The organism is Akkermansia sp. N21116, from assembly GCF_029854705.2.
In the GTDB taxonomy this organism is placed as follows: domain Bacteria; phylum Verrucomicrobiota; class Verrucomicrobiia; order Verrucomicrobiales; family Akkermansiaceae; genus Akkermansia.
The window spans coordinates 1,959,914-2,075,256 of the sequence record NZ_CP139035.1 but is presented as its reverse complement, the minus strand read 5'-3'; the positions used below and the strand labels follow the sequence as shown (position 1 = coordinate 2,075,256).

Annotated in this window: 110 protein-coding genes, 1 tRNA gene and 2 pseudogenes (2 of these 113 running past the window's edge); 36 read left to right on the top strand and 77 right to left on the bottom strand. The window is 53.4% G+C overall.

The genetic code is table 11. The features are described from left to right. From murA to QET93_RS08055, 3 genes are all read right to left on the bottom strand, one after another. Positions 1-374, bottom strand: the beginning of a protein-coding gene (gene murA / locus QET93_RS08065; protein ID WP_280131600.1) for a UDP-N-acetylglucosamine 1-carboxyvinyltransferase. The gene continues 904 nt to the left of window position 1, outside the view; only the first 374 of its 1,278 coding nucleotides appear in the window; it begins with the start codon at positions 372-374; its stop codon lies off the left edge, out of view. A gap of 79 nt (positions 375-453) precedes the next feature. After that, positions 454-1,119 carry an aminoacyl-tRNA hydrolase gene (gene pth, locus QET93_RS08060; RefSeq protein WP_280131601.1) on the bottom strand — a complete coding sequence of 222 codons (666 nt, stop codon included), beginning with the start codon at positions 1,117-1,119 and terminating at the stop codon, positions 454-456. Between the two features lie 91 nt (positions 1,120-1,210). Continuing rightward, positions 1,211-2,776: a 2-isopropylmalate synthase gene (locus QET93_RS08055; protein WP_280125287.1), complete on the bottom strand. Its 1,566-nt coding sequence runs from the start codon at positions 2,774-2,776 to the stop codon at positions 1,211-1,213. On the opposite strand from QET93_RS08055, the gene QET93_RS08050 reads away from it, so the two are divergent. Beyond that, a complete protein-coding gene (locus QET93_RS08050) occupies positions 2,775-2,912 on the top strand; it encodes a hypothetical protein (protein WP_280125286.1) in 138 nt (45 codons plus the stop codon). The two genes, QET93_RS08055 and QET93_RS08050, sit on opposite strands and share 2 nt — an antisense overlap. 56 nt (positions 2,913-2,968) lie before the next feature. Further along, positions 2,969-3,382 (top strand): hypothetical protein, encoded by a 414-nt coding sequence (locus QET93_RS08045; protein WP_280131602.1) that lies wholly within the window; start codon positions 2,969-2,971, stop codon positions 3,380-3,382. 2 nt (positions 3,383-3,384) lie between these two features. On the opposite strand, the gene QET93_RS08040 is transcribed toward QET93_RS08045, so the two are convergent. The 4 genes from QET93_RS08040 to QET93_RS08025 are packed head-to-tail and all read right to left on the bottom strand — an operon-like array spanning position 3,385 to position 7,568. Next, on the bottom strand, positions 3,385-3,837 hold the full coding sequence (locus tag QET93_RS08040; protein ID WP_280131603.1) for a DMT family protein: 453 nt from the start codon (positions 3,835-3,837) through the stop codon (positions 3,385-3,387). Further along, the gene (locus QET93_RS08035) at positions 3,806-4,777 is read right to left on the bottom strand and encodes an ABC transporter permease (protein ID WP_280131604.1); all 972 of its coding nucleotides are present in this window, start codon (positions 4,775-4,777) and stop codon (positions 3,806-3,808) included. The genes QET93_RS08040 and QET93_RS08035 overlap by 32 nt, the downstream gene beginning before the upstream one ends. Then, entirely contained in the window at positions 4,774-5,694 is a 921-nt protein-coding gene (locus QET93_RS08030) for an ABC transporter permease (protein WP_280131605.1), read from the bottom strand. The genes QET93_RS08035 and QET93_RS08030 overlap by 4 nt, the downstream gene beginning before the upstream one ends. After that, a complete protein-coding gene (locus tag QET93_RS08025) occupies positions 5,691-7,568 on the bottom strand; it encodes a peptide ABC transporter substrate-binding protein (protein ID WP_322189936.1) in 1,878 nt (625 codons plus the stop codon). The genes QET93_RS08030 and QET93_RS08025 overlap by 4 nt, the downstream gene beginning before the upstream one ends. Before the next feature lie 281 nt (positions 7,569-7,849). Between QET93_RS08025 and QET93_RS08020 the strand changes: the two genes are divergently transcribed. From QET93_RS08020 to QET93_RS07985, 8 genes are all read left to right on the top strand, one after another. After that, entirely contained in the window at positions 7,850-8,977 is a 1,128-nt protein-coding gene (locus QET93_RS08020; RefSeq protein ID WP_280125280.1) for a hypothetical protein, read from the top strand. Between the two features lie 125 nt (positions 8,978-9,102). Then, the gene (locus tag QET93_RS08015; protein ID WP_280131607.1) at positions 9,103-10,044 is read left to right on the top strand and encodes a hypothetical protein; all 942 of its coding nucleotides are present in this window, start codon (positions 9,103-9,105) and stop codon (positions 10,042-10,044) included. A 170-nt stretch (positions 10,045-10,214) separates the two neighbouring features. After that, positions 10,215-10,718, top strand: a complete 504-nt coding sequence (ssb, locus tag QET93_RS08010; protein WP_280131608.1) for a single-stranded DNA-binding protein — start codon at positions 10,215-10,217, stop codon at positions 10,716-10,718. 159 nt (positions 10,719-10,877) lie between these two features. Continuing rightward, a complete protein-coding gene (locus tag QET93_RS08005) occupies positions 10,878-13,490 on the top strand; it encodes an MFS transporter (protein ID WP_280125277.1) in 2,613 nt (870 codons plus the stop codon). 21 nt (positions 13,491-13,511) lie between these two features. Then, positions 13,512-13,973 (top strand): deoxycytidylate deaminase, encoded by a 462-nt coding sequence (locus QET93_RS08000; RefSeq protein ID WP_280131609.1) that lies wholly within the window; start codon positions 13,512-13,514, stop codon positions 13,971-13,973. A 159-nt stretch (positions 13,974-14,132) separates the two neighbouring features. Further along, entirely contained in the window at positions 14,133-16,565 is a 2,433-nt protein-coding gene (secD, locus tag QET93_RS07995; protein ID WP_280131610.1) for a protein translocase subunit SecD, read from the top strand. 200 nt (positions 16,566-16,765) lie between these two features. Then, positions 16,766-18,094, top strand: coding sequence for an MATE family efflux transporter (locus QET93_RS07990; RefSeq protein ID WP_280131611.1), 1,329 nt, complete (start codon positions 16,766-16,768; stop codon positions 18,092-18,094). A gap of 54 nt (positions 18,095-18,148) precedes the next feature. Further along, positions 18,149-18,697, top strand: coding sequence for a rubrerythrin family protein (locus tag QET93_RS07985; RefSeq protein ID WP_280125273.1), 549 nt, complete (start codon positions 18,149-18,151; stop codon positions 18,695-18,697). 86 nt (positions 18,698-18,783) lie between these two features. Here QET93_RS07985 and QET93_RS07980 read toward each other — a convergent pair whose 3' ends face one another. After that, positions 18,784-19,776 carry a DUF4105 domain-containing protein gene (locus QET93_RS07980; protein WP_280125272.1) on the bottom strand — a complete coding sequence of 331 codons (993 nt, stop codon included), beginning with the start codon at positions 19,774-19,776 and terminating at the stop codon, positions 18,784-18,786. Positions 19,777-19,889: 113 nt separating this feature from the next. Between QET93_RS07980 and QET93_RS07975 the strand changes: the two genes are divergently transcribed. Then, positions 19,890-21,269, top strand: a complete 1,380-nt coding sequence (locus QET93_RS07975; protein WP_280131612.1) for a sodium:alanine symporter family protein — start codon at positions 19,890-19,892, stop codon at positions 21,267-21,269. A gap of 41 nt (positions 21,270-21,310) precedes the next feature. Beyond that, positions 21,311-21,952 (top strand): manganese efflux pump, encoded by a 642-nt coding sequence (locus tag QET93_RS07970; RefSeq protein WP_280131613.1) that lies wholly within the window; start codon positions 21,311-21,313, stop codon positions 21,950-21,952. Between the two features lie 101 nt (positions 21,953-22,053). On the opposite strand, the gene QET93_RS07965 is transcribed toward QET93_RS07970, so the two are convergent. After that, positions 22,054-23,031, bottom strand: a complete 978-nt coding sequence (locus QET93_RS07965; protein WP_280131614.1) for a thioredoxin family protein — start codon at positions 23,029-23,031, stop codon at positions 22,054-22,056. A 178-nt stretch (positions 23,032-23,209) separates the two neighbouring features. On the opposite strand from QET93_RS07965, the gene metG reads away from it, so the two are divergent. Beyond that, complete coding sequence (gene metG / locus QET93_RS07960; RefSeq protein WP_280131615.1) at positions 23,210-24,832, top strand: methionine--tRNA ligase; 1,623 nt, start codon at positions 23,210-23,212, stop codon at positions 24,830-24,832. 87 nt (positions 24,833-24,919) lie between these two features. Here metG and QET93_RS07955 read toward each other — a convergent pair whose 3' ends face one another. After that, positions 24,920-25,828: a DUF58 domain-containing protein gene (locus QET93_RS07955; protein WP_280125267.1), complete on the bottom strand. Its 909-nt coding sequence runs from the start codon at positions 25,826-25,828 to the stop codon at positions 24,920-24,922. 6 nt (positions 25,829-25,834) lie between these two features. Further along, positions 25,835-26,839, bottom strand: a complete 1,005-nt coding sequence (locus QET93_RS07950; protein WP_345783036.1) for a MoxR family ATPase — start codon at positions 26,837-26,839, stop codon at positions 25,835-25,837. A gap of 107 nt (positions 26,840-26,946) precedes the next feature. Between QET93_RS07950 and QET93_RS07945 the strand changes: the two genes are divergently transcribed. The 4 genes from QET93_RS07945 to QET93_RS07930 are packed head-to-tail and all read left to right on the top strand — an operon-like array spanning position 26,947 to position 30,147. Continuing rightward, complete coding sequence (locus tag QET93_RS07945) at positions 26,947-27,804, top strand: carbon-nitrogen hydrolase (RefSeq protein WP_280131616.1); 858 nt, start codon at positions 26,947-26,949, stop codon at positions 27,802-27,804. A 31-nt stretch (positions 27,805-27,835) separates the two neighbouring features. Next, on the top strand, positions 27,836-28,723 hold the full coding sequence (locus QET93_RS07940; protein WP_280131617.1) for a tyrosine recombinase: 888 nt from the start codon (positions 27,836-27,838) through the stop codon (positions 28,721-28,723). Further along, the gene (locus QET93_RS07935; RefSeq protein WP_322189935.1) at positions 28,635-29,633 is read left to right on the top strand and encodes a hypothetical protein; all 999 of its coding nucleotides are present in this window, start codon (positions 28,635-28,637) and stop codon (positions 29,631-29,633) included. The genes QET93_RS07940 and QET93_RS07935 overlap by 89 nt, the downstream gene beginning before the upstream one ends. Further along, a complete protein-coding gene (locus tag QET93_RS07930; RefSeq protein ID WP_280131619.1) occupies positions 29,623-30,147 on the top strand; it encodes an NUDIX hydrolase in 525 nt (174 codons plus the stop codon). The genes QET93_RS07935 and QET93_RS07930 overlap by 11 nt, the downstream gene beginning before the upstream one ends. Before the next feature lie 8 nt (positions 30,148-30,155). Here QET93_RS07930 and QET93_RS07925 read toward each other — a convergent pair whose 3' ends face one another. Both QET93_RS07925 and QET93_RS07920 read right to left on the bottom strand, forming a co-directional pair. Next, the gene (locus tag QET93_RS07925) at positions 30,156-31,724 is read right to left on the bottom strand and encodes a HAMP domain-containing sensor histidine kinase (protein ID WP_322189934.1); all 1,569 of its coding nucleotides are present in this window, start codon (positions 31,722-31,724) and stop codon (positions 30,156-30,158) included. Next, complete coding sequence (locus QET93_RS07920; RefSeq protein WP_280131621.1) at positions 31,721-32,422, bottom strand: response regulator transcription factor; 702 nt, start codon at positions 32,420-32,422, stop codon at positions 31,721-31,723. Before QET93_RS07920 ends, QET93_RS07925 begins: the two co-directional genes overlap by 4 nt. Before the next feature lie 121 nt (positions 32,423-32,543). Between QET93_RS07920 and purD the strand changes: the two genes are divergently transcribed. Further along, positions 32,544-33,800 carry a phosphoribosylamine--glycine ligase gene (gene purD, locus QET93_RS07915; protein ID WP_280131622.1) on the top strand — a complete coding sequence of 419 codons (1,257 nt, stop codon included), beginning with the start codon at positions 32,544-32,546 and terminating at the stop codon, positions 33,798-33,800. Between the two features lie 115 nt (positions 33,801-33,915). Then, a complete protein-coding gene (locus QET93_RS07910) occupies positions 33,916-34,692 on the top strand; it encodes an SDR family oxidoreductase (RefSeq protein ID WP_280131623.1) in 777 nt (258 codons plus the stop codon). 426 nt (positions 34,693-35,118) lie between these two features. Here QET93_RS07910 and fabD read toward each other — a convergent pair whose 3' ends face one another. Together fabD and QET93_RS07900 are read right to left on the bottom strand one after the other, a co-directional pair. Then, complete coding sequence (fabD, locus tag QET93_RS07905; RefSeq protein WP_280131624.1) at positions 35,119-36,048, bottom strand: ACP S-malonyltransferase; 930 nt, start codon at positions 36,046-36,048, stop codon at positions 35,119-35,121. A gap of 135 nt (positions 36,049-36,183) precedes the next feature. Continuing rightward, positions 36,184-37,065: a diaminopimelate dehydrogenase gene (locus QET93_RS07900; protein WP_280131625.1), complete on the bottom strand. Its 882-nt coding sequence runs from the start codon at positions 37,063-37,065 to the stop codon at positions 36,184-36,186. A 244-nt stretch (positions 37,066-37,309) separates the two neighbouring features. On the opposite strand from QET93_RS07900, the gene QET93_RS07895 reads away from it, so the two are divergent. The 3 genes from QET93_RS07895 to QET93_RS07885 all read left to right on the top strand — a co-directional run bounded on the left by QET93_RS07895 (position 37,310) and on the right by QET93_RS07885 (position 40,905). Then, a complete protein-coding gene (locus QET93_RS07895; protein ID WP_280131626.1) occupies positions 37,310-39,313 on the top strand; it encodes a beta-N-acetylhexosaminidase in 2,004 nt (667 codons plus the stop codon). Positions 39,314-39,370: 57 nt separating this feature from the next. Further along, positions 39,371-39,446: transfer RNA gene (locus QET93_RS07890), tRNA-Ala, on the top strand. A 190-nt stretch (positions 39,447-39,636) separates the two neighbouring features. Beyond that, complete coding sequence (locus tag QET93_RS07885) at positions 39,637-40,905, top strand: site-specific integrase (protein WP_280131627.1); 1,269 nt, start codon at positions 39,637-39,639, stop codon at positions 40,903-40,905. A gap of 20 nt (positions 40,906-40,925) precedes the next feature. Here QET93_RS07885 and QET93_RS07880 read toward each other — a convergent pair whose 3' ends face one another. The 30 genes from QET93_RS07880 to QET93_RS07735 all read right to left on the bottom strand — a co-directional run bounded on the left by QET93_RS07880 (position 40,926) and on the right by QET93_RS07735 (position 67,058). Next, complete coding sequence (locus QET93_RS07880; protein WP_280131628.1) at positions 40,926-41,180, bottom strand: hypothetical protein; 255 nt, start codon at positions 41,178-41,180, stop codon at positions 40,926-40,928. A 1-nt stretch (position 41,181) separates the two neighbouring features. Continuing rightward, on the bottom strand, positions 41,182-41,805 hold the full coding sequence (locus tag QET93_RS07875) for a putative peptidoglycan-binding domain-containing protein (protein WP_322189933.1): 624 nt from the start codon (positions 41,803-41,805) through the stop codon (positions 41,182-41,184). A 62-nt stretch (positions 41,806-41,867) separates the two neighbouring features. Then, positions 41,868-42,326, bottom strand: coding sequence for a hypothetical protein (locus QET93_RS07870; RefSeq protein WP_280131630.1), 459 nt, complete (start codon positions 42,324-42,326; stop codon positions 41,868-41,870). Between the two features lie 31 nt (positions 42,327-42,357). Beyond that, on the bottom strand, positions 42,358-43,467 hold the full coding sequence (locus tag QET93_RS07865) for a phage tail protein (RefSeq protein ID WP_280131631.1): 1,110 nt from the start codon (positions 43,465-43,467) through the stop codon (positions 42,358-42,360). Then, positions 43,454-44,254, bottom strand: coding sequence for a hypothetical protein (locus QET93_RS07860; protein ID WP_280131632.1), 801 nt, complete (start codon positions 44,252-44,254; stop codon positions 43,454-43,456). The genes QET93_RS07865 and QET93_RS07860 overlap by 14 nt, the downstream gene beginning before the upstream one ends. A 7-nt stretch (positions 44,255-44,261) precedes the next feature. Beyond that, positions 44,262-46,451 (bottom strand): hypothetical protein, encoded by a 2,190-nt coding sequence (locus QET93_RS07855; RefSeq protein WP_280131633.1) that lies wholly within the window; start codon positions 46,449-46,451, stop codon positions 44,262-44,264. Between the two features lie 4 nt (positions 46,452-46,455). Then, positions 46,456-47,106, bottom strand: a complete 651-nt coding sequence (locus QET93_RS07850; RefSeq protein ID WP_280131634.1) for a phage tail protein I — start codon at positions 47,104-47,106, stop codon at positions 46,456-46,458. Next, entirely contained in the window at positions 47,106-48,266 is a 1,161-nt protein-coding gene (locus tag QET93_RS07845; protein WP_280131635.1) for a baseplate J/gp47 family protein, read from the bottom strand. The genes QET93_RS07850 and QET93_RS07845 overlap by 1 nt, the downstream gene beginning before the upstream one ends. After that, complete coding sequence (locus QET93_RS07840) at positions 48,263-48,496, bottom strand: hypothetical protein (protein ID WP_280131636.1); 234 nt, start codon at positions 48,494-48,496, stop codon at positions 48,263-48,265. The genes QET93_RS07845 and QET93_RS07840 overlap by 4 nt, the downstream gene beginning before the upstream one ends. Before the next feature lie 32 nt (positions 48,497-48,528). Next, positions 48,529-49,053 (bottom strand): hypothetical protein, encoded by a 525-nt coding sequence (locus tag QET93_RS07835; RefSeq protein ID WP_322189932.1) that lies wholly within the window; start codon positions 49,051-49,053, stop codon positions 48,529-48,531. 72 nt (positions 49,054-49,125) lie between these two features. Continuing rightward, positions 49,126-49,473 (bottom strand): hypothetical protein, encoded by a 348-nt coding sequence (locus tag QET93_RS07830; RefSeq protein ID WP_280131638.1) that lies wholly within the window; start codon positions 49,471-49,473, stop codon positions 49,126-49,128. Further along, positions 49,473-50,900, bottom strand: a complete 1,428-nt coding sequence (locus tag QET93_RS07825; protein ID WP_322189931.1) for a contractile injection system protein, VgrG/Pvc8 family — start codon at positions 50,898-50,900, stop codon at positions 49,473-49,475. Before QET93_RS07825 ends, QET93_RS07830 begins: the two co-directional genes overlap by 1 nt. Continuing rightward, on the bottom strand, positions 50,901-51,125 hold the full coding sequence (locus QET93_RS07820) for a tail protein X (protein WP_280131640.1): 225 nt from the start codon (positions 51,123-51,125) through the stop codon (positions 50,901-50,903). Then, complete coding sequence (locus tag QET93_RS07815; RefSeq protein ID WP_280131641.1) at positions 51,118-53,448, bottom strand: phage tail tape measure protein; 2,331 nt, start codon at positions 53,446-53,448, stop codon at positions 51,118-51,120. The genes QET93_RS07820 and QET93_RS07815 overlap by 8 nt, the downstream gene beginning before the upstream one ends. A 122-nt stretch (positions 53,449-53,570) precedes the next feature. Next, positions 53,571-53,954 (bottom strand): hypothetical protein, encoded by a 384-nt coding sequence (locus QET93_RS07810; protein ID WP_280131642.1) that lies wholly within the window; start codon positions 53,952-53,954, stop codon positions 53,571-53,573. 20 nt (positions 53,955-53,974) lie between these two features. Beyond that, positions 53,975-54,484 carry a phage major tail tube protein gene (locus tag QET93_RS07805; protein ID WP_280131643.1) on the bottom strand — a complete coding sequence of 170 codons (510 nt, stop codon included), beginning with the start codon at positions 54,482-54,484 and terminating at the stop codon, positions 53,975-53,977. 27 nt (positions 54,485-54,511) lie between these two features. Continuing rightward, positions 54,512-55,972 (bottom strand): hypothetical protein, encoded by a 1,461-nt coding sequence (locus tag QET93_RS07800; RefSeq protein WP_280131644.1) that lies wholly within the window; start codon positions 55,970-55,972, stop codon positions 54,512-54,514. A 16-nt stretch (positions 55,973-55,988) separates the two neighbouring features. Next, positions 55,989-56,528 carry a hypothetical protein gene (locus tag QET93_RS07795; protein WP_280131645.1) on the bottom strand — a complete coding sequence of 180 codons (540 nt, stop codon included), beginning with the start codon at positions 56,526-56,528 and terminating at the stop codon, positions 55,989-55,991. Positions 56,529-56,530: 2 nt separating this feature from the next. Then, positions 56,531-56,818 (bottom strand): hypothetical protein, encoded by a 288-nt coding sequence (locus tag QET93_RS07790; RefSeq protein WP_280131646.1) that lies wholly within the window; start codon positions 56,816-56,818, stop codon positions 56,531-56,533. Between the two features lie 14 nt (positions 56,819-56,832). Continuing rightward, positions 56,833-57,177 carry a Rho termination factor N-terminal domain-containing protein gene (locus QET93_RS07785; protein WP_280131647.1) on the bottom strand — a complete coding sequence of 115 codons (345 nt, stop codon included), beginning with the start codon at positions 57,175-57,177 and terminating at the stop codon, positions 56,833-56,835. A 39-nt stretch (positions 57,178-57,216) separates the two neighbouring features. Next, positions 57,217-58,299: a major capsid protein gene (locus QET93_RS07780; protein WP_280131648.1), complete on the bottom strand. Its 1,083-nt coding sequence runs from the start codon at positions 58,297-58,299 to the stop codon at positions 57,217-57,219. Positions 58,300-58,335: 36 nt separating this feature from the next. After that, the gene (locus QET93_RS07775) at positions 58,336-59,529 is read right to left on the bottom strand and encodes a head maturation protease, ClpP-related (protein WP_280131649.1); all 1,194 of its coding nucleotides are present in this window, start codon (positions 59,527-59,529) and stop codon (positions 58,336-58,338) included. Continuing rightward, positions 59,526-61,130, bottom strand: coding sequence for a phage portal protein (locus QET93_RS07770; RefSeq protein ID WP_280131650.1), 1,605 nt, complete (start codon positions 61,128-61,130; stop codon positions 59,526-59,528). The genes QET93_RS07775 and QET93_RS07770 overlap by 4 nt, the downstream gene beginning before the upstream one ends. 1 nt (position 61,131) lies before the next feature. Then, positions 61,132-61,410: a hypothetical protein gene (locus tag QET93_RS07765; protein ID WP_280131651.1), complete on the bottom strand. Its 279-nt coding sequence runs from the start codon at positions 61,408-61,410 to the stop codon at positions 61,132-61,134. A gap of 38 nt (positions 61,411-61,448) precedes the next feature. Beyond that, positions 61,449-63,350, bottom strand: a complete 1,902-nt coding sequence (locus tag QET93_RS07760; protein WP_280131652.1) for a terminase gpA endonuclease subunit — start codon at positions 63,348-63,350, stop codon at positions 61,449-61,451. Then, positions 63,347-63,919 carry a hypothetical protein gene (locus QET93_RS07755; protein ID WP_280131653.1) on the bottom strand — a complete coding sequence of 191 codons (573 nt, stop codon included), beginning with the start codon at positions 63,917-63,919 and terminating at the stop codon, positions 63,347-63,349. The genes QET93_RS07760 and QET93_RS07755 overlap by 4 nt, the downstream gene beginning before the upstream one ends. Positions 63,920-64,075: 156 nt before the next feature. After that, positions 64,076-64,714, bottom strand: a complete 639-nt coding sequence (locus QET93_RS07750; protein WP_280131654.1) for a hypothetical protein — start codon at positions 64,712-64,714, stop codon at positions 64,076-64,078. Continuing rightward, positions 64,698-65,003, bottom strand: a complete 306-nt coding sequence (locus QET93_RS07745) for a hypothetical protein (RefSeq protein WP_280131655.1) — start codon at positions 65,001-65,003, stop codon at positions 64,698-64,700. The genes QET93_RS07750 and QET93_RS07745 overlap by 17 nt, the downstream gene beginning before the upstream one ends. Continuing rightward, the gene (locus QET93_RS07740; RefSeq protein ID WP_280131656.1) at positions 65,000-66,391 is read right to left on the bottom strand and encodes a ParB N-terminal domain-containing protein; all 1,392 of its coding nucleotides are present in this window, start codon (positions 66,389-66,391) and stop codon (positions 65,000-65,002) included. Before QET93_RS07740 ends, QET93_RS07745 begins: the two co-directional genes overlap by 4 nt. Beyond that, positions 66,381-67,058: a ParB/Srx family N-terminal domain-containing protein gene (locus QET93_RS07735; protein ID WP_280131657.1), complete on the bottom strand. Its 678-nt coding sequence runs from the start codon at positions 67,056-67,058 to the stop codon at positions 66,381-66,383. Before QET93_RS07735 ends, QET93_RS07740 begins: the two co-directional genes overlap by 11 nt. 186 nt (positions 67,059-67,244) lie before the next feature. Between QET93_RS07735 and QET93_RS07730 the strand changes: the two genes are divergently transcribed. Further along, positions 67,245-67,472 (top strand): hypothetical protein, encoded by a 228-nt coding sequence (locus tag QET93_RS07730; protein ID WP_280131658.1) that lies wholly within the window; start codon positions 67,245-67,247, stop codon positions 67,470-67,472. A 45-nt stretch (positions 67,473-67,517) separates the two neighbouring features. Continuing rightward, on the top strand, positions 67,518-67,805 hold the full coding sequence (locus QET93_RS07725; RefSeq protein WP_280131659.1) for a hypothetical protein: 288 nt from the start codon (positions 67,518-67,520) through the stop codon (positions 67,803-67,805). Positions 67,806-68,040: 235 nt separating this feature from the next. Here QET93_RS07725 and QET93_RS07720 read toward each other — a convergent pair whose 3' ends face one another. The 19 genes from QET93_RS07720 to QET93_RS07630 form a co-directional block, all read right to left on the bottom strand. Further along, a complete protein-coding gene (locus tag QET93_RS07720; RefSeq protein WP_280131660.1) occupies positions 68,041-68,559 on the bottom strand; it encodes a hypothetical protein in 519 nt (172 codons plus the stop codon). A 15-nt stretch (positions 68,560-68,574) separates the two neighbouring features. After that, the gene (locus tag QET93_RS07715; protein ID WP_280131661.1) at positions 68,575-69,036 is read right to left on the bottom strand and encodes a hypothetical protein; all 462 of its coding nucleotides are present in this window, start codon (positions 69,034-69,036) and stop codon (positions 68,575-68,577) included. Between the two features lie 167 nt (positions 69,037-69,203). Further along, positions 69,204-69,497 (bottom strand): hypothetical protein, encoded by a 294-nt coding sequence (locus QET93_RS07710; RefSeq protein ID WP_280131662.1) that lies wholly within the window; start codon positions 69,495-69,497, stop codon positions 69,204-69,206. A gap of 181 nt (positions 69,498-69,678) precedes the next feature. Further along, positions 69,679-69,930 carry a hypothetical protein gene (locus QET93_RS07705; protein ID WP_280131663.1) on the bottom strand — a complete coding sequence of 84 codons (252 nt, stop codon included), beginning with the start codon at positions 69,928-69,930 and terminating at the stop codon, positions 69,679-69,681. After that, a complete protein-coding gene (locus QET93_RS07700) occupies positions 69,923-70,138 on the bottom strand; it encodes a hypothetical protein (protein ID WP_280131664.1) in 216 nt (71 codons plus the stop codon). Before QET93_RS07700 ends, QET93_RS07705 begins: the two co-directional genes overlap by 8 nt. After that, complete coding sequence (locus tag QET93_RS07695) at positions 70,135-71,469, bottom strand: DnaB-like helicase C-terminal domain-containing protein (protein WP_322189930.1); 1,335 nt, start codon at positions 71,467-71,469, stop codon at positions 70,135-70,137. The genes QET93_RS07700 and QET93_RS07695 overlap by 4 nt, the downstream gene beginning before the upstream one ends. Beyond that, positions 71,466-72,320, bottom strand: a complete 855-nt coding sequence (locus QET93_RS07690) for a hypothetical protein (protein ID WP_280131666.1) — start codon at positions 72,318-72,320, stop codon at positions 71,466-71,468. Before QET93_RS07690 ends, QET93_RS07695 begins: the two co-directional genes overlap by 4 nt. 36 nt (positions 72,321-72,356) lie before the next feature. After that, positions 72,357-73,169 (bottom strand): DNA adenine methylase, encoded by an 813-nt coding sequence (locus QET93_RS07685; protein WP_280131667.1) that lies wholly within the window; start codon positions 73,167-73,169, stop codon positions 72,357-72,359. After that, positions 73,159-73,551 (bottom strand): hypothetical protein, encoded by a 393-nt coding sequence (locus QET93_RS07680; protein WP_322189929.1) that lies wholly within the window; start codon positions 73,549-73,551, stop codon positions 73,159-73,161. Before QET93_RS07680 ends, QET93_RS07685 begins: the two co-directional genes overlap by 11 nt. Continuing rightward, positions 73,532-74,527 (bottom strand): hypothetical protein, encoded by a 996-nt coding sequence (locus QET93_RS07675; protein WP_280131669.1) that lies wholly within the window; start codon positions 74,525-74,527, stop codon positions 73,532-73,534. Before QET93_RS07675 ends, QET93_RS07680 begins: the two co-directional genes overlap by 20 nt. Then, complete coding sequence (locus tag QET93_RS07670; protein WP_280131670.1) at positions 74,520-74,687, bottom strand: hypothetical protein; 168 nt, start codon at positions 74,685-74,687, stop codon at positions 74,520-74,522. Before QET93_RS07670 ends, QET93_RS07675 begins: the two co-directional genes overlap by 8 nt. A 193-nt stretch (positions 74,688-74,880) precedes the next feature. Further along, a complete protein-coding gene (locus tag QET93_RS07665) occupies positions 74,881-75,069 on the bottom strand; it encodes a hypothetical protein (protein WP_280131671.1) in 189 nt (62 codons plus the stop codon). A gap of 13 nt (positions 75,070-75,082) precedes the next feature. Further along, entirely contained in the window at positions 75,083-75,850 is a 768-nt protein-coding gene (locus QET93_RS07660; RefSeq protein ID WP_280131672.1) for an N-6 DNA methylase, read from the bottom strand. Further along, complete coding sequence (locus QET93_RS07655; RefSeq protein WP_280131673.1) at positions 75,834-76,223, bottom strand: hypothetical protein; 390 nt, start codon at positions 76,221-76,223, stop codon at positions 75,834-75,836. Before QET93_RS07655 ends, QET93_RS07660 begins: the two co-directional genes overlap by 17 nt. Continuing rightward, positions 76,216-76,455: a hypothetical protein gene (locus QET93_RS07650; protein WP_280131674.1), complete on the bottom strand. Its 240-nt coding sequence runs from the start codon at positions 76,453-76,455 to the stop codon at positions 76,216-76,218. The genes QET93_RS07655 and QET93_RS07650 overlap by 8 nt, the downstream gene beginning before the upstream one ends. Positions 76,456-76,607: 152 nt before the next feature. Beyond that, positions 76,608-77,426, bottom strand: a complete 819-nt coding sequence (locus QET93_RS07645) for a DUF2303 family protein (RefSeq protein WP_280131675.1) — start codon at positions 77,424-77,426, stop codon at positions 76,608-76,610. Positions 77,427-77,459: 33 nt separating this feature from the next. Then, entirely contained in the window at positions 77,460-77,876 is a 417-nt protein-coding gene (locus tag QET93_RS07640; protein WP_280131676.1) for a hypothetical protein, read from the bottom strand. Between the two features lie 285 nt (positions 77,877-78,161). After that, positions 78,162-78,392: a hypothetical protein gene (locus QET93_RS07635; protein ID WP_280131678.1), complete on the bottom strand. Its 231-nt coding sequence runs from the start codon at positions 78,390-78,392 to the stop codon at positions 78,162-78,164. Between the two features lie 114 nt (positions 78,393-78,506). Then, a complete protein-coding gene (locus QET93_RS07630; RefSeq protein WP_280131679.1) occupies positions 78,507-78,707 on the bottom strand; it encodes a hypothetical protein in 201 nt (66 codons plus the stop codon). Between the two features lie 156 nt (positions 78,708-78,863). On the opposite strand from QET93_RS07630, the gene QET93_RS07625 reads away from it, so the two are divergent. Then, the gene (locus tag QET93_RS07625; protein WP_280131680.1) at positions 78,864-79,310 is read left to right on the top strand and encodes a hypothetical protein; all 447 of its coding nucleotides are present in this window, start codon (positions 78,864-78,866) and stop codon (positions 79,308-79,310) included. Beyond that, positions 79,303-79,431, top strand: coding sequence for a hypothetical protein (locus tag QET93_RS07620; RefSeq protein ID WP_280131681.1), 129 nt, complete (start codon positions 79,303-79,305; stop codon positions 79,429-79,431). The genes QET93_RS07625 and QET93_RS07620 overlap by 8 nt, the downstream gene beginning before the upstream one ends. 49 nt (positions 79,432-79,480) lie before the next feature. On the opposite strand, the gene QET93_RS07615 is transcribed toward QET93_RS07620, so the two are convergent. From QET93_RS07615 to QET93_RS07585, 7 genes and pseudogenes are all read right to left on the bottom strand, one after another. Beyond that, a complete protein-coding gene (locus tag QET93_RS07615) occupies positions 79,481-80,617 on the bottom strand; it encodes a DUF4190 domain-containing protein (RefSeq protein WP_280131682.1) in 1,137 nt (378 codons plus the stop codon). 36 nt (positions 80,618-80,653) lie between these two features. Further along, positions 80,654-80,929: a hypothetical protein gene (locus QET93_RS07610; protein WP_280131683.1), complete on the bottom strand. Its 276-nt coding sequence runs from the start codon at positions 80,927-80,929 to the stop codon at positions 80,654-80,656. Between the two features lie 90 nt (positions 80,930-81,019). Beyond that, complete coding sequence (locus QET93_RS07605) at positions 81,020-81,232, bottom strand: hypothetical protein (protein ID WP_280131684.1); 213 nt, start codon at positions 81,230-81,232, stop codon at positions 81,020-81,022. A 121-nt stretch (positions 81,233-81,353) separates the two neighbouring features. After that, entirely contained in the window at positions 81,354-83,018 is a 1,665-nt protein-coding gene (locus tag QET93_RS07600; RefSeq protein ID WP_280131685.1) for a hypothetical protein, read from the bottom strand. Positions 83,019-83,151: 133 nt separating this feature from the next. After that, the gene (locus QET93_RS07595) at positions 83,152-83,520 is read right to left on the bottom strand and encodes a type II toxin-antitoxin system HicB family antitoxin (protein WP_280131686.1); all 369 of its coding nucleotides are present in this window, start codon (positions 83,518-83,520) and stop codon (positions 83,152-83,154) included. An 823-nt stretch (positions 83,521-84,343) separates the two neighbouring features. Then, the gene (locus QET93_RS07590) at positions 84,344-84,700 is read right to left on the bottom strand and encodes a transposase (protein ID WP_280131693.1); all 357 of its coding nucleotides are present in this window, start codon (positions 84,698-84,700) and stop codon (positions 84,344-84,346) included. Positions 84,701-84,715: 15 nt separating this feature from the next. Then, positions 84,716-85,741, bottom strand: a pseudogene (locus tag QET93_RS07585) (IS481 family transposase). A gap of 51 nt (positions 85,742-85,792) precedes the next feature. Here QET93_RS07585 and QET93_RS07580 point away from each other — a divergent pair. From QET93_RS07580 to QET93_RS07555, 6 genes and pseudogenes are all read left to right on the top strand, one after another. Then, entirely contained in the window at positions 85,793-86,227 is a 435-nt protein-coding gene (locus QET93_RS07580; RefSeq protein ID WP_280125254.1) for a PD-(D/E)XK nuclease family protein, read from the top strand. A gap of 151 nt (positions 86,228-86,378) precedes the next feature. Further along, positions 86,379-86,705: a metalloregulator ArsR/SmtB family transcription factor gene (locus tag QET93_RS07575; RefSeq protein ID WP_280125253.1), complete on the top strand. Its 327-nt coding sequence runs from the start codon at positions 86,379-86,381 to the stop codon at positions 86,703-86,705. A 74-nt stretch (positions 86,706-86,779) separates the two neighbouring features. Further along, a complete protein-coding gene (locus QET93_RS07570; protein WP_280125252.1) occupies positions 86,780-87,613 on the top strand; it encodes an MTH895/ArsE family thioredoxin-like protein in 834 nt (277 codons plus the stop codon). Between the two features lie 30 nt (positions 87,614-87,643). Beyond that, positions 87,644-88,330 carry an aromatic aminobenezylarsenical efflux permease ArsG family transporter gene (locus QET93_RS07565; RefSeq protein WP_280131688.1) on the top strand — a complete coding sequence of 229 codons (687 nt, stop codon included), beginning with the start codon at positions 87,644-87,646 and terminating at the stop codon, positions 88,328-88,330. Between the two features lie 28 nt (positions 88,331-88,358). Next, a complete protein-coding gene (locus QET93_RS07560) occupies positions 88,359-89,333 on the top strand; it encodes a permease (protein WP_280131689.1) in 975 nt (324 codons plus the stop codon). A 251-nt stretch (positions 89,334-89,584) separates the two neighbouring features. Next, positions 89,585-89,821 (top strand): annotated as a pseudogene (locus QET93_RS07555) (transposase); the annotation flags it as partial. A 223-nt stretch (positions 89,822-90,044) separates the two neighbouring features. On the opposite strand, the gene QET93_RS07550 reads toward QET93_RS07555, so the two are convergent. Continuing rightward, positions 90,045-90,416 carry a PH domain-containing protein gene (locus QET93_RS07550; protein WP_280131690.1) on the bottom strand — a complete coding sequence of 124 codons (372 nt, stop codon included), beginning with the start codon at positions 90,414-90,416 and terminating at the stop codon, positions 90,045-90,047. Positions 90,417-90,697: 281 nt separating this feature from the next. On the opposite strand from QET93_RS07550, the gene QET93_RS07545 reads away from it, so the two are divergent. Next, a complete protein-coding gene (locus QET93_RS07545; protein WP_280131691.1) occupies positions 90,698-91,399 on the top strand; it encodes a polyphenol oxidase family protein in 702 nt (233 codons plus the stop codon). Between the two features lie 113 nt (positions 91,400-91,512). Here QET93_RS07545 and metH read toward each other — a convergent pair whose 3' ends face one another. From metH to QET93_RS07525, 4 genes are all read right to left on the bottom strand, one after another. Beyond that, on the bottom strand, positions 91,513-95,301 hold the full coding sequence (gene metH, locus QET93_RS07540) for a methionine synthase (protein WP_280131692.1): 3,789 nt from the start codon (positions 95,299-95,301) through the stop codon (positions 91,513-91,515). A gap of 200 nt (positions 95,302-95,501) precedes the next feature. Further along, positions 95,502-107,750 carry a hypothetical protein gene (locus QET93_RS07535; RefSeq protein ID WP_322189928.1) on the bottom strand — a complete coding sequence of 4,083 codons (12,249 nt, stop codon included), beginning with the start codon at positions 107,748-107,750 and terminating at the stop codon, positions 95,502-95,504. A 577-nt stretch (positions 107,751-108,327) separates the two neighbouring features. Next, positions 108,328-109,293 (bottom strand): tryptophan--tRNA ligase, encoded by a 966-nt coding sequence (gene trpS / locus QET93_RS07530; protein ID WP_280126592.1) that lies wholly within the window; start codon positions 109,291-109,293, stop codon positions 108,328-108,330. Positions 109,294-109,537: 244 nt separating this feature from the next. Continuing rightward, a complete protein-coding gene (locus QET93_RS07525; protein WP_280132827.1) occupies positions 109,538-110,770 on the bottom strand; it encodes an MFS transporter in 1,233 nt (410 codons plus the stop codon). 200 nt (positions 110,771-110,970) lie between these two features. Between QET93_RS07525 and QET93_RS07520 the strand changes: the two genes are divergently transcribed. From QET93_RS07520 to def, 3 genes are all read left to right on the top strand, one after another. Beyond that, positions 110,971-113,661 carry a discoidin domain-containing protein gene (locus QET93_RS07520; RefSeq protein ID WP_280132828.1) on the top strand — a complete coding sequence of 897 codons (2,691 nt, stop codon included), beginning with the start codon at positions 110,971-110,973 and terminating at the stop codon, positions 113,659-113,661. Positions 113,662-113,698: 37 nt separating this feature from the next. Next, positions 113,699-114,664: a hypothetical protein gene (locus QET93_RS07515; protein ID WP_280132829.1), complete on the top strand. Its 966-nt coding sequence runs from the start codon at positions 113,699-113,701 to the stop codon at positions 114,662-114,664. A gap of 96 nt (positions 114,665-114,760) precedes the next feature. Continuing rightward, positions 114,761-115,267: a peptide deformylase gene (gene def / locus QET93_RS07510; RefSeq protein WP_280126588.1), complete on the top strand. Its 507-nt coding sequence runs from the start codon at positions 114,761-114,763 to the stop codon at positions 115,265-115,267. A gap of 22 nt (positions 115,268-115,289) precedes the next feature. Here def and QET93_RS07505 read toward each other — a convergent pair whose 3' ends face one another. Further along, a protein-coding gene (locus QET93_RS07505) for a hypothetical protein (RefSeq protein ID WP_280132830.1) crosses the window boundary here: on the bottom strand, positions 115,290-115,343 show its end. Its footprint extends 729 nt past the window's final position; the window shows 54 of its 783 coding nt (coding positions 730-783); its start codon lies beyond the right edge, outside the window; it ends in the stop codon at positions 115,290-115,292.

The following is a 115,343-nucleotide window of genomic DNA, read 5'->3' as shown; positions in this document are numbered from 1 at the left end:
TGAAGATTGACCGGGCGGTCGCCGATGACACATCCTCCCGGAAGCGGGATATGACACTCGTGCTTGCGAGCCAGAATAGGCCCCAGCAAGCAAATGGAGGCACGCATTTTGCGAACCTGTTCATAGGTGGCGACGGCTGCAATTTCTTTAGCTTCGATACGGACATTGCCGCTGTACCGCTCGACGGAGGCACCCAGCTGACCAAGTATCTGGAGCATGTAATTGGTATCGGACACATCGGGCACACGGCGGATCATTACCGGTTCATCCGTCAGCAAAGCCGCCGCCAAAATAGGCAGAGACGCATTTTTCGAACCGCTGATATTGACGGTTCCCCTGAGGGTGCAGCCACCATGTACGACCAATTTCTCCATAATAAGTTCCGATGAAGCCGGGAGTATATGCATACAGGCCCGTTTTGCAATACTAAAGGGGCGGGGCCGTCACCCGATTTCAATCTTCTCCCTGGCTCTGGGGCGACTCCTGTTTTTCCGTTCCCTCGCCGTCATCCGTCCCGGGACGGCGCTGTTTGGGAGGTTTGGGGGGGCCGGCATTGTAAACATTGGCCGCAGCCACCAAGCCGTTTTCCCGGACGCACAGGGCGGCATCGACTGCCTTGTCCAGGGTCGCTTCCAGCAAATCCCGTTCATCCGGAGGGAACGTGCCCAAGACATGCCCCACCATGTTGCCCTGCCCTGCCGGCGCGCCTATTCCAAACCTCAAACGCGGAAAATCCTGCGTGCCCAAGTGGCTGATCAGGGATTTGATGCCGTTGTGACCCGCAGCGGAACCGCCTTCCTTCAATTTGAATGTCCCCAGAGGAAAAGCTACTTCATCGTAAATCACGAACACGGCGCGGGGATCGATCTTAAAAAAACGGACTAACGGTCCTACGCACATGCCCGATTCGTTCATGAACGTCATCGGCTTGACCAGCATCACGCCAGGTCCGGCAGCCAGCATCCCCTTGCGCTGCTTGTCGTCGCGGAAGGAAACGCCCCATCGGGCAGCCAGCCTGTCAAGAATCATGAAACCGGCATTATGGCGGGTCAACGCGTAGTTCTTCCCCGGATTGCCGAGGCCTACGATCATCTTCGGAAGAATGATGGGAGAAGTCATGAATTGAAGTTACGAAAAAGGAAAAAGCCCTCTCCGGCCATGGGGTGACATGGGCGGAGGGGCCTGAAATTTCAAGGACATGCCGCCAGGATCAAATCCCGCACGCATCGCCGCCATCCAGGTTCTTCACCGGAGGATTCGTTTCCAACTGGATAGAACGGTTCAGAGCATTGAGGAAAGCGCGGGCGGAACCTTCGATAATGTCCGTTGAGGCCCCCTTGCCGACAAGAGGCGTTCCACTGCCGAAATCGACATGAACCGTGACTTCGCCCAAGGCATCCTTGCCTTCGGAAGCCGCATTGACGGAATAGTCTACCAGCTTGCCCTTGCATTTCGTTATGCGTTCAATCGCCCTGAAAGCAGCGTCGACGGCGCCATTGCCGATGGCGGAATCCACAAACTTGCGGCCTTCCTTGACGAGGCCGATCGTCGCCGTCGCCCGGGCATGGCTGCCGGCGACAAACTGGATGAAATCCAACTGCCACAAACCGAGGCTTTCATGCAGGGAGGTATCCACAATAGCGGACAAATCGTCGTCGTAAACGAACTTCTTGGAATCGCCCAGCTTCTTGAACCGTTCAAACACGACCATCATTTCCTCGTCGCTGAGGACGTGCCCGAGCTGCTTCAGCTTGGCCTGGACGGCAGCGCGTCCCGAATGTTTGGTCAAGGGCAATTCCGTAGCGCCCCAGCCGACAACCTGGGGATCGATGATCTCATACGTTTCCCTGTTGTTCAGAATTCCGTGCTGGTGGATGCCGGACGAATGGGCAAATGCGTTTTCACCGACAATAGCCTTCGAACGTTGCACCTGCAGGCCGCTCATGCGGGAGACGATGCGCGAGGTCTTGACGATTTCACGCGTATTCAAATTGCAGGAGAAATCGCCGAACACGCCCTTGCGGGTCATCAGCGCCATCGCCACTTCTTCCAGAGCGACATTGCCGGCGCGTTCGCCGATACCGTTGATCGTTCCTTCGACCTGGCGGGCTCCGGCCTTGATGGCAGCCAGCGAATTGGCAGTAGCCAGACCGAGGTCGTTGTGACAGTGGACGGCTATGACGGCGTCGTCAATGTTCGGCACGTTTTCCTTCAGATAGCGTATGATGTTGTAAAATTCGTCCGGAGTCGTGTACCCGACCGTATCGGGAATGTTCACCGTCGTGGCTCCAGCACGGATGACTCCCTCGACAACCTTGGCCAGGAAAGGAAGTTCAGTCCGGCTGGCATCTTCAGGAGAAAACTCAACGTCTTGCACAAAGCTCTTGGCATAGGCGACCCCTTCCTCGGCCAGCTTCAGGATTTCATCCGCCGCCTTCTTCAGCTTGAAATCGCGGTGCAGTTTGCTCGTCGCCAGAAACACATGAATACGGGCCCGGTCGCCCGCCGGAGCCAAAGCCCTGGCTGCCGCCTCAATGTCGGATTTCACGCAACGGGCCAACCCGGCAATACGGCAGTTTTTAATTTCCGAAGCAATCGTACTGACAGCTTCGAAGTCGCCGTCGGAAATGCAGGGGAAACCGGCCTCGATAATATCCACGCCCAGTCTTTCTAGCTGACGGGCCACTTCGAGTTTCTGCCGGAGATTCATGGAAGCTCCCGGACATTGTTCTCCGTCGCGTAAAGTGGTGTCAAAGAAATATACTTGTTCAGACATGGCTGTAATTAATTGTGAAGTCTGTAATCTACCCGTCCAAATTCAGAAAATCAAGCCGGGATTCGGTACTATCCCCGGCAATCACCTCGACAATCGTGCCGCTTCATACATCAAGGATGCCTTTACAAGTGCATGAGGAAAGGAAAATCTTGCCCGGCAACGTTTTTGCGTTAAACTTCAAACAATCAAGCCATGAAAATATTACGTCCCCTTTCCTTTCTTCTGCCAGTAGCCGTCCTGTTGCTGGGCGGATGCGGAGGGAGCGACTCCAATTCCTCGTCGTCGATCACGGGAACCTGGCAATCGGGCAATACCTATTTCACCTTCGGTTCCCAGGATACCGTCAATGCCCGCACGTCCACCCAGGTATTCACAGGGACTTACACGGCTCAGGAAAACGGAGAGGAGACGAACGTCACCATGTCCCTGTCCGCCGACAACGGAGCCTCATCGACCAGCATCCGCACCGAAGGTTCCATGAGATTCCTGTCGCCGACTCAAGCCGTTTACACGCCAGTCGTGAGGGAAATCGGCAATTCGGGAGAGCCTGAAACGGCCCCCGACCCTGGTAACATCGGAGAAGCCGCCAATATGACCCGCCTGTAACGTCAGGACATCAGGCTTTCCCTGTTGACGAAAAAAACGGCACCCAGCATGCACAGGAAAGCCCACAAGTAGTCCATCTTCCATTTTTCCCCCATGTAAAACAGGGCGAACGGAATGAAGATAGCAATCGTAATTACTTCCTGGGCAATTTTCAACTGGGCCAGCGACATTCCGGCGGAATGCCCCAATCTGTTGGCGGGGATCATGAAGCAATACTCGAAAAAGGCGATACCCCAGCTAATCAGCAGCACGACCAACAAGGATTTATCGCTGAATTTACTGTTCTGCTTCAGATGCCCGTACCATGCAAGGGTCATCAACCCGTTGGATATCACAAGCAGGATAAGCGAGTACAAAATCTTCATGGCAGAATCGTCACAATGAGGGACGGCGGCAAAAACGTTACGCAATTCCCGGCTTTCGTCAATCCTTGGATGATCTGGGATCGAGCGCATCGCGCAGCCCATCTCCCAAAAAGTTCAGAGCAAGAAGCGTTAGCGAAAAAAACAAGGCAGGAAACAAAAGCAATTCCGGCGTGATCTCCATACGATCGGCTCCTTCCTTGATCAAGGTCCCCCACGATGAGTTGGGAGCCTTCACTCCCAGTCCGAGAAAGGACAGGACAGCCTCCAGTAGCATGATGCCCGGTACGGACAATGTCGTATAGACGATCACCGGTCCCAGCAAATTCGGAGCAATGTGGAAAAAGAGGATACGCGCATGTCCCAGTCCCAGAGAACGAGCCGCCTCGACGAATTCCTGATTCTTCAACTCCATCGTCTGCGTCCGGACGATACGAGCCAATGTCAGCCATCCCAAAGCGCCTATGGCAATGAAAAGCGGAATCAGCCCGGTCATCGGAGCCACCGTCTCGGAAGACAGCCCGGTGACCTCTGTCACCCAGGCAGTCAATTGTGAAGAAGGCTCCTGAATGGCCAGGGAGAAAATGATCACCAGCACAATAAACGGCAACGCGAACAACACATCCACCGTACGCATCATCAAAGCATCCAACCTCCCCCCCGCATAGCCGGAAACCAGTCCATAAGCAACCCCGATCACCAGGGAGACGCCCGTCGCAACCAGGCCGACCAAAAGGGATATCCGCCCTCCGTACAGAACACGGGCGAACAAGTCGCGCCCGAGCTGATCCGTTCCGAACCAGTGATCCCCGGAAACGCCCTCCGCAATGCGGGAAAGATCCTGTACGTTCGGATTCGGCAGCCACGGCAGCAGGGGGATCAAAAAGCAGGCTGCCCCGATCAGAGCCAGTATGACCAGGGACGCCATGGACGCCCTGTTGCGGCTGAGACGGATCATGGCATCGCGCCATAGAGAACTCCCCTGCTCGTTCATTTCGGATATTTTCGAGGAAAATGTCTGTCTGTCACTCATGATGATGCCCTCAAGCGCGGATTCATAGCCAATTGAATCAGGTCAACCGCCAAATTGGCCAAGACGATTAACAATCCGTAAAACAACACCAACCCCTGAATCAGGAAATAATCGCGATCCGTCGTCGCATTGACAAAATGCTGCCCCATGCCCGGTACCTGGAAACACGTCTCTACCACAAACGATCCCGTAATCAAAGCCGCAAAAGCAGGCCCCAGGTACGACACGGCCGGCAGCAAGCCCCCCCGCAAGGCATGCGTCCAAATCAGCCGGAACGGTCCCGCGCCTTTCGCCCGAGCCGTCCTCACGAAATCCATGGAAAGCACTTCCAGCATTCCCCCCCGCGAAAGACGGGCCAGGTACGCAGCGTTAATCAAGCCCAGCGTCAACACGGGTAGCACCAGACACATAGGGTCATCCCACCCTGCAACGCTTAACCACGGAATATTCATCCCCAGCAGCACCCCGAGCAAAGGAGCCACCACAAAAGCCGGAATACAAATGCCAAGCATCGCCAGCATCATCAGGCCCCAGTCCGGCAGACGGTTCTTGTACAAGGCGGCCAGGACGCCGGCAGGGATACCCAGCAACACGGATAAAGCCATGGCCCAAACGCCCAGCTGGAGGGAAACCGGAAACGCCTGGGCGATCATATCGGACACGCCGACTCCTTCCTTGACCAGCGAAGGCCCCAGGTCACCGTGCGCCAGAATATTCCACCAGTAATGCCCGTACTGCACCAGGGCGCTTTGGTCCAGTCCGTAATTGGCCTGCAACTGGGCCAGTACATGTTCCGGCAGGTTCTTTTCCCCCATGAAGGGATGGCCGGGAAGCATGCGGATCAGGAAAAAAGTAATCGTCTCCAGCACGAAAAGCACCAAGGCACCCTGGGCAAGGCGTTTGAGAATCATCTTCATCGAACTTTATCTCCTCCTTTCAGGTGAACATCCTCCAGAATATGGTTGTCCAGCAGCAGAGCATGCCATCCCTGAACTTCCGGTCTTTTCAAATAGCACCTGCGTGACCAATACAGGGGAATCACCGGAGCTCCATCCAGCATCAGGGATTCCGCCCGGCGCATCCAGTCCGTCCGTTCCTTCATGTCGCCCGTTTCATGGGCGCGGCGCATCATCTCGTCGTATTCTTTCTCCGTCCATCCAGTGTTGTTGTTGCCCGAATCCTGCGTCCACAAATCCAGGAACGAAGCCGGATCCAGATAATCCCCCGACCACGATGACGAACAGATATCGTAATTCATCGTATTCTGGGCAAACTTGTACGCCGTCCATTCGCAGGAACGGATATCGACTTCGATCCCCAATTGGCTCTTCCACATAGCCTGGATGGCTTCCGCCATCGTTTTCTGTACCTCGCGGGACGTCGTCATCAATTCAATCCTCGGAAAGCCGCGCCCGCCGGGGAATCCGGCTTCCGCCAGCAATCTCCGGGCTTCGTCCGGCGCATATCCGACTACGGAGGGAGTCTCATACCCAGCACCCGGCGGAGTAAAACCGAAACAGGGTTTCCCCGCACCGCCCGCCACATCGCGAACGAGAGACTCTCGATCCAGAGCCATGGATAAAGCCTTGCGGACACGGGCATCGTTCAGAGGAGGACGTTTCACGTTTAACCTGTAGAAAATCGTCGTATAATAATCTTCTTGCCGGAACTCATCCCCCCCCTTCCGCCTGGCATAGGCCGTCATCTCGGCAGGCACGTTGTTGGACACGTGCAGCTTACCGTCGAAATACATCCGAGTTTCCGTAAAACCATTGACAATCGGCAGGAACCTCACCGCATTCAACCCCACCGAGTCGGCATCGTGATACCGTGGGTTTTTCCTCACCTCCACATAATCGTTAAACCTGTGCTCCGCCATCAGAAAAGGACCATTGCCGACAGCCGCCCCCGGGCGAGTCCACGCACCGGAGCGGTCCAGCATCCCTCCATGCGCCTCCAGGGCATGAGCCGGCACCGGAAACCACGTATTATGCAGCAACAGCAAGGGAAGCATCGGCATTGGAGCCCTCAGTTCCAGACGTACTGTCCGGGAATTCGGACAAACAATGCCCACCCGGGACTTATCCCACAAATCGGGCCTTCCCGCCCGGGCATCGGCCAGCATGCACGCCAGCACAGCCCGGCGATCTTCATCACTACAGGAAGAAGGCCACGCCAGCAGTCCGGGATCGGCAGAAACGCGCACCAATTCACCGGCAGTCATCCTATTCAACCCCTTCCGGACAAGTTCCGGCTCCGGGTGACTCGCGGGAACATCCTTCAACCCCTCCCAGTTGGCATCACGGATACGCTCCCAGGGAACAGAGAAACCCGATTCCGGTCCACACAATATTTCGCCACGGCGATCCTTGTTATACGCCTCCGCATTCTTCAGCGGATACAGCATATCGGCATAACGACCGCCAAATTTCGGATGCAGCAGGCGGTGATAGGCATAATCAAAGTCAGCCGAAGTTAAAGGAGTCCCATCGCTCCACACGGCATCCTCCCGCAGATGGAAAGTCCATTCATCCGCTCTGTCGTTCCGCTCCCATGTCCGAGCCACTCCGGGGTGATACGCGGAATCGTCGGCAGCGTCACCGCGCAGCAACCCCTCCATCACCGCATTGATAATCTTGCTGTCCGCCACAGACGTTGCGATATGGGGATCGAAGCTCTGCGGCTCCGCATTATTGCCAAGGATCAGCATGCCCTTCCTGTTTGCCTCATCCACGGAACTTCCGTCACGGCAACCGCCACACAGCAGCAGCACGGCAATCGGAATCATCATGGACAATCTCATGCGCACACTCTGCCAGCACAACTCACATTTGTGGAGCGAATTTTGCAACCTCTCTCCCATTGCGGAAAACAATCGTACAGCTACATGACGGAGGCAGCCATTCCGGTTCAAGTAGGCGTCCCGATTCTTCCTCCAGGGAAATTTCCACATTCTTTTCAGTAAAAAAAGCAAATGAAGGTCATTCGCCGTTTGCTTTCAAGATGCAGAGAACGTACGACATACATACGATCACGGATACGCGCGCGATCAAAGCTTGAATCCGGTCCTCCATGAACAGTATGATTGACGACGTGCCTGATTCCTACTTTCCATTCTATTCTGCCATCGGCGTCATGTTCTGCATTGCCATCATCATTCTGATATGGACAAGCCTGAGAGACCGCAACGAATCCATCAACAGCCGAGCCGGAAAGTTCCTCATTTACTCCCTTTCCATCCTGTTGGTACCATCCATCATCCTTCTTGCCGTCCAGTCATTCATCGTCAATCCATTCATGGAATCCACCCTGGAACAGAAAGAAAAATTCGCTGCCCAAAACAGATACCTCGGCAGCATTACCCTGGAATGGGACGGTAAGATTATCAATGAGCACGATAAGCTCAAAAACATTGAACAAACTATCTCCCACCGCCTGCACAACAACAAGCAAGTCAGTGCCATCACGTCCGACGCAAATTCGTCCAAAGACCTTTTCTCCACCAAAATCATCTTCTCTCCGCACACCATTCCTGCCGACGACCCGTCAAGCAACTTGCAAGTCCGCAATATCATTAAAACCATCCAAAGCCCCCCCGTCGACAACACAGGAGAAGATATCCTCTCCATCCGCACCGTCCTGACCGACCCCATGGAGGAACCCCCGGCCGGTTTCCGCAGACTTCCCTGGAAAAACGGATTTGTTTATGTCGCGGAAACGAGTCACATCACAGCCAAAGACGTCCTCACCGCCAAACCCCACGGCAAAAACTCCCTCGTGGCCACCCTCACCGAAGCAGGCCAGCTCCGCATGAACGCCATGGCTCGGTATGCCGATGCCAGCAAAAGCCAGGTAGCCCTCATCCATCATGGAAAAGTTGTCGGCATCTATGAGCCGGAACCGGCTATTACGGACCAATTCATCATCAACCCCATCCCCAAGGAAATCGCTATGGAACAAGCTGCCGACGAACTCTCCATGCCTCATTTGGGAACACCGTCCAGCAACATCAAATTCGACTACGTCACCCCCAGTCCCGAAGGTTTCCGATACAGTCTGGCGGACAAAATCGCATCCATTCCCCCCGTTGTAAGCACCTATGCCTGGCTGGGGCTCATGTTCCTGATGCTCATCGTTACCTGCGTGGGCATGCTCGTTATCCATGCCAGAACGAAAACGTCCAACGATCACGAATTTTGACGAAAATCGTATCTCCATCGCCCTGATTTCAATTGACTTTCCGTCTCTCGGGGAATTAGATAAACAATGAATGGCAAAAGGGATTCCCCTCGCCGTCAATTGATAATAAAAAAGGAGCAAAGAACATGACCAACCTGGAAAAATTTGCCTATGCAGGCATGATCTCCTGCAGTACTCCGTCCCCCAACCGGGTCGGGTATTTCTCCCCCACGACACTTCATTCCGAAATCGAAGCCGGGGCGGCCAGCATCCAATCCACCGTTGTTCTGGGAACCGGTTCCTGCCTTTGTACCAACAATGAAGGCATTGCCATCGGAGATGTCAATCCCAACACCGGTCACATTCATCCCGGGCGAGTCACAGTAGAAAAGGATGCCTGGATCGGCCACATCGGAGACAAAGGGGGAAACATCCTCACCATCGGCAAATGTGCGGACGGAGTTCTTATCATCAACAGCGGCAAAGGCCTCTTCGGCAAGGGAGACATCGTCAACCCCGCCGCCCACATCGCCACAGTCAAAGTCAATGAGGGAATGCTCCTGGCTCACCACATCCGCATGGATAATCCTCTTTCCTCCCTCACCATCCGCAACGGCATCGTCCGGACAGAAGCCGTTGCCGGCCGCTTTACAACATGGGTTTTCAGCGGATTGTACACAATCGGCTCCACAGCCAAAGCGGGAGAAATCCGCCTGACTGGCCGCGGTTCCCTGCTCTTCGGTATATCCTCCCATAAACTATCCGCCGCCGACATGGGACATGCTGGCGTCAACTTCATCGGAGACGGAGGCGCTCTCATTGTCCGCCTGGACGATACCGGAGCCTCCCTGTCACAGACCTACGAAGCCGAAGCCTTCTTCGACGCCCTCCTCAAGGAAGGCAAACTGAAGCGCGACGACCAGCCCGTCAAGGACTTCGCCGGATTCAAAATGGCCAAAGTCATCGGCCACGACAACCATTGCTACGCCGTCCTCCGTCCCATGCAGGAAGGCAGCATCCGGAAACTTATGCCCGATGCCCTCAAAAAATTCTTCTACGGAGACACCAAGCAAACCTACGGATTGTAACCCGTTTTTCCATCCGTCGCGTCAGGCGATGCGGCCACGCCTTTCCGACTGTCCTGTTTTTTGATTGTAATTATGTAAAAATTCCCTGATAAAGCACAACATATCCGTTGCATTATCATAAACGGATACCCATTCTACACCCGATATTTTCCTTCACATCCCATCCTACCATGGCCAATCTCAATAAAGTATTCCTGATGGGGAACCTGACAGCAGATCCCGAACTCCGTACTACTCCCAAAGGGACAGCCGTTACAGACATCCGCCTTGCCATCAACAGGTATTTTGCAGGAACTCCCGAAAACAACGACCGTCAGGAAGAAACGACTTTTGTGGACATCACTCTCTGGAACCGCCAGGCGGAAATCGCCTGCACCTATTTGAAAAAAGGCCAGGGTGTCTTCATCGAAGGACGCCTCCAGCTCGACTCCTGGGAAGACCGTCAAAGCGGACAAAAACGCACAAAACTCCGTGTTATCGGGGAAAACCTCCAGCTGTTTCCCCGCGGCGGCGGATCCGGAGATTCCTTCGCCCCCCGTCAACAATCCGGCGGTTACCAGCAGCAGGGAGGCAGCAACTACAGTGCCCCCCGCAGCGGCAATCCCGGATATCCACCCCAGTCAGCCCAAGGCCCCGTCGACGATTTCGGAGACGACGACGATATTCCGTTCTAAAGCATTGATTCCGTCAATGGGGGTATTCCCCTCATGAACAAATCCCCCCGCCAGCGCACGCCACGGGGGGATTTTTCATATGCCGTCAGCCTCCGGCGTCAGACCGGGGCAGTCATTTGCTCTTTCCTATTGATAAAATCGTGATAACCTGAACGCCACATGGAAGAAGATCTTCATGCGACTAAAACGCCCAGCCGTAAAGAATGGTTAAGCTTTTCGTCGCTCATTCTGATTCAGTCCCAGAATGCTTTCAACGAAAAAGCGGCCCAATTCCTGCTGATCCCCCTAGCGGCCTGGCTTTGGAACGAAGCCGGGAACATGGAATATGCCCTGGGGGCTATTATCGGCCTTCCCTACCTGCTGTTTTCCCCCCTGGTGGGCTGGCTGGCAGATTGCTTCTGCAAAGCGCGCATCATTCAGTTCATGACGTTCCTGCAAATCGGAGTTATGGCCCTCATGTGGCACTGCTTCGTGGCACACGACATATACGGGGCCATCCTGTGGTTCTGCATCTTCGCCATCCAGGCCACTATCCTGAGTCCGGCCCGGAAGGGTATCGTCAAAGACATGGTCGGATCCCGCCAGCTGGGCTTCGCCTCCGGAATCGTGGAAATGAGCATCATCTTCTCAATTCTGGCAGCGCAAATCGGTATTTTTATCTGGTTCGACGAACTGCTCCAAAGTACCGGTGACGGTTGGCATGCCGCCGCCTATCCGACGATGATCATGATTCTCGTCGCCGTTCCCGTCGCCATTGCCTCCCTCTTCCTGCCCCGCTATCCTGTCACCCAGAAAAAGCCCTTCAAGATCAGCCTTTTCTACGAACACTTCCTACAGATTAAATTCCTCTGGCGCCAGCGTAATCTCCGTTTGAGCGAAATCGGCATTTCCTATTTCTGGTTCCTTGCCGGCGTCCTTATTCTTATCACCATCCAAATAGCCAAGGACGTCACCAGCGGCGATGTAGGCTTCGGGTGGGTTGCAGCCATCCTCATGGCGTGGCTTAGCGGAGGAGTCATCGTCGGCGGAGTCATCGCCTCCATCATCTGCCATAAAAAAATCGAATTGGGCCTCATCCCCCTAGGAGCCATCGGTTTGACCGCCGGCTGTATCTTTACCTCCTTCTTCGAGCCTATGACGCTGGGAAGCAACCTCGGCTTCTCTATCACCGGTGCCTTCGCCTCAGCCTACCTCGTCCCGCTGAACGCTTACCTGCAGGACAACTGTGAGCCTTCGTCACGAGGTAACGTCATCGCCGCCGGCAACCTCCTGGACATGCTCATGGGACTCATTGCAGTCGGTTTCCAAATGGTGATGAAGGAATTTATCCCCATCCAGCAACAATTCATCGTCCTCTCCTTCCTCGGGCTGGGCATTACCATCGTCGCTCTGCGCCTCATCCCCCGGGAATTCATCCGCATGATCGGCCTCTGGGGCATGCGTTTCGTGTACCGCGCCCGCATCATGGGGCAAAACAACATCCCTGAATACGGGGGAGTCATCATCATATCCAACCATGTGACCTATGGAGATGCCCTGTTCCTCTCCATGGTTTTTCCACGTCCCATCCGCTTTATCGTTGCAGAGGAATTCGTCACTTTGCGCTGGCTCGGCTGGCTACTGGAACTCTTCAACTGCCTTCCCATCTCTTCCCGCAAGCCACGTGAAGCCCTATCCAAAGCGATCCAGGCGCTCAAAGACGGTGAAGTTATCTGCATCTTTCCCGAAGGCCAGCTCACCCGTACCGGTACCCTCTGTGCCGCCCGGCGCGGCCTGGAGCTGATGGCACGCAAATCCCACTGCCCGATCGTCCCAATCTACATGGACGGCTTGTGGGGCAGCGTTTTTTCCTATTCCGGGAACCGTTTCTTCTCCAAGAAACCCCGGCAAATTCCCTACCGTTTCACAGCAGCCATCGGAGAACCTCTCGATCCTCAGACAGTCACATCCGTCCAAGCCATCAATGTCCTCCGCAGACTTTCGGCGGATTGCCTCGACGTCTCCGCCCATATCGGGCGCAACAGCATTCTGGCACATCTGGAGAATATCGGCACGGACATGCTCGTTACATCCAACACCGGAGAACTGACAGGCAATGACATAGCCCACTACCTCATCAACGAGAGCGCTCCTCCGGACAAGGGAGTCCTCACGGACTGGGTACGGCAGTTCATCGACTGCTGTGGTGACAGAGACAACCTCAACAGGTTGTGGATCAACGCTCAGCAAATTGACCGCGTCAACTCCTTCCTGCCAGGGGAAACCATGTTGACAACTGTTGGCAACGGAGAAAACCAGGAAGCGGTCGTCGCTATCTTCTGGCCCATTCTGACCAACACGCCGGTCTACCTGCTCAACGACCACGATTCCTCCATCCCGGCCTTCATCCGCCAAATAGCCGGAGGATTTCATCTGCGCAAAAGACTTTACGATCTTGTTCCTCCCAGGAGGCTCCAGTTCTACGACTTCAGCAACAAGCCCAGTCTTACTCTGCCCAACACGACATGGAAACCCTGTTTCTGTTCCGACAAAGGCTGCGTCATCTCCATGTCCATGTGCCACGGCGTGTTCAAACTGGACGACGGTACCGTCCAATTGGGTATGAGGCCGCGTACCCTCGGCCGTCTCCTGCCGGGATTCTACCAGACCAGTAGCAATGCCTCTGAAATCATGGGGCCATCCCTCAAGGAACCCTACTCCCTCCCGCCTAACACCTACCTTGATGAATCGGGATTCCTCGCAGAATTGCAGAGTGATTCCAAGGATTCATGAGTCTCCACCTATTCCCCCCCCATGGAACATCAAAAAAGATTGCCCATCGACCAATACGTCATGACCTTGGCTCACGCAGCCGCCCTGCGCTCCGAAGATCCCTATCGGAAAGTCGGCGCGGCAGCCCTTGATGCCGACAACCGCGTCATCGGAACCGCCTACAACGGTCTCTTCCCCGGCTTCAAAGCCACAGACGAATTCTGGAGCAGCCGCGAAGGACGCCAAAAATACATGCTCCACGCAGAAATCAACCTCTGCAGCCTCATACGCCGTGGAGAAGCTAAAATCGTCGCCTGCACAACCATGCCCTGTACGTCCTGCATGCAAGCCCTGTGCGCCCACGGAGTCAAAACAATTTACTACGCCGAACCCTATGCCAAATCCGACGCCCCCGCCATCGCCGCCATGTATGGAGTGGAACTCATCCAGGTGAACGACTACCCTCTTTCTGCTCATTTTCCTCTTGTTGCCGACGTTGATTGACAACCATTCCCAGAAGATCCCCATTTCAATCTACCCTATCCATTCTCCGTTTCATCCGTGAAAATTCATAACCGTCACGGACGGTTAACACAAAGCGCGCTTGACCTAGTGAACAAAACGGAGACAATCCTTCCCCATACTCTCAACTGATACCTGTTCATGAATTTGTTGGCACAATCTCCACAGAACGCGGATGCCGCCCTTTATGGGGGAAATCCCTTTTTCAATTTTATCTTCAACTGCTTCAGCGATCCCCTTTTTATCTTCATCGCTGGCATGGCTCTTCTAGGGCTCTTCTTCTGGTATCTGAGTTCCGATGATGACAAAATGAAGAGGAACTCCGGCACCCTCTTCATCATCGGCATCTCCGCCTTCTCCCTTTTTTCCCTGATGACCTCCGGCATCCGGTACGGCATCGATATCGACGGCGGCGTCTCCTTCACGCTCCAGGTTCAACCCAACATCATCGACGGCAAACCGGAGCCTCTCTCCTCCCAGGCCATGGAACAGGCTTGCCTGACCATCAATGAACGATTGAACGCTTCCGGTGCCAACGAAGTGACAGTCATGCCTCAGGGGCAGGATAAAATTCAAATCCAGATCCCGGAAACGGACCCGGAAAAAATCAAGAAACAGCGCGAAATCATCACTAAAATCGCCCACCTGGAGATTCTTCCCGTCCACCCGGACAACCATCGCCTCATCAGCGAAGGTATCGAACGCGTCCCCGGCTATCAGCTTTACGACTACGAATTCACCAGTGAATCCGGCAAGGTTTTTCACGAAAAATTCTTCCTCACCAAACTTCCCCTGCTCACCGGCAAGGACATCAAAAGCGCCCATCCCAACTACGCCCAGAAGGGGTACATCGGAGTAACTCTTAGCAATGACGGAGCTGAAAAACTATGGAACGCCACTCTCAAAATGAAAAAAGGGGTAGACCGTCTTGCCATCGTTCTCGACGGTCGCGTCATCAGTGCGCCCGTCGTCCAGGCTAACCTTTCCAAGGATTTCAGCATCAGCGGACTCGATAAACCCGGGGAAGCCGAACAACTCGCCAAAACCCTGACAAACCCCCTCTCCAACGAACTGAAGATCCTTGAACAACGCCAAGTATCCGCCTCCCTCGGTAAGGCAGCCCTCGTACAAAGTGAATGGGCCGGTGTAGCAGGACTTCTCATCTGTTTCCTCCTTGTCGCCATCTACTATCGTTTCGCCGGCATCGTCGCCATGGTCGGCCTGACCATCAACGCCCTGATCCTGTTGGGCCTCATGTCCCTCTTCGGATTCGTACTGACCCTGCCGGGCATTGCCGGTATCGTACTGACACTCGGTATGGCCGTTGACGCCAACGTGCTCATCAACGAACGATTGCGGGAAGAAAAGGAAAAGGGCAACAGCTTTGGCTATGCTCTTCGCAAATCGTATGAAAAGGCATTCTCCGCCATTTTCGACTCCAACATTACATCGCTCATCACCGCCGTCATCCTTTTCTTCATGGCCAGCGGTACCATCAAGGGATTTGCCGTGACCCTCATCATCGGTATTCTCTCGTCAATGATCGGCGCCATCGTCGTCACCCGTGTGCTCTTCTATTGGATGGAAAAGACGGGATTGCTCCACAACATGCAGTTCCTCAACGTCTTCAAGCGCATGAAGAAGTTCGACTTCCTTTCCAAGCGTAAAATCTTCATGACCATCTCCGTCACGTGCATCGTCGCCAGTTTCGTCGCTGCCGTCGTCCAGAAGGACAAATGCCTCGGCATCGACTTCACGGGAGGTACTTCGATCACCTACGATATTCCCGACGGGGTCAAGACCGATTTCAAGGATGTTGAAAAAATCATTGCCAAACTGACCTTGAGCCAGACGACAACCGTGCAGGAGTTCACCACGCCGACAGGAGATTCCATCATTATTCGCTGCGCCGCCAATCAGGATGACATTGCAAAAATCACCCAGGCCGTGCAGAAGGAGGTTCCGCAGATTGTCAAGGCCTCCGGTCCAAGCGTAGACATGGTCGGCCCCATCCTCGGTGAAGAATTCCTCAACAGTTCCATGTGGGCTATCATAGCCGGCCTCATCGGCATCATGCTCTACATGGCCGTCCGTTTCGAATGGTCGTTTGCCCTGGCCGCCGTGGTCGCTATCTTGCACGATGTTATCCTCGTCCTCGGAGTCGTCATCATCTCCGGTGAACAGTTGAACATCATCCATGTCGGCGCCATTCTTACTATTGCGGGGTATGCCGTTAACGATACCATTGTTATTTTCGACCGTATCCGGGAACAAATCCGTTTTGCCGATCCCGACAAGGACGAAAAGGCAATGATGAACGATGCCATCAACTTCACTCTGTCCCGTACCATTCTGACGTCTGGAGCCACATTGAGCACGGTTATCTGCCTCTACTTCTTTGGCGGTCCCGCCATGCAAGACTTCTCGTTCACCATTCTTGTCGGTATCCTCATCGGCACATACGCTTCCATCTGTATCGCTCCGGCCTGCGTCTTCTTCTTCACACGCAAGCACAGCCTGCATGAAGAAGTGAACCGCGCCATGGATGCCGAACTTGGCAATACCACTCACTAAAAAAGAAATACACTCTACTTTCACAGTCACCCCGTTCCGGTCCACATCCGGAGCGGGGTGCTTTTTTATCAAAATCTCTTCATATACATGACACGGTTCCGCTTTACGCCATACTTGACTATCATTTCGCAAATTCGGACAATACCCGACCCGCCGGAACTTGATCCGGCATTTTTTATCATCACCCGCAGCACCTTCGTATGAACAACGTTTCCTACAAACACATCTGGTCCGTGACCTACCCCATCCTCATCAGCCTCCTGATGGAGCAAATGATCGGTATCACGGATACCATGTTCCTTGGCCGATACGGGGAAGTCGAGCTTGGAGCATCCGCCATTGCAGGCGTTTACTATCTCGCCATGTTCGTGGTTGCGTTCGGATTCGGCATCGGAGCCCAAATTATCATGGGGAGGAGAAACGGAGAAGGCCGTTATCGCCAAATCGGCCCCGTCATGGTACAGGGAGCCTTTTTCATGGTCGTCATGGCAGCCGTCATGTTCACTGTTTCCCGCATATGGACGCCGGGCATTCTACGTTCCATCATCGAATCGGACGCCATCTACCATGCATCTCTGGAATACCTGAACTGGCGTATCTACGGATTCTTCTTCGCCTTCATCGCCATCATGTTCCGCTCATTCTACGTAGGAATCACCCGGACCGGCGTCCTGACATCCAATTCGCTCATCATGGTCGGTGCCAACGTCCTGCTGAACTATACCCTCATCTTCGGACATTTCGGTTTTCCCCGTCTCGGCATTGCCGGGGCTGCCATCGCATCCTCGATCTCGGAACTCGTCTCCCTCATATTCTTTTTCATTTATACATGGAAGAAAACGGATTTGGAGAAATACGGTTTCACATATGCCTTCCGGTTCCGTCCGCGTCTGTTAAAAGGCATACTTGCCATTTCTTCATGGATGATGGTGCAGAACTTCGTTTCCATGTCGATGTGGTTCATCTTTTTCCTCTCCATCGAACATCTCGGAGAGCGCCCTCTGGCGCTGGTTAACATTACGCGCACCGCTGCCACCGTCTTCTACATGATCGTCAGTTCCTTTGCCTCCACGACAAGCACCCTCGTCAGTAACAGCATCGGAGCCGGAAGAAGCAACGACATCTTCCCTATATGCACCAAATGCATTAAAATGGCCTCCTTGTTCATTCTACCCCTGATCGCATTCTGCCTGCTATTCCCCGGACTAGTCTCCGGATTCTTCACCAACAACCTTGAACTAGCACAAGAAAGCATTCCCGTCATCCGTGTTATGGCAGCAACCATCATCTTCGTCGTACCGGCATTCATCCTGTTCAGTGCCGTCTCGGGTACCGGTAATACGCGAACGGCTTTCTTCATGGAACTCATCTGTCTTTCCATCTACCTGCTGGCCATCTACGTCATCGTTATCAAACTTAGATCCGACGTCGCCATTTGCTGGCTTACAGACCCTATCTACAGCTTTGCTCTCATCCCAATGGCTTGGATTTACCTCAGAAGAGGAAACTGGCAATCCAAAAAAATCTAATGCCCGGAAACAATTGGATTGCTATATTTCAATAATGATTATAAAAAATAAGCAATGAGCAAAACACTCGAAAATCTCAAAGCAGCAATCATCGGAGAAACCACCGCATCCGCCACTTACGCAGCCTATGCAGCCATTGCCGCTCAGGAAGGGTATCCACTGATCCAGAAGTTGTTCGAAGCAGCTTCGCGTGCGGAATCCATCCACGCGGCCAATCATAACAAAGTGCTCGTGAAACTCGGAGGTGCCATGGAACCCTTTGATATCCAGATCAAAGCCGGCACAACTATTGAAAACCTCAAGGCTGCCATAGCCGGAGAAACCCATGAATTCGAAGTCATGTATCCCGAATTCATCGCCGAAGCGGAAGCTGCCGGAGAAAAAGCCGCCGTACGCACCTTCGTCTGGGCCAACGATACGGAAAAGGAACACGCCAAGTTCTACGGAATCGCCTTGGAAGCCCTGCAGGCCGGCAAACCCGCAGAATTGCCCACCCGGTACTGGATATGCCCCCTTTGCGGCGATACGTTCAGCACCGTAGAAGACATGACCGCCTGCCCTCTTTGTGGAACCAAAGTGGAAAAATTCATCATCATCTCCTGAGAAACGATCTCGGATCAATTCGACACGATCAAAGAACCGGAGAAGCCAAACTTCCTCCGGTTCTTTTTATATATCGGTCGAAGACGTCATTCAATACCCGTTTCCCGGCGGATCTCGTTGGAATAATCACTCAAGTCATCCGCCTCGCACCCTTGAGGCACCCGGGAACGCTTCTTGAGTTCCTCGAAGGTTTCTCCGGGATCATGCAGCAAACTGCCGGCATCAAAGGCATGACGGTCACTCAAACCATTGAGGATGGGGGAAGATTCGTATCTGTTCCTCTTGAGGGTCTGCCGGAATGGAGGAAGAAGAGCCGTCGTGCAATTGTTAGTCAGCGTATTGTAGAATTCCGGAGACTCATTCTGATCCTGAAGAAGCTTGAGAAACTCCACCAAGACGCCCCGGATTTGCTCCGGCTTTAAATTCAACCGATAAAGATATAAGTCTTCCTTGCGGAAATTGGTACGCAGGGCAAATAGATCCCGTTCCGTAGCCGGGATGTACATCAGGTTGAATTGCTTGAACAATCCGGGAATACTGCCCTGCTCCACGCCCTTCGGCAATCGCGTCTCGGCTGAAATGGCAAGATAACGGCCATCGCTAAACCCGAAGGAAAGCATCGTATGCGCCACCATCTCCAAACCATCCCAGTGAGACACGGCAAAATCAAGTGTCCTCACATCGTTAAGGCGAAATGTCTCTGTCCGGTAACATACCTTATATTCATTGGGAGAAATGTAGGAAAAATCCCTCACATTCTCCACCGTCGCCGTATCCGGCCCATCCCACACTACTCGGGGCAATCTTCCCCACGGATCCTGCCACTCCCCGTCATTCGAGGCCGGGTACAAGGCATAAAAACCGAGAAGCCCGCCCAGAAAGCACCAAAACACAGGCATAGCCCAGCGAAACTTCTTGCGTAAAAAAAACAAAACCACGGAATCCGCCGCAAAAAGCCACACCAGGCCCCCCCCTCCGGGAATCATGTAATAGACAATGCCTGCACACCAGACAGCCAGCAATAAGCCAGTCAAAAACAGAACAGACTTGCCCAGCAAAGAACACGCACGACGAATCATAGTCGCCTTAAACTACCTTTCCGGCGCCCACCCGGCAAGACGGATTTTTCCGATATCCGGGGAAAGGTGCTTGCCGCAACTCACTGAAACATGTAGATGAAACGAACCCGCTCATGATCGACGCCCTCAACAATGCCTTTACCTCTCTAAGTTCCTTCCTCTGGGGATGGCCCTTGCTAACCCTCCTGCTCGGTACGCACATCTTCCTCACCATCCGCCTCAAATTCCCGCAAAGACATCTCGTCACGGCGCTCAAAATGTATTTTTCCCGTGATGAAGCCAATAAGGAAGGGGACATCTCCCAGTTCAGCGCTCTGATGATCGCCCTGGCAGCCACTGTCGGCACGGGCAACATTATCGGAGTCGCCCTTGCCATCTCCATCGGAGGACCGGGTGCCGTCTTCTGGTGCTGGATCACCGGAATCCTGGGCATGGCCACTCGGTACGGAGAAGGATTGCTGGCCATCAGGTACCGAGTCCGCAGCAGTGACGGACAAATGATGGGAGGTCCCATGTACGTCCTTGAGCGCGGGATGCACTCCAAATCCCTCGGTATCGTCTTCGCCATTCTGACTGCTATCGCCGCCTTCGGTATCGGCAACGTGACCCAGGGTAACGCGGCAGCAACCCTGCTGAATGAAACATGGGCCATTCCCACCTGGCTTTCTGCCTCAGTCCTCACTGTCCTGACCGGTCTGGTCATGCTGGGAGGTATCAAGAGCATTGGTCGGACATGCGCCCTGATGGTTCCCCTGATGGCTGTTTTTTACATCGGAGGGTGTCTGTTCATCCTGATCATGCAGACCCACCACGTTCTGCCGGCCATCAGTCTCATTCTGGAATCCGCCTTCAGCGGGGAAGCCGTCGAAGGAGGATTCGCAGGAGCAACGTTGATGATGGCCATGCGCGCCGGGGTATCGCGCGGCCTCTTCTCCAACGAGGCCGGTCTGGGTTCGGCTCCGATTGCCTCGGCTGCGGCTAAAACAGCCAATTCCGTCCGCCAGGCTCTCATCTCCTCCACCGGACCGTTCTGGGACACGGTCATCATCTGCGCCTTGACAGGCATTGTCATCACAACGAGCGTCATCGCCCATCCGGACATCTCGTTCACCGATGGCAAAACACTTACATTTAGCGCTTTTTCAAAAATACCCTACATCGGCATGCCACTCCTGACCGTCAGCTTGCTGACCTTCGTCATCTCCACTCTTCTGGGATGGTCCTATTTCGGAGAAAAAGCTATGGAATACCTCGTCGGCATCAAATCCGTTTTTCCCTACCGCATCGTCTGGGTTATCCTCGTTTTCGTCGGTTGCATCGCCAAAGTCGAGATGGTATGGAATTTCGCCGACTGCGCCAATGCCCTCATGTGCATCCCCAACCTCATCAGCCTGATCGGCCTTTCCGGAGTCATCGTCGCCGATACCCGGCACTACCTCTGGAACCACCACCTGGACGAACATGATAACACTCCGATTCCGGAAGTCGACTAACTTCCCCTCCTCTATCCGGATTACTCCCACACCTGCCTCTCATGAATTTTCTGGAAATTATCCTGCTAGCCCTGGCTCTCGCCATGGATGCCTTCGTCGTCTCCTTCTCCTACGGTTTGATCATGAAGAGACATCGCCTGGGCAATGCTCTGCGCCTGGGTACAACCACGGGTTGCGGTCAATTCTTAATGCCCGTCATCGGATTTGCTCTCATTTCCAGCGCCTACCGCAACGAATCTCTCCGCGGTATCATAGAATCATGGGATCACTGGATCGCCTTCGGCGTATTCCTCCTTCTCGGCCTGAAAGTCATTCAGGAATCCCGGAATTCATCCGACGATGAAGACGACATCCGCGACGAATCTTCCGGTCTCATTTCCATAGCCACACTGTTTGCCATCGGCATCGCCACCAGCATTGATGCCCTCGTCGCCGGCGGAAGTATCTTCCTCCTCAGTACCCAGCCCTGTTTGACACCGGGTCAATCAGCCGCGCTCTCTCTATTTCCGGCGGCATCACTCATCCCGGCCACCGTTATCGGTCTTGTCACCTTCATGTGCGCAGTCACCGGATTTCTCTCCGCAGGATATTTGCACCGCCTTCCCACACGACTCCTCGGCATTCTGGCCGGACTCGTTCTCATCGGCATAGGTACCCGCATCCTATGGGAACATACCTGCTAGATTCCACGTTCAACTCAACGAAAAAGGCTGCCGGTTTTTACCGACAGCCTTTCCAAATTCCGGGGAATAACTGAAACAGCCTCCCGGAGAACAAACAATTGTTATTTCTTGTCCTCTGCAGGCTGTCCCTGTCTGGCAGCCTTGTCTTCCTGGATTTTCTTCAGGATTTGTTCCTTATTCTTGCTGATGAAATCCTTCATGCTGGACATCATTTGGGCAGGTTCGCTCTCCGGGGATAGTTTGATAGCTTCGTCCATCACGGCGATGGCTTCGTCAAGCTTGCCTTCTCCCATCAGACTCTGGAAACGGTAATAGCCGATCTTCTGCTTGGTTTCGGGAAGGAGGCCTTCCGTTTCGGCAAATTTGTCCAGAGCCTTCGTTATTTCTTCCGGGGAGGCATCTCTACCAAGGCCATTCATTGCATTCATCAAGGCAACTTCCTGTTCCTGCAATTTCTTGGCAAGGGCATCCGCAGCGCGAAGACCGGAAACATCATCCTTGTCCAATTCGAGGAGTTCCTTTTTCACGTCGCCATAGAAGGTATCCGCATATTCCTTGGGAGCCAGCTTCAGCACCTGACCGAGAGCCTTGATCTTGGCTTCCCCCTCAGATTTGCCGGCTTCCGCCATTGCCTTGTCAATGTCCACCTTGGCTTTCAAAGCATCGGACATAGCCTTCTTGACACTATCCATGTCACGACCACCGACAAATGAACCGAAGGGAACACCCTTGGCATCGGCGAACACGACCGTCGGGAATCCTTCAATGCCATACTTCTGGGCAAGAGCCTGGTTCTTGGCCTTCACTTCAGCCGATTGTTCTTTCTGTCTGGGATAGTCCAGTTCCAGCAGAACGAATTGTTCCGAAGCAGGCCCCGTGAACTCTTCCTTGCTCATGACGTTCTTTTTGAGAGCCATGCAGGGAGGGCACCAGTCGGAACCGGTAAATTCGATTAAAATATTTTTATTCTGTTCGGCAGCTGCCTTTTTGGCTTCGTCCAAATCGGACAACCAGCCGTCAGCGGCAAAAGCGGGAGCGATGCATGCGACAGCTACGGCGAATGGTAGGAATGATTTCATGATTATTGTTCTATCTATGCCATTACGACTTATTTGGCAATCATAACGTTCAAAGAGGGAATACGAATGTCGAATAAAATCAAAAATACCCCGTATAAGGCTACTGGTCATATCGGGAATCGTCCGGAGAATTTGTTAAGTCTTGCAAAGAACCGTCCATGCTTCTAGAGTCCCCGGCATGTATTATATCACCACGGCAATTGACTACACGAATGCGCCGCCCCACATCGGGCACGCCTATGAAAAAGTATTGTCGGATGTTTTGGCTCGCTGGCACCGATTGAAGGGAGAGGAAGTCTTCTTCCTGACCGGCGTGGACCAGCATGGACAAAAAGTTCAGCAAACGGCGGAAAAACGGGGAATCAGCCCCGAACAGCACGCCAATGAAATGACGGAAAAATTCAAAGACCTCTGGCTCCGGCTCGGCCTCCAATACGATGGATGGGCCGCCACCAGCGATCCCCGTCACATCGCCTGCGTCCAGAAAATCCTGACCAACCTCTACGAAAAGGGAGACCTCTACAAAAAGGCATACAAGGGATTCTATTCCGTTCGACAGGAACAATTCCTGACCGACAAGGAACGCAAGGAAGACGGCAGCTTCGGGGAAGAATGGGGAGAAGTCGTTGAAATTGAAGAAGAAAACTGGTACTTCAGTCTCACGAAGTATGCCCAGTGGTTACAGGATTTTATCACCTCTTCCGATACGTTCGTCTTGCCGGATTTCCGCAAGAAGGCCGTCATCAATGCTATCAACGATGCTTTCGAATACGATCTTTGCATTTCTCGCCCCAAGACCCGTCTGGCCTGGGGTATCGAAATCCCCTTTGATCCGGATTTCGTCACCTACGTTTGGTTCGACGCCCTGATCAACTACATCTCCTTCGCCGGCTACCTCAAGGAACCCGGCAGCGATCTGCCTGACTTCGACAAGCTGTGGCCCGCCGACTGCGAAGTCATCGGCAAGGATATTCTGGTGCCCGCCCACGGAATCTACTGGCCAGCTATGCTCCATGCCATGGGATTCAGCGATGAGCAAATGCCCTCGCTCCTCGTCCACGGATGGTGGAACATCAATGGTGAAAAAATGTCCAAGTCCATCGGCAATGTCGTTGACCCCAATGTCCTCATCGATGCCTTCGGAAAAGAAGCTCTGCGCTACTACCTCGTCCGTGATATCGTAAGCGGCTACGACTCCGACTTCGATGCGGACCGCCTCGTCATGCTCTACAACACCGAGTTGGCCAACACCTTCGGCAACCTCTGCAACCGCACGCTCGCCATGACCAGGAAGTACCAGGCTGCCTCTTTGACAGCCGTTGGAGACTACGATGACGAGCTCTCCGCCTCACTCCGCAAGTCCATGGCGGACACCGTGGCACAATTCGGCACCCTGATGGATGACAACCAGACATCCAAGGCCCTGGCTGCCCTCAATGCCCACTTGACCGCTTGCAACGTATACCTCCAGCAACAGGCTCCCTGGGAGCTTGCCAAGGACGAAACCCAGGCAGCGCGCATCAACTGCGTGCTACGCCATGTGATCGAATGCTGTGCCCAATCCGCCGTTCTGCTCTCCTGCGTCCTGCCGGAAGCCACCGAACGCATCCTGGGACAGATCAACGCCACGGAAATCTACACGGGCCTCACTCCTGCAGATCTCCGCTGGGGTATCCTGCCCGACGAACACAACGTCTGCGAAGAAGCTATCCCTGTCTTCCCAAGAATCCTCTCTGAGGAAGAAAAAGCCAAAATCGCGGCAAAAGCGGCAAAAGAAGCTGCTAAGAAGGCGGGACACTAACCCCCCCGTGATTCCTTTTCAGGAACAGGCGCGATTTTCCCTGACACAGGGAACTCGCGCCTGTTCTCTTTTCCGGTCGCTCACAGTTCACAACTGGCCGGTGCGGCTCATCAGGAAAGCCGTCAGGGTATCCTGCCAGGGAGACTCGGAAGACACGACATTGTAATCCGCATGCACATCAGTACAAGCGCGTGAACATGCCTTCATAAAATCCTGCATCATGGAAGCGTACTCGCCGCGGATCAGATCCGGCTCCGTCATCAACGCCATCCTGCCTTCCATATCCACAAATCGGGTCGGACAATCAATGTCCAGATTTCGCTCTACGGCATCGACGAAATGGAACACGGCCAAATCGTGCTTTTTAAATGACAAATGACGGAGCGCATTTTTCAATGCTACCGCCTCCTCGTACAAATCCGAAAAGACCACAACCAATCCTCGCGCCGGCATCCGTTCCGCCAACTCGTGGAGGGAACGGGCCAGAGTCGTCCTTCCCTCCGGTTGAATGCCGGCCATCTGCTCCATCACTGTCCGTAGCTGTACCGGACGCCGCGACGGAGCCATGTAGAGCCGCAAAGAACCTTCCTGGCTTCCGGCTCCCGCGAAACAAGCGCCCACGGCATCTCCCTGACGAATAGCAAGGCTGGCCAAATTAGCCGCCATGCAACAGGCTTTCTCATATTTCGACGGCTTGCTTCCCGGACCAGGGAAAGCCATCGACCCGGACACGTCGATCACGAACATAGCACGAAGATTCGTATCCGACTCATACTCTTTGACATAATATCGGTCGGAACGTGCATAAGCCTTCCAATCCAATCGGCGAGTATCATCCCCGGGTACATATTTACGGTATTCCGCAAACTCCACGGAAACTCCGTGACTCAAGCTCCGATGACGTCCTGAAACGGATCCGGACACACTTCGGCGGGCCTCCAGGGGAACGTTCCCCAGGCGGGACAGCCAGTCATGATCCAGATAGCGTTCCATCATGCAGGATTACTCCTTCAGTTCGCCGATGAGGCGTTTAATGACCAAAGCCGGAGTCAATCCCTGGGATTCCGCCGCAAAATTCGTTACAATACGATGGATCAGCACCGGTTCCGCCATGGCATCAATATCCTCCTGGCGCACCATATAGCTGCCCAGCAAGGCGGCACGTGCCTTCGCACCGAGGATCAGGTATTGGACGGCACGAGGCCCTGCCCCCCAGCTGACAAATTCTTTCACCCAGTCCGGTGACTCTTCCAGCCCCGGACGGGAGGCACGGACCAGTTTGACAACGTAGTCATAACAATGTTCCGGCACAGGAATACGGCGCACCAATTGCTGAAAAAAGATGATTTCCTCACCGGACAACACGGGAGCCGGGGGCTTGACCTCCCCTCCGGTCGTTTCCCGTGCAATGCGCAATTCCTCGTCAAAGCCAGGGTAATCCACCTCGATCAGAAACATGAAGCGATCCAACTGTGCTTCCGGCAAAGGATAAGTTCCCTCCTGTTCGATGGGATTCTGGGTTGCCAGGACAAAAAACGGACGCGGTAGCTCGAACGTGCGTCCCATAACGGTCACCCGGTGTTCCTGCATGGCCTCCAACATAGCGGACTGGGTCTTCGCCGGTGCACGGTTGATCTCGTCCGCCAGCACAATATGAGAAAACACCGGACCTTTGACAAATTCGAACATACGTTTGCCCCCCAGCCCGGCATCCTGGATGATATCCGTCCCGGTGATGTCGGACGGCATCAGATCCGGCGTAAATTGAATGCGGTTAAACGATAAATCAAGAGATTTAGCCACAGAACCGACAAGCAGGGTTTTCGCCAGCCCGGGCACCCCCATCAGCAAGGCATGACCTCCGGCAAAAAGCGACACGGACACCAGTTCCAGCACGCGTTGCTGGCCGATGATCGTCTTGCCAAGTTCCCGGCGGAGATCACCATAAACCGCTCCCAGGCGATCGATGGACTCCACATCATCCGTCGGCAGTGAAGAGGATTGCATCATGCGGACGCTTTACCATGATCCCCGGAGTTTGGCACGGAGAAATTCTGTCTTTGTCCGTTTCCGGGCTTGGAAAAACCCGTGCGGCAGTGTAGGTATCGTGACATATGCCGAAGGTCGCTCTCATCCAATTGTCCGCAGACGAATCACCCGCCGTCAACAAAGCTCGCACCGAGGATGCCATCCGTCAGGCCGCCGCTAACGGAGCACAGATCATTTGTACTCAGGAACTCTTCACGACCCAATACTTCTGCAGGATGGAAGACTGCGAGTTCTTCGACCTTGCAGACCCTCTCCCGGGTCCTCTGACAGAAGCCCACCAGAGCCTTGCCGCCGAGCTTGGCGTCGTAATCGTCGCTTCCGGCTTTGAAAAACGCGCCACCGGTCTCTACCACAACACCGCCTGGGTTATCGACGCAGACGGTTCCTTCCTCGGCCTGTACCGCAAAATGCACATCCCGCAAGACCCCGGATTCGAAGAAAAATTCTACTTCACGCCCGGCGACCTGGGCTACAAGGCATTCAAAACGAAATTCGGAACAATAGGTGTCCTGATCTGCTGGGACCAGTGGTACCCGGAAGCAGCCAGGCTGACGGCTCTGGAAGGGGCCGAGATCCTCTTCTACCCCACCGCCATCGGCTGGCTCCCCGAAGAAAAACCCTTGCTCGGCGAAGCACAACACTGCGCCTGGGAAACCGTCCAGCGCGGCCACGCCGTCGCCAACGGATGCTATGTCTGCGCCATCAACCGCGTCGGAACCGAAGGCAACAGCGAATTCTGGGGACAAACTTTCATCTCGGACTTCTACGGGCAAATCATTGCCAAGGCTCCCGTCTCCGAAGAAACCATCCTCTATGCCAACATCGACCTGAAGGCCTTGGAAGACCACCGCCGCATCTGGCCTTTCTTCCGTGACCGCCGCATTGAAACCTACGGCGGCATTACCAGACGCTGGGGACATTAACACCTCCCCTCCTACTCCCCCCAAGACCCCCATGAGAGAACGTATCGAACAGTTCCAAATGTTCCTGGCCGCGGAACGGGGGTTAAGTACATCCTACCAGCTTTCCGTCCTTCAAAGCCTGGAACACCTCGCAAAATGGATGGAAAGCCAATCCCTCACTCTGGAGGATATCTCTCTGGTCCGTCTGGTCGATTTCATGGATTTTCTCGCGGACGGTTCCCGCAAGCGCAGTACCAGGCGCGTTGAGATGGTTCACGTCCGCATCTTCTTCCGTTGGCTTCATATGCGGCATTTCCTTCCGACGGATCCGGCGGCACTCCTTGATTCCGCGCAACCTGAAATACAATTGCCCGAGACACTCGACGAAGAAACCGTCCGTATCCTTCTGGAAAGTATCTCTCCGGACGACCTCCCCCTCGGCGCCCGCGACCGCGCCATTCTGGAACTCCTGTACGCCAGCGGACTCCGAGTCAGTGAACTGACCAGCCTCCGCCTGGAACACTACGATGCCGGAGAACGTTTTCTGCGCGTCACCGGAAAGGGAGACAAAACGCGGTTTGTCCCCGTGGGTGAACAAGCCGCCGCCGCCATCGCCTTCTACCTGGAACGCTCCCGCCCGAAACTCGTCGGTAAAAAAACAAGGAGTCACATGTTCCTATCTCGCAGGGGGACGGCACTCACACGCGAAAGAATCCGCCAGATCATCCGCGAACGCGCCGCAGCCGCAGGATTGGACGAACACGTCTACCCGCACCTTCTGCGCCATTCCTTCGCTACCCATCTTCTACATAACGGAGCCGATCTGCGCATCATCCAGGAACTCCTCGGCCATGCCGACATCTCCACCACCCAAATCTACACCCATGTGGACGATGCCGCTCTGCGTTCTATCCACCACCGCTTTCATCCAAGGGGTTAGACTGCCTTGCAAGAACGGCCTTCTCGCTTTACTTCTTGCGGAATTGGCGGATATTGTGACTATGTTATCCGAGCGACTGTTCCATCCCTTGCTGCTGCTTGCGACCATCATCCTGCCCTCCGCCTGTGCCGCTCCCCCAACCGCCGGGGAAAAAGCCCCTTCGGATGCGGAGGTTACCGTGCTATCGCAGGAAGACAGGAAACTTATACGCCAAACAGCCGTGTTCTCCTGGATGATGAACTACTACAAGAACCCCAACCCTGAAAGCTTTACAAAAAAAATCGGGGAACTATCCCGCGCCGGTATCCTGGACTCATCCGACTTCATGATGGGCACCCTCGGTTTTGTCTCGCGCCTTTTCATGGACCACGACGACATGGTACCGGAATGGATGGAGGAAGCAGGCAAGCTCCCCCCGCGCCAGCAACTTGTCTTCATCGCCTCCCTGCGTATGTGCAACACGCCGACAACCAATGCCATTCTGGATGACAAAGTCACCGACGGCAACGAGGTAAGCAGGATCTATCAGAACATCATGTCTTTGGAAGACGACCAATTCTTCACCCCTCAGAATCTGAAAAAAATCCCGGCTAAAGACTTCAACTACGACCTCGTTCCCTTCTGCTGGCAGTCTTTCTTTGCCTCGGGACGGGAAGAATACATCCGCTACATCATGCAATACGCCACGGAGCCATCATCCGGCGACGGACAGGATGCCAACCGCCTTACGGCCAGAACCAGCATACTCGGGTTCTCCGAAAGCCATCCGCTCATCAAAAAGATTGCCGACGATTACCTCTCCACTCTTCCAGAAGGAACTCGCAAACAATTTTTAGCCAACAAGTCGGACAATCTCCGCAAAGACAATCTGGTCCCGCCCTCACCGAATAAGACATCCCATGAATCCTGACCACCCGGAAGCCCCACGCATCCTGTTCGAAGGGAAATTCCTGCGTCTTATCAAGGAAGGACGCTGGGAATACGTTGAACGAGTCCGCGCCAACGGAGCCGTCATGGTCATCGCCGTCACTCCGGAGAAGGAACTCATCCTCGTCGAAGAATACCGGTATCCCCTTCATTCCATAACGATCGGACTCCCGGCCGGTATCTCCGGCGACGAAGGCCCGGAAAGCCTTGAAAACTCCGCACGGCGGGAACTGTTAGAAGAAGCCGGGTACCAGGCACGCGATATGGTTCATCTCTGCACGGGGCCGTCATCGCCCGGTCTGACAACAGAAATGATCAGCTTTTTCATGGCCACCGGTCTCACGAAAATATCAAGCGGCGGCGGAGTCGACAACGAAGACATCACCGTCCACCATGTCCCGCTTGACACTATCGACAAATGGATATCAGATCAATTGACCCAAGGTAAAATCCTGGATCCCAAGGTTTACCTCGGACTCCACTTCCTGCACCGTTGACGGTACGTCTAGTCCGTCCCGGCGCCAAGAGGCAGAGTCAGGAGAAACGCGGCACCGGACAAGTTGCTCCGTTCCAGCTTCAAATCCCCCCCCAGGGAACGTGCCAGGCCGCGTGCCAGGGAAAGCCCCAGTCCCACGCCGGGCTTGCGTCCCAGTTCGGCTTCCCGTGAACGGCGGAAGGGTTCGAACACCAATTTCCTATTCTTGGAAGAAATTCCCGGACCGTTATCTCGGAAATGCATCATCAAATACTCGCCCCCGACTTGTACATTCAATCGGGCTTCCGACGCAATCGATGCATCCCCTCTCCCATACTTGATTGTATTGGTTACCAAGTTATCCATGATCTGCTCTACCGCCAGCACGTCCGTACGAAGCAGACGGATGCGAACCGCATGGGGAATAGAGCATAAAAACTCGAATCCGGCCTTCTCCAGGCGTTCCTTCATCCGCTCCGCAATCGGTTCCAGCAATTCCTCCACGCTCACCGTATCGCGCATAGGGCGACCGCCTCCTTTCTGGAGACGGGCATAGGCCAGGACATTTTCAACCATGTGTTCCAGCCTCCGGCACTCGCGCCGGAGCGAAGCGTAATACTCCGGCAGCTTGGACGGAGCCAGCATGCCGTCCTCCAGCATCTCCGCGGTAAGAGAAATAGATGTCAGGGGGGTTCTCAACTCATGCGTCACCGTAGCGACGAAATCCGCCCGGCGTTGTTCCAACCGCATCATCGCCAGCAAAAGAGCCACCAATCCGGAAACCGACAACACAGCAACAACCCACGCCCCCGCCAAAGTCCAGCGCAGAACGGACATGCCCGGGCTATATCCGTCGGCCAATCTGTCTCCCGGAAGAAACCTGATCGGCAGGGATCCTAGAACAAACCCGCCCTGCCCGTCCTCTATCGGAACCAGATCTCCTCCCGGCAAAATCGGATTCACCGTCGAAAGAAGCATCGCCTTCAATCTCTCCCAGCGGAATACCAACCCTTCCGCGCCCATGCCGTCCGGCATCATCACCGGACGCAGAGCAAATAAATCCCCATCCTGCCAGAAAACGGTAAAACCCGAACCTGCCGCCTCCGTAGCAGAGCTATACCTGGCATCAGTCCGCTCGGAGGAAAAACGACGCATTTCCTGCAACAGCGATCCCCCCAAATGAGATTTTCCCACGGCAGCAGCCAGCCATTCCGGATCGGATTCCGGCGTAGAAATCTTTCCAGACGGAAACACCACCAGATATCCCCTGACATACGCCGGTTTTTCCTGAGCCAAAGCCGTCAGAACCATGTTGGAAAGGGCCTGCTCCCCCTGGGCCGAAGAAACACCGTCCTTCAAGGCAATAGCCTCATGCAGGTCAACCCACCGGGATTGCTCCGCCGCCAGCAGGGAACTCATGCGGGCATCCATCTCCCGGGACACGGCACGGGACCAGCTGCCGAGTCTCTTTCCATACTCGTCCTGTACCCGATCATTCTCGGAAGCAACCAGGGACCAGCTTAACCACGCCAGCACACCGAAAACGGGAACCAGGCAAAACAGCAACAGATAGAGACGCCCTTTCTTCACTGTGGTCATTCCCCTCGTCCTGTCTTCCAGCAATATCCCTGTCCTCGCACCGTCTCCAGGCACCCGGCTGCCTGCCCCAGCTTGCTGCGCAAGCGTACAATCGTCATCTCCACAGACTTGGTTTCCACAAGCCGGGGATCCATATCCCAAACGCGCCGCAGCAATTCATCGCGCGACACCAGCCGCCCCTCGTGCGTTCCGAGGTAAACCAGCAAATCGTATTCACGGCTCGTCAGCGCCGCTTCCGTCCCGTCGTCGAACTCTACCGCCTTGCGGACGGCATTCAGGCGGGCATGCGGCACCGTGACTTCCCGTACTGCCTTCGGCCGTTCCGGCGAACGTCTCAGAACTGCTTCTATACGCGCCAAAAGTTCCCTGATGCTAAACGGTTTGACGACATAATCATCCGCTCCCAGCTTGAGCCCTCGGATCCTGTCCTCCTCATCACTGCGGGCCGTCAGCATAATAGCCGGCACTCCAGGGCATTCCCGTCCCATCAGAGCCAGCACCTCAAAACCATCCGCACCGGGCATTCCTACATCCAGCAAGGCCAGGTCAAACGCTCCTCCGCTCTGGATAGCACGGCACGCAACAGCACCATCCTCACAAGCAATCACGGAATATCCCGCCATTTCAAGAGCATCTGAAACAACATTGCGAATATTTTCATCATCTTCTGCCAGGAGAATGCGGTATGATTGAGCCATGTTCCCATTCAACAGCTTTCCTTCCGCTTTGGAAAGGCAAAAAGCATTCTCCGATCAAGCTCGGGAAAAACGGGACACAGAGCTTGCGAAGGCAGGATAAAATTTGCATAATCGTCCTTGTATGAAAATCGCCGTGATCGGAAAAGGAGGCCGTGAACACGCCCTCGTCAAAGCACTCAAGGATTCCCCCTCTTCTCCCGAAATCTTCAGTTTCCCGGGAAGCGATGCCATCAACAAACTGGCTACCCCAATTCCGGTCAAAGACATGCATGAACTCGTCGCGTGGATGAAGGACAACACCATTGACCTCTGCGTTGCAGGAGAAGAAAGCTACCTGGTCAAAGATGAAGGCCTCGCCAATTGCTGCCGCGAAGCGGGCATTCCCTGCTGGGGACCCGTCAAGGAAAGCGCCCAATTGGAAGCCAGCAAGGAATTCGCCAAAGACTTCCTCCTCCGCCACAACATCCCCACCGGCATGGCTCGTGTCGCCGCAAACATTGAAGAAGCCCGGGCCTTCATCAACAACACCTACCCCACAGTCCTGAAATTCGACGGTCTGGCCGCCGGAAAAGGCGTCGCCGTCTGCCCGGATGAGCCAACAGCCGAGGAGTTCCTCAAGGAAGTCTTCACCGACAATCGTTTCGGTCCCGGTCGTCTTTTGGTTGAAGAATTCCTGACCGGTCCGGAAGTTTCCATCTTCGGAGCCCTGGTAGACGACCATTACCTCATCCTCTGCCCCGCCCGCGACTACAAGCGCCTTCAGGAAAACGACCTTGGTCCCAACACCGGAGGCATGGGAGCCGTCGCCTCGCGCCAGCTCGTCACCCCCGGCATGCTGGAACTCATCGAACGCGACATCGTCGCCCCGACGGTCGCCGGCCTCCGCCAGGATGGCCTCCCCTACCGCGGCTTCCTGTACTTCGGCCTCATGCTGACGCCGAACGGCCCCAAAGTCATTGAATACAACTGCCGTTTCGGAGATCCCGAATGCCAGGCCGTAATGCCCCTTTTGAAAGGCGACCTCGCCCAGTTCTGTCTCAAGGGAGCCCAGGGAGAATTCGCCCCATCGCTCATTTCCTTCGATAACGGCTGGAGCGTCTGTTGCGTACTCGCCTCCGCCGGATATCCCGCGTCGTCCCATTCCGGAGACGCCATCCTGGGGCTCGACAACGTAGACAGAGGCTTCGTCTATCATGCCGGCACCAAATGGGACGACGCACGCCAGTGCTACGTTACCAACGGAGGACGCGTCCTTGCCGTCGTCGCTCAGGGAGCCACCCTCGACGAAGCTCGTAAACTTGCCCACAGCGAAACCGACAAGGTCACTTTCGACGGTTTTCAGCGCCGATCGGACATCGCCTACGCCTCTTTCGAATAAAAGAAGACAACAAAACTTCATTCCTGCTTTTTCTATCGGCGGTTCCGGTCTAAAACGGAACCGCTGTTATTTTTTCCTTCACACCATCGGCAGGATCTGTGCTAATACGGCTCATATGATCCATGCAGAAAACAGCTTCACCGGAAAAATCGCCATCGTCACTGGTGGAGCAAAAGGCATTGGCAAAAACATTGCGGAAACATTCGCCCTCCACGGAGCCCAAGTCGCCATCCTCGACAAAGACGAAACGGCTGGAATCCAAACGGTTGCCTCTCTTCCCGGAAACAGACACCTTTTCATCACGGCCGACGCAACACGCCGAGAAGACCTCGAAATGTTTGCTTCCCGAGTGCTGGAAGAATATGGAGCCGTCGACTATCTGGTTAACAATGCCTGCATCAGTCACGGCGGACTGGAAAGCCGATGTTCCTACGACGACTTCCTGGATGTTCTCAAAGTCGGAGTTGCCGCCCCCTACCTGCTCACTCTGTTGTTCCGCGATGCCTTCAACCCGGGAGGAGCCATCGTTAACATTTCCTCCACCAGGTCAGTAATGTCTCAAGCCGATACGGAAAGTTACACTGCCGCCAAAGGAGGAATTTCCGCCCTCACCCACGGGATGGCCATGAGTCTCGCCTCACGCGGCATACGCGTCAACGGAATCAGCCCCGGATGGATCGACACAGGAACCTTCGGGCCCCTCTCACACATTGATCACAAACAACACCCGGCCGGACGTGCCGGAACGCCGGACGATATCTCGTCCCTCGTCCTTTTCCTCTGTTCCCCACAGGCATCTTTCATTACGGGTGAAAACGTTACCGCCGACGGCGGCATGAGCCGCCGCATGATCTACCACGGCGACGAAGGCTGGACCTATACCCCGGCCTGACCACCTCGTCCCCTTTCCTCCGGCCCGGACGGCAAGTAACGAAAAAACAATTCGTTAAGACGAATTATAATAATATGATAATAAACACATTATGAATATATACACCATCTGCTATCCATAGTAATTTCCAATAAAAAATTATACAACTGTTTGCAATTAAACCCTCATAAAAAAGTTGCACACGAATTGTAAATCCGTCAGCACCCATATTTAAAAACAGATGTATACAAAAAATAACATTCTCAAGAGAGAACCAAGAAAAAAGCACAGCCCCTCAATAAATTACTGTAATTGATTAATTATCAATAGTTTATATATGTTAAAAAAATAAGATAATTTTTAAAATTCGATATTTGGGCACAAAAAAACTCCACCTGGATCAAAGGTGGAGTTTTTTGATTTTGGAAATAAATAAAGGGAGGGAATTTACATGCCTTTCAGCTCTTCCACAGCAGCCTGGAGGGACTCAACATCCTCAATGGAGATCACCCTGGCTTCCTTGCAAATGCGGCCCATCATGCCGGCAAGAGTCTTCCCGGGACCGAGCTCAATAAACAGGCGTTCTCCCTGGTCGATCAACTTCTGCATGGAAGCCGTCCAGCGAACGGAACCGCAGACCTGCTTCTCCAGCATCAAACGAATATCTTCCGAACTTTCGACGGGACGGGCTTCATAATTGCAATAAACCGGGATGGAGGGCATGCCGAAATTCACGAGGGCAAGCTCCTCAGCCAGCTTGATTTGAGCGCTCCGCATCAGGCGGGAATGATAGGCTCCGGCTACATTAAGTTTTTTGGCAATCTTGATTCCGGCAGCCTTGGCTCCGGCAATCGCCTTGTCTACTCCTTCTTCCGTACCGGAAACGACGGTCTGTCCCGGACAATTGAAATTGGCGACATCCACATCGCACTCCGCGGCAAGAGCCGTCACGGCATCGTCGGATCCTCCGATCATGGCAGCCATCGTGCCCTTGGTAGCATTGCAGGCCTCTTCCATAAACGCACCGCGCTTTTGGACAAGTCGGAGACCTTCTTCAAACGTATAAGTACCGGCTGCGGCATGAGCGGTAAACTCACCGAGGGAAAGTCCGGCTGCGGCAACCGGAGTCAACGCAGGAACAAGTTCCTTTAACACGGCAAGACAGGCAAGACCGTGAACGTACAAGGCAGGCTGACAATTGCAGGTACGGGTCAACTCTTCATTCGGCCCTTCGAACATCACCTTGGTCAGGGGTTCACCAAGGGCGGCATCCGCCTGTTCGATCAACGCCTTGGCGGTAGGATAGGCATTCAAAAGATCCTGGCCCATGCCCACTTTCTGGGCACCCTGTCCGGAAAACAATAGTACTGCGTTCATAAATGTGACAAAAATATTACGCGCATTGCTTCCAGCGGGCAAGCGCGAAAAAGAAAGGCCACGCCTCATCATCAACGGCGTCCCCGCCATATCCATGGGAGGACGCCATTCTTAATAGCATCCGAAAGGCCTCTATCAAACCAGCCGGGCAACCAGGTCTTCACGGTCACCGGGTAGGAAATCCATCGGTGCAATTTCCGGAAGGGTATAGCATCCGGAGGGGATCCGTGTACTGGCGCGGGCGGAAGCAACCATCACCTGGGCCGTCAAAGCCGGATTGTTGATGCGCATCTCGAACTTCAGCATCTGGTTCTGCGTTCCGCCGGACACTCCCTTGCGTTCCATGAGGACACCGTGCCCCATATCGCGCAAACTGTCTATATCCGGCACCTGGATTACGTGCGTTTCATCGTGACAGAAGTAGGAATCGGACTTAATGGTCGCTTCCACATCAGAGAACTGGAAGCCGTCCTTCACCACGACATACACCATGCGGCGATGCACGCCGGAACCCGTCGGGATCGTCAGGGAAAGAGCATCGGCAACCCCCTCCTTGGAACGTGCAACCACGCTGTGCCCCATGCTCATACCCGGACCGAAGTTCGTATATGTAATTCCTTTGGGAGCCATCGCCATCATCATCGTACGGATCACAGAGTCTGTCCCCGGATCCCACCCGGCCGAAATAACCGACACGGCATCATGTTTGATCGCCTTGTCGCCAAGGGAACGGCGCAGGTTCACAATCTGATCGTGGATATCAAAACTGTCCACTGTATTAATACCCTGCTCCAGCAAAGGAAGAGCAGTAGCCTCCACGCTGCGCGTTGGCGTACAGAGCAGGGCAACATCCACATGGCCCAGTTCTTCAATCGAAGCGACCGTCTTGATGCCATGCACGGGAGCACTCCCCGGACGGCGGACAATGCCTGCAAGTTCCATGTCTTCGGCAGCGCGAATGGCATCTACCGCATACCGTCCGATATTGCCGTATCCTACTATAGCTATTTTAATCATAAAACAAAAAGAGTGAAATAATGATGAGTACGGAGGCAGAATAGCAACTCCGCCTGCTCCATAGAAACCACTAAATCACAAAAATCACGTCTGTCGAGGACAACAACGTCCATCCGGTAGATGGAATTTTCAAAATTTTTACCTCCAGCCAAATCCATCCTTCCGTCTCCGGAAGAAATATGGTTGAATCGGAAGAACTACTCAATCCTCCCCTCAGTCGACGTCTCTGCTTCATTCCCCGCTCATGAATATCCCCCTTTCCGCATCATTCAGCCTGTTCTTCGGACTCACTCTACCCTTTTCTCTGGCCTCCCAGCCCGATGACATGCCGGGATTGATCCCACTGCCCTCCTCCATCCAATTGCAGGACGGAATGGTCGAATTCAGGGATCTGGGGCCGCTGGCAGCCTGGGCTCGCCAATCTCCCGACGCTCCCATCCGTAGCAAGGAAGACTGGAAACAACTGGGGGATTCTCCCACTAGGGTGGAACTCGCCCCGCTCCCCGTCGCCAGCCTGGGTGGAGACCCCGAAGCTTACAAGATCACAGTCAGTCCTGAACTCATCCGCATTGAGGCGCATAGTCGGCTGGGAGTCCTCCGTGCAGCCGCTACCCTTAAGCAGCTTCTGGATGACAACAGCATGATTCCTCAGGGAACCATCGAAGACAGGCCCCGCTTCCGATACAGAGGATTCATGCTCGACTCCGCACGCCACATGCAAAGCCCGGACACCATCCGGAAACTGCTTGACCAAATGGCCGACCTCAAATTCAACCGTTTCCACTGGCATCTCACCGACGACGAAGGATGGCGCATTCCCATCTCCGCCTACCCGCGCCTCACCCAGATTGGAGGCACTCCCGACCCCGGCAACCGGGAACAGGAGCGCAACGGTTCCTATTCCGAGGAAGAAATCATGGACATCGTCCAATACGCCCGTGCCCGCGGCATCGAAATCATACCTGAAATCGATGTTCCCGGTCATGCCGCCGCCATCTCCGCCGCTTATCCTCAACTCCTCTGCCCAACCAATCGCGACAACCCGCCCATCTCACAGCGCAGCAACTCCCTCTCCCACACAGAAGTCCTCTGCATCGGCAACCCCGGCCTGCTTGACTTCCTGGAAACTATCTATCTGGAAACATCCAAACTCTTCGACACCAAAACCATCCACATCGGAGGAGATGAAGTCAAAACCCAATTCTGGAAGAAATGCCCCCTCTGTTCCGCCGCTCTCAGGCAAAGCGGCCTCAACAGTATGGAGGAACTCCAGCTGGCCTTCCTCCGCCAACTCTCCGAACGCCTCGCCAAACACGGCATCCAGACAATTACCTGGGCGGAACATCCTGAAAAAGGTCTCACGCCCGACATAATCGCTCAAGGATGGAGAGGTCATCCCAACCAGACCATCGCCGCCCTCAATGCAGGAATAAAAACCATCTGTTCCGATGGCGGAGGCAAGGGGTACGCTTATCTCGACTTTCCGGGATACCCTAAAACCGCCAAGCCCCTCTGGATGCCCGTCCTGTCTCTCGAACAAGTCTACGCTTACGATATCCCCATCAACCAGGTAGAAGAATCCAAACACAACCTCCTGCAGGGAGGAGAAGCCGCTCTCTGGACGGAAAACATCCTTTCCCGCGACATCGAAGCCCAAATCTACCCACGTCTCCACGCCGTTGCCGAAAAACTCTGGACTCCACGGGAACGCCAGAATGCGGAACAATTCATGCAACGCCTCGGAAAACTCCGCAAGAGATGGGAAAACAGCGGCATCGCCTTCGAGCAGCCCCCCAATCCTAGCGCTGCCATGGTCCTCCCCGCAACCATCGACACCAACATCCCCGCAACGCGCAATTTCCAGCCGCCATACGCCTTCGACGGAAGGGAAACCACCAGCTTCATCTCCAGCCGCCACATCCAGGAAGGAGACTACTTCACCCTGATTTTAAATGCCCCGGAACGCCTGAGCCGGGTACGAGTTCTCACCGGTCCCTACTTCTGCCGTGACGCTGGCAAGGAAAACGCCCTTGCCGACGGAGCCCTCCTCCAAATCTCCACCGACGGAACCACCTTCACCGATGCAGCTACCTTCCGGGATGGAATCGCAACCGTCCAATGGCCCCAGGGACAAACCGTTAAATCCATTCGTATCCTGACCCAAAAATCCCAGCCTCACAAACTGGCCATCGGAGATATCTTCGTCGAACCCTTCGTCGCGCAGGAAAGTGCTCCTGACGGAAAATAAGATGTAAATTTCTCTTGCCTTCGCCTTCCAAATACTGTTCCATCTCTCCCGGTTTACGGGGTATTAGCTCAGTTGGTAGAGCGTCTCGTTCGCAATGAGAAGGTCAGGAGTTCGAGCCTCCTATGCTCCACCACCCCTTTCCAGCCGCCTTCGGGCGGCTTTTTTATTGTAAAATGTCGCATTTTCAATGCATTACGTAGTTACTTATTACCTATTTTGACTACCTACAACGATGTTTGCGATAGATAACAATTTTGACACAAAAGAATAATTTCTGTTGAATTTGTCAAAATAAGAGTTATAAGAGACATAGATTTCCTTTTATGAGTAAGCCTCTCAAATTTACCATCGGAAAACTGAAAAGGGGAAAACAGACTCTTTATCGTATCTGGATTCCTGAAAAATTTTCAGCGAATGGGAAAAAAACAGCTCTGTACTACAAGACGAAAACAGCGGCAGAAAACGATCAATCTGCCCTTCGGGAAAAATATGTAAACGGCGAATTGTCCGCAGGGCTTCTTTTGGGGCCTGGGCAGGTAAAAGACGCACAACGAGCATTTGAAATCATCGTGGAATCGGGTATTAAACTGTCGCTTGTCGATGCCGTCCAGATCGCCCTGGAACAACGCCGAGCACAACTGGTCGGGATCACGGTCTCGGAACTTTTTGAAAAGTATGAGAAAGATGCTTCGATCGGGCGCAACTGGTCTGAGAATCACAAAAAGAACTGGAGGTTCTACGCTTCCAAATTCACCGGACATTTCGGAGAAAGAAATATTGCCGACGTTCAGGCACAGGAACTTCGTGAATGGTTCGGTGAAAACTATGCCAGCGCGACTTATTTCAACTCGGCCACGGCGGTTATTTCCCCGGCGTTTAGCTGGGCCGTCAAACAGGAGATTTTGAAACGGTCGCCGTTCGAATTGATCGAAAAGCGGAAAGTCGTTCAAGCGGACGGCGTGGATGTTTTCACTCCAGAAGAAACGAGACGTCTGCTTTCCTTCTGCCGTCCGTTCCTTTCTGCCGGGCCGGATCATCCGATGGCAGACGACAACGGGAATGTGGCCGCCATTTACAAGCTTGACTGTTCCGACGCCGTTCTTCCTTTTTCAATTTTACTCTTTGCCGGTATCAGGCCGGAGGAATTGCAGAAACTGACCTGGGACCTTATCCATCTGGACAAAGAGCTTATTTCGGTTCCCCCGTCAATTGCAAAGACCAATCAGGTACGAAATGTCGAACTGCACGATAATTTGAGACGCTATCTCGAATCCGTCCCTGTCGAGCAACGGGAAGGCAAGATCATCCCTCAAAACTGGAAGCGCAAAGCCGCGATCGTCCGCAAGGCGGCCAACCTGCAGAACCGTCCGGACGCGCCACGGCATTCGTTCGCGTCCTATTCGCTGGCCGTCGATCCCAATATTGACCGGCTCCGTGAAAACATGGGGCACACCAAGAATTCCGATGTTTTGTTCAAGCACTACCGGACCGCCGTTCGGAAAACGGATGCGCTTGAATTCTGGTCGATTGATCCAGAAGACCCCTACGGCAAAAAAGAAAAGCCCGCCAAGGGAAAATCCAAGGCGGGCTGATAACGGGTTGATTCGCCCATTTATTGCTTTCGCTCGATGTCGGCAAGGCGGCTGTTCGTTTCGGCCTGTCTGACGGCCATTTCCTGCAACGCCTTGGCCGTTTCCATCTGGGCGGCGGCCTGTTTTTCCATGATGGAGACAAGCATTTTGTTGTTGTTTTCGTAGAGGTTGCCTACATACCACGCAACAACGAATCCCATCACCATGGTGATGGTAACGCGATGCTTGTCCACCCATTCCAGGGCGCGGAAATAGGCTTCCTTCTGGGTACACATGTCAGGCGAGGGATAGCGCGAATTTCGCGCAGTTGGTCATGCGGTTGCGCCACCCCTTCCAGAATTGCCCTTTCCCGGGGTTTTCCGACTTGCCGTGCATGTATTCCCATCGTGCTCCGACAAGTCGCAAGGCAAGGTCTGTATCGCCCAACGCAAGGGCTTGTACGGTAGCTCCCCTCGTGTTGGGGCCGACTTTGCCGTCAACGGCCACATTCAGGGCCATTTGCAAGACTTTGGCGGCACCTGTCGGCCCGGCGTTGAAGCACGTATCACGCAATACGGTTTCCGTAGCCGGGTAAAATCCAGACGGGAGCCATCCCCTCACAACGTCCGTGTAGCTGATGATATAATCGCCGACTTCCGCTTCCGCAGCGGCATACTGTCCGGCTTCAATCATTTTTTTGAGTTTGGCGGCTTCCTGGGAATGGTATCTGTTATTGATTCCAGCCACTTCATAGGTTCCTCCCCCGTCCCCCTTCGGCATGTGATATACGGCAATGTGACCGTTTTTGTCACGCCTGATTTCCGATTCGATGATGGAGATTCCGATTTTCCGTCGCATTTCCTGTTCGTTCATGATGTTTCCCTTTCTTTCGATTAGCCCCGGCGATGCTTTCCATTTCATCGCCGGGGCCTATTCCTTTCTTCGTTTCTCTTTTTTTCCCGGCTTCTCAACTCCGGAAACTCTTATTTCCCCTTCTGGATGATGACGGGGGCCGCCTGTTCGGGGCGCGTTCCGACAACGATGATCTGCCCTGTCACGGGGTCATACCGGAACGACAGGGAGCCTCCGTCCTGCCCGGCCATGTCCAGGTTTGTCAGGCCGCATCCGGTCAGATAGGAGGCGGCAAGGCCAGCCGCGATGATTGAACCGGCGATATACACGAGCTTTTTCCAGCCGGAAGACTGCGATGCCTTGTCCTTCATCGTGGCCGATGCGTTGTTGAGCGCGTGCCGGCGTATGATGCCGGGGGCTTCCTCGGCTACGGTGCGCCAGCCTTCGGCCTGTTTGATCGTATCCAAATTCGTAAAGAATTCCCGCGCTTCCGGCAACAGGGTTCCGTCGTGCGCCTGTCCTCCGACCGCACCGCAATACACGGTGTACAAGTCGCGGGCGACGCTTTCGTTTTGATTGTATGTTTCCATTCTCGTTTATTGTTTATTATGATAATAAAACTTAGTTCGTAGTTACGATTCCCGATGCATTTGTCTTCAAAGTTCCATTTGTGAACACGTCCGCGCTCGCCATATAAATATGTGTTCCAAGGTTTGCATCCTGTCCGAGCATCAGATTCTTGTTGCTGTCCAGCCAGCCGATGTAATTGGCGTGGCTATTAACCGTGAATCCGGCATTGCCGACATCATTTTTATACATTGCCGCGAGACCTGTATTTGTTGTGGTTTCGCGCATCTTCACCGCTGTTTTCGCCCGAATATCAACCGTATTGGCAGACATTTCAAAGATTGACGATCCATTCGCACTCTTCAATGTGAAGTCTTCCTGGTGGCCGTTGAGCCAATAAGTCAACTCGCCATTGGACACAGACATGCCATTACCCGGGCGAGACACGCCCAATGTGGAGTTTGTCGCCACCGGAACAGAAACTTTGCCCTCAGTATCTACGGATAAATTCGCCCCAATCTGCACAATGCCCGCCTTGTCCTTCGTCGCGTAATCCGTCCGCTTCACATAATCTTCCGATTTCGTGGTCAACTCCTTAATGGAGTCCTTTGCGGCATCCAGTTCCTTTTTCGTTTCCGACAGTTCATTGCTCAGAGTTTTAATGATGGATTTAAGCTCTGTTTCAAGGTCGGCGACATCCTGTATGGTGGCGCGAGCTGTTGGATCAATGTTGTTGTACAGGACGGTCGTTCCCCCGATCACGATCGAAAATATCAGGGATTCCTCCATGATGGATGTATCCCCAACCGGAGGGATATAATCCGGATGATCCCCGGCATTGCAATACGCAAACAGGACGGGTGGATCGCCGTCGCGCCAAGCCTTGACGTACACGCCCGCTTCCCGGAAGGAAAAGCCGCCCGTGGCGCCGATGGCAACGAAATTACCCCTGATGGAGACGATACCGCCGCCGTCGTCCGTGATTTTCGAGATGGGGACGTCGGCAATGAGATGGACAAGCTCCGTCAGGTCTTCGGGGGCTTCCGGGGCGGTTCCGTCGCCCACGGCAATGTGGTCAAAGGCCAGGGCTTTTGATTCGGCCAGCGATTCGGCCATATAGGCCCGTCCGGCACGGGTGACCGTTATGTTGTCAAATTGCGCCATGATCTCCGTCCTCCATGTCTTCTGCTGATTGTTCCATCTTTTCCGGGCTTGGCACCGTTTCCCGTTTCCTGATGCATTCAAGGACGTCCTGTTGAGCGGTCAATGCCTGTTCTTTCGTAACTCCGGGATTGCCGAGCGTTAGCATGATCGCCTTGTTGTCCAGTTGCTTGTTGATGTACGCCATCCTGTCCGCCCCGGTGAAACGGTGGGCAAACGCGCCCGTCCTGCCTCCAAGCCGATTGTCTGTCAGGAAATCGCAGGGGTAGTTCAGCATGGTCGCGCACGCATAGGCAAGACAGCCGATGGTGACATCCTCGTGCGCCCCTTGCAGGACCGCACCCGATCGCGGAAGCCATTGACGGACAAACGATAGAACATCTGCCCGAATCATGTAGAAATACCCGCCGAATATATACTGCGCCACATGCACCGCCGCAAATCCAAGACCGGAATCAACAACTTTACGAACTTCCTCCCTGTTCAGGAACAGGCTGTCCGCATCCGTTTTAATCGCCACCTCGTCCATTTTCAGGTGCTTCGCATACACGTCCAGCATGCCCCGGATGCAATAATATCCGTTCAGATTCCCGAATCGCGGAAAGTCAGTTTGTTCGTACCATGCTCCCTGGGCGGCAAGCGATGCCGCGCAATCGGAAGGAATGGGGTTGGCGGCATCGTCGATCAAATGGATAGGAGCCTCCGGGAAAACCCAGCGGAGATTGTCGATGCGTCCCGGGAGCAATTCGGCATCCCCCTTGTAGCAAAAAATATAGAATCGTGGTTTCATTGTTGGATCAAAGTTCAAGTGTGTTGACGGAACCGCTTGTGACAACACTCATATTATTGTAAGCAAACGAGTTAGCATGAAAGTTTATTTCACCTCTCGTATTAATTTCCATTGTGTAAGTTGAATTGGCCTGGGCAACAAATGAGTACCAGGCCGTCGCCTTAATCATGTTCCCGGTCATGTTGAATTCGCCATCGCTACAGAGTTCAAGTGATACCATCGAATCGGCATTAACGCGCCACATGTAAGCTTCGGTCAGAATATTATTCCCGATCATGTTGATGTTGGCATCCATATCGCCTAAAGAAATATTTCCGTTGCTGTCAACGGACAGGATTTCCTTGCCGTTTTTCACCTTGAAATCTCCGTTTGATGCCATCAGTTCAAACGTTTTCTGACTCCCGACAGACTGGCTCCATCCATTATCCGCATGGCTTTCAAAGTTCCATGCATCGAGTTCAACAGTTAAGGTTTCCGCGCCTATCACAACCTTGTCGGCATTTGAATCATACCTCAAAATATTCGTGCCATTGGGAGTTTTGATATTAACAGGACCCTGATAGTTTGATAAATCAACTCCACCGAAACGATTGAGCGGGATACTTTCGCCAACCTCATTTGACGAGAGGCACAAAGATTCCACCCCATTAACATTTTCAATGTTAAGATGGAGCGCAACGTCTCCCGTCATGGAATCACTTTGCCCAGGGTAGAAGAAAAGACCCGTTACCGCATGTTCGGCAATGTTATCCGTTGTAATTACATTTTCCGGTACCGAACCACCGCTTCCGGCTTGGGCAACCGTGGCCGCATCCGTGGGAGCTGTGCCTGAAGCGACATTGAGAATTTTATGAGACCTCATGTCCAATCCTCCTTCATACAGGACCGCAGTCCTATCGGCAAACGCCAAGACTGGATCAGGTGATACTCCTGTAGTAGTCATAGCTTTTGCTGACAATTGAGCTCCATTAACTTCCCCGTTATTCATCACTAACCAGCCATGGTAAACCCCATCTGCGGCTGTTGTCACTGCGCCTATTTGCACAGGCGTTCCTGTTTTCGTGTAATAAATACCGTTCTCATTGATGATGCCCTTCTTGAATGTCGCCTGATGAGTCACGGTGAGATTGCCTCCTAGATTGATTCCGCCGCCTCCATACATGTTCCACAATCCATTAGCCTGATAATACCACGGGGACTGTCCTAAATTCTGGAAGTCCTGATAAGGAGCCAAGATCAAACCGAATGATCCTGTTGTACCTAAAAAGCCCAACCCGTAAACAGAACCATTGTCGCTGTTTTTGATATTGATACCTGGGAACTGGTTAATGCCGGTGAAGATATTATCGGCATCAAGCAAAGGAACGTTCTTCAAAAGCCCCTGCATTTGAGAAAGGATATTCTCACAAGCCGTCTTGCTGTCCGCCGCCGACTTCGCACTGTTAGCCGCATTTGTTTCTGACGTCTTAGCGTTTGTTTCCGACGTCGCCGCCGCTTTTTTGGAACTGTCCGCCGACTTCGCACTGTTATCTGCAGCCGTCGCGCTATTAGCCGCTTCCGTCGCCTTCTCGGTTGCCGTTTTCGCCGCATTCAGGACATCGGCCGATGCGTTGTTGATTTCATCAATCGCCGCCTTTTTCGCGTCGGCCAGGGCATCGTTGCATACGTCCAGGGCGGCTTCCCGGGCAAGGCGGGGCAGGACTTCCGCAATGCGTGCATTCAGGGCCGTTATACTTACCAGATCATCGGACGGCAAATCCGCAAACGTGACTTCCGCGCCGCCTGTCGTGAATGTCACGGTAATCGTCTTGTAAATGGCCGCCTTGTCTCCCGTGGCCGGGATGTAGTCGTATTCGTCCCCGGCGTTCCCGTAGGTCATCAGGATTTGATCGCCGTTGTCGTTTGAGGCATAAAGCCCCAGTTCCCGGTGCAGGACGTCGGCCGCCAGTATATCCGTTGCCAGCCGGGCCGTCATCACCAGCTTTCCCCGTACCGACTTGTCAAAATTTTCGATGGGCAGGCGGTGGACTTCATGCACAAGCGATGTCCGGGAGGCCGGAGTTTCACCGGATGCCAGTTTTCCGTCTCCAATGGCTATGCCTGTAAAGGTGAGGGGTTCCCTGATTTCCCCCATGATGATGCCTTGCAGATACTCTTCTCCCGCCGTTGTGAGAGCCAAATTTTTGAATGATGCCATAACGTTATCCTTGTATTACTTCCTGACTTTCCGCATATCGGGTGACAGTCGTCGTCCCGGCCCGGTACGACGTCGCCGGGGTGTTGTCCTGCCACTGTGATATGGTAATTCTGGTGCGTCTGCTGACGGCCAGCGTGACGCCGACATGCAACTGCATGCTTGCCCTGATTTCATTGACGATTTTTTCGAGCCATTGCGATTTGCGTTTTACCTTGTCGATCAAGGCAATCAGCTTCGCCTCGTTTTCTCTCGTCATTGTTTCCGACGTCGATACGTTGATGCGGAAGTAGTGCGGACGCCCCCCGTATTCATACCATTCTTCCACCTTCGCCGTGCCGAACACGTCGGTAATGACCGACTGTACCGCCGATACGGTGCCCAGGTGCATGTACACCTTGTCGGAGTCAAGCAGGATGGCCCGCTTTTGCTCGTCGCTCAAATCGGGCTTGTACCAGAACACGCGCAATTCATCGGCCAGGGCATCCAGTTCCCCAGTCGTCAGACTGTCGAGATGATCCCATGTCGAGAGCTTGGCAATCTGCCCGGCAAGCACCTGCAACACCTCGGATAACCCTGCCGCCAGGGCGCGGGTATCGGCGTCCGCTCGCATAAAGAGCGGGAGCATGTCGCCGAGGTTGATGTTCTGCAGGTGCATTATGATTCCTGGACGGTTTCGTGTGAGACGGTCAGCGTGCCGTTCCATCGGGCAATCTGGCTGTCGGAAACGGATGTGAAAACGGGGGACGACACTTCCAGCCGGACGCATGAATCGAGACAAAAGGCCCGGAGCCTGTCCGGGTTGATGTCGCGGCCGATCACGCCGCCCTGCCATGCAATATATTGTTCAATCGCCCCTCCCTGTCCTTCGATGGCTTCGACCGTGGCCGACTCTTCCGCTTCCAGGGCATAGTATTTCAATTCAATGCCGTATTCGACGGCAACGGGGCCGCTCACGATCACCTTGTCCCCCAGCGGCTTGATGTCGGGGGCGGTGCATGTGGCATACACTTCGTCAAGCGTGGCCTGAGACGGAGCTTTCCCGTCCGCTTCCACGATGATGATTTGCACGGTTCCGGCTTCCTGTTCCGAGATGACTTTGACGTCCGCGACATTCGACGTCGCGGAACGCGCGAAATATTCATACCCGCTTTGCGGCCCGGCCGTCGAAAAGCCGGACGGAGCCAGGGCGATACGGGCGCGGTATTTGTCATCCCCCGTGCCGTCGTCGCCGTTGTCCGTGTCAATGGCAGAGGGATAGGGTTCGCCGTAGTCGCCGCCCGTGCTTTCAACTGTATTCGTGACGCCTGCCACAAAAGGCACGTCGTCGGCAAACGACGACACGCTACCTGCCGGGATGCCGTTTGTCTTTGTCCCTCCGGTCGTCGCCGTGGCCGGGACTTCGACCGTCATGTCTCCTGCCGGGATCGTCGCGGCGGCGTCCGTCGCAAAAAAGATCGTATTGTCAGCCGTGCATCGTGTACCGGACGGGATGATCGTCGCCACGGATCGGGCGGCGGCCAGCGAAAATTTCAACGTCGTTCGGGCCGGTGTCGGTTCCAGCCGTTTGCATCCGACGCGCTCGCCGAGCGCATCCAGTTCACGGCCCCGCGCATAGGCCAGCAGACGTGATTTACAGGCTTCATTTTCCGCTGACACAAATGTCGCCAGCGCATAGGCAAGATTTTCGACGAAAATCCGGCGTTCGTCGCCGGGGTACAGGAGTTCGCCCGTCGCCTCTTCGATGACGGATATCAGCTTGTCTTTAAGCTTCCCGGCGTCGATTTCCGTAAAATTCAGTTGGTTGTCTGCCGTCATGATTCAATATCTCCCGATGCCGTTACGGCAAAATTTCCCGGTTCCGGCATGCCCGCCATATCCATGCCGTTGAACGTGATCCGGGGTTCATACTGCGACACAAGCCAGTAGGCTTCGGCCCTGAGAAGGGGATCGACATACGTTTCCGGCTTGTCGTAAATCTTCGTATCAATGCCACGCAACACATCAAAACGCACTTCCCCTTGAGCCAGTCGAAAGAGGTTTACCATGCAAGTCTGAGGCAATCCGTTTCCCGAGCTTTTCATTTGATCCCTGCCTCCTTCTGCAATCGTGTTGCTTCGGCCCGGTCAACCTCGGTAAACGAAAATGCCGCGCCTGAACTCTTCTTTTTCGCCGCCTTTTCGGCCTTGCTCGGCCCCTTCCTGTCATCCTTGACATCCTTCCCCGTCACGGACAGGGGTTCGTCTTCGATGAAATCCAGCGTGATTTTTCCGGCGATCATGTTGCCCTTGGGGCCGAAAACAATATCGCTCAGGGATACGTTTTTGAGAATGGAACGTGGCGGCCCGAAAACCATGTTGCCCAGAATGAAGGGATTCGATTGGCCCAGATCGCGCACCCACGAGTTGTATTCCTTTTCCGGGGCAAGCCCCCCGGCAAGCAGAGTCGTCATGATAGGGACGGAAAAGCCCTGCGGCTTGTCCCCGCCCTTGACGTCAAGCGGGTTCTGCGCCTCCGTCGTCTCCTTTTGCTCGACGTCAAGCTGTGAGTTAAGGGACACGCCGTCCGTCAGTGGCCGGAATGCCAGCCGCCCGGCGTCAAACACATGTGATCCCCAAAATCCTAACATCATTGCCAGAGTGACGCCGGACAACAAGACGGGCAACGTGTATATCGCTCAGTTCGGAGGAGACGTTTTCCCGCCTTGCGAATCCGTATGCGTATGGGTCGCCAGGCTCTTTCCCTGGCCGACAACATCGCCCGTGGCCGTCACGCCGCCCTCGATGCTGACGTCTCCCCGGATGGCATGCTGCCACTCGCCGTCGCACCGCCCGATGATATAGCCTCCCATTGCTTCATCTTCCAGATAATAGACCTCTTCACCGACTTGGACATTGCCCATGTCGGAGCGCCAGTAAAACGGGATCACAAGGGGCTGGGTCACAATGCCGGGATCGTTCACCGGGACGCATTTCGCCCGGTTGCCGCCCTCGATGCTATGGATGGTTCCTTTTTGAACGTTCATTAATAATCAAGTGGTTCACGCACCCAGAAGCGCGTTTTTTTTGCCTTCAAATCATGGCGGCATCGGTAAATGAAAGCGTTCCCGGCCCAGCCGTTCGCAAGTATCCGGACGACGCTTCCCGCCGCCAGTTCCCGTTGCGTCGTCATCGTGATTTCACCTCGACGGATGTTCTTGTTCGCGTTCCGTAGCATGGACTGGGCAAGCTTGTTCGCCTCGGCCTGGGCCGTCGTTTTTTCTGAGACCGTTACCACGAGATTCTTCCCTGTCTTGACATTCCCGTCTTCGCTCGTCCCTGTATGGGCCGAATTCCGGAGTGTGGCCGAACTGTACGCCGTATGGGCGTCATCCGTGAATTTCGCCTCGACGGACGGCCCCAGGGTAAGCGTTTTCGCCGCATCCCTGCCCTCCATCGTCTTTTCATCATACAAGCAAAGCGTCTTGTTAAAAACGAGGAAGGAAGCCCCGGCCAGTTTGCAACGCTCATGAAGAAAGGCGAGGTCGGACTTCCCCCGTTGCTGGATATACGGATATTTGATGTCGCTAACGCCGTAGTTTTTGACGGTCAATTTATTATCACTGGCGATGGTCGAGGCGAGTTGCGGCAGGGACAATGATTCAAAGCTTCTGCTTTTCTTGTTGCGGCCAGACTTCGGCACGCTGTAGGCGCGAAGGGTATATTCCCCGGATTCCGGCTTCAAATATTCAATGAACATGACGCCGGAGTTGATGACTCCGTCCGTGATCTGGACGGTATCGCCCTCCTTGCTCGGCTTCCAGCCGACCCAGCGTTTTTGCGTATCGGCAAAGCGGATATCGAGGCTGTCGGCCTCCCCTTCGGCATGCATTTCGTAGACGCACCCCGTCACGGCGATACTGGCCGTAATATCCTTGCCGTTAATCAACACCTTCAACCCGCCCGACTGACGTTCCCCGGCGTCTTCGGTAAACGAGAGGCGAATTCTCGCGTCAATCAGTTCCCCGTTTTTGTCCAAAAGTTCCGAGTCAATTTGGACATCCGTCAGCATGTAGGAGACACCGCCGAGCGACGAACCGAGCAAAAGGCTTTTGGCCAGCGTAACGGCTCCGTTGAACGTAAGGGCCTGTTTCCAATCGGACGTTTGAAGCAAGTCCAGCACCGTATTCGGTAGGCTCATGGATGTCCCGCCGCTGATGAAAATCGGTGCGCTGACTCCTTTAAGCTTCCGCAACGCCTCATAGGTCAAGCGGGGATTGCCTCCCGTCACCTTGGAGACGTGGATCGAAAACGCGCACGTCTGCAATTCACGGCCCGTCACCCGGGATGATCCCCCCTCCGAATCGTTCTCGATTTTCACCCCGGCCGATGCCTCGAAATCTTCCACCGGCATGAAATGGCCGGGTAACGGCCCGAACGGGAAAAGTTGCCATGTCACCTGGGCATTCAGCATTTATTCCCCCTTTCTCCACGGAGGCAATGACTCCGTATGTTGCGGTTCCTCGATGTCCGGTATCAGGACTTTTTCCCCGCCCTCGAAGACGACGATTGACGCCAGATCGGGATTGGCCGCAATCAGCAGGTGCATGAGTCCTTCATCCGTCCAGGCGTTGAACGCGAGCCTGTCCCACGTATCGCCCGCCTTGGCCGTGTAGATGATCCCCGTTGTGTCAGGCATATTTTCCAACGCTCCTTTCCGTAAGTCCGTCTTGTATCATATCGAGCAAGTCCGGGAGGGCATCCTTGAGTTGCCGGACAATGTCCTGGGAAGTCGTCCCGGCTCCCGCCTTGATGACCGGCGCAAACGTCACCCCGCCGAGATGGTAGGAAACAACGCTCTGCCGTGAGGATGCCCCCGCCGACAAATCCATGCCGAGCATATCAGCCGCCGTCATCAGATACCCCCGGTTTTCGGCTCGGTACCGTGGATCGAACGATATAACTGCCTCTGGCCCGGCCTCGCCGCAAAGAGACAAACCGGACGTAAACCCGCCCGCCGCCTTGGCCGGAAGCGGAGAGGAGTCATTGCCGCCGAATCCGAACCATCCCTTGACTTTGTTCCCTGCGTTTTTGATGCCGTCAAAAAGAGATGTAAATTTGGCAAGAATGGAATCGACAATTTGCATGACCCAGTCACGCACACTCGTGAAAGCGTCCTTAAGGGCTTGCCCTATCTTGTTGCCGATCATGACCCACACCTGAATTCCTGTCTTGAACCACGAGACAAGGCCATTCCACACATCCTTCAATGCCTTGCAAATTCCGTCCCAGGCGGCTTGAAGAGCGATACTGAATGCCGTCCAGGCCGCATTCAGGGAATCGCAAATCGAATCCCAGACAGACGACAGCCATTCCCCGCAAGCGTCCCAGGCATCACTGATTGCATCGCACGTATGATCCCAGGCGACGGACAGGACTTCGCACATGACGTTAAACCCGGCCTTGAGCCATTCCCACGCCTCGCCGAACCATTGGCAAATCACGTCCCAATTGTCCCAGAGCACATACCCGATCGCGATCAGAGCCGCGATCGCGGCTATAACAAGGCCGACCGGGTTCGCGGTCAGGGCGACGTTCAGGGCGGCCTGGGCAACCGTCCAGATTTTCGTAACGGACGTAATCAGTTTGTACGCCTTATAAAGACCAGTCAATGTGACTACGGCTGTTTTGTAAATCAGGAATGCAGTACCTATTTTTTTCAGCATTTTCAAGAGCCACGGCCCGTTTTGCTGAAACCATCCGAATGCGGTTTTGACAGCCTCTCCGAATTGATTGACCGCATGTTGCGCCTTCGCGACAATCGCATCAATATTGATCCCGTTGATCCATTGTTCGATGGATTGGATGGCTCTTTCAACATAGGGGAGCAACTTCTCGACGCCGGATTTGACAAGGGGAAGAATCTTGTTGACCGTCCGTTCGATGGCCGGAAACATCCTGTTCAGTGAATCGTAAATCTTGTCTGCCAGCGGACGGAGTGATACCTCGATATTGTGCCGCAAGGCCGTCATTTTTTCAGGAAAATCGGCAGTATCGTCATAACATTTCAGAATGCTTTCGGACGACGCTTCCATGCTTTCCATGAGTTTTCTTGTCCCGATTGTTCCGGCTCGGACTCCTTTTGTGATCGCTGCCGCCCCCCTTGCGCCGAAAATTTCGGAAGCTATTTCAAAAGCTTTCGTTTCATTTTTCGCTTTCTTGATTGCCTCATACGTTTTCGCGAGACCGACCCCCAAATCCTTGAACCCCTTTTTCTGCAAATTTCGGGCGGTGGTATTCATCGCCATCATCACTTTTGACGATTCGAGGCCCCCTTTGTGCATCTGCCCCATCAGGGCAATAGCCGGTTTCAAATCATAGCCCAATGTCTTCAGCGCAGACGAATTTTCATGAACCGTTTTGAACAATTCATCCATTCCCGCGCCCGTCTCCTGGGCAACTTTGAACGTATAGTCCAGCACATCAGGCAATTCCGATGAAGAAACGCCGAACGCATTGATTGCCCTGGCCGATGAATCGACAATGTTTTTGGATTCGATCCCGAGCATCTGAGACGATTTGAGAATCCTTTCCGCTGAATCCTCCAGAACCTTCCCTTCCAGCCCTGTCAGCGTATTCAGGTCGGCGACAACCGATGAAACCTCCTTCTTGCCCTGAATGGCGTTTGCATAAATTTTTTCAAACGACTTATCAAGACGGACAAGGTCTTCACCCGTCTTTCCCGTCCCGATGCGGATAGTGTCAACAGCCTCGTCGAACTCGGAACCGAGATCGTAAAGCTGATTGACTGCCGCCGCCGCCGCAGTCCCGACAGCGGCGATACCCGCTCCCAGGGCTACGGCTCCGGCGATGGATGCCTTGAAGGTGAAACTGCCGATTTTGCCAAGTTTGACGCCTAACCCGTTTACGGAGTTCTGCGCCGCCGTAATCGATCTTTGCAGGGAAGGATCAATAGCCCCGCCGATACTGACGACGGCAGTCATGGATTTTCCGGACGGCATGTTCTATCTTCCTTTCCTTCTGTTTCGTGGGGCGTGTTCCCTCTTGATTTGTTCCCTTCTTCTGGCATCGTCTTCGGCAGCATCCTGGAACTCCTCCCAGAATTCAGCCAGAGGCATTTGCATCAGCTCTTGCCGGGAGGCATGGAAGCGTTCCGAATAGATTCTAATTGCCCGTCTGAGTTGCTTTCCTGTGGCTCGTCGGGCTTTGCTCCAAAAAAATTTAGTCCGGCAAACATGATTTTGGAGACGTCGCTACCTTTGATCCTGTTAAAATCTTCCGCACTCCATCCCTTGTCTTTGTTGCTAGCGAGTATCGCCCTGACTCCAATGGCATAGTGCATGTCGTAGTCGTTCAGAGGATGGACGGATGATTGCGCGGAGGATGCTTTCCGTGATTTGATCGCTTCAAAATAATCCGACGCCGTGAAATGATTGAAATCGTATTCGATAACCGTGACCGGCACCCCATTGATTTCAAACGGATAATCTAATTCTATCTTTTCCATTTTATATATTATCTATTGATTTACAGCATATTGCGAATACCTTCCGAATAGTCTTTGCCTCCGACGAAGCAAATCCCCTTCGGAACGTCGATGTCGAGCACCTTGCTCCCGTCCAGATAAAGCTGGTAGGACAGGACGGAAAACGTGATTTCGTTTTCCCCGGATTCCCCCGGAGTGAGTTCAAGACCCGGCGCCGACTTGGGAATCACGCGCTGATAGGCTTTGATATGTTGGGGCGTCGTCGTGCCGTCAGCACTGACGGATTGCTGGACGATGTTGATAATCAAATCAAATGCCTCCGGCGTAATGACCTGGGCATAGGATTTGTCGAGTCCGGTCTTGCTGATGGAGGATTCCATCGCGTCGATTAACTGCCAGACGGGAATTTCCAGCGTCCCGCCAGCCGCCGTGATTTCGACGAGCTTGGGCGTGATTTCCGGCAGTTTGACCGGAATATTTCCGGCAATCTGGGTTCCGGAGGCATAAACGGAAGTCGCGATAACGGCTCCCGAAAGGTCTTGGAATGTCATGGTTTCTGTTCTTTCTTCTGTTGGGGATTAGTCTTCTGCGGTGTACACGGACAGCCCGGCATCCGTATAGGAAACCGAAATGGTGCCGCTCTTGAATTGAGGTGTAACCGTGGCGGCCAGATTCCAGCGGAAATCGCCGTTCATCAGGTCGGAGGCATCATTTTCGCTGGGCAGGAAAATGCACTCAGGACTTCCGACAAGGAACCCCTGGGCCACATACCCGGCGAGCTTGTCGTTCTCGCGGTGAATGATTTCGTCCCTCAACTGGATCGTCATCGGCTTGTCGATGCGAGGCATCCATTCCGTCTGGAAGCTGTTGACGATATGTTCCAGCATGCGGATGTTGGTGTCGAAAATGTAGAGTGCGTCCGACGTCGCGCCGAAGCGGAACGCCGCCGTATGGCCGCCCCACAGCACCAATTGACCGTTGAACGGGACGACGGTCGAAATACCGTATTCGTTCAGCCCGTTCCCCGTCTCCTGGTCAAATCCCCTGTTTCTGGAATCCTCGCCGAACCATTGGCAGATGACGGGAACAGCCTTGTTGGAACACGTTTCGCCGGGAATCCCCTTGTTTCCGGTATCGGTCTTTTGCATCGCCCAGACGGCCAGCGTGGACAGGTGATAGATTTCCCCGGTCGCCGATTTGGCCTGAGGCCAGAAGACCTTCGAGAATTCCGACGTGTAGCCGTTCGTTTGCTTCCATGTCTTCGCCTTCTCGATCGTGTCCACGGATTCCAGAGGAATGTCCGCAACCACGAACGCCATCCAGTGACCGTTAATTTTTTGAGCCGCAGTCACCAGAGCGTTGTACACCTCCGGAAGATGTGACCAGCCGGGAGCGGCCAGCAGATTGGCAACCTTGAAGTCAAGATTGTACAGCAGAGGTAAAGCCGCGATGCCGGAGTATTCGCCTTCGGCCGTCACGCTTCCGATAATGTCGGCCGCTTTCACCGTGGTCGCATCCACAGAGTAATAGGTGACGTTTGCCGACTTCGTTGTTTTATCCTTGAGCGTTACGATGACAGACGATTTCGTGAAATTGTAGTCCAGGTCGTAATCAACACCCTCGGCCAGATCGGCTATGGCAAACGTATCAAGTATGATGTCGTCGCTGATGAATTCGGCACGGCCGTTCGTAAAACTCAGGGCTTTTGTTTCCTGCTGGCTTTTCCGGTGTTTGTCGGGATCAAGCACGTTGATGACGTAGACAGGGCCGTAATTGCCGAGCGGATTATTGAAATGCGCGGCCATGGCCTCGCAAAGCGTATAAACGCCCCACGCCGCCGAATACCCGCACACAGATTGCGCCTGGGTGAAATTGGAGAGTTTCACCGGCGTATTGATGATGCCGGAATCGGCATACCCCCGGACAAGATTGACGGGAGCCGTGCCGACGTACACCGGGATCGTCCCGGCCTGAATGGCGCTTTGGGCCTGGGTTGCCCCAATGCCTCCGTATGCGCCGTGTAGATATGTATTTGCCATTGTATTGTATTATTGTTTAGATGTTTTCAAGGATTGCAGGACGTACCATGCTGAAAAAGTCGATGGAAAAGGAAACGTGGCCGAAAAAAAACGGGTAATTGTCCACAAGGGCCTGTTCCATTTTCATGAATCCGAACTGAACTGTCTCCGTCCTGACCCGGTGACCGTTCAGAATCAAAACCTGTTCGATTCGGGAACGGGTCACTTCAATGAAGGAGTCCAGATCGCGCCAGCCTTCGGCGTTCGGCGTGAATGACGACGGCGTATGAAGGCCGGGATTCCAGATTTTATGGACAAGCCTGATATTCAGCTCCCCCTTTTGACGGACGACATCATGTTCCCCGTCCGTCATCTGGACGACAATGCAGGGGGCAATGATCGTATCATCGTCGCCGGGAGGATCGAACATCGTCAAAACGGCAGGATGGGCAAGCGTGTAACCGTAGTTTTTGCTGTTCGGCCGGCCGGAAGCCGGAGGAACCTTGTATTCAACATCCCCCGCAACATGGTCGCGAATCCATTGCGCGATGTCGTCGATTGCCTTTTGAGTCGTCATGATTAACAATTTTCGCTGAGGGACACAACGGACATGCCCAATTCCTCCCGCCATGTTTCAACCAGATACACCCTGTCGTCGATTTCCAGCGTGGCGCCGGGTTTCCGAGGAGGCGGCATATCCGCCGAAGACGCTTGCAGAGTCCACTTTTTCGAGACAAGGCCGAATTCGGGATCGTTCGGCTGGATTTCCTCGTCGTAAAACACGGCGACGATTTCGTTCCCGTCCACGACATGTACATCCCCGAAATCTTCCGTATTCAGGAAGACCTCGGAGATGTCTACTGCCATGTCGCTTTTCAGACTCATTCCACGCCGTTTTCAGGATTTCCGAGCGGACCGGGAACAGAATCGTCCTCTACTGCTGACAAGGCTTCGACCAGTTCAGCCTTGTTCATGGCAGATGCGCCTTCTATCCCCCGGCTTTTGGCGAGTTCCTTCAATTCGGTGACTTTCAGGTCTGCCAGATTCGGTTTATGCTCGGAGTCATCGTCTTCGATTTTGGAAACAAGTTCGGCAATCCCCCGGTCAATGAGTTCCTGCCCTTTCTTGTCGTCGATTTCAAACGGTTCCTTGTCCTGAGGACGCCTGAGGACAACGCGATTGCCAATGTGCTGGCCGTAGTTGCTTTTTACCTTAATAAGATACATGGTTCTGTCTTTCCTTTCTGATGATTAATCGAAAACAGTTCAGGCCGACGTCACGACATCGGCACATACCCAGCACCCCTTTTTCTTGGGGACGAGCAAGGGACAGCTTGACATCTGAATTTTGCGAATGTCGTTTTCTTGATCAGAAATGTATTTCGGCACGAATTGACCTCGATGGGTAACCATCGGGCCGCCCGGCTCGTCAATTTGCGTCACGGCCCCATAAAGAGCCTTTCCGGCTCCGGGTGCCGTCATGATGACCTTGCTCGAAGGAATAAACGGCTTGTTGACTCCCTTGTCGTCTTCATATTCCTTCATGTACTGGATCAGACGGAGCAAAACGCCGTCCACATTGATGAGGCCGAGAATCACGGCCCCGGACGCTTGAAGCTTCGGATCAATTTGCCCCATTTCATAACGCCGGTTATCCAGCATCTTCATGATTTTTTCGTCCTCCTGCAACAAGGCGGCGGCATCGGAACCAAGAATAACGTCTGAGACGGAACAGCCCTTCGTAATGGGAATTCGACTCATGGCCCGGAGATCGGCAAGGATTTTTGCGCCGGAAGCGTCCCATTTGACGCCGGGCGTGTAGAGGCAGTCGTTTGTATCGCCGTGGAAGGCAAGCGTTACTTTCTCGGTCGGGTTCCCATCCTTGTCCACGTACTGCATGTCATAGCCGTCATTCTGCAGACAGTCGGCCGCCATTTTTTCCTGCGATCGTCTGGACATGTCCATCAGGTTGATAAGATCGCGGCCGACAATGGCAACCTGCCGGGCGGCTGGCGTAAGGCCGGAAAAAACAGCCTCGCCGAAACCGCGCTTTGAAAGATCGTCAATCGTCAGAGTGCGCGAATTGGAAATGCGTGCAGGAGCGAATTCGTCCGTATAGAACGGATCGCGAGCCGTTCCTACACTGCCGACTTTGATGAAATTGCCGAGTTTGCGATTGAAGGAATCGTAGTCGGCAATGACTTTCGCCGTATTGAATATGTCCGTATCGGGATTGCACGGGAAATAGGTATCGAGCAGAAAGCTCGGCGCCGCTTCCAGCGTTCCGATCATCGCAATCAGCGTTTGCGGGTCGCGAAGATCAATGGATGTGATTTCGTTTGGGTCCATAATTATGTTTTCTTTCGTCTAATGATTTTTGTGTTGTTATTTGGTGGATTTATTGGCGGCATCAATCCCGGTTTTCAGATCGGAATCGGCGGTATTTGTTTCAATTGATTCGGAACCGACCTTGCCCGTATTACTGTCTTGCAAGTCGGCGGTACGGGCGTTCAGGAACCCGCTATTAATCGCTTTCCCATCCTTGAGGGCGGCAAACGCGAGTTCCTGAGCCGTCATCGGCTTGGCATACTTTGCTTTCCGGACAAGTTCGGGATCAATCCCGCTGGCAATCGCATCGATTTCTTCGAGACGTTTCCGTTCGTCGGCAATGGCCTGTACCCTGATTTTCTCGGAATTCTCTGTTGATTCTACAGAGCCGGACTTGGCCGCTTCGACTTCCTTCTTCAAGGCGTCGCGTTCCGACTTCGCCGCAACAAGTTCCTGCTCTGCCTGGGCGAGCCTGTTTTTCAGGTCGTCTTCCGATGGTTCCGTCTCCGTATCAGGATTTTCTTCTGTCACGACGGATTCCTTCATGTCGTCAGGGACGGTATTAAAATAATTATGCGGAATGGGAAGATCGCCCGTTTTGACTCTGAACTTGCCCCCGGCGCAGGCAACGAACTGAACCTTGTTCGTCAACTCCTCGTCCAGCAACGTATTGGCAAACCCGGCTTCAACGGCCTGCTTGCCGGTAAACCACGTTTCATTCGTAATCTGATTCCGTAGTTTATCGGTTTCCTTCCCGGTTTTGGCCGCATAAATTTCCGCAATGGATGCCTCCATGGAATCCATCGCCTTGACGAGTTTTTTTGCGTCCTGCAACGTCATCAGGTCGTAGATCAGCGACGATACCCCATGGATCATCACAATGCTTCCGGGGTAGACCTGAACGTCATCCCCAGCGCACATGATGACGGATGCGGCAGAAGCGGCGATGCCCTCAACAAGGAGCGTTTTATGTGCTGACAAACCTTTCAGGGCATTATGAATGGCGATACCCGTAAAAAGGTCTCCCCCGGGAGAGTTCAGACGGATCAGAATATTTTTCTTGTTCTTGCACTTGGCGAGTTCCTCCTTGAATCCGTCCGGAGTAATATAGTTTCCTTCGATAACCTTCCCCGTCCAAAAATCGATGGGCTTCTCGGAAACAATTTCCCCGAAAAGATCGATTTCTGCCGTATCGGATGAGTCATCCGCGATAATATTCCAGAATTTTCTGGTGGATTGATTTTGTTTCATTGTTCTTCGCTGTTAATATCTTCTTTTTCAGATTGTTGTGACGATGATTCTTCTTTTTTGGCGGCCACCGCATCCGCGAGCATGGCAAGAATGGGAACAATGGCAGGCGTTTCGCTGGCAAGCTGTTCGATATTTTTCAAATAATCCCCCCCGGTCAGTTCCGTTGTCGCCTGGGTGTTCGTCTTCCACCCGTTTTCCACCATGATTTTCATGGCCCTGGCTTCTTTCTCTGGGTCAAGATGAGTCATTGCCGGGCCGTTCCACTCGTGATTCAGGTAGGCAGCACGGATTCTCGCATCCGAAAAGAAACCGGGTGCGAGAATCCGCCCGCGGGCAATGGCTTCCGACAAAAAGACTTCGTAAACCGGCGCGTTGAAACTTCCCGCGAAACTGATGCGGTCGTTTTTGACCTTGCGCCAATAATCCTGTAACGCCGCCCGGCTCGCGCTGTAGGAACTGTTGAAACTCTTGACAAGAACATCCACAGGAATTTCCAGAGCGGCGCCGATCTGTTTGGCAACCGACGTCACGAAACCGTCAAAAGCCGTGGATGGCCTCTTGGGATCGACGGACGTAATATCTTCTCCAGGTCTCAAGAAAGCGACATTCCCGCCCGGCACGAGTTCATAGTCTGCGGGATCACGATCATCCTCCGATTGTTCCGTTTCTTCCGACATGGCTTCGGTCGGCATCCGCAACGGAACTCCATCTGAGTCAACATCGGTTTTGACGAAAATGGTCAGGCATGTCTCCAACAGGGAGGCGGCCTCCTCGGCGTTCAAATACCTGCCGAGTTGCAAAATATTTTCGATGACAGGCGCGAGACAGGTAACACCCCTGTACTGTTCCGGACGTTCGGCTTCCATGATATGCAGGATATTCGGCAGGAGCGTTCGTTTGCCGACAGCTTCAACCCTGATCCATTCGGGTTCATCGACCGAAATTTCCTGTGGATAAACGTTGCGGATATGATAGGCGACAACCTGTCCGTAACGGTCAACTTCTACGCCGTCGAAAATTTTGTTCCCGGTCGTTTTGTTCATGCCAAATGTCAGATACGGAATGACATTCGACGTACCTGGCGTGGATACTCTATCCGCTTCAATGAGCCGGAGCCTGAGACTGTACGGATGAAGCCAGTCAGGCTTTCCTTGTTCAAACAGGCAAAAAACGTCCCCCGACGTTTTCCAGGCCATGATTGCTATTTGCTGTAACTCGTAAAAATCGCTCAACCCGGTCACGGAGGCAGACCGTTTATTTCCTGCCCATAATTCAAACTCGGCTTCGATTTCGTTGTTGAGCGTTGTTGTTTCTTCTTTTGTCAGGCCGAGATATTTCCCGTCTACCTGGGCATGCAGGTACAACCCCGGCCCGACGACGGATGTTCTCAGGCTCTTGATGGCAGACGTTGCCATGGGTGCGGACATGTAGAGAGACCGCGCCCGGCTCCGAAGAGTCGAATTGTGACGGTCGATGTCCTGATGCGGTGACCCTGAAATCGATCTGAATTGCTTGAACGCCCGGCGCGTTCCGGAGGCTCCGGCATCGCCGTAGCCGTAGTTTCTCACCCGTCTGGTCGTTCTGGTATATCTCTTGCCCATGTCAAAAATCTTTCGGAACAAATCCCATGAGAGTTCTGCGCCCGTAGCCGCCCAGTTCCCGTTCAATCCCGTTGATTTCTGATTCAATCTCACGGAGATAGGCGCGAAGTTCTCCCAGGCTCATGTTGTAGGCCGACTTGTTTCGTGTGCCGACGCCGTAGCTCTGGGCTTTCCCGGAGAGAATAGTTTTAATTGCTTGCTTGACGTCCGACTTGTCGGTCTGGAGTTCTTCCAGCCGTTCTTTCAATTTCTGTATGCGCTCGGAGGCCATTAACGCCATGATGCGGAGTCAACGCCTAAAAAAAACGTGTATATCGCTCAGTCAAAAAGCTGATCGCGCAATGACGGTCGCCTGGGACGGCGCGGAAGAGAGACACGGGCTTTTTTGACGGGATCGGTCCTTAAGGCTCGTTCCCAGGCATCGAAATCAGGATTGATGACTTTCACGGCCGCTCGTGCGTAGTTCCTGATGTCGAGAGCTTCATTCCGTTCGTGTCCCGGAAGCTTCTGCCATTTCATGACATTCCCGACTGCGACTTCGACCTCGGAAAGCAACCCGGCAAAGAAATTCAAATCATACCCTCGGTCTTCTCCGGGAAAGTGCATGTAATTCGGTCCCGGTTCCTGTACCTGGACGGCGTTCATGATCGCCGATTTTCCGGCATTGACACCGATATTATAGAGGATGTAGGTATTCCTCTTGTTCTCCGAAATGGGAACACGGTTCGGCGGCGTAATAAACGGACGGCCCGGCTGGCCATTACCCTTGACGGCGAAAACATTGGCCTGTTGGCGCCGTTTGCATCGCTTGGCAATCTCGTTCGTAAAATTACCGTCGCCCGAATCGATAAACGTCAGCATGACCCGGAGACCTCGCCCGTTCTGGAATTTGTACACCCGAGAAATGATGCTGTCGAGTTGCTCCCATGTTTTGTCGTCGTCCGGAGCACCGGGAATGTAGCCTGTCCGAATCCCCCAGCTTTCCCCGTACCGCGCCCAGCCGACAATCTCATACTGCATGTATTTGTGCTGGCAGTCCACGCCGCAAGTCAGGATCAAAGGCCCTTGTCCCGGTTCCCCCGGCAAATCGGCATCCGCTGGATATTGCTCGGCTCGGGCCATGAGTTCCGTTTCATCCGCTGCAGAATTCCTGTTTTCCCACAACTCGCCGACATCCGTATTCTTCCATACCTTGAGCCGTTCCACATCCCCCTTCGCCTTGCAAAAATTCTGGATGATATCTTTCCATGGCCGCCACGGCGATGAAAACCCTCCAAGCCAGAATGACCGGCAACGGTTGTTTTGAATAGCGTCCGGATTTTCTGCCTCCCATCTGGCATCCGACTTTTTGACATCCTGCTCCGGAACAATGTCGCCGCAATGAGGACACTTCCAGCCGTTGACATCGACAACCCAGTCCACCTTTCCGGCAATGCGGCGGGACGACGCCTTGAACTGAATATCGTCGAACCGAACTTCCGAATATTCGCCGCAACATGGACACTTCGTCTTCCACCGTTCCCGTGTCCCTTGAGTAAACAGGAATTCAATCTGGGAGGCACCCTTGACCGTAGGCGTCGAAACGGCAACTCGCTTGCGGTTGTAAAACGTATTTTGTCGTCGCTTGGCAAGCTCCCACGGATCGCCGTCGCGCCCTGCGCTGGACGCGAAACGGTCAAGCTCGTCACCGATGACATAACGGACGGGCTGGGAAGACAAGTCGCTTGCGCTCGACGAACCGACAAGCGTCAGCATCCCGCCCGGAAACGCCTTCTGTAAAACTGTCGAAGTTGCCGCCCGCCCTTTCCTGTCCGTGTCGTGAACCTTGTCCCGGATTTTATCGCATGCCTTGAGCATGGGAGCAATGCGGAGACGGGAAAACGACTGGGCGTCCTCCTTCCTCGGCTGAACATACAGAATCGTCCCCGGGTCTTGGTCGATAATGTAGGCGATGATATTGAGTTCCAGTTCCGATTTTCCAACCTGCGACGGAGCAACGAATACAATCTCCTCAACCAGAGGATCGCAAAAAGCCCGCATCGGTTCCCTCATGTAGGGCGTTCTGTCTGTCCTCCATTGCCCGCCTTCTGCGGACAACCCGCCTGGAAGGCGGCGGTACTTGTCAGCCCATTCGTCAACAGTCAGGTCTTCTGGAGGCAACCACAAACTTGCGGCCTCGTCGTAAATCTTCGTGAGATTGCGTCGTTCCGAAACATTCATGAATCATCGTCCTCCTCATCGCCGTTTGCCATCTGATCCCCGTCCGCTTCAACGAGGGCGGCAAATCGTTCCGGATCATAAGTCCGTGTTGCCATGTCGGCCATAACAGAAAATACCGCTTCCTTGATAATGTTTGCCGCTTCGTTCGGGGCCGCCCCGGCGCAATCCATCGCGCAACGTCCCGGTAGTGCCATGAGTGCCGCCTTCGTTTCCTGCACCATCCCGTTTAACAAAATCCTGACATGCTCGGCTTTGTGAACCTCCCCCTTGAGCAAAGCCAGCTTGATTTCCTCCACCTTAGCCTTCGCATTCCTAAAACGCACATCAGCTTCAAGCCTCTGCCTTTCCAGAGACGCCGTGTCCTGGCGATTCTGCAAATATCGGATATAGGAAACAAGAGAAGCCCCGAAGACATACCGCTTCCCGATCGGAGTATCTTCGACAACAAACGCCCCGTCAGCCCGCAACGCCTGAACACGGCGAACGGAGAGATTGAGCAGTTTTGCCAATTTCTCCGCTGTTACATACTTGCTTTCGGATTCCTCCGGCTTTTTATCAGGTTCCTTCATAATCCATCCGATTCAGGTCATGCCCCCAATCCACCGCGAGGGGGGTGAACCAAAGGACATAAAAAAATTCAGAAAATGCGCGAGATTTGGGATGGAGCCCAGCGCAATCAAAGGGTCGCCGGACAGTACCTACGTCGCCCGCCCGGTCTTGACCGTTTATTTTTTCATGAGGCGGTTGAAATGGTGAAAGAAACGTTTTTCCAATTCGCTGTTGAGTTTCGGACGCCATATCTTTTGTGACTTTTCATTCATAATTGCTTGCGGGACGGATGATGATGCATGGATCATGGGCTTGTTGCTACGCCCCACGACAAAGGCCCTGTTTCTTCCGTCGATTGCATAGACTCTGTGCCCGTTTTTCCCTTTAATCGCTTGGGGCTTTCCTCTGTACGTTTCAACCGTCACGACATAAGGCTTTCGGACAGCCCTCCCCCCCCTGCCCTTCTTTTTCGATGTCACACGAGCCTTGGGCGGTTTCTTGGGCAGAGTTTTCCATTCGGCATCCTTCTTTCCCGTAAAGACAAACGCCAGGGTGGAAATCGTCTTCCCCATGAACTTTGTCTTCACGCTCGCCTTCCCGGAATTGCGCCCTCGCCCAGTCTTGTCGTGGTAGTAGGATGAACAAGCGGCCACGCGATTCTTGTTGATCGCATAGACCTTCGAGACGGCTGTCGATACCGCCCCCGGAATCCGGCGTTTCATATCCTTCACGGTGTATTCGTCAACCTTCTTCCCCTTTTCATTCAGGGCGTTCAGCTCCTTCAGAACATGCGAGGCATCAAGCGTGATATTCATGTTTTTTCACAGTAAAAAGTTCGGCAATCACACACTCCCCCCGCTTGGTAACCTCATACCGTGAGACACCATCCTTAACCTGGACAATATAGCCGTTTCTAACCAGCGACCGGATCGCACCAAAAAAAGACCCCTCATTGCTCGGAATATTGGCAAGAATCGCTTTCCGTGTCACATGCCCCCGTTGAATGGCGACAAGAATCATCAGATCAAGCAACGGGGCTTTCTTCCCCGGACGCAAGACCCACACGTTCTTCATCAATTCAAAACCAAAATCCAGAGCCTTCATCGTTCCCGTTCGTCAAGACGTTTGATAATCGCATCCACGAGGCCATGATGCTGATGATGCCTGTAGCCCCCAGGGTACTCCATATCGAATTCGACATTCAAGGCGTCCAGCACCTTCCCCCGATCAAGCGGCAACGGCTTCCGGGCAATCGCGTATATCTGTGATGCAGACCTCACCCCCATCACCTCGACATCCTCGAAATACCCCAGCAAAAGCTTTTTCAATGACGAGAACGTATGGAAATGTTGCATCGTCCACACCCCCGCCCGGAACGTCGCCCCGAAATTCTCCTTGTCCAAAAACTCAATATGCCGCCCTGCCGCATTCAGCTTTTTGTAGTTCAGAGCCTTGTCCAGAAACTCCTTGTTCCTCGTCCCCAGCACAAGCGCGCCGTCACAATTCATCAGCGCATTGCACGCCGTCAGCACATAATGCTCGAACGTCGAATTCACCACCGAGTTCAACACACTGTCCAGCACCACCAGATCATACAACCCGTCACGGGCAATATCCCGTTCCAGCCTCATAATCTGCCTCACCACCTCACGCACGCACAACTTCTCCTCCCGCTGGAAATGCGGCTCATACGGCAAAATGTGATACCCCTTCCCTTCCAGCATCCGGGCATAGGCGCACCGCCCCGCCCCGAAATCCACAATCCGCATCCCCTTCTGCAACATCGGGAACACATACCGTTCATACGTCGTGGACGCCAAATCGCGCTTCCCACCCGGCGTCAGCCGGTGCATTTGGCACAGCAACTGATTGTATGACTTCACCCCCAGCGCATCATAATGGTACTGCCCGTACTCAATATTGAGCAACTCCATCATGCCCGCCTCATCCTCATTATGAATGCAATAGCAAATCACCTCGCGCCGTAACTGTTTCGCCGCGACCGCATAGTCGCTGTTCAGCAACACCTCCCCCCGCTCATTGCACACAATCGACCCCCACTCGCCATACTTCATCATCAAACGGGCCATCTCGAAAACCACAGTCGCATTGTCATTCTTCTCATAGCCCAGCCGCCCGGGTGCAACAACATGATACCGGCCCGGCTCAAGCCCGCCCGTCACCCATGCCTTGCTCTTCCCCGTCTCAATCGAGTTGTGAAAGAGATTGAACCGGATTTCATCCACCTGCGTAATCCCCCCGATGCGTACAGCCGGGCAATGCGTCATCCCCAATGCCTTCATCGCCCGTGTCCGCTGGTGCCCCGCTGTCAGAATACCGTTGTCCCCGTTGACAATCACGGGCTTGATGACCCCGTACCGCCTGATGCTCTCCTGAAGCATCACGAACTTGTCTTCGTCCAGCTTGCGCGGGTTGTAATCCGCTGGCCTCAAATCCGCAATCGGGTAACGCTCGATGAACTCAACCTGCATACCTCTTGTCCCCCTTCGTCAAAAGCTCCGTGAAAATCCCGAACGTATTCCCGTTCTTGTCGAGATAACGATCATAAAAAGCCCGGAACCTCCGCGCTTCATCCTCGCTCAAAATAATCTTCACCGTCCCGAACTTCACGAAATTCTGAGACGTGGAACCCGCCTCGTCACGGTCAAGATCAAGATCGTCCGGCACCTCCGGAGGCGGGGCATTCAGCAGATCGTCAATCTCCCCCTGGGAAAACCCCGTCAGCCCCAGCGCCTCGTCGTCCCCCATATCTTCAAGAAGCATCCGCAGCGCGTTCTCGTCCAGATCGGCCAATTCGGCAATCCGGTTGTCCGCGATTAAATCAGCGTGTTCCTGCTCCTTCGTATCATAGTGCTGGATTTCAATCGGCACCTCGGCCAGCCCGGCCAGCCGGGCCGCCTTCAACCTCCCATGCCCCTTCACAATCATACCAGACAGATCGGACACCGTGATCGGCGCCCGCCACCCGGCCCCTTTGATAATGATGGCCAGCCGCTCCACCTGATGATCCGGGTGCATATTCGGATTGTCCGGATTCTCCACCAGATCGGCCGTCGCCCTGATTTCGTCAAAACGGCAGAAAACCGGCACCCCCGCCGCAACCGCCCTTGATACAGCATCGTTCTTACCCTGTTCCATACCCACCTTCAAAAGAAACTGGCATGCCAGTTAAAGAAAAAAATGCACCTCGAATCCATTGACACGCAATATTGCGGCATGAAAACGAAAAAACTTGCCATGCTCAAGCAGGTTGAGCACATTGAAATCGCCTGGCCGGGTATCCCGCCCGCGCCCGGCACCAACCATAAACACGACTAAAACCCCATGAACGAAATATACCAATGGACGGCGACGACCAGCAACGCCAACAGCACAGTCGGCACGGCTCAAACCGTCTCCCAGGCAACAAGAGCCGCCATGGACTGCCCCGTGGACGACGGGGGATGGCTTGAAACCATCATCATCGCGGACGAAAACGGCGTCATCGCCAAGGCACTCATCCGCAAAACCCCCGATGCTCCCTGGGAAAACGACCCCGGCCTCACGGAATAACCAATACTCATTGCCAAACGTTGCGGCTCATGATAATGAGCCTCTATGACTCCGGAGGAATTCATCGCTCACATCATGCAAAGCCGGGGGCTGTCTACAAAACGTCAGGCCGTCATTCAGGCGGCCGACCTCCTCTGCATCTCCCCGACCAGCGTTTGGCAATGGCTCTCCGGTCAACAACGCCCGTCCCGGCAATCCCTCCGCATGATGGCCCTCGTCGTCGAAAACGACACCCTCAACGCACAACGCGCAGGAAAGAAAAAACCCCGGCGTGGCAAGGCGGCCCCCGAAGGCACCCGCCCCCGGAGACCGCCAACCATAAACGGCGACTAAACCGTTCGCCGGATTACATAGCATCCCGGCCATAAAAGGCCAAACACAAAGGCTGTCCTGATCAGGGGGACGGCCTTTTTTCTCCTCGTTTTCCCTCGTGAAAAAAAACAACAACCCAAATTGACCATTCCAAGCGCATACACCCAAAACATGAAGAAAAAAAGACCGCCCCTCGCAAGAGAGACGGTCTTTTTCCTTCTGAAAAGCAACCTGTTCAATGCCTGAACATTGCCCATTATGGTTTCACAATGACACCTTCCGGTACTTTATAAGGATTGTTCGTTTTTCCTTTATTTTCTTCTGCATCCTTCAATATCTCTTTTACCATGTCTGCCAAACCCTTATCTTTCAGCCTATTGTACTTTCTTAAGGCATCATCGGCATCAAAATAGATATGCTTGTATACTCCATCATCGTTTTTGAGCATGAAACCTTGGATGATACGGCCTTTTTTGTTGACGGTCAAACTATCTCCATTGACGCGATAACCTTCGTAGTGCTTCCTGATATAGTTTTCCTGTTTCAGCTTAAGCTCGTGGACATTTTTGATCTTCCCGAGAATGATAGGATTGTTTGGAGAACCGCCTGTTGCAGACTTTTCATCAAGATTGACCGTTTTTTCAATGGGCTTGATGATGCCATCCGGATCACTGGGAATGATTTTCACTTTCATATCTTTCCCGGATGCCTGATAATTTGTCATCAACAAGCAGCATATTGCTCCCGAAACCAAAACCCTAAATAATGTTTTCATTTGTTATAATTCCTTTTATTGTTCATTGCATTTGTTGAGATTGCAGAGGGCTTCCTTAATCCCTTGCCTGGCTTGTTCGATTACAGTTTCACCGAGTTTTTCGGCCTGATCCGCACTAATGCTTTCCGGTGGTACAATTTGTGGAAACACACCAGTCAGTTCCTTTGAAAAATCACGGGGACCTTCCGTCGTCCCGTCTTTATGCTTGATCTGATATGTCCCCTTGATTGTATAGATAATTGTCAGAGGATTGGCCAGCCTATATTTCGGACTTCCATCCGGGTTCAGCAACGGCGTTCCGTCAGGATTATACATCGGAGTGAGATATTCATTCCCGTTTTCGTCCTTGCTGACAAGCAACTTATAAGAGAATCCGGTTACCTTTAAGGTATCCGTCAATCGACATTCTGATACTTTTGCATAAGCATGGCTCATACCCACGGCAACAATGAGTGCAAGTTGGAATATTTTTTTCATATTACACGTTTTTTCTCATATGATCCATAAATCTCATCGGTAATGAGAGTTTCTTTGTTCAGAATCACGAAACAAGCGAATCGGAACAGTAGATTAAATATCGTAAAATAAAAATAAAAGTCAACATGAAAACACTATGAAACTTTCTCGTTCTCAAATACGCTCGTTTATCCAGATTTTCCCAGTCTCTCGTCACACCGCCTCTGAATCTCGGCAAGGCTAGCCTCCCTGGGCGGTTTCTCCTTGGGCGGTTTCCGGGTAAACACGCTCCCTGGCGACCGCTGGAATCCCCCCTTCTTCATCGCCTCGTCCACCCGTGCCTTCAACGCCGGATCGCGGCGCGTGTAATACGCCAGCCGCTCCACCGTCAGCCCGGCTTTGAGGCAGGCGTCTCCCTTGGACATCCCCCCGGCCATATGGCCGATAGCCGCCTCGATCATCTGGGTCAAGGCGTCGTTCATTTCTTGATCCTCCCCCTATCGTCAATACGTATCCATGGCCTGTTCCATACGTACCCATACCGTAATCCCAATAATCGGTTTGCGTACCTCCGCATCGTCGAAAAATCCTTGTCTCTCTTAAGTCGCATAAATCGATTGTCGTAACGTCTGAATCTTGCTTCCAGCTTGTTCCATTCCCTTTTCATTGATGTCCCCCTTTAACATCGTTCATGATTTCTTCCTTTGTTTTCAGCCCGTGTCTTCTCAGCACCTCCGTTATTTTTGAGATCAAAGGGTGCTCTCTCCCAAACCTTGCATCGCAGTTGGCCCCCACAACATACATGCAAAGAATGCCGATCAAGACATCCTCCCTTTTCTGAGGCCCCCAGCCACTAACAGCTTTTTCGACCTCGTCATATATCCGTCCGTATTCTTCTCGTTGTTCTTTATTCATCGTTTTTATAGTGCTTGAAATTTGATTTTTCCGTCGCGCCGTTTGACCACTCGCAACCCGCGCATTTCCCTTCCGAGCGATTTTGGCTGTACTCCGGCCAGCCTCGTCCATGGAGGCAAAACAGGCAATTATTGCGTACCAGGGCATCATCAGGCTCTCGTTCGAGAAACCTCCGGCACACATCCTCTCTCGTCAGCTTCTTCATCATACCTCCCTGTACCTTGTGAACGCCGCATCCCATTTGAGCGTGATATTGCACACAATCCCGAACCTGTTTTTGCCGACAATGAGAACAGCCTCCGTCTGATCGGCATCAACATCCTCCGGCGACGGCCTGTGAAGCAAAAGCACCTGGTCGGCATCCTGCTCGATAGAACCCGAATCCCGGAGGTCGGAAACCTTAGGCACCGCCGCCACGCCGGCACCGCCGCGCTTCGTCACATCCCGGTTCAACTGCGCCAGCACAATCACCGGAATACCCAAATCCTTTGCAATCGCCTTCAACCCGGCCGAGACTTCCGACACCTCGCGCTCCCTCGAATTCACCCCCTGCCTGCTCGTCCCCCGGGCAAGCTGCAGATAGTCCACCCCCAGGCACCGGATGCCGTACTCATTAACCATCTGCCGGGCGATCGCCTGAATCTCGGAAATCGTCATCGCAGACTTGTCGGCAATGTAAAACGGCGCATCCCTCATCACCTTAAGCCCTCGTGTAAACTCCTGCCCCTGCCGTTGCGTCAGCTTGGCCCCCTTGCGCAACGCCGCCGCATTAATGTGCGCGCGGGAAAACAACACCCTCTCCAAAAGCTGGGCATTAGGCATCTCAAGGGAAATCATCCCTACCGGCACGGCAGGATCGCTCGTCGCCAGATGCTCAAGCATGTTGACCAGAATCGACGTCTTGCCGACCCCCGGCCTCGCCCCGATGACAACCATCGCCCCCGGTTGAAGCCCGTCCAGCACGCAATCAAGACTCGGCATCCCCGTCGTCAGCCCGCGCACCGCCCCCGGATGTTGCATCCGGAACTCCAAATCATCCACAACCTTCTCCGAGGCGGCGCCCAGCCTCTTGATCTCCGCATTCCCGCATGCCTTGCGGATGCCCGTCAGCATCGTCTCTGTCGCCGCCAGCAACGCCTCCGAACTCACTGTAGCATCCATCGCCATCTCATTCAGATTCCGCACCCCGTCCAGAATATCCCTCTTCCTCTTCCCTTCAACCAGCAACTCGACCGACGAATCGAAAGAAAACAAATACGAATACCCCGTCGCGATCTCCGTCAGCCCGGCATGCCCGCCAACCCCGTCCAGCGTCCCGGCTCGCTCCATCCGGTGCATCACATCCACGAGATTGAACTGCGCCTTGCTCTCCGAAAGCTCGACGAGAACATCCCAAATCATCTGATGCGCCGGAACGTAAAAAAACGCCCGTGTCACCCCCTTGCCTGCCAACGCCCCGACCTTCGCGGGATTGGCGATGCACACCCCCAGCACCGACTTCTCGGCCTCAACCTGAGTCTGCGTATACACCGTCGTCATGCCTTCTCAACCTCCTTCCGGACGCTGAAATTGAACTTCGGATCGGCCAGCGTCGTCCCCGGCCCGGCCTGATCCCCCCCGGTCCCGTAGGGACTGGGCTTCGCACCGTCCAGCCCATACGACCTGTTCAGGGCCTCATTCGACTGCCAGTCGGAGGCATATTGCCGGGCCGCCCCCCGCCAGTTGTCCACCGGCAACCCCTTGTTCGTCTTCCAGCCGATCGCGTCCATTTTGTTGAAAAACTTCTCGGCACAAGCGCTCAGTTGCTCATCGCTTGGGCGTTTCACCTGAGCCGCCATATACCGCCTCACCTCCTCGGCGTCTGCCGGACGATCCTTTCGCCTGCCGGACGATGGGGAAGCCCCATCATCTTCCCTTACCTTCCTTTCCCTTCCCTTACCTTCCCTTACGGTTTTTCCATCGGTTTCAACGTCGGTTCCGATACACGTTCCATCAGAAACCAACGTAGGTTTTCCATCGGTTTCCATTTCGGTTCCTGCGTTGGTTACGGTAGGCGAGTTCTTCGGCCTCCCGCCCAGCTTCCCGTTTTCCCGCGCAACCGTGCGCTTGATATTCAAGCTCGCCTGAATCTGGGCCGGATACCCGAACACCGCCAGATCATCACCGTCCCATGAATAAAGCTCGCACCCCTCACCAACCTCAGATGCCATCACCCCGCACGTCTGCATCCACCTCCTGTCCTTCCAGGAGCGGCAATCGCGAATTATCCCGTTGTTTTCCTGCTCACAGCACCATGCCAGCAAGGCGATCCAAGTCGCCCGCTGGACCGGCTCCGCCCCGATAAACTCCGGCGATGAAAACAACGCCGTCCGAATATTGATAAATTCCATATAAAATTGATAGTTGTTGAATGTTAAAAACGTGTGTTAAAAAAGCATCATTTGAGGTTTATAATTCATCCAGAGACATTCCGTCTTGTGGTTCCCCTGTGTATCGCATGCTTCCTTACATTCTTTTCTCCACCCTGAAAGGTGCCGGACGTACAACTCCGAATTATATCCAGATAAGACAACTTTGCCTTTCAATGTCTTCAGGAACGCAAGCAACTTCTCATGATCTTCAAGGCTGTATTCGTGTGTATATCTCACGCGATTTCCTCGCGTTTCCTGAACATAGGGAGGATCGACATAATGTAACGTGTCTTCTGAATCGTACCTTGACATGATTTCCAGGGCATCGATCTCGTTGATCTCGATATTCCTGTTACGGAGTTCGGTCGCGCATTCCCTCACAATGTCTGGATATTCCCTCCATGCTTTGGGATAGGGTGTTGTGCGGAGTAACCCGTTGCGCTTGAAACCCGGTTTGTGAATCCCCCCTCCATAACTCATCATGGAGTTGACAGCAAAGCGGAGAGCATCTTCAACTGTATCTTCTGCGATTTCAAAAGAACGTGAATAGGCTTCCTGCGCGTATGGAGTCAGCTCGATAAGGCGGGCCAGACGTTCTGCCTTTTCCGTATCTCGAAGTACCTCGAAAAAGTTCACAATTCGATCATAGAGATCGTTGTAAATCTCCAAAAATGCCGGTTGCTTGTTGAGAAGTACGGCGGCCGATCCCCCGAACGGCTCAACATAGATTCTGTGTTCCGGAAAAAAACTGATGATCCATGGAGCGATTCGGTTCTTACCCCCAAGATACCGCGCTAAAGCCCGTTTGCGTGGTCGTTTAGTATCCATCGCTCGCCTCCTTTCCATCGCTTAAAAAAACCTTGGTGTACATCGCGGCATCTTCATCGCTGAGATAGCCAAGCAAAAACCGCAAAGCATCTTCCACGGTAACCTTCCGAATTTGGAGATTGTTGTAAAGTTGCTGAACGGCGGCTCCTTTGGTGTTGCCGTAAGCAATAAGCCCATAGTCATCATACAGGGTGCACAACTCTGCGATCATATCGACAGTACCCACAAAGGCGGAATACTGCGGTTTATCCCATCGCGATCGATGCGTTCCGATGCGGTGCTTGTTGGACTTAGCCCAGGCATCCACTTCTGGAGCCAACCCCACAGCGTAGGGCTTCCTCGCAAAATCACGGGCTGGCATTTCAAAGAGGTATTTCATCATTCCCCCTCCTTTCAGGGTCCCAAAGCGATTGATACACAAGAGGGCGACAAATCCGACATGGATAAGCCTGTGTGCCCATCCCGAAATGTTCGCAATTTCCGCAATATCGTTTTTCCATCGGCACCCACGCCCGGCACACAGCCCGCTTCCTTGAAACAAGGTCTTCATATTTCTTTAAGTCAGATGGGGTAAGCTTTAGAAAATCTCTGGCGAAAGATAATGATGCCACGGCTTCCCCATACTGATAAAATGCTTCTTGTTCAGGCGTCAGTTTCATCGCAACCCCTTTCACTTCAAGAACCTTGTATTCAATAACCCAAACCCATGGATTTCTCTCCCAGGTATCGCGTCCATTGATTTTGCATATCAAAGACTCGTAAGAATCAATAGAATCAACGCAAATCCATTGCTCGCGGAGATAATCCCACCAAAGTTCATAATCTTCGTTAAACAAAACGCCTTCGGCAACAGCATCATCCTCGGAAATATCCTGCAACCTCTCTACACGTATCCCAGTTATTTCAAGAAGAATGCGGGATGCTTTCCGGGGCATGTGGATGCTGGGTTTCCATGGTGACGCATCCGAACCATCTTTGTTAATTTTGATGCCTCCGTCCTCGTCCAAGACATTTACATAACCTTGGTGAGTAGCGGCGTAGCAATATTTTCCAGTGGGCAGGAACCGATCATTGTACACCTCGAAAAAAGTTTCCCTCACCCAAAGGCGGTCACCGACTTTTCCGTACGGACATTTAATCCAAGGATTGAAGAATGATGGGAACTCACCGCCTTCTTGGTAGGAAATAGCCAACCATTCCCCCGGCAACTCTTCTACAAAATAGTCTATGGCAAATCCTTCCGGGACATTGGCGCAGAATTTATCAAATCCACGTGTACGACGAGTCTGCGTCTTCCGCTCTTCCAAAATAGCCTGAACCATCGGAGCGGACATCAATATTGGATGTTCTTTAGTCATTGGACTTTCCCTCCTTTTCTCTCTTCGTGAGTACGCCGGTGACCATGTCTCCGACAGCTTTGATGTACCCCGCCTTGAATGAGACGTAACACATGCCCAACATGGCGAGCACGGCACACGTCCCCGTTGCAAACGAAATTAAAATATCCGTGATGTTCATCAGATTAATCCTTTCGCTTGTATTTTACGGACTTTTTCAAGCTCGATAGTAGCCCTTTCAGTACTTATCCCTCGGTAGTTTTTTGACTTCCATGTACAGGACGGGCAAACCCATTGTTTCCATCCGAATTTATCTTCCAAAAAACATTGCGGGTGGCCGCATTTCGGACAAAATTCATGAAGTAGGATTTTTCTCATTGCTCGCCTCCTTTCTCCAGGCGTTCGCGAAATTTTTCGGCGACGAAATCTCGCGCAATCAGCGTTGAATCAACATCGCCGCCATGACGATCGGCGTAGTCCAGCACACGCTCAAAATACTTGTCGAGCCACACGGTAAGCTGAATGGCAGACACTTCAATTTTATCAGATAGCATAATATCCATCTTGGTCGTATAGTTAAAAATTAAGTTCCAGTTGCACGCTCGGAGAGGACACCTCCGGCATCGTTTCAACCTCGGGGCACTCGTTCGCGCCGTGCTGGCCGAATAGCCGCATGAGGCTTCGCCACTTCTCGATCCCGTCCTCCGCAAGCTCGATGCGGATCAGGGTCGGAGTCTTCCATACCCCCCATTCTTTATTCTGCAAGGAATCCCCGTGAATAATCGTTGCGGGCACGTCCCACATCGCCAGATTGATATAGGCCATCTTGCATGCCAGAAGCTCAATATCCGTGCAGGTAATGCGCAGATCGTGCCGGACGTCTGCCAGCATCTCCGCTACAGCCAGCGGTAGTCGGCCGGAACCGCAGGCAGGATCGCAGATCGTGACCGTCTCTCCCCGCACGGCCTTCGCTTTGGCCTCGTCCACGTCGATAGTGATCCCCGCGCACATCTTGCAGAGCGACTCGGGCGTGTAAAACGACCCCAGCGCCGCCTTGTGGCCTGGCCCCGAAAGCTCCTGATGATAATCCCCGAGACGATCGCAAAACGGGTGCCGCTCCATCTCCTCGCCGAGCATCGTGATCGCCCGTGTGCAACAGTCGATCTTCTCGTCGCGGCGGTCGGCAAACAGGGGCCGCATATCCCACTCGATATGCCCCGCCGTCAATGTCTGGAACATGATGTCAACGAACTCGCAGAAAACCTGCAAATCGTCGGTACCCTCCCACAACCCGGCAGAAGTCAGCATCGTCCACCATTCCCCGTCATCATTGCGAGATGGCATCGTCCCCTCCTTCCTTTTTCCAGAAAGTCACTTCAACCTCACGGCATCGTGCTAAGTCTCGCACGAACCTCACGGGATCGTCCCCAAGCTTGATCTCCCGGTCATTCATCCGCAGATAACTTGCCACCGTATCGCGGACGTACTTGATGCGCCCGATCACATTGTCATCATCAGGGCACTCGCCTTTGTAATACCACACAATGCGGTATCTGTTCGGCCTGAACGTCCGGGGAAGCCTCCGTTCCAGAAGCCGGAAGTTCGTCTCCTCCTTCACCCGGTCCTTCTCCTTCTTCTCCTCGGCCCAGTGCCCGCGCCCGTTCAGGCCGACAACCTGGCCGGGATGCCGGAGGCAAATCGTAAACTCGTCAATCATCGTCTCCCCCTTCCAAAATCTTGTTGATGCGGACAAAATCCGTCACCATCCGGAACACAACGCCCGGCGACTCATCCCTGAAAATAGCCTGCCCCCCGTCCGCAGGCGAAATATCGAACTGGTAGAAACACCGCCCCCATCGCGTAAACCCCGCCCGGTACCCGTCCGTTGCGGAAATACGCTTCTGCAGGTGCCCCAGGGCGCGGCAATAGGCAACATTCACCATCTTCATGCCGCCTCCCTTCCAATTTTAACTTGTACTCCCGTGGGAGACTCCGTATTCATCCTCTTGTATTGGTTTTGCATCGGTTTTTGCGTACTGGTACAGGCGGCGCCACGGGCCAACGTGGCGCCGCCTTTTTTATTGTTGATCCACTGCCGCCACTAATTGGCAAACGTACTGTGCGTCGAACACTCGATGGCCCCGCGGATAACCCTGTTTTCCGGCAACGCCGTTTCAATTCGCTCGGAAAGATCCTTCACGGCGGAGCGTTCAGGCACGTCAGGGCGGTACAGCGTATAGGTGAAGAACAAACGGCCTTCATTCGTCAGCCGTACTTTCAGGCGCACCTTGATCGCATACGTCGTGAACGCCTCGGCACCCTGAATAACCGGAATTACAATCGTGAACTCGGTCGGCAGATCAATCTCCCCGCTCTTCGTGTTGTTGCTTTCATCGTAGGTCACCTTCGTTTCCCCATCGCTGGAACGGTAGGCAGACTTGAAAACAACCTGGCGGTGCATGTCGAACTTGCTGACAATCGTCAGCATATCCGCAGGATTGGGAGACTTGATATCGTTGAAATTCTCTTCGATAAACTCCACGAACTCCTTTTGACACATCGCCTGTCCGCTATTGCCCATCCAGTTGTCCCACTCGACCGTCTTGTGTAGCTCCATCGTCGCCGTATCGTCCCCCCATCCCGGCGCCGAGCCGGAATCATAGTGATTGAACACGGCAACAACCTTTTCATCATTCACATAAATGACGGACTTCCGGTCGCAGGCATCCTCATCTTCGCGTTTGACACAATCAATCAGCGTTTCGATGTCGAGCACGGCAACCGTCTGGGCCTTCCGAGGGGGAACCTCTCCCAACACGGCGAGATTCCTGATATCATAGCCATCCGGTACCACGGCGGCTTGCCCATTAGAGATTTCCTGCACGCGAACGGCAGACAGCAATTCTTCTGTATCTTCCATAATATTTTAATAGTAATGGTATTATTGTTCTTATTAGGCGAGATTCGCCACCTTGGAGGGCATACCCTCCACATCAATCACACTCCCGGCAGGTCGGTTCGGAAGAACCTTCATCGGAAGGTCGGGATCAAATTTCATCGTCGTTTGCAACGGATCGGACACATGGAGAGTCCCGCTATCCATATCCGCAAACAAAATGCGTGACGGGATATCCGCATCTGGAATACTCGCCTTGATCTTGGGCGTAATTTCGATTTGCCGTTCCCCGCCCTTACGCTTGAAAGCAAGCGTAATTTGCAGAGAGCCACGGTTGCCCGTCTTCATCACGGCACTCACGACAGCGGCGAATTTTTCATCGACCTGAATCATGAGCTTGCCGTCTGATATTTCCGAAAGACCATTGATAAAAAGGTCTCCGGGATTGTATTGGTTCTTGTTTTCTTCATTCATGGTTTTTGCGTGTTTGGTGAAGATTGTGAATCGGTTGTTAGGAAACGAACCTCGATTTAAGCTTGCTCTCGGATGGACTTTCCCCGCACCCTCGTTCCTTGTTGGCAAGCCACTCCAGAATGCGGCTCCTCGAAAATTGCAACTTGCGGGGTGACACCCTCCGGTGCGGCAGGCCGAACTTGTTGACCATGTAGGCCACTGAATTTTGAGACCGGAACGTCTTCGGGAACTCCCGGACAAGCTCGGCGCTCGTCAAAATATCCTCTTCGTCGTAATACATAATCGTCAGGACAGGTAAAAATGAAACACCACCCCGGCAACCACCGTCAGCACAAGCGCGGTAAACCCGGCGAACACCAGTGCGGAAACCGCAAACCAGAAAATATTCCCCTGGAAATCCTCGCCCTCCTCCCGGTCAAGATTCTCCCGGACAACACGGGCGACACAATCGCCGTCCCCCCGTTTCCAGGCCGTTTCGGCTTCAATGCGGCCGAGTCGCGTATATTGTTCGTTCATGATAATGGATATGTTGTAAGTGATTTGTAAAAAGGTCGTCCCGGGGATTCCTCCCGCCTCTCGGTTCCGTACTACACTATGACGTGGCGCCCACCGTGGGCCGGGACGATTGATTCATGCCCCGACCGCCTCCCGTTCGGATGTTGCGTTTTTCCTGTTTAGGCGTTCCTCTTCGATGTCGGCGACGGCATCAATAATCATTGTGCATGCCTGGGGGATGCTGATGTTATTGGATGCTGCCACCTTGACGACGAAAGCGCATGTAGCAGGATTCTTGGTAATCTGGTCTGTAGGAATTTGTATGATCTCGTTCATGGGGTCTCCTTCTTGTTGGCGGGGATGCCTCCCCTGTTGTGTAGGCCCATATATACAAGGCAGTTTGTATTCAGTCAACAAAAATGTACAAATTATTTTGTAATTTATTTTTTGAACGCCGCTTGACAATTACAAAGTGCCTTGTATATTAGGCACATGACACCGACGAAGGATGATGTAAAAAAATGGCTCAAGAGCATCGGTAAGAACCGGGAGTGGCTGGGCCAGCAATGCCATGTGGACAAAAGAACGGTCGATTCGTGGTTTTTCGCGTCAGGTCAAATCCCGGCCTTGAAACTCGACCTCATCAAGCACCTGATGAAAACGTCAGACACGGAGACGGGCCGCCCGCCCGTCGTGAATGTCACGCTTGATTCAACCCTGCATATCTCCGTCAGCCGTGAAAGTTATGACCGCTTCGTCATACTCGCCCATGAACACGGGCTGTCCGTGGAAGAATGGGTAGCCTGGGCCATGAACTACGCCGGAGAAAACAGCGACAAAATTTCCGCTTATATTGAGGTCAGGAAGAAAACCAAAAGCCCAGCCTCTGATACAAACATTATTGTGGGACTGGCAACCAAGGAAGAAGAGCTTGCATGACCTCGAACGCGAAAACGAAGCCATGCGCCGCTTCATCGAAGCGCACCTCCTCCCGGGTGAACGCTTCGACCTTGCCGAATGGATGAACTCATTCCCCGACCTACGTACTCCGTCCTTTTGAATAAAAAGCCCTGTCTGCATCACGGACAGGGCTTTGTCGAACCTGAAAACTAATGGACGAGCGTGGGTTCCTCAATATCGTACATATTCTCTTTTTCTGTACTGAACTTGAATTTCATCGAATTGAGAACCTTGGCTCCAAGTACATTCTTCCCCCGATACTTGTACTCTGCCTGAACATCGTACTGATTATCACCGACCTTGATCGCCTCCCTGCTGAGGGAAACGAATTCAAATGAATCCGGATCATGCATCCCTTCCTTGATCGCCTTCTTCAGGAAAAACTTGCAGGCATGCTGGCACTCGTCGAAAACAAATAAAGCCCTGTCATGCGGAGACAGTACGGAAAGCTCCTCCTCACGTTCCTTCTTCTTCCGATCCTCTTCCTCCTGCAACTTCTTTTTCCTTTCCGCATTGGCCTTCTTGTCCTCCTTGATTCCCGCTTCAATCAAAAGCTTCTCCTTTTCATCCTCCGTCATCGTGTTTGTTTCATCCACCTGCCAAATATCCTCCTCCACGGGGGATGGAGCAAGGCCGGGCTGGGCCGTCCGGGCCGGAACAGGAGCTTCCGAAACGGAGACAGCGGAATCCACGGGAACATCCTTCTTCTTGTCAGGCGACAAAAGCCAGACAAAAAATATCACGCACGAGAGACAGGACACCGCAATACCGGCAACCCCCAACCATTTCCCCCTTTTCCCTTCTCTCCTGCACCCCATGATGCCTTTTATCCCAAACCATACACTCAACACCTGAAAAATCATGAACGGAGAAAATGGAATTGAAAAAACACCGCAAATGAGCGACCACACACACAGCTTGCTCAATCTGGCCTTACCCTCATGAGGAACCTCGTCACGGTTCCCGGCATCAACAATAGCCTCCGTTCTCTTCCCATTTTCATTGCCTGCAACCTCCTTCCATGCGTCAGGTCTCAGAATGCCAAGCTCAAGAGCAAGACGGTACATGTGTTTGCAAGGCTTCCTCCTTCTGACCTGATCCCGGCATTGGCACCGGGTCAGAGACACCTCATAGCGTTCCCCTTCACTGCCTTCAAAAAGGCCGGTCCCTTTTTCATGATCGATAGACAGGGGAACCGTCGTACCGGCATTCTGAAACCTCCACAACTGCTCTTCATCATCCAAAGAGGAAACAAGACTCCATTTTTTAGTACGGGAACTGGTCATGTAAAAAAACTAAAACATGGCCGCCAAAAGAAAAGACTATTTCACCCCGTCCTGAGAAAACAAATCAAATATTTTTCGGGCCGTCTCATCGTCCAGCCGATTGGCTCCCGATTGCCATTGCTTCACCGTTTGGGTGCTCCGGCCCGTATGGCGGGCAATAAGCTCGACGGCCGCCGCCTTGGCCCCCCACCCGCCACCGCATCGCGTGGCGGCAATCTCGCTGATAACCGCCTTGACCCAGTCGGGCGCGGACACAGCGTTTCCGTGGACGACATAGCGGGCCGGTTGAGGAGGTTCGTAATCAATTGACATGGCGTGTGGCAGTGATACCTTAACCCAAGGTATTGATCTTTCAATACTGTTTTGTTAGCCCCCCGGCGAGTGTCGGGGGGCTGTTTCATATTAGCCGATCAAAGATTCAAGCTTCTCTTCCTGCGCTCGAATCTGCGTCGTAATATCCGTCATCTCTCCAATCAGCCTCTGGATTTCCTTTGCGCCGACCGTATGATTGAACCTTCGGGAAAGTTGCTTCTGCTTTAACTCAAGCAACTCGATATTGTCCCGGATGTCCTGTATGCTCTCAACTTCGTTTTCCATCGTATTGATTTCTTTCATTTACTGTTTTGTTATTGGTTAACTTACTGTTAACAAGCACAATATACACAATTAGTATTGCGGATGCAATACTAATTTGAAAAAAACTTACAATGTCACCTTAAAACAAACCCGTCACAAGTCAGGAACCTCCCTCTGACGGAACCTTGCCCATAAATTCGACAAACCGCTCGTCCATCGCCTTGTCATTCCAGATTTCGAGCATACTCTTATACGTTTCCAGATAATACTTCCGAGTCTCATCCTGATTTTGCAACACCTTGATCGACTCCTCCAGCATGCTTGCGGTATGCTTTTTCATCTTGGCACTCCACTTCGCGGCCTTGGATTTCTCGACAAAGACACTCAAATACCTCCCACGGAACCCGGCCTTGTATTCCGCAATCGGCTTGATTTGCGGACAATCGGCCACAAGCTTGTTCCACACCTGCCGTGTAAAAAACTCCTCCGCATCCCTCGTGCAATTCGGGCCGACCACACAGGCATAAAGCTCATAGGGATTCACTCGTTTTTCCTTGATCTTCAAAATATTCTGGGCCACATGCCAAATCATGTTGTTTTCATCGGGCATCGCCCCGGCAAACTCCTTCAAATAGGCCATCTTTTGCTCGTCAGTCGCATTCTTCGCCTTGGCCGTGAGATAGCGTTGCCAGGCAGGATAATTGTACGGATTCGCCGCCACCGCCTCCCGGAGAAGCAACTCGGCGTTTTCCGGTTTTTGCGTGCAAAAGGAAAGATAATACATCACCCGCGATTCATCCGCATTCGGATGTCCTAAAAAAGAATTGTAGGTTCGGTGGAACGCAACAGGGCCGCCCCACGGGAGCTGGCTTTTCCCGGTAGACCAGTTCCAGCCGCTGATATTGTTCCCGATCTCCCAGTGCCCCTTGGGATGCTTCCACAGAAACGCGCAATGGCCCGGCTGGCCGATCGTATAGGCCGGAACCCCTTTCGCCCGTAAAAACCCCGATGCTCCGCTCGACACCGCCCCGCACACACCGCCGTATTCGGTATAGAGCTTCAGCGTGATCGGCTTGTGGTCGTAAAACGCCGCCCCCTTGTGAATGCTCACCCCCTTTTCATTTTCCTTTCGGTATGGGATAAACCCGGCAAAGCGGCTCCCGGCCTTCTCCGGCTTGATATTCTTCGGCTCAATGAATTCCTGCGCCCACGTCAAATCCGGAATACTCTCTCGGCCTCTCAGCACAATTACCCACTCCCACGGTTCAAGCATCCCGGCCTGGGGATGGCACTTGCCCGAGTTGAATGACGTCCGGTAAAACTCGAATTTGGCGAGACAGTCATCAGGCGGCATCTTGTCGGCAATCAGCCCGGCCCCAAGGGCCATGCTGATTTCAACATTCGACAGCGTCTTGTTATTACCCTTCCACACCTTGTACAGAAACCCGAGCGTCTCCTTGCTCCCTCCCCCCGAATGGGCAAGTTGCTTGAAAATATCCTCGTGACTTGCCAGCCATGCCACAAACTCCTTGTCCCCAAGCTCCCCTTGAACGAACGACCTCACAGAACCCGCCTGAGAAAAAAACTGATCCAGATAACACAACTCGGCCACCTCCGGCGACTTCGCAACCTCGCGAATCCTTTCCGGCGTGAGCGTGCCCATATCAATCTTGCTATTCAGAACCCCTTTCGCCGCCCGGGAAATATCCGAAGAACGCCCATACCCAAGAAAGCGGGCAACATCGTCGGAACCGGAATAGGCATGAGGGGAAAGCAATACCGCTGCCGCCGCGAGAAGAACAACATGTCTCAGGATAATGCACATAATACAATTAGGTGAAAACCGGGAAAACATTGAACACTTTTAACAAATCCCTCATGGAAAGTCCATATCAACCTGCAATCGTACAAAAAAAGCCCGGAAGGCTCACACCCTCCGGGCCTGCGTCACGGGGTACTTAAATAAGACAGACACCGCGCTCGGAAAGAACCTTTTGAATGCGGCGGCTTTCATCTTCCGACAAAGGAGTCCTGCGGGCAATGCGTGCGCTAAGAGTACGAGTACCGATACCGAGCAGGCGGGCCAACTCCGACTTATTGAGCAATTCCCCGGCCTTGATAATATTGTCGATAGACGGCAGAGGAACCGGCACGGGATATTGAACCCGCTGGGCTTCCTCAATCCAGTCTTGAATAGACTTCCTGACTTCGGAAACAGCTTCCTCCGGAGTTTCACCGTCTGCCATGCAACCGGGTAACTCTGGAACCAGAGCAACCCAGGCGTGATCTTGGTCTGACCATTTGAGAGTGATTGCGTAATTATACATATTCATTTGATGGTTATATCTTCTTGGATTGTATCGTATGGGCTATTTTTCAAGCCCATACTTGTTGAGATGAATTCTGACTTGTTCGAGTTGATAGGGCTTCGCTTTGCCATCCTTCCTTGGTTGAAGAGTCAGAGGAGATTCATTCGGACGACTTGCCACAAAATGCGATCCCCCCGTATTCCTGATGCTAAAACCCAGTCGTGAAAGGCAATTCATGAGTTCGTCGAACGTAACGTTCCCATCATGCTCCCCACTGAGGATTTTTGCTATCAGCTTCTCTTTCTTGCTCATGTCGGCACTATATTCCAATTTTGGAATATAGTCAATAGATATTTTCCAATTTTAGAACATTCTCCATTTTTGTTCCAACTCTCGAACACCCCCTCAGAAAACAGCCCCCTTGCAAAATCCCAAGCCTCCTGATAAAATACGTACAATAGGCTCCCAGAAAATACAGAATCCGATTTTAAGAGATATTTAAGAGGCAACGTCATCACTAATCGTTAATATTCAATAAAATTATCATCAAATCCTCATCATTCGCAATGAGAAGGTCAGGAGTTCGAGCCTCCTATGCTCCACCACCCCTTTCCAGCCGCCTTCGGGCGGCTTTTTTATTGTCTTTCAAAGGATTTCGGAGCATCCCATTCACTATTTTGACGATGTTTGATCGTTTTGATTATTGACGGGTGTCCTGTCCTAAAAAAGCGTTACAAGGTTGGAGGGGATGTTTAGAACCGTTTTAAACACAGGGCAAGTTGCCACTTGCCCTGTGTTTTGCTTCGATATGTTGTATAGCAACTGTACTAATAGGAAATTATCATGAAGGTTGTTGCGTACCTGCAAACCGTCCAGCAATCAGGGCATTGGCATAACATATCAACCGTCGTGCTATCGCAATGAGAGCGACTTTCTTCTTTTTGCCTTTTTGTAGCAACTCCTGATAAATGGGTCTGAGAACTTCATTATAACGAGAAGCAACAAGTGCCGCCATATAGACATGTTTTCTCAATAATGGTCGTCCACCTTGAATGGCACATCTTCCGCGCATACATCCGCTTTCCCATTCCCGTGGAGCCAAGCCAGCAATGCCAGCAGCTTCCTTGCGTCCTAATGTACCCAATTCCGGATAATCGATAATTAAAGCTATCGCTATACGAGAACCAATACCTTTTATGGTTAAAATGTAGAGTTAATCTTCTTTGCGGACAGATTGTTGTGCTTTTTTGAATCCTTCAATTGTTTCTATGGGGCACCTTCCCATGTTACGATATCCTTGGTGTGGACACTGGTAATTGTAGTACTTCAGCTATTCATCAAGGTTCTTTTGGAGCTCCTCCTGACTCGTGTATACTTTTTGTCTCAAGGCTATGTCAAAAAAACTCTTCCTTGACCGTTCTGTTGAAACGTTCGGCAAAGCCATTTGTTCTAGGTGTGGCTATACGTGTTTTCCGATGCTTAATATCATTGAGTTCAAGGTAGATTTCATAGTGGTGATGAGTGAGCCTCCCGCAGTATTCCCTGCCATTATCTGTCAAAATGGCTTCTATCTGCAATCCATGCTTCTCATAGAAGGGGAGTACGTCGTTATGAAGGATGAGTGCCGCATGATCGGGCAGCTTGCCCGTGTACAGGTAACCGAACACAAAAGAGCCATAGGTGTCGACGGCTGTTTGCATGTAGACTTTTCCCACTTCCTGGAGTTTGCCCGCATAGAGGGTGTCCTGACAAAGCAGGTAGCTTTGCTCTCCACATGCCTTTCCTTGAAGCAGGGGTTGGCTTTTTCAATGGATTTGATCTGTTCTTCGCTCAGCTGCTTTCCTTGGATGAGGTGTTGGGCTTCCTGCTTCAAGAACCGCTGGTAGCAACTCCCCAGTCCATGGCGTTCCATGATTTTCTGGATCGTTGGCTTCGAGCAGTTTTTGCCTTCCAGTTTCAGGAGTTGTTCGATATGTCCACAGCCTTTTTGAGGATTTTCTTCAACGAGTTCCAGGTTTCGTTTTTCGACTTCGGGAGCAGTTGTCTGCGGGTGGGTTTTGTGAATGGAGGGCAGGTCTCTCAACCCTTCAAAGCCTTGTTCTCTGAATCGTTTGCGGTATTCGTAGAATTGGGCTGTCGAGATGCCGCGTTCCCGACATACGCGGCTGACATTGCCGAGTTTTTCGGCGAGTTTGAGCGCTTCGAGACGCTGGTGCATGATTTTGGTTTCTGCTTTCATTTGCTTCTTGTTAATAGATTTTTAATCATTCGATAAGAAGATTAACCGTACATGGATTCCGGCGAGGTTTCTTCACAAATGCCCCTGGGAATGGAAGTCGGTTTATCGATCACCATGCCCGACCTACCCGTTCCTGTGTATGGTGTCATCGAGCTCGTCCAGCACGACCTGACGGCAAAGGTCTACAAATCTGCTGCCGCTAGGCCGGATGCCGGGCATGCTGCCTTCAATCACGAACTCCAGCTGGTCACTTACCAGATGATGATCGAAGAAGCCATGGGGAATACTCCTCCGTCACTGGATCTGATCTACCTGGTCAATACGAAGACTCCACAGGTGATCCGTGTACCAGCCAACGAACAGCGCAAGCAGCGCGTCGCCGAGCTGTACAGGATCTCCTACGAAGGCATCACCATCAAGCGTTTTCATCTACAATCCGGGATGCAATGCACTTGGTGTCAGTACAGGACGGAATGCGTTAGGTGACGAAGAAAGTAGTGTGGAAACCACTCAGAAGCCAGCCGTCAGGATGGCTTTTTTTAGCCAAGAGAATGAAGATCTTCAATCCAGCATTTGTCATATTAGATAAAATCAAATTGACATTTTTACGTTTTTCAAAATAATAAATCTATCGCTTATGCCTGATTGCTCCTGCACACCTTCTTCGCTCCCGGCTTCCTCCGTCAAGGATCTGATACCTCTTGCCGGTGTATTTAAAGCATTGGGGCATCCCGTGCGTTTGATGATCGTGGAGATGCTTCTGGATGGGGAACGTTGCGTCTGCGAACTGCAAAAGAATTCCGGACGCGATATGTCCACAATTTCGAGCCATTTGAATGTGTTGAAGAACAACCGTGTGCTCTCTTGTGAACAGCGAGGGAAGAATGTGTATTATTCCCTGTGTTGTCCGTGTCTTCGCCAAGTATTAGCCTGTTTGAAGGAAAGTCCCATTTTTCAGAGATAAGGACATGACTCTCCAGTTTTTCCGTATCTCTGCCCAACAATTTGATATTCTTCAAAATCTAAATCAATAATAACATGAACAATATTGTCGTTTACGGACCGGGATGCGCCAAGTGTACTGCACTGGCGGATGTAACGAAGCAGGCCATGCAGGAACTCCATTTGGACGCTTCTCTGGAAAAAGTGACGGATGCCATGCAATTTGCCGTGGCGGGAGTACTCGTGACTCCGGCATTGGTAATAGACGGCAAGGTACTTGTTTCCGGGAGAGTTCCTTCCAGGAATGAGATCAAGAAGATTCTTCAGGAAGCTATTCAGGTTGATTCTTCCCGGCAGAAATCTTGCTGTTGTTCCGGGGCGACAGATCCTGCGTTACCTCAAGAAAATGGCTCTCATGCGAAAGAGGCACCCTGTTGCGGTGGAAGCTATTGCAGCAGTGAAGTATCCAAGGGAAGTTCCGGATGGAAAAAGGCTGTCGTCTGGGTGGTTGTTCTGCTCATCCTGCTGGCCATCGTCAAGATCATTAACCACCGGGGAACAGAAAACCGTGAGGAACCAGCCGACACGGCTGTGACGATGCAATCCGGGGTCGAGGCGGTTTATTACGAATACGGGGCGAGATGCCCGACCTGCATTCGCATGGAGACATGGACGAGGGAAGCGGTCGAAAAGAATTTTCCGGTTCAGCTTGAAGAAGGCAAGCTGGCTTTCCACGCCATTCCCGCCGACAAGGAGGCTGTCGGCAAGTATGAATTGGTAACAAAATCCTTGATTCTCAAGGATTGGAAGGACGGCAAGGAAACGCGGTGGGTGAATCTGAACCGCATCTGGGACTTGAGCGACAAGGAACAGGAATTCAAGGCATATGTGGTCCAAAGCGTTCGGAAAGCACTGGATGAAGCTCATTGACCATTTACTTTCCCTCAACATTTTCTGTGTATGGACTGGCCTCTTTTATCTCTATTGCCTATAGGCGTGGCGGCAGCCGTTTCTCCTTGTCCCTTGGCAACGAATATTGCCGCTGTGGGATTTATTTCCCGTGGTACAGGTTCCCGTCATCAATCAGCTATGGCTTCGCTTCTCTATACTCTGGGCCGCGTGAGTGCTTATGTGCTGATCGGGTGGCTGGTAAGCCGGGGCTTGTCATCAGCCCCCATGTTATCATTCTGGATGCAAGAAGAGCTGCCTATGTACCTAGGCCCAGTGATGATGATGGCAGGGGTGGTCATTTTGGGGTTCATTCCGTTCTTTTCCCTAGGGAAAAAACCGGGAGAGGCAACGGCGCAAAGTCTGATGACCAAAGGAGGTGTCTGGGGAGCGTTTGCGTTAGGTTTTCTGTTCGCCCTGGTTCTTTGCCCTCCTTCGGCGGCACTGTTTTTCGGAACGGCCGTCCCCTTGTCCATACAGGCCGGGAGTGCTGGTCCCTTGTTGGGCATTTCCCTGTTCGGTATAGGAACGGCCCTGCCCGTTGTGGTATTTGCCCTACTGCTGACATACAGCGCGGAGAAAGCCGCAGCTACGGTACGCCACCTGCCTGAAATCCAGCAAATCATGAAACTCGTGACGGGGTGGTTCTTCCTGTTGCTTGGTGGATACTGGCTGTTCAGCCGGATTCTTCTCGTTTGATTGTTTATTTATCATCCATTCTTATCATATGATTCAAGATTTTGCCGACTGGCTGGTTTACAGGATATTGGAATTCACTCCCCACACACAACTGGGAGAAGCGGTCAACTTTTTCATATACGATACGGTAAAGATTCTTTTCCTGTTATACGCGATCAGCCTCATCATGGGCGTGGTGAATGCCTATTTCCCCGTAGAACGCATCCGAGTGTTTCTGACGACGAGGAAGCTTTACGGACTTCAATATTTCTTCACGGCTCTGTTCGGAGCCATGACGCCATTTTGTTCCTGTTCCTCCATTCCCTTGTTCATCGGATTCGTGAAGGGCGGCATTCCCCTCGGGGTGACGTTTGCCTTCTTGATTACCTCTCCTTTGGTCAATGAGGTAGCTATCGCCATGTTCCTCGGAGCATTCGGTCTCAAGGTCACGGTGATTTATGCTGTTTCCGGCATCCTGCTGGGCATGGTCGGGGGAGTGGTGCTGGAGAGATTCAAGCTGGAACGTTATTTGTCTCCCTGGATACGTGACTTGCTGGTTCAGTCGAATGCAGAGAGCAATGGCTGGGAGCGGAAAAAGACACCCTTCAGGGACAAATTCCCCGTGATCATGCGTGATGCCTGGGGGATCGTCAAAGGAGTGGCCTTGTACGTGGTAATCGGCATTGCCATTGGGGCGGCAGTACACGGCTACGTGCCGGCTGGGTTCTTCGAAGAATCCATGAGCCGGGTAAACTGGTGGTCGGTGCCTGTCGCCGTCATCTGTGCGGTACCCATGTATGCAAATGCTGCGGCTATTGTTCCGGTGATTGAGGTATTTGTCGCAAAGGGAGTACCAATCGGAACGGCAATTGCGTTCATGATGGCAACAGTAGGACTTTCCCTCCCGGAAGCCGCTCTTCTCAAGAAGGTGATGACCTGGAAGCTGATTGGTATTTTCTTCGGAACGGTCACGGCGTTTATCATTCTGTCGGGTTATGTATTCAATTTACTGATTTCTTATTAGAAAAAACCGTCACTGGACTTGATCTACCTAGTCAAGACGGAAGCGCCGCAAGTGATCCGGGTCAAGAACCAACAAATAGCGCAAGCAACGCGTCGCCGACCTATACAAGATCGCCTACGAAGACATCACCACCAAGCATTTTCATCCACAACCCGGATCAACTTGAATACATCCTCAACAAATTGTAGGACTATCGAACGAAGCTAACCAGATTCGGTTCCCGCAATAGTTTCTCAAAGACCGACACGGACGCTACCTTCATGCATCTCAAGGAAGATCACATGAAAAACGGTCAACTCAAACCAGCCTATAACATTCAGTTGGCAGTGGAGGCCGAATACATTCTGGATATCGACATCAGCCCCCAGCACTCCGACGTGCCCCCCCTTATCCCTCTACTCCATAAAATCTCAGAGCTCCACTCGGGCAAACTTCCCGCTCGCCTCATAGCTGATGCCGGATATGAAAGTGAAGAAAATTACACATAGCTTGAAGATCATCAAATCACCAGCTTCATCAAACCGTCCCGGTACGAAAAATGCCGTCAGAGAAAATATCGAAACAATACCTATCTGGCAGATAACATGCCTTACGATCCGGTTGCTGACACCTACCAATGTCCGGGAGGAATTTACCGAAGCAAAACATCCCCCCCTAACCTTGTAACGCTTTTTTAGGACGGGACATTTCCTTCATCCAAAAGAGGCGAATCTATAAAACATATTGGCTGATTACCCTATTAAAGCCTACAATATCAAAACTTCCCTTGATCTCGAAATGGATACGACCTATGCTGCTGAAGAACAGATCAAGCTCGCAATCCCGATCAAGAAAACCGCTCGTTTCAACCGAATACACTTGTATTTTATTGTACGGCATTGATGTATAATCCACCTGTTTGCCGGTAATACCTTTTACGTTGACCGCAATGATCCGTTTCGTCGTAAAAACAAGGCAATCCCGCCCGCTCTTGAAAGAGGCGATAATATCCTCCCCTTCGATAATCATCGGAGCAATACGATTCATGACACTTGACGAATCAACTGGAGAGAGCTTGAAAAAACCGTTCTTGAAATCAATCATGATAAATGTGTTTCTGTAAGGAAGTATCCAGGCAAATAAATGGAGAAAAATCAATCACTAATCCACGAATAAGAATTTTATTTCCTTTAAAATCGTGCATTCAAGTTGTTTCAAGAAATGACCAATGATTTTAAACGTGTTTACTCTTCCACACGGAGGATTATGTCCGGGATATTCTGAAAAGAGGAAAAAGCGATGCATGATTTTTATCACTCATGCACTGATTTTGCTGGACTCCTGGAAACTTTCTCCAAGAATGTCTCGAAAATAATCGCATCCCCATGGATATACCAGCCTTTCTCAAGCCTCTGCGCCAATATCCCAACGTCATCGTCCAATTCATCGAACGCATCCCCGATATCCCGGGTTCTTCCGATCGCGACCAGATCATTGAATTTCTGGAACCATCCCATCGGGCTGAGATCGAACGCCTCGGCGCACGCTGGAAATACCTCCGACGGGCGGAACAGGTACACGGCAACAAAGTCGCTCTCGTCGGCGACATCGGCTCCAACTATCCCATTGAGGGAGTGGACGGCTTGGCGTGCTCCGGCAAGGCTGACTGCATCCTCGGTATCTACGTGGCGGATTGTGCCGCCGTCTGGCTTTACGACAAAGTTTCTCATGGCAGAGCATTGCTTCATTCAGGACGTCGCGGAACGGAATTGAATATTGTCTCCAATGGCGTCGAGTATCTCCGTAAATTCTGCTACGGTACTCCTTCGGAAATCGTTGCCGTCATTTCTCCCTGCATCCGTCCCCCTCATTACGAAATGGATATTCCCGGTACCATCCGAACCCAGTTAATCGAATGCGGCGTCCTGCCGGAAAACATCCATGATTCCGGAGAAGACACTGCCGCCGATCTGGGCAGGTTCTACTCTTACCGTATGGAAAAAGGCAATACGGGCCGCATGCTTGCCCTCTTTGGCCGAGTCGTCCCCGAGACACAGACGCCCTGCTTCCCGGAAGTCAATCCATAAAATGAAAAGACCGGGGTTCTCATTCCCCCTTCTTCTTGATATCGGAAACGGGCGGCATGGAGTTTTCCAACCGTCCGTTTCATGTTGATTCCTGTCTTTGTTTCAAGAAGGGATCACGCGTTCAAGAGCTTAGCAGCTAGCTCCACGTCAATTCCTTTGCGGCGGGCGTAATCTTCCACCTGGTCATATCCGATAGGCCCCATCGCAAAATACTTGGATTCGGGATGGGAAAACACCAAAGCGCAAACGGACGACACCGGAGTCATCATCCAGGAATCCGTTAAATCCATGCCAGCTCCTTCTCGGGCGCCCAGAAGATCGAAGACAGTCTCTTTCTCCTGATGATCCGGCTGGCTGGGATAGCCGCAGGCCGGGCGAATCCCCTGCCCGGCGGCAATACCCCACAATTCGCGCAGTTTTCCATGGGAAAACCCGGCCAGAGCTTCTACCAGCCGGTCGACCAGGGCCGCTACAATCAGAGCCCGGTAGGAATCCCCTTGTTTTTCGAAATCGGCAGCCCAACGCCCGGCACCATGAATACTGACGGCCATTGCACCCACGTAATCCGGAATTCCGACCGGTGCCACATAATCGGCTAAAGCCAAATCAACCCCGCTAGGGAAATTTTTTTGCTGGCGCACCGTATGCAAGATGCATTGACGAGACTGCCGGGTCTCATCCTTCCAGACAACAATGTCGTCCCCCTCCGCATTAGCGGCAAACAATCCAATCACTCCTTGAGGCTGATACCTGTTTTCACGGACTGCAAGATCCAGCAAAACCCGAGCATCCTTGTACAGGCTGCGTGCCGCCTCCGTCTTCACGCTATCGGCGCAACGAAATTCTTCCTGAGCCGAATTCCAAACTCCCTTCAATTCCCACGCGTGGAAGAAAGGAGCCCATTCGATCAGCGGAATCAGATTCTCCAGCGATACATGGAAGCGGGACACGTCACCGGAACAACAGCAACACGATGTCCCATGGACAAAAGCATCGCCCACAAGTACATTGCCCAGCAATTTAGGCACAGGAGGCACGTATTCTTCCCATGACAAAGAACCTTTCCAGGCACGGGCACGGGCCTCGACCAATGGCAGCACCTCGATCGGTTTCCTTTCCGCATACCCGGCACGCAGTTCCTCCTGATGCCGACTGTATTGCGACACAAAGGACTCCTTGCCGGAACCGACAAGAGCGCTGGCTACCGGCACCACCTGCGAAGCATCCACCGTATGCACCACAGGGTTCGAGTATTGAGGGGCAATCTTCAAGGCCGTATGCAAATCGGAAGTTGTCGCCCCCCCCACCATCAGGGGAATTTTCATCCCTCGGCGTTCCATTTCTCCTGCTACATGAGCCATTTCCTCAAGCGACGGAGTAATCAGGCCGGAGAGCATTACGATGTCCGCTCCGGTTTCCTCGGCGACATCCAAAATTCTTTCACAGGGGACCATGACACCTAAATCATTCACATCAAATCCATTGCACCCAAGAACAACACCCACGATATTCTTGCCGATATCATGCACGTCCCCCTTGACTGTGGCAATCACCGCCTTTCCGGCCACGGAGGTTCCCGAGCCACTGCTTTCGTCAATAAACGGAGTCAACCAGGCGACGGATTGTTTCATGACGCGCGCGCTCTTCACAACTTGGGGCAGGAACATCTTGCCGTCGCCAAACAATTGCCCCACCGTCTTCATACCGTCCATCAGGGGGCCTTCAATCACAGCCAGGGGAGAACCCAGCTTGTTGAAAGCCTCTTCCGTATCTTCGTCTACATATTCCGTAATCCCCTTCACCAAGGCGTACTCCAGACGTTTTTCGACAGGTTCCTCTCTCCATGCAAGTTTGGCTATCTGATGTTCCTCCGAAGCATCTTTCTTCTCGGCCAATAATTTTTCGGCATACTCGGTCAATCTCTCCGTAGCATCTTCCCGGCGGTTGAGCAAAACATCTTCAATCAATTCCAACCTGTCTTTCGGAATCTCGTCGTACACCTCCAGCATCCCCGCATTGACAATGCACATGTCCAATCCCCGATGCGTCGCATGATACAGGAATGCGGAATGCATCGCCTCGCGCAGCGGATTGTTGCCGCGAAAAGCAAATGATACATTGGAAATCCCTCCCGATACATGCACATTCGGGAAATGGCTCGTGATCCACCCCGTCGCCTCAAAGAAATCACGGGCATAATTGGCGTGTTCGGCAATCCCCGTACCGACAGTCAGCACATTGGGGTCGAAAATGATATCTTCCGGAGGAAACCCCACTTCATCCGTTAAAATTCGATAGGCACGGGAAGCAATGCGGATGCGATCTTCCTCATTCGTTGCCTGACCGTCTTCATCAAAACACATCACGACTACAGCAGCCCCGTACCGACGGACCAGACGAGCTCTCCTCCGGAATTCGTCCTCTCCCTCTTTCAGGGAAATGGAATTGACAATCCCCTTCCCCTGCATGCATCGCAGTCCTGCTTCCAGTACATTCCATTTCGACGAATCCACCATGAAAGGCACTCTTGCAATATCCGGTTCAGCACTTACGAGGTTCAGGAAACGTACCATCGCTTCCTCGCCGTCAATCAAGCCGTCGTCAAAGCAAAAATCCAACACGAGAGCCCCATTCTCTACTTGGTGGCGGGCCACGGAAACGGCTTCTTCAAACTTCCCCTCGCGAATCAAGCGGGCAAATTTCGGAGATCCCGCCACATTGCAGCGTTCCCCCACAAACAAGGTATTCTTGTCACGTGTATGATCGTATGCCTCGTAACCGGACAACCGCAACGCCGGCTCCTGACATACGGGAATCCTCGGTGCCGCTCCGGCGACTGCGCGAGCTACGGCCCGGATATGTTCGGGAGTCGTCCCGCAACAACCGCCGACAATATTCAACAACCCGTTTTCAGCATAACGCTTCATCATATCCGCCATATCCTCGGGAGATTGGTCATATCCGGTCGGACTCAACGGATTCGGAAGACCGGCATTCGGATAGATGGATAACCAGCAGTCGGCCAAATCAGACAATTCCGCGGCAAAAGGCTGCATCAAATCCGCTCCCAGAGCACAATTGATTCCTACGGAGAAAGGTTTTGTGTGGCGGATGGAATTCCAAAATCCCTCAATCGTCTGACCGGACAAAGTGCGCCCCGCCCTATCCGTAATCGTCACGGATATCATCACCGGCACGGTATCTTCTGGACGTTCCTCAAACACCTCCTCCATCGCAAACAAGGCAGCCTTGGCGTTCAGCGTATCGAAAATCGTCTCCAGAAGCAGCAAGTCGACCCCTCCATCCAGAAGAGCATGGATCTGATCCCGGTAAGCAAGACGCAATTCTTCAAATCCTACCGCCCTGAACCCCGAATCATTGACATCGGGAGAGAGCGATGCAGTTACCGGCATCGGGCCGATCGAACCGGCTACAAGCCGCGGCTTGCCGTCCTTTTTCTCAGCCGCTTCGCACGCATCCCGGGCAATTTTGGCAGCGGCAAGATTCATCTCGCGAATCAGCTCTCTGAATTCTTCGTTTTCCGCCATCTTGCGGAAATAAGCCGGAGTCTTATGTCCGCTTTCAGGTTCTTTGTACCAGAAAAAGTCATGCTGTCCGATCACCGTAGAGCCAAACGTACATGTCTCAATGATGTCGGCACAGCCTTCATTCAAAAAACGGTCATGGACGGAACGGACAACATCCGGTCTCGTCAGCACCAGAATATCATTGTTGTTTTTCAGATCCTTGGGAAACTTCTCCCTGTCAGCAAAACGTGCTCCGCGATAATCATCCTCCACCAAACCGAATTTCTGAATATTTGTTCCCATCGCACCATCGAGAATGACGATGCGATTCTTCAATTCACTCTTCAGATAATCAATTCTGTCTTGGCGAGTCATCGTGCCGGGAAGCTACCCGTTCACAGCAGTACGGGCAAGATTAATTCAATCCATGAAAATCTTCATCTATTCTAGAATCTAGCCAAGGACTGGAGAGAACTTCCCTCCCTTGCACAATGAATGGGAAAAGGGCGGCTCCTCCTTGCGTGTGGAAGAACCGCCCTTGCTGTGTTTCTCTTTTATTGCGTCTTCTGTTCCTATCAGAAGTTGTACCGGTAGCCTATGCTCCCGTTGGCCGAGGTCATCCGGCTCCGCAGGTCCGCGTTGGCTTCCACAAAGATCGTGCCCTGGTCCCCGGTCGGGATGCTCAGTCCCGCACCGAATTGCAGGCCCGTCGTCCCCGCCTTGCTCCCCTTCACTCCACGGCTGAAGCCGGGCACGCCCACGAAGCCCACCTGCGCTTCGTTCCGCGTGTCTCCGAAGTCCTGCGACACCTGCGCCCGCACTTCCGCCAGGGATTCGCGACCGAACAGGTTGCCTCCCGTCAGGCCCATCCAGCGCACTCCCGCCGAGACGGTGCCCGTCGTGGCGTCCATGCCGCCGGCGCGGAGTCCCGCGCTGCCCGCACCCTCTTCCGTGTAGTCGTCCACGCTGCTCTTGAGGATGGAGACGTTGACGAGGGGCTGGAGGATCGCGCTGTTCTCTTCGTTGAGACTGATGTCGTAGGTGCCTTCGTACATCGCTCCCCACACCTGCCCCCCGGGCGTGCCGTGGCCGGTGTAGCTGCCCGAGCCGCAGGGGACGGTGCGGTCGATGTCGCTCTGGCTCCACCCCGCCGTCAGGATGACGTTGTGCCCCCACTTGCCGCTCTGGTAGCGACCGAAGAGGTTCACGTAGTAGACTTCCATGTCTCCGCTGAGGGAGTCGGCCGCCGTCGAGGTGAGTTTCCCGTAGCTCGCCGTCATGGCGAGCCCCGCGGTGAATTTGCTGCTGAGGTTGGCGTCGACCCCGAAGGTGCCTCCCCAGGTGTTGTACTGGTAGCCCGCTTCGTCCCCGTCGGTGTTGAGGCGGTTGTAGGTGCCGGTGGCCTGCAGCCAGGTGTTCCACAGGGGGAGGTCTCCTTCGTAGCTGTACCCGTCGGGCAGCCCCATGGTGGTCATCCGGTTGCGCACCAGGGTCTGCTGGTAGCGGTAGTCGGCCTGCAGCGAGCCCAGGAGGCTCGTTACCGTGCTGCCCGCGGCGGCGGCCATGGTGCGGCTGGCTCCGGCACGGTCGTGGGCCTTGATGGAGGCGTCCACGGCGTTGAGGAGGGCGGCGAGGGTGCTGTCCCTGTCGGTGGTCTGCGGGTTGACGGTGACCAGGGCGTTGTCCATGAGGGCTCCGCCGCTGCGGGCCGTCTCGCTCTGCGCCTGGTGGACGTAGAAGCCGTTGCGGTTGGCGGCGGTGGTGAGGATCATGGTGCCCTCGACGGTTTCGACGCGGGACTGCGACGGGTCGAAGTATTTGCCGAAGAGTTCGTCGAAGACGAGGTTGATGCCTCCCTGCTGGCTGACTTTGGAGGCCAGGGCGATTTGCAGGGGCATGGTGCCGTGGATGACTTCCTGGCCGTCTCCGGCCGCGAGGCGGACGGTGGCTCCCTCGGCGATGTCGAGGGTTTCCCTGCCTCCGGTGGTGACGAGGGGGCTCGTGGAGGAGAGGCTGCCGGAGGCTTCGGTGTTGAGGATGAAGCCGAGGGTGGAGTCTCCGCTGACGGTGCCTCCCCGGCGCAGGGTGAGGGTGTTGTTGGTCCCGTCCCCGTTGCCAGCGATGAGGGTGGCCGTGGAGCCGCCCGTGAGGGTGAGGCCGGAGTAGGTGGCGTCCCCGGAGGTGTAGTCGAGGGTGAGGGAGCCCCCTCCGGAGGCGGCGAGGGCGGCCGCCTTGCTGCCGGTGCCCGCGAGGGTGAGGGAGGCGTCCCTGCCGGAGGCGGCGAGGGTGCCGCCGAAGTCGGCGAGGGTGCCGGCGTAGGAGGCTTTCCCGGTGAGGGTGAGGTTTCCTTCTCCGGCGAGGGTGCCCAGGCCGTTCCAGGCGGTGAGGGTGGCGGAGGTGTCCGGGGTGTCGAGGATGAGGCGGGTGGATTCCCCGGTGACCAGGGCGATGCCGTCGAGGGCTCCCGCGGCGGTGAGGGTGGTGGTGCCCGCCCCGAGTTCGAGGGTGCCCGATCCCGCCGCGCCGCCGAGGGCCTTGACGGTGCCGGCGATGGCGGCGCCGGAGGCGAGTTTCAGGGTGGAGTCTCCGCCCAGGAGGATGGAGCCGGAGGCTTCGTCCAGGGTGCCTGCTTCGAGGACGGACTTGGAGCCGGTGAGGGCGAGGGTGCCGTCCCGGCCGACAGCAAGGGTGCCGACGGCGGCCGAGGCTCCCTGTCCGGAGAGGGTGAAGGTGGCGGCTTGCGCGTCTCCGTCGCCGACGGTGAGGGAGGCGATGGAGTGGGCGGCTCCGACACGGGTCAGGGCGATGCCGCCTTCTTCGACGGTGAGGCTGCCGCCGAGGGTGGCGGTGCCCCCGATGGTGAGGGTGGCTTCCCCGGTCTTGGAGAGGGCGGTGTGTTCCCCGGCGGTGAGGTTGCCGGCGAGGACGGAGTCGACGAGTTCCCCGTCCTTGTCACGGTCGTTGTAGAAGCGGACGCGGGCGGTGCCCGTCCCGTCGCTGTCGATGGCGAGGGTGGTTCCCTTCTGTCCGCTGAGGTATTTGACGGTGAGGGGTTCCGAGTCGCTGCCGGGCAGGGTGATGCTCATGTCCCTGTTGACGTAGACGGCGCGGTAGTCGACGAGGTCGTCGTACCCGGTGATGTTACCTTCCTTGGAGGCCTGCCAGACGGAGAGGTTGCCGCTGACGACGATGGAGCCGGAGGCGGAGTCGACGGACTCGAGTTTCAGCCCCCAGGTGCGCAGGAGGGGATCGAATTTGATCTGTCCGGCGGTGAGGTTGAGGGCGCCGTTGGTGAGGGTGAGGCTGATGGTGTTGGAGGCTTCTTCGGGTTCGGCGTAGTCGGGCAGGAGTTCGTCCTTGCCGTACATGATGGCGAGCTTGTCGAGGAAGTACTGGCTGAGTTCGTCGTCGGAGCGCAGGACCATGACGGAGTCCCCGGCCATGGTGACGGAGTTGGCGTCCGGGGTTCCTTCCCCGAAGTTGAGGACGGTGGCGCCGGCGCCTTCCGTGGCTCCGGTGGAACCGTGGCGGAAGATGGTGTTGGCGACTCCGAGTCCGATGTCGGCGGTGTCGAGGGAGACGGCTCCCTGTCCGATGCCGTTGACGACGTAGCCGGAGGCGAGGGTGGCTTCCTTGAGGGAGGAGGCCGTGAGGCCGCCCAGGTCGATGTCGCCGTACTGCGAGGTGGTGTCGGCGCTGACGCGTCCGGTCCAGTTGGAGGCGCCGGTGAGGCTGCCCCCGGAGATGGCGATGGAGTTGGTTCCGGCCAGGCCGTTGAGTCCGAACGTGCCTCCGGCGACGGAGAAGAGGACGCCGCCCAGGTCGGCGGTGTCGGTCACGTCGAGGGAGACGCTGCCGGCGCCGTCGGCTCCTCCCGTGAGACGGACGGTGAAGTCGCCGTCGAGGGTGCCTGCCAGCGAGCCGGAGCCGAAGCTGAGGGTCTGCCCGGCGATGCCTTTGACGGCGGCATCGGAGAGGACGTTGAGTCCGGCCAGGGCGATGGCCTTGGAGGCGTCGCTTCCGAGGTCGAAGAGGGTGGCGGTGCCGGATGCGTCGGCGGTGCCGAGGGTGAGGTTGACCGTGTCGGCGAAGGAGGCTCCGGAGGCGTCGAAGGAGGCGTTTTCGAGGGTCAGGGCCGAGGTGTTGCCGGCAATGTCGGACGAGGCGATCGTTCCGGCCAGCAGGACGGTACCTCCGCCGGTGACGCGGGCCTGTCCGTCGCCTTCGGTCGAGAGGGTGATGGCTCCGGCCAGGGTGTTGGGGGAACCTTCTCCTCCGTCGGCAAGGACGAGGCCCGAGCCGTTGCCCAGTTCCAGGGCCGTGGAGAGCGTTCCGGCCGTGCCGATGGCGAGGACGGCTCCGGATCCGATGGAAACCGTGCCGTAGCCGGTGGAGCCGGTTTCGTCGGCGATGCCGCCGATCATGGAGTTCACCGTTACTTCCGCATCGTCGGCGATGCGGAGGGTGTGGGCGGAGCCGACGTTGACGGCGCCGTAGGTGTGTCCGTCGGTGAGGGTCAGCGTGCCGGCGTCATTGTCGTCGCGGGCGACGTTGACCGTGTCGGCGAGATCGTAGAGTCCGGTGACGTTGGCCGTGCCGGCGAAGTCCTGGTCGAGGACGAGTTCCCCGGCTCCGTACTTGTTGAGGACGAGGGAGGTGTCGGAGGCGAGGTCGGCGGAAAGTTTTCCGACGGTGGCCGAAGCCCCTTCGGAGACGGCCAGGTTGAGGCCGGAGCCGTCCTTGACGCTCATGGCGGCGGAGACGTCGGCGAGGCCGGAGGTTCCGTATTCCAGGACGCCTCCTTCAAAGGAGATGCTTTCCGGCGTGCCCATGGCGGCATCCGACGTGACTTTGACGGTACCCTTCTGCAGGGAAATGCGCTTGATGGCATTGGACGCCCCATCGGCCTTGGCATTCTCGAGGACGGTCGTACCGATGCCGGTCATGGCAAGTTCGTCCGTGGCAATCGAACCGTCTCCCGTGAAGGTGTAGGTCGTATTGGTGTCTACCATCATGAAGATGGGGGCAACTCCTTCGCCGTCTACGTTGACGGTCCGGTCGGTTTCTCCGATGGAGGGGGAGCCGAAGTAAACGACCTTGCCTGTGTTGGTGCCGCTCGTATCCCCGGAAACGGGAATCCAGTTGGAGGCAGACGGATCCCATGTGGCGACGGAGGCACCATCCCATACCCAGGCTTTGTCCGTATCGACGAAGGCGACGAGGGCGAGGGTCGTCATGCCGCCGGACGAGGCGGTGTCCAGCTTGAAGGAGTAGACGTTGGAAACGTCGTTCCAGTTCATGACGGAGCTGTCGTCCGCGTAGGCGTTGCCGGCGAGGATCTGCTCCGGCGTCAGGCTGCCCTGGGTGGCATAGGTGGCGAGGGTGTAATTGCCCGTGGTGAGCTGCGAGAGGTAGGTGCGGGAAACGTCGATGGTGAGGTTCCCGGAAGAGGCCGTCGACGTCAGCGTGCCGGTGATGGCCAGCGAGGCCGTGGACGGGGACGTAATCAGGCTGTCCAGTCGCAGCGAGCCGCCGAGAGCCAGGTTGCCCGCCACGGTGGCCCGGGCGCCCCTGCCCAGCGTCATCGTGCTGCGGACGATCAGGTTGTCGCTCGCGGCGAAGGTGTTGTAGGAGGAGAGGGAGAGGTTGTCGACGCTCAGGGCTCCGGTCAGGGACGTGGTTTTCACGCTGGCGGAAGCTGCTCCGGCCACGTTGACGGAGAGGTCGCCGATGGACGACGCGTTGCCGCCCGCCAGGGAACCGCCTGTGAGGACGACTTTGTTGGCGAGGGTTTTTCCGTTGACGTCCAAGGCGCCGGTGCCCGACACGTCAATGTCGCTGTTCCCCAGGGCCGTGTTCGACCCGGCGCGCAGCGTGCCGCCCGAGACCGAGACGGCGCCGATAAAGGCGGAATTGGCATAAGAAAGCGTCTGGGTGCCTCCTGTAACGCTCAGGGAACCGTTGCCGGAGAGTTCGCCGGAGAGTTCCTTGTCGGCGCCGGAAAGTTCCAGGGCATCCTGATCGGTTGCCAGGGAGATGGAACCGGCACCGAATCCTCCGGAAAGGACGAGTTTCGTGCCTGTCGCGTCTCCGGCCTTTCCGACCGAGACGCTGCCGGCAATGGCATTCGATTCGTTGGAGAGGGTGTAGGTCTGTCCGCCCGTGAAGTTGATGGACGAACCGGCGGCGGCGGTGACCGCCGTTCCCTGCGTGATGTCGGAGGTATTGGCGTAAGTCAGAGTAGAGCCGGCAGCCGTCAGGTTGATGGCGCCCTTCCAGACGCCGGCACCCGACAGGATGATGCCGCCGGCGTTGATGTCCAGATCCGCCTGTGATGTGTTGGCTCCGCTCAGAGTCAATGTCCCGCTGCCGTTCTTCAACAGGCCGACATTGGTCACAATAGACCCGGAACTGATAATCGTCCCGGAAAACTCAAGATCGTCCGTCTGAGTTACTGAAATAAACCTATGCCCGTTCCCCCCGTCACTCGTGTTCCAGTCTCCACGAATCGTGCCAGTCCCGGAAAGATTGCCGATCGTCAGGGCATTAGTTTTGGCAACAGCCATATCCGTTGAGGAAAACTGACTGTTCAGAACCATGCTGGAACCAGCTTCCATTTGAACATCCGGACGTCCGGAGAGATTGAATGTTCCGGATCCGGGGGTAGCATCCCCCAAAACAAGATGAGTTCCGTTGCCATTCTTAAGTACCAGCGTACCGCTGAAAGAATTGTCCCCGGATGAGGAAAGCGTAGTTGTTCCTGTTGTCGTCAACTCAATAATTCCCGAACCAGTCAGGTTGCCGGAAGAATATGTTCCGGTTCCCGACAAAGCCAACACGGCGTTGCTGCCGACCTGGTAACTGACTCCGTTTGTGAGACTCGTTGCAGCTTTGGCACTGTCCAGCAATTCCAGAAGGCCGCTGCCGGTCACAGCAAGCGTGGCTCCCGTAAAGTCACCCTTGAACTGAAGCGTCTGACCGGTACCAAGCGCCTGGGTCAACGACCCTGCCGCGGCCGTAGTTCCGGCATCGACTTTGAGAATGGAATTGCTTCCCAGCGTAAACCGGTTATTCAGCGTCCCCTGGTCGCCAGACCACAAAAGAGTTGTCGTGGCACTGTCGGCAATATTGATCGAAGCCAGGGAATCCAACCCTTCGGAAACAAAGCCCAGGGTAGAACCGTTGTTCAGGGTCAGCGTCCCCGTTCCCAGGGCACCGGCCGTATTGGCAACCAGTTTGGCGGATCCGACGGAAATGGCTCCGTTCCATCCGGTATTGGCCAGATTCATCGTCAGGCTTCCGCCCGTCAGTGATAAAGAACTACTCCCGGCAATGGTGCCGTCCGTCCCGGCATTGAAGGTATAGTCCCCTCCCGTTACTTCCATGGTATTGGGCTTGACCGTTCCTACGATTGATACCGTTTTCTCGGCGGCATCATTGGTAAAGACGACTTTGTCTCCCGTATGGAAACTGGTATCCACCGAAGGAATATCGGCAGTCCAAGAAGAAGCATCATTCCTCGTTTGCCAGAGATCGGCATCTCCTGTCCAGGTCAATGTGACATCCGTCTTGTCAAAAACGACTTGGAGCATATTGCCGGCCCCCAGCTGATAGTCTATTTTGTCACGGGAATCCTCGTCAACCTCCATTCCGTAACTTGAAATTTTGGATTTATCAAATCCGCCGGCCAGCGTAAACATCTGATAGATATAGTGTCCTGTTGTCAGGGAGACTAGTGATGAGAGATCAAAGACAACACCTGATCCAAGAGTAATGCTGCCGCCGTCCGAAACGGCATACTGTGTATTGACTTGGTCATTCAGGACAACGACACTGCCGCCGTCCAATGATAACGCCCCCGTCAACGAACCATTGGAGGCCAATGTCGTCGTCAAGGTGGAACCGGCGATCAACGACGGGAAACTCAATTTGCCGCCGTCAAGATTGAACCGGGTACCCGAACCCACCACGGGAAGAGTCGTCCCTTCTTCTGCTCCGGCAACCGTTGTTTTACCCGTCACCGTCAATTGTCCCTCCTTCGCCGTAAAGGTACCGTTGAAAGCGGTCAAATCGCCATCAAAGATCTGGGATCCCGTTCCCGTTTTGATCACGTTGACGCCATCCGTCACCTTTCCGCTAAAGGTCAGGGCATCAGATCCGGAGTAATTGATTGTCAAATTGGAGGGAGAAGTCAAAGATGCTGATTTTTCCAACATCGCTCCCGCTTTTGCCGATCTCAGACCGGCTATCGTAACATCTGCAACCCCCAAACGAAGCTTTGTTGCGGCATTATCCAGGGAGATCAGAGCCTTGGCCGCGGCATTCTGGTGGTTGAGAACCAGTCTGAAATATTTGGTAACCTCATTATCGCCGGAATCTCCATTCGTCAGAGAAATCGTTCCAGTAAACCACTTGGAAGAATCGTCATCTACTCCGGAGATAATGAAAAGACTTTTGTTTTCATCCACGGTATACACACCGGCTTGCCTGGAAATTTCCAGATTACCGGATCCATTCAATTTGGATACGGAATAAACACGTTCCCAGGAAGGTAGTTGGAGAAGAGCTTTTTCGACGACAGCTTCGGAGGAAGGCTGGATGGTAATTCCTTGGGCAAATTCGATATTGAAGACAATTGCGCCGCCTCCTGCTACATACCCTGTTCCCAGCTGTAAAGTTCCTCCCTCCGATAAATTGACGGCACTTTGGACAACGTTTTGCTTGGAGGTAGATCCCGGGAATTTGAGCTGGAGCGTACTATTCGGTCCAATATTGACTGTTGCTCCAAGAAGGAGATTCGTTTCAGAAGTCGTTTGATTATCCCAAATCAATTTACCTCCGGTAATATTGACTGTCTCCACATCGACATTGATATCGGAAAGCGTGACATTGGTAGACGACTCGATTGTACCTTTCCCATTGCCGACAATGTTGCCTTTAAAGGCAAAATCAGCATTCATGGTCGTACCGCCGAACACAAGCTTGCTTTCGTCCTGAAGAGTCACGACGGCATTGTCTCCGCCGAGGGTCTTGTTATTGTCGCCCGTAGCCGTCAAGGTCGCTCCCGATTCAATAGTGATACCTCCTTGATAATCATCGTTGGCTCCGGAAAGAACGACTTCTCCTCCTCCCGCAATCGTCAAGTTGGCCGTACCGGCAACGCCCGTCAGGCCGCCGCTGATCGTAATCGTCCCCACCCCTCCCAGATAACCGTCGTAATCGGAACCTTGGGCTGTTGTGTCCGGTGTATATTTGTCCGTATTAAGCGTGACGGAACCTCCGATAGTCATTGCCTTGACTCCGGTCCAGGAATCCACGGTATTCAGAATACCCAGTGTTCCTCCATTCAAGGTGAGCGTAAACGCGTCGGCCGTACCCGTTGTTTTGCCGATACCGTCCTCACCCATATTAATCATGCCGCCTTCGTTGAGTACGACGGCAATTTTGGCTGCAGCATCGCGTTTGTATGCCAAATCAAGACCTTTGATGTTCACAACACCGCCTTCATTGATGTTGAGAGTAGCATTCGTTGCCGACACAACGCCGATATGGGCATTCAAAATATTCAAAACACCAGACACATTGACCGACGTTGTATAATTCCAATGCCCAAGGACAAAAGCTCCCGTTCCGGAAGTTCCATCAACAGCCCCCAGGATGTTCATCACATTGCCGGTCTTGATATTAAAAGCCGTCGTACCTGACAGGTATGCATCAGCTCCTGCATATCTTTGTATGTTCAATACCCCCCTGTCAGTTCCATCTTCTCCTCCTAAATTGAAGGTAGATCCCTTCGAATCGACTCCCAGCAAATGGAAAGCCTCCAACGTCAAGGAAGAACCGTTTTTCAGAATCAAATTGGTATCTGCAGTTTGATTGATTCGAATTTCAGAAATAATATCCGCTTTTTCATCACTGCCATTCCCTAAAGTCAACGTCGTACCATTAAAGTTCAGACTCGCCAATGTTGTCGTTCCCGACTGAATGATCGTATTTTTGGATACAACGAGTGAACCGGATCCCGTAATACTCCCGATCGTGGACGCCGTATTCAACGTCAGTGTTCCCGCCCCAAGAAGGGAAAGCTGTCCCGCTTCGAGACTACCGGCAGTCTCGCCATCATTGATTGCATAAGCGTCGGAAGAGGTAAAAGTCAGAGAATCCGCAGAAAGAGCCGCTCCGTTCAGGATGATTTCATCCGTCGTCGCCTCATCGGCATCACCGTTGATCAGAAGGGAATTCATCGAATATTCCGACTGGGACAGGGTAACGGAACCTCCATTGCGGTAATAGTATTTGTCGGCACCGGACTCACTTTCATTCACCAAAAGGTTCATTTCGGAGAAGGAGACATTATTCCCTGTATAACCGCTTGCCACATACAACTTGTTGCCGGCGGATGCCGTCAAGGATCCTCGAAGAACATCCAAAGACGTCCCCGTAGCAGTCAGGGAAAACTGACTGAGATCATCGGTATTGGACAGATCGATCCGCAGGAAACCACCTGTAGCTCCGATGGTAAAATCGCCCAAATCAAGAGTTCCCGCCGAGGAATTCAAATCCATGCCGATCATTCCAGCACCCGTTACCGTCGTCGAGGCGAATGCCGATGCAGTTCCCGTAACAACAATTTGCCCTCCGGCAGTCAGAGATAGAGTCAAAGCCGATGAATCGGCCGAGAGCAAATTCACTTTCACTCCCGTCGTTAAATTCCCCTGACTCATGGACAGATTGACCCCATCGGCGGAAGAACTTCCCGAAAGGGTCAAATTGGAGGCAGCATTGTCGGCAACAGTAATCGTTCCGGTGAAAGCGCTCAAATCTCCCGACAGGACATGCGCCACACCCCCTGCAAGGTTCAGATTGAGGTTTTTGCCGATCTTGCCGGCGTAATTGGCAGTTCCCTTGACGATCAGAGTATTGAAACTCCCATCCGCCGCTCCGGAAGTAACCTGGCCATCAGCCATCGTTCCTGTCAAATTGACAAGAGAGGCGCTTTCAACATTGTTTCTCAATATCCCTTTGTTGGTCAATTCTACAGAAGCCATCGAAATAGCATCGGCTTCCAGTTGGAGAGTGATGTTGTCTCCTCCATCGTTCCGGCCTACCAGCCAGGTTCCGGAAAAGTCATTGGTAGCATTGTTGATCCTGAAAGTTTCCGAAAGATTACCGCTTAACCTCAATTGAACTGTTCCTTGACCGGAAATTTTTCCTGAGAAAAGAGTCGATTTTGCCCCCCACTGACCGGTTATGATAATGGAATCGGTTACATTGCCATTCATCAGGATATTGCCTGCTAAATTCAGCAAACTAGAGTCCTGTTTGTAAAAGCTGCTGCCTGCCTCCAGAATCATATCGTTCAGGAACGTATTCGATCCACTATTGATAGGGTTCAGACGAAACGTGGCACCTTTTTCCACATGTACCGTCATCCCTTCCTTGCCAATCAGAATGTTTGCACTGAAATCTGTCGATCCCGTATAATTAAAATAATATTCACCGGGACTGCCCAGCGTCAACATCCCATCGAAATCCTCCAACAAACTGTGCAGATCGGGAAGATTCTCCTTATCGAACCCCATGGGAATATCCAAAGCAAGCTCCCCGCTGCCTGATACGGAATCGACTTTCAGTGTATTGAATATATTCGCACCAACACGAACGGAACCTCCCGATTCAATGGTCAGGGAAGAAGAATCTAAAACCGAAGAATTGACAAAACGTATAGTACTGCCATCCCGGACCGTCGCTCCCGCTGAAACATTGAGAGTACCTCCCGTTACATCCACAGAAAGAGGAAGGTACAATAAATCTGAAATCTCGTATGTGCCTGAACCCGATAAGACCAGGGTACCACTTGAAGTAACGGTGGTTCCATCAAACTTGATCGAGCTTGCCTGCCCCGTCACAAACGCGGCCGGTCCCGTCATATTAAGCGTTCCTCCGGAAAGAATCAATTTCCCGGATTGAAGGATAACACCGTCCGATACAACCGTTCCGGACAAAGTCAATGTCGATCCGCCTGCGTCCGCCTTGAGAACAGCTCCATTTCCAGTTCCTCCCCAGGCAAGAGTACCGGTCGTACCATCCGTCTCAGACCATAAAGCATCGGACCACGCCCCTCCCGTGGAGTCAAGAGTCCGGTACAAATAAGTTCCCTCATATGTATCGACAACCTGTATCCCCGCAATCGTCCCTCGCCCGGCACTCCTTACGTTCGTAATGGAAATGCTGCCACCGGCAATATTATCAACCTGCAAAACATTAGTTCCCAATGTCAAAGCCCCTTGATTGGCACTGCGATTTCCCCAGGCTTCCGTTCCCTCAACCATCGCTCCGTCTTTGTAGGTCCAATTGGTCCCATTGATATTCTCGGCTGAAAATGTCCCTCCGTCTCCGGACATAATCAAATAGAGAGTTGAAGACAAATAGGGAACTCCGGCTATCGTGATAGTAAAGGTATCCGATGCACCAGCATCGAGATAGGTAGAGAGAAGCTTATCCGTCTCGGTCGTTTTATTGGCCGAACTCGGTCCCCATGTGTTCGTTCTTGTTGTCGAAATGGTTACCCCCGAAAGAGCTGCTCCGGCATTGTCTTTGGTGATACCCACGGGAGTATTGGCTGCGGCAGGAGTCCAATTGAACCAGTTATCGGCCTGAACGCCGACCATTCCGATTTCATCCGTTCCGCTTACGGAGGCAGAGTCCCCCGTACAGATATTGATACTGAAACCTCCGGAAGACGAAGGATCCGCACCAAAGGAAACATGGGAATAGCAAGCCATAACGGCCGCAGCTAAAAGAAGAGGTAGTCTGAGTTTCATCGCAAAAAGAAAAATACTGTTTATTTTAATTAACACTTTAATACACCATTATCAAGAATAAACAACAACTTGAAAATAGCCTCAATGTAAGATACTACAATAACCATAAAACACCCCATTAAAAAACAATAACACAATAATTATAAGTTAGTTATTACACAGCAAAATATCTCAAAAAATATCTTTCCAAATACGAACAACATAAGGCTTACAAAACTTCAATATTTTTAAAAATATCGATTTAAATGGATAAAATACAAGCATATTTCTCCAATATCAAAAATCCATATATTCCGAATCTATCAAATTGAATTTCCAAATCGAACACATGGAAATATTCATTTCATTATAAAAATCTGCAATTCAAAAACAACTTCACCTGTTGTTGAAAAAATATATATTTACATAAAATTATCCATCCGCTTCAAAAAATACTATCCCCTCACCAGTTCCAGACAACCGGTCGGAACAACTCTTCCGGTAGGCAGACTCCGCCATACCTCAAAAAAATTGCGCCGCAGAAGATCAGTGATCCCTGCGGCGCTTGAAACAAATCAAGAGCAAATCGCTCCCGCTTTTATCTTAACCCCACGGCCTTCCGAACACGATCCATCACCTTGGCCGCTTCCACACGCGCCCGTTCCGCCCCTTGGGCAAGAACTTCATCCACATAATCCGGATTGTTTTCCAACTCGGCACGCCGTTCACGAGCACGGCGGAAATACTCCCAGTAAGCGTCAAACAAGCGCTTCTTGAAGTCCCCATACCCACAACCGCCTTTCTTGAAATCATCCACCATGGAGGAATAGTCATCTGCGGAGGCAAACAGCTTGTACAGTTGAAGAATAACCGATCCATCCACCGGCTTGGGATCCTCCAGAGGGGTAGAATCCGTCGGAATCCGCATCACCAGCTTGCGCAACGGTTTCTCATCTCCGAAAATGGGAAGGGTATTACCGTAACTCTTGCTCATCTTCTGACCATCCAGGCCAGGAACGACAGCCGTGCTTTCAGCAATAATCGGATCAGGCAACTTCAGCAATCCCTCGCCAAACTGTTCATTGAATTTGCCGGCCAAATCGCGAGTCACTTCTACATGCTGCTTCTGATCCTTTCCGACGGGCACCTGGTCTGAATCGTACAGAAGAATATCCGCTGCCATCAACACGGGATAAGCAAAAAGCCCATAGCTGGGGGAAAAACCCTTGGCAAGCTTATCCTTGTACGAGTGGCAACGTTCAAGAAGCCCCATCGGACAAACGCTACCGAGAATCCACGACAGTTCATTCACTTCCGGAATACTCGACTGGCGAAAAAAGACGCAACGTTCCGGGTTCAGACCGACAGACAGGAAATCCATCGCCAGACCACGGACGAACTCACGGAGTTTTTCCGGTTCATGGACAGTCGTCATTGCGTGGTAATCGGCAATGAAATAAAATGCCTCCCCCTGCTCCTGCAGGCGTACGGCCGGTTCCATGGCTCCGAAATAATTGCCAATGTGAACAATTCCGCTAGGTTGCAATCCGGTCAAAATGCGCATAACGTGGCTATCATGCTGGCTCGCGCCCCGTAGTCAAGAATTTGCTCCAGTAAAAAAAACCATTCTTTTTTTTTGAACATTTTCCAAAAAATCGATGTCAAATGCAGTAACAGAGAACCTAGGGGAGTCTGGAAGGAGAGAGCCATGTTTCCCCCTTTATTCGGCGCTCTGTATTTCATAGGTAGTAAATAAGAGCCCCGCCGGCTTTATTTCGGCGGGGTTCTTATTTTCCCGGAGAGTTCGGTCATTCCGAATCCACGCCAAGTTTGTTCCGTCGGTAGTGATCCAGGGAAATCCGATAAAAATAGACAATTGCCAAGAGGTTAAGCATGGCACCCACGCCAAATGCCCAGTTCAAGCTCAACCATGCAAAAATCTTCCCCCCGAAAAACATTCCAGCCCCAACTCCGATATCAAAAGCCGTAAAGAACGTAGAATTCACCGCGCCCCGATGCCCGCGGTCCGCCATGTTCAGCTTCATTGTTTGAAACGTGGGGATAAAGATACCGAATCCAAAGCCGATCAGTATGGCCGATGCATAATAAATCCCCTCCAGAGGGAACAAAGCAAGCGATGCAAAGCTAAACGTCAGAATAGATAGGGAAATGACAGACAACTCCGCCACTCGACCACGATCAATCTGCCGCCCGACAATAAATCGTGAAATCAACATGCCTGCCCCCATCAAGGCATAAAACAAGCCGGCATAACGGAAGCCGTACATCTTGCCGTACAAGGCCGAATACACCGCTACGACTCCATAGGAGAAGGAAGCCATCATCACATTGACAGCCAAAGGAATACCAACACGCAGCACAAGCCGATCCAGAACACTTCCGGGCGTTTCCCGGACGGCTTCCTGACGGGGAGCTCTCGGAGCACGGATCAGAGAGGCAATCCCGGCGCCGCACAAACACAAAACCAACGATGTCCACGTAATAAATTCAAACCCGTTTTTCTGGTAGAACTCAAGACCGATCACAGGTCCCAGACACATGCCCAGCGTCATCGTCATGCCGAAGAATCCCAATCCCTCCCCACGTCGTGAAGGCGGAATGATATCGACGGCCAAAGTCGGCCCCGATGTCGTCATCCCTCCCCATATCACCCCTTGGACAAAACGTGTCAACAACACGAACAAAGCCGTCGTCGCCACAGCATAACCGGAAAAGGAGAGGGCCAGAAGAACATATACAACGATATAAATTCTTTTACGGTCCCCCGTATCGACCTTCTGGGCAAACCAGGGGCGGGATATAATGGCCGCAACCACATAAATCGACATGATCCATCCCAGCCAACCGGAAGAGACACGCAGAGTACCCGTCAAATACAAGGGAAGGACGGGAACCAGTTCAAAGAAGGCAAGACCCATCATCAAGTTGGAACAACAAGCCAGAATATAGTCGCGCGTCCACAAGGGGACTTTCTCCTCCGGGAGAGAGGTGACCACGAGCAGATCTTTAGTCCGAAACATGCGAAGTCCATACTCCACGCAGGACAAGATTCAAACCGGGATGACGTCAGTTTGCATATTTCTGGAGAAATGCAGAAACAGGCAGCGTTTTCCCTCTTTATAAAACCGGAATATTCATCAAGACTTCAGGGCGAGGAATAACATTGACAGAACAGGATCTGATGGGTGAGTATTCACGAGAATTATCGTTTCCTTTCCCCATGAACCAACGTTCTTTTTCCCATGCCGTCCGCCGGGGTGCAGCCTTGATATGGCTTCTGTTGATCCTGATCGCCGGAGTTGCTATCGTCGGTTACAACATCTATCAGAGTAAACAGCAAAAAGATAAAATAGCTCATCAGGAGAAGCTCAAGAAAGAACAGGCCCTCGCCCAGAAAAAGGCTGAAGAAAAAGCACGTATCGAACGGGAACTTCTGGAAAAGGCCCGCAAAGCCAAAGAGGATAAGGAACGCAAGGAGCGCGAAAAACAGGAAGAACTCGACCGCGAGCGCAAGGAACGCGAAGAAGAAGAAGCCGCCCGTAAAAAAGCATTGGAAGAAGAACGCCGGGAACGCGAAGAGGAAGAGGCAAAAGAAAAGGCCAAACAGGAAGAGGAACGTGCCCGCAAGGAACACGAAGCCATGATGCAAAAGAAATTCCCCTTCGCTGCCAAATACGAAAAATTCCCCATCCACTCCCTGACTCGTACTCCGGAACAAATTGCTCAACTCCTCTCGTATATCGACAAAGTTTCCCTTAAAGCCAACGCGCCTTTCACCGGGAAATCCTTTACCGGCCGAGACTGGGCCACCCCCAAGGATGTCCTGAAAAAACTCCCCGACAGACTCCTCTTCAAGGTAAAGAATCCCAAGAATCAGGATCTCAATGTCCTGCTGCTCCTCAACTCACCGCAGGCAAGGCTGGATATAGCCCAATGGATCTTCCTGAAAAATGCAGACTCCCAGCTCTTCAAAAAACTGGCATCGGATCCGAAACACGGCTCCATCGTTTCCCAGTTCATGAACAATCTGAACTGGATCGAAAGTTTCGTGTATGCCGGAGCCAATCAGAAAACGGCGCAAGGGCTCGACTTCCTCGTCAATCTCGTTGCGCACGACCCGCAAATTCCCACCAACCCGATGAAGCGAAAAATAGCGACGGCGATCGCTGCGGAATTCGGAAGGGCGGAATGCTACGACAAGGAAGGCAGCGATCCGTACAGCATGGCCAAAGTCCGTTACGACTACTTTTCCTCCAGCTGGCAAGAAGGAGAGCTCAATGCTACGTTTGACCAATTGCAGGATTGGGATATGCGCATCGTCTGCGGTACCCGTCCTCAAAACAGCGGCTTCGGTTCCGCCACCACTCTTAGGTGGCTCCGGGAAAACTGCACTCTTCAGGAGGGGTCCTATCCCATGGCCGCATGCCAGGTTCCCTACCGTCTGGAAAACATCTTCGGCGACAGTATCCACGGTCAGGACTATTACAAACCGTTCGAATCCATCTACCCCGAAAACTACAGCAAGCAAACACGCGATATCGGTTCCGTCTGCGGCGGCAATGCGACTTTCGGGACGTCTTCAGCCTGCGCCAACGGCATCGCCGCCCTTACGATGGGAGAACCCGGCCATTGCGCATTTGCCATCCGCGTGAATAACAAATGGCAACGTTGTTTCTCCATCGACTGGAAGCACAGCTGCCACTGGACCGTGTGGGGAGAAACCCAATGGTCCTTCCTGGAATTGACCCAGGATTTTTTCCAGGAAGGCTACCGCGCCAACCTGTCCATGCAGATCGCCGCCCTTGGAGAAATGATGGCCGAAACCGACAATGCCGCCAAGGCTCCCTACTTTTTCGAACTCGCCACCGACATCCAGCCGCTCAACTACGCCGCGTGGACATCCTATGCCAACTTCCTCAAAAAAGCCTTCCCCGACGACGTCGATAAATGGAAAAAACTCAATGAAGGCATCTGCCTCGGCATTGCCGGCAAACACCCGGAAGTCTGTGCCGTCACTCTGACGAAATACGTCTATCCGCGCCTGCTTGCCCTTCTCAAAGATGAAAAGGACAAAATCACTGCCTTCGAATCCTACATGAAGAATCTCAAGCAGCCGGAATCCGACAAATGGCCTCTGGACGAATTCCTCAAGCAACAGGCTGATAGCCTCTCGGCGTCCGATCCTGCAGTCGTCGCCTACTTCAAAACCCTTTTCGAACATCTCCTCAATAAACCCGCCTACGCAGCACAAACGCTCGCCTGGGCTCAGGAATACGAAAAATCCCTTAACGACGACACCCGTAACAAAGTTGCCGAGCTAGCCATGTCCTCCGTCGGCAATACAACCATGGACAAAGCCGATAAGGACAAATTGCAGGCCGCTGCCCTCATCGGTGCGGAAAACAGCCGCGACATCGACACGTTCCAGAGTATCAGCAAACAGTATAAGGACCGTATTACCGGTTCCCTTCCGGAATTCCAGCCCTTTTCAGGAGAACTGCTCTCTTCCGGCGGATTGGTCCGCTTCAGTTCCGTCTCCCAACAGTACGGAGACCCGCTCCAACACGGTGGCATCATCGAAACAAGCGGAGGCAATTTCCATACTGACAACAAAAACGAAGAAGAATGGGCCGAAGTCATCATGTCCAAACCCGGGACACTCTCCGGTATTGTCATCGCCACGACCGGAAACAACCACGACCGCCTCCACGATTGGAAGGTTGAAACCTCAATGGACGGCAACTCATGGACTCCGGCCGCAACCCTGCCTTCCCCCGTCAAAGAATCCGTTATCCGCGTTGATCTCAAAGGTAAAAACACAATAGCACGCCACATTCGCGTTGTCCGCGGAGGCAAAAAAGACTTTTTCTCGTTGCGAGCTATTCTCGTCTACGGACAAAAAGCTGCCTGACCCCCTCATCCCTTTCATCCAAACTGTTCCCATCACCATGAAAACAACGGGCATACATTTCATTTCCCGGGCCGTCCTGATTCTCCTTGCCTTCTCTTGCATGTCGGCCTGGGCGGCAGAACGTGCCAAAACCTACCATGAGGCTCTGGAAAAAGCCGGAGACGAAGGAGTTCTGATCTACCTCTACGGTCCTGACTGGAACCGTCGAAGCGTCAAAATGCTGGAGTCTTTCTGGCAAAAAAACGAACTCGAACGCGCTGCCGGCAACTCCGTCCTCGTCGCCCTGCCTATCTACCAGCGTCCCACGGACGAACAAAAGGCCGAACAAGAGGAAATCCAGTCAGGCTTCCCTCTACCTCCGCCCCATCGCTACCGCTCCAATCCTACCGTCGTCATGCTGGATAAAACCGGAAGGACTTATGCCATCCTCAGCGGGAATGATGACCTGGGCGACGGACTCTCCGGAAGCAAAGCCTGCCAGCTTATCCAAAAAAACAAGGCCCTCCTTGCCCAGCAACTCGAATTGATGAACAAGGCCGAACAGGCATCCGGACTCGAAAAAGCCAAATTAATCGGTCAAGCCAGCACGCTCGGCATCGATCCTCCCCACAATGCCGCCGAACAAATTCGGACACTTGATCCCAAGGATGAAAGCGGCTACGTCAGGCGCCTGAACTACGACCCCCGCAAATTTCAGGAAGAGCACAAGGATGCCAAATCCACAGAATTGGAGTCTCCTGTCCTGAAAATCGTCAACGACACAGCCTATTCCCCTCTCCAACGCCAGGAAACTTACTGCATCCTTATCGGCCAGCTTCGACGTGACGGCGCTGCTAAAAATGTCCTGCGAAAGCACCTCCTCGCCATGCAGCAGATCGATCCGAATTCCATGTACGGTAAAATCACTCCCAGCCTCCTTACTCAATGGTGTGGTGATCCGGCGCCCAAAACCACCGATAAAGATTCCGTCTCCAAGAAAAAACACCGCAAACGGGACAAATAAGCCTCTGCCTTCAGCCTTTTAGTCTCAAATCTCTCTCAACAATTCTGACAAACCCATGCATTGCCCTCCCGGAGGACAGCGGGTAGTATCGCAGTCATGCCCAAAATCCTGGAAATCCTTCAAATTGGCCATCCCGTCCTTCGCGAAATCAGTGCCCCCATCAAACGTATTGATGAATCAGTCCTGGCATTGTTAGCCAATATGAAGGCTACACTCGCCCAGGGAGGCATCGGCTTGGCGGCTCCGCAAGTCGGTCATCCCGTCCGGCTCGTCACCATCGACATCCCCGCCGAAGAAGAAAGCACCACTTTCATCGAGGTTAACGGTGAACCTAAAACGTTGAAGGACATCATGCCGCTCGACTTCATCAATCCATCCATTGAGCCCTACGGGCCTCAATCTCTTTTCACCGAAGGATGCCTCAGTATCACGGAAGTCTATGAACCCGTCAGCCGCCCCAGTCACGCCAAAGTACGGATGACACTCATGAACGGTCACGTAATCACCCTGGACTGCAATGGTCTGCTGGCCCGCTGCCTCCAGCATGAATGCGACCATCTCGACGGCATTCTCTTCACCGACCGCATCAAAGAGCAGCCTTAAAGAACGAAGAAAAAAGAATCTCTCATTCAATCCCCATTTCACGAGCCTTCCTCTTCAGCCAAGCTTCCCGTTCATT

Coding starts and splice junctions, on each gene's coding strand:
- pth (WP_280131601.1), bottom strand. CDS start 1,119: ATGACTTCTCCCATCATTCTTCCGAAGATGATCGTAGGCCTCGGCAAT.
- QET93_RS08050 (WP_280125286.1), top strand. CDS start 2,775: ATGGCTGTAATTAATTGTGAAGTCTGTAATCTACCCGTCCAAATTCAG.
- QET93_RS08055 (WP_280125287.1), bottom strand. CDS start 2,776: ATGTCTGAACAAGTATATTTCTTTGACACCACTTTACGCGACGGAGAA.
- QET93_RS08045 (WP_280131602.1), top strand. CDS start 2,969: ATGAAAATATTACGTCCCCTTTCCTTTCTTCTGCCAGTAGCCGTCCTG.
- QET93_RS08040 (WP_280131603.1), bottom strand. CDS start 3,837: ATGCGCTCGATCCCAGATCATCCAAGGATTGACGAAAGCCGGGAATTG.
- QET93_RS08035 (WP_280131604.1), bottom strand. CDS start 4,777: ATGAGTGACAGACAGACATTTTCCTCGAAAATATCCGAAATGAACGAG.
- QET93_RS08030 (WP_280131605.1), bottom strand. CDS start 5,694: ATGAAGATGATTCTCAAACGCCTTGCCCAGGGTGCCTTGGTGCTTTTC.
- QET93_RS08025 (WP_322189936.1), bottom strand. CDS start 7,568: ATGATGATTCCGATTGCCGTGCTGCTGCTGTGTGGCGGTTGCCGTGAC.
- QET93_RS08020 (WP_280125280.1), top strand. CDS start 7,850: ATGAACAGTATGATTGACGACGTGCCTGATTCCTACTTTCCATTCTAT.
- QET93_RS08015 (WP_280131607.1), top strand. CDS start 9,103: ATGACCAACCTGGAAAAATTTGCCTATGCAGGCATGATCTCCTGCAGT.
- ssb (WP_280131608.1), top strand. CDS start 10,215: ATGGCCAATCTCAATAAAGTATTCCTGATGGGGAACCTGACAGCAGAT.
- QET93_RS08005 (WP_280125277.1), top strand. CDS start 10,878: ATGGAAGAAGATCTTCATGCGACTAAAACGCCCAGCCGTAAAGAATGG.
- QET93_RS08000 (WP_280131609.1), top strand. CDS start 13,512: ATGGAACATCAAAAAAGATTGCCCATCGACCAATACGTCATGACCTTG.
- secD (WP_280131610.1), top strand. CDS start 14,133: ATGAATTTGTTGGCACAATCTCCACAGAACGCGGATGCCGCCCTTTAT.
- QET93_RS07990 (WP_280131611.1), top strand. CDS start 16,766: ATGAACAACGTTTCCTACAAACACATCTGGTCCGTGACCTACCCCATC.
- QET93_RS07985 (WP_280125273.1), top strand. CDS start 18,149: ATGAGCAAAACACTCGAAAATCTCAAAGCAGCAATCATCGGAGAAACC.
- QET93_RS07980 (WP_280125272.1), bottom strand. CDS start 19,776: ATGATTCGTCGTGCGTGTTCTTTGCTGGGCAAGTCTGTTCTGTTTTTG.
- QET93_RS07975 (WP_280131612.1), top strand. CDS start 19,890: ATGATCGACGCCCTCAACAATGCCTTTACCTCTCTAAGTTCCTTCCTC.
- QET93_RS07970 (WP_280131613.1), top strand. CDS start 21,311: ATGAATTTTCTGGAAATTATCCTGCTAGCCCTGGCTCTCGCCATGGAT.
- QET93_RS07965 (WP_280131614.1), bottom strand. CDS start 23,031: ATGAAATCATTCCTACCATTCGCCGTAGCTGTCGCATGCATCGCTCCC.
- metG (WP_280131615.1), top strand. CDS start 23,210: ATGTATTATATCACCACGGCAATTGACTACACGAATGCGCCGCCCCAC.
- QET93_RS07955 (WP_280125267.1), bottom strand. CDS start 25,828: ATGATGGAACGCTATCTGGATCATGACTGGCTGTCCCGCCTGGGGAAC.
- QET93_RS07950 (WP_345783036.1), bottom strand. CDS start 26,839: ATGCAATCCTCTTCACTGCCGACGGATGATGTGGAGTCCATCGATCGC.
- QET93_RS07945 (WP_280131616.1), top strand. CDS start 26,947: ATGCCGAAGGTCGCTCTCATCCAATTGTCCGCAGACGAATCACCCGCC.
- QET93_RS07940 (WP_280131617.1), top strand. CDS start 27,836: ATGAGAGAACGTATCGAACAGTTCCAAATGTTCCTGGCCGCGGAACGG.
- QET93_RS07935 (WP_322189935.1), top strand. CDS start 28,635: ATGCCGACATCTCCACCACCCAAATCTACACCCATGTGGACGATGCCG.
- QET93_RS07930 (WP_280131619.1), top strand. CDS start 29,623: ATGAATCCTGACCACCCGGAAGCCCCACGCATCCTGTTCGAAGGGAAA.
- QET93_RS07925 (WP_322189934.1), bottom strand. CDS start 31,724: ATGACCACAGTGAAGAAAGGGCGTCTCTATCTGTTGCTGTTTTGCCTG.
- QET93_RS07920 (WP_280131621.1), bottom strand. CDS start 32,422: ATGGCTCAATCATACCGCATTCTCCTGGCAGAAGATGATGAAAATATT.
- purD (WP_280131622.1), top strand. CDS start 32,544: ATGAAAATCGCCGTGATCGGAAAAGGAGGCCGTGAACACGCCCTCGTC.
- QET93_RS07910 (WP_280131623.1), top strand. CDS start 33,916: ATGATCCATGCAGAAAACAGCTTCACCGGAAAAATCGCCATCGTCACT.
- fabD (WP_280131624.1), bottom strand. CDS start 36,048: ATGAACGCAGTACTATTGTTTTCCGGACAGGGTGCCCAGAAAGTGGGC.
- QET93_RS07900 (WP_280131625.1), bottom strand. CDS start 37,065: ATGATTAAAATAGCTATAGTAGGATACGGCAATATCGGACGGTATGCG.
- QET93_RS07895 (WP_280131626.1), top strand. CDS start 37,310: ATGAATATCCCCCTTTCCGCATCATTCAGCCTGTTCTTCGGACTCACT.
- QET93_RS07885 (WP_280131627.1), top strand. CDS start 39,637: ATGAGTAAGCCTCTCAAATTTACCATCGGAAAACTGAAAAGGGGAAAA.
- QET93_RS07880 (WP_280131628.1), bottom strand. CDS start 41,180: ATGTGTACCCAGAAGGAAGCCTATTTCCGCGCCCTGGAATGGGTGGAC.
- QET93_RS07875 (WP_322189933.1), bottom strand. CDS start 41,805: ATGAAATGGAAAGCATCGCCGGGGCTAATCGAAAGAAAGGGAAACATC.
- QET93_RS07870 (WP_280131630.1), bottom strand. CDS start 42,326: ATGGAAACATACAATCAAAACGAAAGCGTCGCCCGCGACTTGTACACC.
- QET93_RS07865 (WP_280131631.1), bottom strand. CDS start 43,467: ATGGCGCAATTTGACAACATAACGGTCACCCGTGCCGGACGGGCCTAT.
- QET93_RS07860 (WP_280131632.1), bottom strand. CDS start 44,254: ATGAAACCACGATTCTATATTTTTTGCTACAAGGGGGATGCCGAATTG.
- QET93_RS07855 (WP_280131633.1), bottom strand. CDS start 46,451: ATGGCATCATTCAAAAATTTGGCTCTCACAACGGCGGGAGAAGAGTAT.
- QET93_RS07850 (WP_280131634.1), bottom strand. CDS start 47,106: ATGCACCTGCAGAACATCAACCTCGGCGACATGCTCCCGCTCTTTATG.
- QET93_RS07845 (WP_280131635.1), bottom strand. CDS start 48,266: ATGACGGCAGACAACCAACTGAATTTTACGGAAATCGACGCCGGGAAG.
- QET93_RS07840 (WP_280131636.1), bottom strand. CDS start 48,496: ATGGTAAACCTCTTTCGACTGGCTCAAGGGGAAGTGCGTTTTGATGTG.
- QET93_RS07830 (WP_280131638.1), bottom strand. CDS start 49,473: ATGAACGTTCAAAAAGGAACCATCCATAGCATCGAGGGCGGCAACCGG.
- QET93_RS07825 (WP_322189931.1), bottom strand. CDS start 50,900: ATGCTGAATGCCCAGGTGACATGGCAACTTTTCCCGTTCGGGCCGTTA.
- QET93_RS07820 (WP_280131640.1), bottom strand. CDS start 51,125: ATGCCTGACACAACGGGGATCATCTACACGGCCAAGGCGGGCGATACG.
- QET93_RS07815 (WP_280131641.1), bottom strand. CDS start 53,448: ATGCCGTCCGGAAAATCCATGACTGCCGTCGTCAGTATCGGCGGGGCT.
- QET93_RS07810 (WP_280131642.1), bottom strand. CDS start 53,954: ATGGAAAAGATAGAATTAGATTATCCGTTTGAAATCAATGGGGTGCCG.
- QET93_RS07805 (WP_280131643.1), bottom strand. CDS start 54,484: ATGACATTCCAAGACCTTTCGGGAGCCGTTATCGCGACTTCCGTTTAT.
- QET93_RS07800 (WP_280131644.1), bottom strand. CDS start 55,972: ATGGCAAATACATATCTACACGGCGCATACGGAGGCATTGGGGCAACC.
- QET93_RS07795 (WP_280131645.1), bottom strand. CDS start 56,528: ATGACGACTCAAAAGGCAATCGACGACATCGCGCAATGGATTCGCGAC.
- QET93_RS07790 (WP_280131646.1), bottom strand. CDS start 56,818: ATGGCAGTAGACATCTCCGAGGTCTTCCTGAATACGGAAGATTTCGGG.
- QET93_RS07785 (WP_280131647.1), bottom strand. CDS start 57,177: ATGTATCTTATTAAGGTAAAAAGCAACTACGGCCAGCACATTGGCAAT.
- QET93_RS07780 (WP_280131648.1), bottom strand. CDS start 58,299: ATGGACCCAAACGAAATCACATCCATTGATCTTCGCGACCCGCAAACG.
- QET93_RS07775 (WP_280131649.1), bottom strand. CDS start 59,529: ATGAAACAAAATCAATCCACCAGAAAATTCTGGAATATTATCGCGGAT.
- QET93_RS07770 (WP_280131650.1), bottom strand. CDS start 61,130: ATGGGCAAGAGATATACCAGAACGACCAGACGGGTGAGAAACTACGGC.
- QET93_RS07765 (WP_280131651.1), bottom strand. CDS start 61,410: ATGGCGTTAATGGCCTCCGAGCGCATACAGAAATTGAAAGAACGGCTG.
- QET93_RS07760 (WP_280131652.1), bottom strand. CDS start 63,350: ATGAATGTTTCGGAACGACGCAATCTCACGAAGATTTACGACGAGGCC.
- QET93_RS07755 (WP_280131653.1), bottom strand. CDS start 63,919: ATGAAGGAACCTGATAAAAAGCCGGAGGAATCCGAAAGCAAGTATGTA.
- QET93_RS07750 (WP_280131654.1), bottom strand. CDS start 64,714: ATGAATATCACGCTTGATGCCTCGCATGTTCTGAAGGAGCTGAACGCC.
- QET93_RS07745 (WP_280131655.1), bottom strand. CDS start 65,003: ATGAAGGCTCTGGATTTTGGTTTTGAATTGATGAAGAACGTGTGGGTC.
- QET93_RS07740 (WP_280131656.1), bottom strand. CDS start 66,391: ATGCAGGTTGAGTTCATCGAGCGTTACCCGATTGCGGATTTGAGGCCA.
- QET93_RS07735 (WP_280131657.1), bottom strand. CDS start 67,058: ATGGAACAGGGTAAGAACGATGCTGTATCAAGGGCGGTTGCGGCGGGG.
- QET93_RS07730 (WP_280131658.1), top strand. CDS start 67,245: ATGAACGAAATATACCAATGGACGGCGACGACCAGCAACGCCAACAGC.
- QET93_RS07725 (WP_280131659.1), top strand. CDS start 67,518: ATGACTCCGGAGGAATTCATCGCTCACATCATGCAAAGCCGGGGGCTG.
- QET93_RS07720 (WP_280131660.1), bottom strand. CDS start 68,559: ATGAAAACATTATTTAGGGTTTTGGTTTCGGGAGCAATATGCTGCTTG.
- QET93_RS07715 (WP_280131661.1), bottom strand. CDS start 69,036: ATGAAAAAAATATTCCAACTTGCACTCATTGTTGCCGTGGGTATGAGC.
- QET93_RS07710 (WP_280131662.1), bottom strand. CDS start 69,497: ATGAACGACGCCTTGACCCAGATGATCGAGGCGGCTATCGGCCATATG.
- QET93_RS07705 (WP_280131663.1), bottom strand. CDS start 69,930: ATGAATAAAGAACAACGAGAAGAATACGGACGGATATATGACGAGGTC.
- QET93_RS07700 (WP_280131664.1), bottom strand. CDS start 70,138: ATGATGAAGAAGCTGACGAGAGAGGATGTGTGCCGGAGGTTTCTCGAA.
- QET93_RS07695 (WP_322189930.1), bottom strand. CDS start 71,469: ATGACGACGGTGTATACGCAGACTCAGGTTGAGGCCGAGAAGTCGGTG.
- QET93_RS07690 (WP_280131666.1), bottom strand. CDS start 72,320: ATGGAATTTATCAATATTCGGACGGCGTTGTTTTCATCGCCGGAGTTT.
- QET93_RS07685 (WP_280131667.1), bottom strand. CDS start 73,169: ATGGATACTAAACGACCACGCAAACGGGCTTTAGCGCGGTATCTTGGG.
- QET93_RS07680 (WP_322189929.1), bottom strand. CDS start 73,551: ATGATGAAATACCTCTTTGAAATGCCAGCCCGTGATTTTGCGAGGAAG.
- QET93_RS07675 (WP_280131669.1), bottom strand. CDS start 74,527: ATGACTAAAGAACATCCAATATTGATGTCCGCTCCGATGGTTCAGGCT.
- QET93_RS07670 (WP_280131670.1), bottom strand. CDS start 74,687: ATGAACATCACGGATATTTTAATTTCGTTTGCAACGGGGACGTGTGCC.
- QET93_RS07665 (WP_280131671.1), bottom strand. CDS start 75,069: ATGGATATTATGCTATCTGATAAAATTGAAGTGTCTGCCATTCAGCTT.
- QET93_RS07660 (WP_280131672.1), bottom strand. CDS start 75,850: ATGCCATCTCGCAATGATGACGGGGAATGGTGGACGATGCTGACTTCT.
- QET93_RS07655 (WP_280131673.1), bottom strand. CDS start 76,223: ATGATTGACGAGTTTACGATTTGCCTCCGGCATCCCGGCCAGGTTGTC.
- QET93_RS07650 (WP_280131674.1), bottom strand. CDS start 76,455: ATGAAGATGGTGAATGTTGCCTATTGCCGCGCCCTGGGGCACCTGCAG.
- QET93_RS07645 (WP_280131675.1), bottom strand. CDS start 77,426: ATGGAAGATACAGAAGAATTGCTGTCTGCCGTTCGCGTGCAGGAAATC.
- QET93_RS07640 (WP_280131676.1), bottom strand. CDS start 77,876: ATGAATGAAGAAAACAAGAACCAATACAATCCCGGAGACCTTTTTATC.
- QET93_RS07635 (WP_280131678.1), bottom strand. CDS start 78,392: ATGAACGAACAATATACGCGACTCGGCCGCATTGAAGCCGAAACGGCC.
- QET93_RS07630 (WP_280131679.1), bottom strand. CDS start 78,707: ATGAACGAGATCATACAAATTCCTACAGACCAGATTACCAAGAATCCT.
- QET93_RS07625 (WP_280131680.1), top strand. CDS start 78,864: ATGACACCGACGAAGGATGATGTAAAAAAATGGCTCAAGAGCATCGGT.
- QET93_RS07615 (WP_280131682.1), bottom strand. CDS start 80,617: ATGACCAGTTCCCGTACTAAAAAATGGAGTCTTGTTTCCTCTTTGGAT.
- QET93_RS07610 (WP_280131683.1), bottom strand. CDS start 80,929: ATGTCAATTGATTACGAACCTCCTCAACCGGCCCGCTATGTCGTCCAC.
- QET93_RS07605 (WP_280131684.1), bottom strand. CDS start 81,232: ATGAAAGAAATCAATACGATGGAAAACGAAGTTGAGAGCATACAGGAC.
- QET93_RS07600 (WP_280131685.1), bottom strand. CDS start 83,018: ATGTGCATTATCCTGAGACATGTTGTTCTTCTCGCGGCGGCAGCGGTA.
- QET93_RS07595 (WP_280131686.1), bottom strand. CDS start 83,520: ATGTATAATTACGCAATCACTCTCAAATGGTCAGACCAAGATCACGCC.
- QET93_RS07580 (WP_280125254.1), top strand. CDS start 85,793: ATGGATTCCGGCGAGGTTTCTTCACAAATGCCCCTGGGAATGGAAGTC.
- QET93_RS07575 (WP_280125253.1), top strand. CDS start 86,379: ATGCCTGATTGCTCCTGCACACCTTCTTCGCTCCCGGCTTCCTCCGTC.
- QET93_RS07570 (WP_280125252.1), top strand. CDS start 86,780: ATGAACAATATTGTCGTTTACGGACCGGGATGCGCCAAGTGTACTGCA.
- QET93_RS07565 (WP_280131688.1), top strand. CDS start 87,644: ATGGACTGGCCTCTTTTATCTCTATTGCCTATAGGCGTGGCGGCAGCC.
- QET93_RS07560 (WP_280131689.1), top strand. CDS start 88,359: ATGATTCAAGATTTTGCCGACTGGCTGGTTTACAGGATATTGGAATTC.
- QET93_RS07550 (WP_280131690.1), bottom strand. CDS start 90,416: ATGATTGATTTCAAGAACGGTTTTTTCAAGCTCTCTCCAGTTGATTCG.
- QET93_RS07545 (WP_280131691.1), top strand. CDS start 90,698: ATGGATATACCAGCCTTTCTCAAGCCTCTGCGCCAATATCCCAACGTC.
- metH (WP_280131692.1), bottom strand. CDS start 95,301: ATGACTCGCCAAGACAGAATTGATTATCTGAAGAGTGAATTGAAGAAT.
- QET93_RS07535 (WP_322189928.1), bottom strand. CDS start 107,750: ATGAAACTCAGACTACCTCTTCTTTTAGCTGCGGCCGTTATGGCTTGC.
- trpS (WP_280126592.1), bottom strand. CDS start 109,293: ATGCGCATTTTGACCGGATTGCAACCTAGCGGAATTGTTCACATTGGC.
- QET93_RS07525 (WP_280132827.1), bottom strand. CDS start 110,770: ATGTTTCGGACTAAAGATCTGCTCGTGGTCACCTCTCTCCCGGAGGAG.
- QET93_RS07520 (WP_280132828.1), top strand. CDS start 110,971: ATGAACCAACGTTCTTTTTCCCATGCCGTCCGCCGGGGTGCAGCCTTG.
- QET93_RS07515 (WP_280132829.1), top strand. CDS start 113,699: ATGAAAACAACGGGCATACATTTCATTTCCCGGGCCGTCCTGATTCTC.
- def (WP_280126588.1), top strand. CDS start 114,761: ATGCCCAAAATCCTGGAAATCCTTCAAATTGGCCATCCCGTCCTTCGC.